Consider the following 115,343-nt stretch of genomic DNA (forward strand, 5'->3'; position numbering starts at 1 on the left):
CCCGGTTTCCCGGAGTTATCCCAGTCTTATGGGCAGGTTACCCACGTGTTACTCACCCGTCCGCCGCTAACTTCATAAGAGCAAGCTCTTAATCCATTCGCTCGACTTGCATGTATTAGGCACGCCGCCAGCGTTCATCCTGAGCCAGGATCAAACTCTCCAATAAAGTTAGTTTGTCTAGCATCTAAAATAAAAATTGACGTTTCACGTTGTTTGTTTCGTTTAGTTTTCAAAGTTCAACATCGCGTTTCAGCGACTTTTATAATATATCATAGTACATTATTTTCGTCAACAAGTTTTTTTGATAACTTGTATCTCTCATTTGCTGACTCTGCCTATTATATAGACTTTCTCTTACCTATGCAAGTATTATTATAAAAAAATAAAAAGGGGAGATATCTCCCCTTTTATTCTTCTGAAGAAACCTCTTCACTCGTTTCTTCCTCATCATCTTTTTGTGCTTTTGCTACTGTCGCTACCTCTTGCTCATCCTCTAATCGAATTAGACGAACACCTTGTGTATTACGTCCCATTTGAGAGATTTGATCAACCGGCATACGAATAATAACACCTGCTGCTGTAATTAACATGATATCTTCTTCACCTGTTACAGATTTAACAGCTACTAATTTACCGTTTTTATCTGTAATATTACAAGTCTTCAGACCTTTACCACCACGGCTTTGCAAGCGATATTCATCAATTGGCGTACGTTTTCCATAACCATTTTTCGTTACAATTAAAACATTTACATCCTCTTCGACAATTTCCATACCTACAACTTGATCTTCTTCACCTAATGTAATTGCTTTTACACCAGCCGCATTACGTCCCATAGAACGCACATCTTGCTCGTTAAAACGAATTAGCATACCATTGCTTGTTCCTACAATAATATCCTTATCACCAGATGTTAAACGTACAGAAATTACTTCATCTTCTTCACGAAGCGAAATCGCAATTAAACCATTCGTACGTATATTTGCAAATGATGAGAGCGGTGTTCTCTTAGAAATACCTTGTTTCGTCGTAAAGAATAGGAACTGGTCGTCACCAAACTCACGAATTGGAATAATGGCGTTGATCCACTCACCCTTATCTACCCCTAATAGGTTAATAATCGGTAACCCTTTCGCCGTACGACTATACTCTGGAATTTCATATCCTTTTGTACGGTATACTTTACCCTTGTTTGTAAAGAATAAAATATGATCATGCGTAGAAGTAGTCAATAAATGTTCTACGAAATCATCATCATTCGTTCCCATTCCTTGCACACCACGTCCACCACGGTTCTGTGTTTTGTACGTAGAAGCTGGTAACCTTTTAATATAACCGTTATGAGTTAACGTAATTGCAATGTTTTGCTCTGGAATTAAATCTTCATCTTCAATAAATTCCATACCACCGATTGTAATTTCTGTCCGTCTCTTATCATTGAAACGCTCTTTTACTTCTGTTAATTCTTCTCGGATAATCTCAAGGACCTTCTCTTCATCTGCTAAGATTGCTTTTAATTCGGCGATTAATTTCATTAAATCTTGATATTCTTGTTCGATTTTTTCACGTTCTAATCCAGTTAAACGTTGCAGACGCATATCTAAAATCGCTTGCGCTTGTTTTTCGCTTAAACCGAAACGTTCCATTAAACCTTGCTTTGCAATATCAGCTGTTTTTGAACTACGGATTAAAGTAATAACTTCATCAAGGTGATCTAACGCGATGCGTAATCCTTCTAGAATATGGGCACGTGCTTCTGCTTTTTCTAGTTCATAAGCAGTACGTCTACGAATTACTACCTTTTGATGTTCCAAGTAATGATATAAATTTTGTTTTAAGTTCAGTACTTGCGGCTCTCCATTTACAAGAGACAACATGTTAATACCAAAACTTGTTTGAAGTGCTGTATGTTTATATAAGTTATTTAATAATACGTTAGCATTGGCATCACGACGTACTTCCATAACAATACGCATACCATTTCGATCTGATTCATCACGTAAATCTGTAATACCTTCAATTTTCTTATCGCGAACTAATTCTGCGATTTTTTCAATTAATCGCGCCTTATTCACTTGATAAGGTAGTTCCGTTACGATAATAGATTGTTTGCCATTTGACTTCTCTTCAATTTCAACTTTAGCACGAAGTATAATAGAACCTCGTCCTGTTTCATACGCTCTACGAATGCCACTTCGTCCCAAAATTAAACCTGCCGTTGGAAAATCTGGTCCTGGAATAAACTCCATTAATTCTGCAATAGTAATGTCAGGATTATGGCTTAGTGCCAGTACTCCATCAATTACTTCACCAAGTTGGTGCGGCGGAATGTTTGTTGCCATACCAACTGCAATACCCGTCGTACCATTCACTAATAAATTAGGGAAACGCGCTGGCAATACAATTGGCTCTCTTTCAGAACCATCATAGTTATCTTGATAATCAATCGTATTTTTTGAAATATCACGTATTAATTCCATAGAAATCTTAGACATTCTTGCTTCTGTATAACGCATTGCCGCTGCCGAATCACCATCAACAGAACCAAAGTTACCATGCCCATCAACAAGCATATAACGTTGGCTGAAATCTTGCGCCATACGTACCATCGTCTCGTAAACGGCTGAATCACCGTGAGGGTGATACTTACCGATTACTTCACCGACAATACGCGCTGATTTCTTATACGCTTTATCAGCTGTAATTCCTAAATCATTCATCGCATATAAAACCCTACGATGCACAGGTTTTAATCCATCACGAACATCTGGTAATGCACGAGATACGATAACACTCATTGCGTAATCTAAAAATGAGGTACGCATTTCATGACTAATATTAATTTCTCGAATTCGTGCTTGTTGTTGATTGTCTGACATCAACGAGCACCTCCTCTTACATTTCCGTTACACATACATTGATTTATATGTAGAAGACAGGAATACTTAGATTCCTGTCATTACTCATTTAAATATCAAGGTTTTTCACGTATTTTGCATTTTCTTGGATAAAGTTACGACGTGGCTCTACTTTATCTCCCATTAAAATTTCAAATGTTTCATCTGCCTCAATTGCATCTTGAAGAGAAACCTGAAGTAATGAACGTACCTCTGGGTCCATTGTTGTCTCCCACAGCTGAGTTGGATTCATTTCCCCTAGACCTTTGTAACGTTGGATTCCTGGTTTAGGTTGAGCTGGTAATTCAGCTAAAATCTTTTCAAGCTCTTTCTCATTATAAGCATATTGAATTTTCTTACCTTGTTGTACTTTAAACAAAGGTGGCTGTGCGATATATATATATCCACACTCAATTATTTGACGCATATAACGATAGAAGAACGTTAATAATAGGGTACGAATATGTGCACCATCAACATCGGCATCGGTCATAATAATAACTTTATGATAGCGTGCTTTTTCAATATCGAAGTCTCCGCCGATATTTGTACCAATCGCCGTAATAATTGTACGAACTTCATCATTTGATAAAATTTTATCTAAACGGGCCTTTTCGACATTAATAATTTTACCTTTCAGCGGTAAAATTGCTTGGAAATGACGATCGCGCCCCTGTTTTGCAGATCCACCCGCAGAGTCACCCTCTACAATATAAATTTCACTAATTGCGGGATCTTTAGAAGAACAATCTGCCAATTTCCCTGGTAAACTTGAAACTTCTAAAGCGCTCTTTCGACGAGTTAACTCACGAGCCTTTTTAGCTGCTACACGTGCACGCGCTGCCATCGTCCCTTTATCTATAATTTTACGTGCAACATTGGGATTTTCCAGTAAGAACTTTTCAAATGCCTCTGAGAATACTGACTCTGTAATTGTTCTTGCTTCACTATTTCCAAGTTTCGTCTTCGTTTGTCCTTCAAATTGTGGATTCGGATGTTTAATTGACACAATTGCAGTTAAACCTTCACGAACATCCTCACCAGTTAGATTACTGTCTGCATCTTTTAAAATACTATTTTTACGACCATAATCGTTGATCACACGAGTTAAGGCTGTTTTAAATCCTACTTCATGCGTTCCACCTTCATACGTATGAATGTTATTCGTAAATGAGTAAATATGATTTGTATATCCTTCGTTATATTGAAGCGCAACTTCAACCTGAATTCCATCTTTTGAACCTTCTACATATACAGGTTCTTCATGAATTGGTTGTTTTGAACGATTTAAATGTTCAACATATGATTTAATTCCACCTTCATAGTGAAACTCTTTCTTTTGTTTATGTTCACGCTTATCTTCAATTGTTAATTTAATATTACGATTTAAAAATGCCAGCTCACGCATACGAGTCGCTAACGTATCAAATTCATATTCTGTCGTCTCTTTAAAAATCTCTGGGTCTGGCTTAAAGCGAGTTATTGTTCCAGTCTTATCTGTATCGCCGATGACTTTTAAATCCGCAACTGGAATACCTCTTTCATACTTTTGGTAATGGATTTTTCCATCACGATGTACAAATACCTCTAGTTCTGTTGATAAGGCATTTACAACTGATGCACCAACACCGTGCAAACCACCAGAAACTTTATAACCGCCACCGCCAAACTTACCACCGGCATGAAGAACGGTCATAATAACTTCTACAGCAGGACGTCCCATTTTTTCTTGTATACCAACTGGAATACCACGTCCATTATCTGTTACAAGGATACTATTATCTTCTTCGATACTAACATTAATTTCATCACAGTACCCTGCAAGTGCTTCATCAATACTATTATCGACGATTTCCCACACAAGGTGGTGAAGTCCTTTTCCACTTGTAGATCCAATATACATACCAGGGCGCTTTCGAACTGCTTCTAGTCCTTCAAGTACCTGTATCTGGCTTTCATCATATGAATTTTCTTGCATTTGCTTTTGTTCCATTGACACAAAGATCACCTACTTTTCCATTTAAACAGGGATTATGCCCTATCTATTTCACAATCTACCGTGCCGTTCGTTACATGAATTGTTTTCGCTTCTTTTAATGTTTCGTGTTCAATTCCGTCGACACTCGTCGTTGTCACAAATGTTTGCACTTTTCCTTGAATTGTATTTAACAGATGTGATTGACGATAATCATCTAATTCTGATAATACATCATCCAATAAAAGGATCGGATATTCCTTAACTTCTGAGTAAATCAATTCAATTTCAGCTAATTTTAGGGACAGTGCGGTCGTTCGTTGTTGTCCTTGAGAACCAAAGACTTGAACATTTTTACTATTAACGAAGAATTGTAAATCATCACGATGAGGACCAAGTAAAGTCGTACCACGGAAAATTTCACGTTGTTTCACAGATTGAAAACTTTCATAGTATACTTCTTTTATTTTCGACAAATCCATTGATTCTGATACATCTACACTTGGTTTATAGACAATTTCTAATTCTTCTAATCCACGGCTTATACCGCGATGAATTGGAGCTGCCCATTCTTGTAGTAAATGCAAAAATTCAAAACGCTTTTGCAATATCTTTGCACCATGCTCAATAAGTTGAAGTGTAAATACATCCAACATCGTTTCCTCATTCTTACTATTCCCTTGCATCTTTTTCAGCAAGTGATTTCGTTGTGTGAGCACCTTTTGATATTGACTCAATTCATACAAATAGACCGGAGCTATTTGGCCTAATTCCATATCTAAAAAGCGTCTTCTTACTTGAGGGCTTCCTTTTACAAGATTTAAATCTTCTGGGGCAAACATGACAACATTCATCACGCCAATATATTGACTCAATTTTTGTTGTTCAAGTTGATTTAATTTTGCCTTTTTACCTTTTTTCGAGATATTTAATTCCAAAGACAAAGAACTATTTCTCTTTTGTAACTTTCCCTTAATTTGACCGAAATCTTCATCCCAACGGATAAGCTCGCGATCATTAGAGGTTCTATGAGATTTCGCCATCGCCAAAACATAAATAGCTTCCATCAAATTCGTTTTCCCTTGCGCGTTCTCGCCGATAATTACATTTACTTTATCTTCAAAGGAAAGCTCTAATTTTTCATAATTGCGATAGTTTTTTAATTGTATTTCTGAAATAAACAAAGGGCTCCCCCTTTATGACTGAACTTGGAAACTTCCGCTTCCTGGAATTTCAATAATATCGTTCGCATATAGCTTGCGCCCTCTTCTATTTTCAAGTTCTTGATTCACGTACACTTCATATTCTTGTAAAAACCATTTTACAGCGCCACCTGTATCAATTACATCGGCTAACTTTAAAAATTGCCCTAGTGTAATATACTCTGTTGAAATTTTAATACGTTTCATAAAATCGCTCACTTTCTGAAAGTGTTCATTCTTTCATTGTACTAAATAAACTAGCATTAGGAAAGTAATACCCAAAAATCAAATAAGGGCTACTAGCATCTGAAAACTAGCAACCCTTATTTCTTACTTAGTAAGTACGAACCGGTAAAATTAATTGAATAATGGATTCATCATTTACCGTACGAATTAAGAATGGTCTCATTGCTCCAGTAAAGCTAATCTTAATCTCAGTACTATCTAATGCCTTTAGTGCATCCATCATATATTTTGCACTAAAAGATATTTTTAACTCTTCCCCATCTACTTTTTCACATTGAACTTCTTCTACTACTTTTCCGATTTCTGGTGAATTTGAAGAAATCTCTAGCATTGCCTGCTCTAAAGTTGATAATTTTACAACATTATTACGACCATCTCTAGCTAACAGAGATGCACGATCAATTGCTTGTAAAAATTCTTTCGTATTTACAAAAATATCTGTTTTACTCTCTGCAGGAATTAATCGAGTTGTATCAGGATAATTTCCTTCTAACAATCTTGAGAAGAATAATAAATGTTTTGTACGGAATAATACTTGATACTCCGTAATAACGATATCTACCATTTCTTCAGACTCATCTAGAATTTTGCTTAATTCATTTAAGCTTTTCCCTGGAATAACAACATTTGCTTGGAATTCATCTACAATACCTTCGATTTTTGCTTTTCGAAGAGCTAACCTGTGACTATCTGTAGCAATGCAAGTTAGTTCGCTGTTATATACTTTCCAGTTTACACCTGTCAAGATCGGTCTTGTTTCAGAAGTAGAAACTGCAAATACAGTTTGTCTGATCATATGTTTAAGTAAATCCGTTGGAATCTTAAAAACATGATGTTCTTCAATTTGTGGTAACAATGGATATTCTGCAGAATCTAAACCATTTAAGTTAAACTCTGATTTTCCAGAAGTTATTTTTGTCATCAAATGATTTTCTACAGAAATTTCTACAGTTTCTTTAGGTAATTTTTTTACAATTTCACTAAAATATTTTGCCTGTAAGACAATGCTTCCTGATTGTTTTACCTCTACGATTTCTTTTCCATCCTCTTCAACTGGGATAAAAGATTCAATCGAAATATCAGCATCGCTTCCTGTTAATGTAACTCCTTCTTCCGTAGCGACAACTTTAATTCCTGTAAGGATCGGAATTGTTGTACGAGAAGAAACAGCCTTCATTACATCTTGTACACTTCTTACAAGATAGTCTTTTTGAATTGTAAAACGCATAAAGAAAAACCTCCGGTAAGTATAAGATTTTATTTAATTAATAAAGATAAAAAAATAGTAGTAATAGTAATAGGTCCTGTGGATATGTGGATAACCTCGTTGAAGGATGTAAAAACAGTCTATCTACATGTGGATAGACTGTGCGTAAAACAAGGGAAGTTATTCACACTATTCAGCTACTACTTTAAAATATCGTTAATTTCTTCAACTTGTTTCTGTAATTGCGTATCCGTCTTAAGTAGCTTAGAAATTTTTTCATGGGCATGGATAACGGTTGTATGATCACGTCCACCAAATTCTTCACCTATTTTAGGTAAGGAGGAATCTGTCAGTTCGCGTGACAAATACATTGCAATTTGGCGAGGAAAGGCAACTGACTTTGTGCGCTTTTTCGCCTTGAAATCTTCTAATTTTACTTGATAAACATCTCCAACAGCTTTTTGAATATCATAAATGGAGATAATTTTTGGTTTAGAATTTGGAATAATATCTTTAAGTGCTTCAGCTGCTAAATCAGCATTAATATCCTTGTTAATTAAAGATGAATAAGCTACAACGCGGATGAGTGCACCTTCTAGTTCACGAATATTTGAATCGATTTGATTTGCGATATAAAGCATGACCTCATTTGGTATATCAAGTCCTTCAGCCTTTGCCTTTTTACGTAAAATCGCAATTCGTGTTTCTAAATCTGGTGGCGTAATATCCGTAATGAGTCCCCATTCAAAGCGAGAACGAAGACGATCTTCTAAAGTTGGAATTTCTTTTGGTGGCCGATCACTGGAAATTACAATTTGTTTACTTTCTTCGTGTAATGCATTGAATGTATGGAAAAACTCTTCTTGAGTTTGTTCTTTTCCCGCTAAAAATTGAATATCATCTATCAATAAAACATCTACATTGCGGTATTTATTACGAAAATCGACCGCTTTATTATCACGAATAGAATTAATGAATTCATTTGTAAATTTTTCTGATGATAAATATACAACTTTGGCATTTGGGTTATGTTCAATTACATAATGGCCAATTGCATGCATTAAATGGGTTTTTCCAAGTCCAACTCCCCCATAAATAAAGAGGGGATTATATGCTTTAGCTGGCGCTTCGGCTACGGCCAATGAAGCAGCGTGAGCAAAACGGTTACCAGAGCCAATAACAAATGTATCAAACGTATATTTTGGGTTTAGCATACTCTGTGGTAAATGATTAGAATCATCTTGTGCTGCATTTGGTTTAGCAGGAGGAAGATCAATCTCCTCTTCAGCTTGACTTTGGGGAATAATAAAGCGAATAGCTAATTTTGCCCCCGTTAAATCATAAAGTGTTTCCGAAATTAGCTCTGAATAATGAGATTCTAACCAATCACGGGCGAATTCATTTGGAGCCGTAATTGTTAATACATCTTTCTTTAAATTATGTGCGGTTGTTGATTTTAACCATGTTTCATAACTTGGTTTACTGACCTTTTTTTCGAGTTCTTTTAAGGCGCTGTTCCATAAATCAGAGATGTTTTCCAAAGGTGTCCCTCCTTTACTAAGATGGTAAAAGAATAAGGTTGTGCAACAAATGTACAACCTGAATAAATATAAAATGTATATTTATACGAAACGTATTTTAAAACCTAAAAACGTCGTTTGTATATGAGATAGGGTTTTCGACAAAAAAAGCAAATGTGGATAATCATTTACCCACATGTGATTAAAACTGTCCACATGTTATACACAAATTGTGGATAAGATAGAGATGTGGAAAACTTATTCAAAGTGAAAACACAACTATAATATCAAAAAAAAGTAGCTATAGCAATGAAATTAAGAAAGTTATCCACAAAATCAATACCTTGTGGAATAAACTTGTCCACAACACGATATACTGTGTAAAAGTACGAAAAGAGTTTGTGGATATAAAAAACAAGAAAAAATATTTATCCACAAGGAAATATAGGATTTGTGAAAAAGTATGTGAATAGGTTCAAAATGAATATTTGATGAAAATTTCTAGAACCATTGACATTTTCCTAGTTGATTAACTATAATTTATAAGACTGTCTTTAACAGATATTCCTCAGGGAGGTGTCATATAATGAAAAGAACTTACCAACCAAATAAACGTAAGCGCAGCAAAGTACATGGTTTCCGCAGCCGTATGAGCACAGCGAACGGACGTAAAGTGCTAGCAGCTCGTCGTCGTAAAGGAAGAAAAGTATTATCTGCGTAGACCACTGATCGTTCAGTGGTCTTTTTTTCTAATAATAGTGAATTTCCGCTGATGAACTACAGGAGTGTCAATTGATATGAAGAAAAAACATCGTATAAAAAAGAATGATGAATTCCAGAAGGTTTTTCAAAAAGGAAAATCTAATGCGAATCGTCAATTTGTTGTCTATCAACTAGATAAAGAAGAACAGCCAAACTTTCGTATTGGCCTTTCTGTCAGCAAGAAGATAGGAAATGCAGTAGTGCGTAACCGAATTAAGCGTATGATCCGTCAGTCTATTACAGAATTAAAAGATGAGATAGATTCTGGGAAAGATTTTGTTATAATAGCAAGGAAGCCTTGTGCAGAGATGACATATGAAGAATTAAAGAAAAGCTTAATTCATGTCTTTAAACGCTCTGGTATGAAAAGAATAAAAAAGTAGCGTAAGGAAATGAATTACACTATATACATACCGAAACAAGGAGGAGCAGGCTTTGAAAAAGAAAATAGGTTTACTAGCCATGGTGATTGCATTAATGGCAATTGCGACTGGCTGTAGTGAAGTGAATCAGCCGATTACACCGAAAAGTACTGGAATTTGGAATGAATATTTCGTATACCCGCTTTCTCAGTTAATCACGTATTTTGCAAACTTATTTAACAGTAATTATGGTTTAGCAATCGTTGTTACGACTCTAATTATTCGTTTTGCATTATTACCATTAATGATTAAACAAACGAAGAGTACGAAAGCAATGCAAGCGTTACAACCAGAAATGGTGAAGTTAAAAGAGAAATATAGCTCTAAAGATCAAGCAACACAGCAAAAACTACAACAAGAAATGATGCAATTGTATCAAAAAAATGGTGTAAACCCATTAGCAGGATGTTTACCAATCTTTGTTCAGATGCCTATTTTATTCGCGTTTTACCATGCGATTATGAGAACATCAGAAATTAGTAAGCATACATTCTTATGGTTCGACTTAGGACAGGCAGATCCGTACTATATCTTACCGGTTGTTGCGGCAATTACGACATTTATTCAGCAAAAACTTGCAATGGCAGGAACTGCTGGTCAAAATCCGCAAATGGCAATGATGCTTTGGTTAATGCCAATCATGATTTTAATCTTTGCAATTAACTTCCCAGCTGCCTTATCACTTTACTGGGTTGTTGGTAATATCTTTGGTATCGCTCAAATGTATTTGATCAAAGGGCCGGAAATTAAGGCTAGTAAGGCAGGAGGATCAAGCAAGTGAGTATAATTACTGCTAAAGGACAAACAGTCGAGCTGGCAGTACAGGATGCTTTAAGACAACTAAATGTTTCAAAAGACCGAGTAGATATAAATATTATCGATGAGGGTAAGAGAGGGTTCTTAGGTTTATTTGGGAACCGACCTGCAGTAGTAGAAGTTGTATTGAAGAAAGATCCAATTCAAGAATGTGAAGAATATTTAAAAAATGTTATTCACGATATGGGTGTGGAAGCTGAGATTAGTAAAATTGTAAAGGGACGCGAAGTTGAATTTACAATTTACGGCGAAAATGTAGGTGTTTTGATTGGAAAAAGAGGAAACACCTTGAATTCTTTACAGTATTTAACAAAACTTGTAGCGAATCGTAATACGAAGCAGTACATCGGTATCACATTAGATGCTGAAAATTATCGTAGTAAAAGAAAAGCTACGTTAGAAGCACTTTCTTATCGATTAGCAAAACAAGTAGTACGTACGAAAAAAAGAGTTGTGTTGGAGCCTATGCCATCTTTTGAACGAAAGATTATCCACCAAGCATTGTCTAATCATCAAAATATCATTACAACTTCTGAAGGAAAAGAACCACATCGACATGTTGTAATATCTTCCAAGTGACCGGTTACTCAATTGAGTGCCGGTTTTTTTGAGGGGAAAATAGGTGTGGATAACTAAAAAACACTAAACTTATCCACTGTGAATAAGTTTAGTGTTTTTTACATGAGGACATAATAAAATGAGTTATTATTCTTTTGTAGATAGGTTCGTTATGGTATTCTAATAATTTAGTGAAGAAAATAATCATGTTGAAATAGAGATAAATAAGCAAGTGAGGTGAAAGGACATGGAATTTGATACAATTGCCGCAATTTCCACAGCGCTTGGAGAGGGTGCAATTGCCATTGTTCGAGTAAGTGGAGATGATGCGGTTGAAAAAGTTAATCGTATTTTTAAAGGGAAGGATTTAACAGAGGTTCCTTCTCACACGATTCATTATGGTCATATTGTGGATTTAGATACAAATCAGGTTATTGAAGAAGTGATGGCGTCTATTATGCGTGCACCAAGGACTTTTACACGTGAAAATATAGTAGAAATTAACTGTCACGGTGGACTTGTTTCGGTAAATAAAGTATTGCAGCTTATTTTAGCGCAAGGGGTACGATTAGCAGAGCCTGGTGAATTTACAAAACGTGCTTTTTTAAATGGCCGTATTGATTTATCACAAGCAGAAGCTGTTATGGACTTAATCCGTGCAAAAACAGATCGTGCAATGAACGTAGCGATTAATCAAATGGAAGGACGATTATCTAAATTAATCGGTCGTCTGCGTCAAGATATATTAGAAACGTTAGCTCATGTTGAGGTAAATATAGATTACCCAGAATATGATGATGTGGAAGAAATGACACATAATATTTTAATTGAGAAAGCTACACATGTTCGTGCTGAAATTGCAAAGATATTAGAAACATCGAAGCAAGGAAAGATTTTACGTGAAGGTATTGCTACTGCAATCATCGGTAGACCTAATGTTGGGAAATCATCGCTATTAAATAGTCTCGTTCAGGAGAAAAAGGCAATTGTAACTGATATTGCAGGAACAACTCGTGATGTTATTGAAGAGTACGTTAATGTGCGTGGTGTACCACTTAAACTTATAGATACAGCGGGGATTCGTGAAACGGAAGATGTTGTTGAACGAATTGGCGTAGAGCGTTCAAAAGAAATGATGAGCCAAGCTGATTTAGTGTTAGTTGTCGTTAATTATAGTGAAACTTTAACGAATGAGGATGAAGAGCTATTCCGTGCCGTACAAGGAAAAGATTTCATTGTTATTGTAAATAAGACAGATTTACCGCAATCAATTGATATGGAGCGTGTTATAGAATTGGCAGCGGGAAATCGTGTTATTACAACATCGTTAATTGAGGAACAAGGAATAGATGAGCTTGAAAAGGCAATAGCTGATTTATTCTTTGAAGGAACAATTGATTCTACAGATGTAACATATGTTTCTAATGCGAGACATATTGGATTATTAACACAAGCAGGAAAAACAATTGGAGATGCAATCGAGGCGATAGAAAATGGTGTTCCAATTGATATGGTGCAAATTGATTTAACAAGAACGTGGGAAATACTTGGTGAAATTACTGGTGATACCGTTCATGAAAGCCTAATTGACCAGTTGTTCTCTCAATTTTGTTTAGGAAAATAATATAGTGATGTTTCAGAAAGATAGAGATTATTAGGAGGAATAAACAATGGGATACAATGCCGGTTCATACGATGTCATAGTAATCGGTGCAGGTCATGCAGGATGTGAAGCTGGTCTTGCGGCAGCACGAATGGGCTCCAAAACATTAATGTTAACAATTAACTTAGATATGGTAGCGTTTATGCCATGTAACCCTTCTGTTGGTGGACCAGCAAAAGGGATTGTTGTTCGTGAAATTGATGCATTAGGCGGAGAAATGGGACGCAACATTGATAAAACGCATATTCAAATGCGTATGTTAAATACAGGTAAAGGGCCAGCTGTACGTGCACTTCGAGCACAAGCAGATAAGTTCTCTTACCAGCATGAATTAAAGAAAACAATTGAAGAAACACCAAACTTAACGTTGTTCCAAGGAATGGTAGAGCGTTTAATTGTTGAAGATGGCGAATGTAAAGGTGTAATTACGCAAGCTGGTGCTGAATATACAGCAAAAACAGTCGTAATTACAACGGGAACGTTTTTACGTGGTGAGATTATTATGGGAGATTTGAAATATTCGAGTGGTCCAAATAATCAACAACCATCTATTACTTTATCAGAACATTTAGAGGAGCTTGGATTCGATCTTGTTAGATTTAAAACAGGTACACCTCCGCGCGTAAATAGTAATACAATTGATTACAGTAAAACAGAAATTCAGCCAGGTGACGATAAACCACGTGCTTTCTCTTTTGAAACAACAAAATTTATTATGGATCAAATTCCATGTTGGTTAACGTATACAAGTACGGAAACACATCGTTTAATAGATGAAAACCTACATCGCTCAGCTATGTATTCTGGTATGATTAAGGGAACAGGACCTAGATATTGTCCTTCAATTGAAGACAAGGTAGTAAGGTTTAATGATAAACCACGTCATCAAATCTTCTTAGAGCCAGAAGGACGTAATACACAAGAAGTGTACGTACAAGGTTTATCCACAAGCTTACCAGAAGATGTACAGCGTGATATGCTTAGAACAATCCCTGGTTTAGAAAATGTTGAAATGATGCGTACAGGTTATGCAATTGAATATGACGCAATTGTTCCAACGCAACTATGGCCAACACTTGAAACGAAAAAAATTAAAAATTTATATACAGCAGGACAAATTAACGGAACTTCTGGTTACGAAGAGGCAGCAGGACAAGGGCTTATGGCCGGAATTAATGCAGCATGTCGTTCTTTAGGTAAAAAAGAAGTTATTTTAGGTCGTGAAGATGCTTATATTGGTGTCTTAATTGATGACCTTGTAACGAAAGGAACGAATGAACCATATCGTTTATTAACGTCTCGTGCAGAGTATCGTCTATTATTACGCCATGATAATGCGGATCTTCGTTTAACAGAAATTGGTCATGAAATTGGATTAATTACAGAAGAGCGCTATGAACGATTTACAAATAAAAAATTACAAATTGAACAGGAAAAGGAACGTTTAAGCAGCATTATTATTAAACCACGTCCTGAAGTTCAAGAATTAATTCGCAATATTGGCGGAAGTGAATTGAAAGATGGAATACGTGCAAGTGACTTATTACGTCGTCCAGAGATGACATATGAGCATATTCATCTTTTAGTACCAAGTGAAGTAGAATTAAGTGATGAAGTTAAAGAACAAGTTGAAATTCAGATTAAGTACGAAGGATATATCGAAAAATCTTTACAACAAGTAGAGCGTATGAAGAAAATGGAAAACAAAAAAATTCCTGTAGATATTGATTATGATGCGATTTCTAGCCTTGCATCAGAAGCTAGACAGAAATTGAAAGATGTTCGTCCGCTTTCAATGGGGCAAGCTTCACGTATATCTGGCGTAAATCCAGCGGACATTTCCATTTTACTTGTGTATATTGAACAAGGAAAAATTGCGCGAGTATCGAACCAATAAATAGTAAGGAGATATTGTTAGATGAACATAGAACAATTTCAATCTATGCTAGAAGAGAAGGGTATCACCCTCTCTTCTAGACAGTTAGAGCAGTTCGAAATCTACTTCGAAACATTAGTAGAATGGAATGAAAAAATGAATTTAACGGCTATTACGGAGAAAGAGGAAGTATATTTAAAACACTTTTTTGATTCCATTACAGCTGCTTTTTATTATGATTTTTCAAAACCATTCTCAATTTGTGATGTTGGCGCAGGAGCTGGATTCCCAAGTATTCCTTTAAAAATTTGTTTCCCGCATTTAAAAGTGACAATTGTAGACTCATTGCAAAAACGTATTAATTTCTTAAATCATTTAGCACAAAAGTTGGAATTAAGTGACGTCGCGTTTTGTCACGATCGTGCTGAAACATTTGGGAAAAAAGAAGGTGTACGTGAAGTGTACGACATTGTAATGGCACGTGCAGTTGCGCGTCTTTCAGTATTAAGTGAGCTATGTTTACCGCTTGTAAAAGTTGGGGGAACATTCATTGCAATGAAAGGTGCCGCAGCAAACGAAGAAATTGAAAATGGTAAGTATGCTTTAGAGGTGCTAGGCGGGGATCTAAAAGAAATGTCTACGTTCCAATTACCGTTTGAAGAAAGTGAACGTAATATTTTATTAATCGAGAAAAAGCGCAAGACACCAAAGAAATATCCACGCAAACCGGGAACACCCAATAAATTACCTATTGAAAAATAAATCTTATTAGACGTAAGATTAAATTATATAAATGAAAACGTAAATGTTTCAAAGGAAACATTTTATGGAGAATAGTCAATAGGCCTAAAGGTGGTGGAATATGTATGAAAAATACGTTTTCTCGTTTATTTGGCTTTGGAGATAAAGAGAGCGAATTCGAATTACAAGACGAAAGCCATGAAGAAATAGATAAAAAGGTATATGAAGAAATACAAGAAATTCCGATAGTAAATATTACCCCTAACCGTTATCAACCACGAACAGTTTTTGATGATGCGCGTATTGAGGAATTAGCATTAACAATTCGTACACACGGACTTATTCAGCCAATTGTTGTGAGGCAATATGAGGATGATAAGTACGAGATTATTGCTGGAGAAAGGCGTTTCCGTGCAGCAACAAAGTTAGGGTGGGAAAAGGTTCCTGCAATTATAAAAAACTTAAATGATACAGAAACAGCTTCTGTGGCTTTAATTGAAAACTTGCAACGTGAGGAACTAACAGCAATCGAGGAAGCTGTGGCGTATCAAAAGCTAATTGAGTTACATAATTTAACGCAAGAAGCATTGGCACAAAGACTTGGAAAAGGACAATCTACAATCGCAAATAAGTTGCGATTGTTAAAGTTGCCTGAAGAAATAAAAAGTGCGTTATTAGAAAAAAGTATTACAGAACGCCATGCCCGCGCGCTTATTCCTTTAAAGAATGAGGAATTACAACTGAAGGTTTTACAGGAGATTGTGGAAAAACAACTGAATGTAAAGCAAACAGAGGAACGAATTACGAAATTACTAGAGGAAGCAAAACCGAAGCGTAAGGCAAAGCAAAAGGCGGTCAGTCGAGATACGAGAATTGCTATGAATACAATTAGGCAGTCATTACAAATGGTTGCTGATAGTGGTTTAAATGTTAATTCTGAGGAAGAAGAATTTGATGAATACTATCAAATTACAATTCAAATTCCGAAGAAAAAATAATAATGGCGTGCTAGAGACCTAATCCTATTGGATAGGTCTCTTTTACTATATTTTCTTGTTAGATGAAGAAGGAGTTTACAAATAAATTTTGAAGTTTAATAAGGACGTAAAAGAAAAACTTTTATTTCATGTTACAATAAACGTAATTGTTATTAGAAATATGATAGAAAGGTTGAAAGTAGGTGACATCATGGGAAAAATCATTGCTATTGCCAATCAAAAAGGTGGCGTTGGGAAAACAACAACATCTGTTAATTTAGGGGCTGGATTGGCACAAGTAGGTAAAAAGGTCCTTCTTGTAGATATTGATGCTCAAGGAAATGCAACGACTGGTGTGGGAATTGAAAAATCCGAATTAGATCAATGTATTTACAATGTTCTTGTGGAAGATGCAGATGTTCAAGGGGTTATACAGAAAACCGCAACTGAAAACTTAGATGTTCTACCCGCTACAATTCAATTGGCAGGTGCTGAAATTGAATTGGTACCGACTATTTCCCGGGAAGTACGTTTGCAAAGGGCATTACAGCCAGTTCGTGATGAATATGATTATATTATTATCGACTGTCCCCCGTCCTTAGGGTTATTAACGATTAATGCATTAACTGCAGCGGATTCTGTTATTATTCCTGTTCAATGCGAATATTACGCACTAGAAGGGTTAAGTCAGCTATTAAATACAGTTCGACTTGTGCAAAAGCACTTAAATAAAAATCTAGCAATTCAAGGTGTATTGCTAACAATGTTGGATGCCCGTACAAATTTAGGGATTCAAGTTATAGATGAAGTGAAAAAATACTTTAGGGATAAAGTATATCGTTCAATTATCCCTCGTAATGTTCGTTTGAGTGAAGCACCAAGTCATGGGAAACCAATTATGCAGTATGACGCTAAATCAAGAGGGGCAGAAGTATATATAGATTTAGCAGAGGAAGTGATTGCAGGTGGCTAAAGGATTAGGAAGAGGAATCAATGTGTTTTTTCCTGATTTAGATGTGAAAGAAGAAGAGACAATTCAGGAGATTGTGATAACTGAATTAAGGCCGAATCCATATCAACCACGTAAACACTTTAATAAAGAGGCGATTCAGGAATTATCGGCTTCCATTAAAGAGCACGGCATATTACAACCGTTAATTGCTAGAAAGAGTATTAAGGGATATGAAATTGTTGCAGGTGAAAGAAGATATCGTGCCGCTAAAGAAGCAGGACTCGAAAAGGTACCTGCTGTTGTAAGACAATTAAATGAGCAGCAAATGATGGAGTTTGCATTGCTTGAAAACTTACAGCGAGAAGATTTAAATCCAATGGAAGAAGCAATGGCATACCAAATGTTAATGAATGAGCTAAATGTGACGCAAGAACAATTAGCAAAACGTCTTGGTAAAAGCAGACCTTACATTGCAAACTATACGCGGTTATTGAGCCTTCCTTCTTTTGTTCAAGATATGATTGCAAATGGTCAACTTTCAATGGCTCATGGGAGAACCTTGCTTACGATAAAAGATGAAGAACAATTGAAATCTTTATTGAAACGAATCGAAAAAGAAGGACTAAATGTTCGTCAATTAGAGAAAATTGTTCAGGAGATTAATCAAAGCGTTTCACGTGAAACAAAACAAGTGAAAAAAGAGAGAAACATATTTTTCATAGAGCGCGAAACGTTCTTGAGAGAAAAGTTTGGCACAGATGTGAAAATTAAAGAAACGAAAAAAGAAAAAGGTAAAATCGAAATTGAATTTTTTAATAAAGAAGATTTAAATCGTATTTTAGAATTATTAGCGCAGAAAAACTAAAAAGCAAACCATCTTATTATTTATAGATGGTTTGCTTTTTTTAATGCACATATTTTTTGATCCGTTTCTTTTATACTCTGTGCGATTACGTCAGCCATTTTCATGACTAAACTTAATCTTGTGTTTTGTAGAACGAAAAACTCCATAAAACCATTTAAATTTACGATGCCATGAATATGTAAATCACCGACTGCAGGTAATTTTTTGTTCATCGCGGCTCCAGGTTTACTAGGTCCCATTCCGGTAGTGATGGAGCCAATACTTTGAGACTTTCCTAAACAGGCATCAACCGCAATGATAAATGAAGCAGGATTATCTTTCTGTATATTCTGAATTTTTTCTTCTAAATTTAGCGCATGTACTGGTTCATCTAGTGTGCCGAAAACTTGGAAATTTTTAATTCCTACTTGTTCTAGCTTCGTACCGACTAATGGACCAAGTGCATCACCTGTAGAACGATCTGTTCCGATACAAACGAGAATAATTGGTATATGAGTTTTTATAGGGATGTGGGAAAGTAAGAAGTTACTAATTGTCTCAGAGGCTTCTAAATCTTGGTGCATAACGTTTTGAGTTTCTTTTTCGAAAAAAGGTAAGCGAAAACTTCCAATATTCATGAAGCACCCATCCTTTTAATAAATTTTCAAAATATGTTATATGGTGAGTGAAATGGAAAACTATAAGTGCGTACTTGCTGTAAAACTTAAGTGAAAACGGAAATAATAGTACTAGTATATATATATTTGTTTCATTTTATACCTGCATGGAAGTTAACAAATGTAATTAAAGACATAAAATTTTTTCAGCAATTAGGAGACTTCTGATACAATAAGAAGGATAACTAAAAAGAAATTTTGGCTGGAGAGGTAGAGGTACATGGATGTATTAACGAAGTGGTTTAATGCTACGAAACAGTATTTATTAGATGCTGATCGTTGGGCTGATATTGGAATTGCGACATTAAAAATATGTATCATTTTAACAATTGGTGCAATTGTAGTACGAATTGCAAGAGCGGTTGTACGAAATGCGTTTCGTATGGGAAGTCGTTCGCCAATTCAAATTTCAGAACGTCGTACAGTTACAGTAGCGAAGTTACTTGAAAATATTGTGGCATACGTTGTTATGTTTATTATGTTAATTGCGATTTTAGGTGTGTTCAATATTAATGCATCAGGTTTATTAGCCGGTGCTGGGGTAATTGGTTTAGCAGTCGGATTTGGTGCTCAAAGTTTGGTGAAAGATGTTATTACAGGGTTATTTATCTTGTTAGAAGATCAATTTTCAGTTGGTGACTATGTGAAAATTGGTCAGTTTGAAGGTGTCGTTTTAGAAATTGGACTTCGTACAACGAAAGTGAAAAGTTGGACAGGTGAAATTCATACTTTACCAAACGGAAGTATCGTTCAAGTTACCAACTATTCAGTTAGTAATAGTGTAGCATTTGTTGACGTATCTATTTCGTATGAGGCTGATATAGCAAAAGCAGAGCAAGTCATTGAAGAATTATTAGAAGAATTACCTGCACAATATGAGCAAATGGTAACAACGCCTCAGTTATTAGGCGTGCAAACATTAGCTGCATCAGAAGTTATATTACGTGTTATTGCAGAAGTAGAGCCGATGCAACATGCGGTTATTGCAAGAGCACTTCGTAAAGAAATTAAAAATCGCCTAGATTTACATGGTATTGAAATTCCATATCCACGTATGGTTTTATATAATCGTGAAGAGTTAGTGAGTGGAAAAGCAATTTAATATGGAGAGGGGTTTGGAGAATGGAGCAAAAGCAGTATAACTTGTACGATGTTGTGGAAATGAAGAAAGCCCACCCATGTGGGGAGAATCGTTGGAAGATTATTCGTATGGGAATGGATATCCGCATTAAGTGCGAGGGATGTGACCATTCAGTAATGATTCCTCGAAGAGAGTTTGATCGTAAGGTGAAAAAAATACTTGTGAAGCACGAAGAATAGAGAGAAAGTAACAGTTGCAGTGGGTAGCTGTTACTTTTTTTCGTTTGGAGGAAACTTGTCATTTTTTTCGTTACTATCTATAATGATGAAAGATTGAGACATAGGAGTGAAAAATATGGGATTAACGGCTGGGATTGTTGGATTACCTAACGTAGGGAAGTCCACTTTATTTAATGCAATTACACAAGCAGGAGCAGAATCTGCGAACTATCCATTCTGTACAATTGATCCAAACGTAGGGATTGTAGAAGTACCAGATGAGCGTTTAAATAAATTAACGGAATTAGTAGAACCGAAAAAAACTGTTCCGACTGTATTTGAGTTTACTGATATTGCAGGTATCGTAAAAGGTGCGAGTAAAGGTGAAGGTTTAGGAAATAAATTCTTATCTCACATTCGCCAAGTAGATGCAATTTGCCAAGTTGTTCGTTGTTTTGAAGACGAAAATATTACGCATGTTTCAGGTAAAGTAGATCCAATTGATGATATTGAAACAATCAACTTAGAGCTAATCTTAGCAGACTTAGAATCTGTTGATAAACGTATCGAACGTGTTGCGAAATTAGCAAGACAAAAGGATAAAGAAGCAGTATATGAGCATGAAATTTTAGTACGTTTAAAAGAAGCTTTTGAAGAGGGAAAACCAGCTCGTACTGTTGAATTTACAGAAGAGCAAATGAAGATTGTTAAAGGTCTTCATTTACTGACAACGAAAGAAATGTTATACGTAGCAAACGTAAGCGAGGACGATGTTATCGATCCTTCTGAAAATAAATACGTACAAATGGTAAAAGAATTTGCTGCAAATGAAAATTCTCAAGTAATCGTTGTATGTGCAAAAATCGAATCAGAAATTGCTGAGCTAGACGAGGAAGAGAAAAAAGTCTTCCTTGAAGAACTGGGCATTGAGGAATCTGGTTTAGATCAATTAATTCGTGCTGCATATGATTTATTAGGACTTGCTACGTACTTCACAGCAGGTGTGCAAGAAGTACGTGCATGGACGTTCAAACAAGGTATGAAAGCACCACAATGTGCCGGCGTAATTCATACAGACTTTGAGCGTGGATTTATTCGTGCAGAAACAGTTTCTTACGAAGACTTAATGACAAACGGTTCTATGACAGCTGCAAAAGAAGCTGGTAAAGTTCGTTTAGAAGGAAAAGAGTATATCGTAAAAGACGGAGACGTTATGCATTTCCGTTTCAACGTTTAATTTAATATTTCCTAGGAAAAATAAAGATATGAACTTGGCAAATATATTATGTGTTTGCCAAGTTTTTTATGTATGGGTGAGTTGATTCATCTAACTTACTATGATATAATCTAAACTCGTGAGTAATTACTATAAATTAATTGCTCCTTGCCCATTACGGGCCGTTTAGACCAAAAGGAGGTGAAAGTGTAATGAGAAAGTACGAAATTATGTACATCATTCGTCCTGGCGTTGAAGAAGAAGCTCAAAAAGCTTTAGTTGAACGTTTTGCAGGTGTTTTAACAAACAATGGTGCAGAAATCATTAACACGAAAGAGTGGGGTAAGCGTCGTTTAGCTTACGAAATCAACGACTTACGTGAAGGTTTCTACATGATCTTAAACGTGAATGCTAACGCAGAAGCGATTAACGAATTCGATCGTTTAGCTAAGATCAACGAAGATATCCTTCGTCATATCGTTGTTAAAGAAGAAGAAAAATAATTGATATATAAGGGAGAGTGGTTCGATTGATGAATCGTGTTATCCTCGTTGGTCGTTTAACTAAGGACCCTGACTTACGTTACACGCCCAATGGTGTTGCAGTAGCTACTTTTACGTTAGCTGTGAATCGCGCATTTGCGAATCAACAAGGTGAGCGTGAAGCTGACTTTATTAATTGTGTAATATGGCGTAAACAAGCAGAAAACGTAGCAAATTATTTGAAAAAAGGTAGCTTAGCAGGCGTAGACGGACGTCTTCAAACTCGTAATTACGAGGGACAAGATGGTAAACGTGTATATGTAACAGAAGTTCTTGCGGAAAGCGTACAATTTTTAGAGCCGCGTAATGGCGGTGGGGAGCAACGTGGTTCATTTAATCAGCAACCATCAGGAGCTGGTTTCGGTAACCAAAGCTCTAACCCATTTGGTCAATCTAGTAATTCAGGCAACCAAGGTAACCAAGGAAACTCTGGATTTACGAAGAATGACGATCCATTTTCAAATGTAGGTCAACCGATCGACATTTCCGACGACGATTTACCGTTCTAATACAGTAAATTTGTTAGTTTTAACAAAGAATGGAGGGAAATAGACATGGCAGGACGCAAAGGTGGACGTGCGAAACGTCGTAAGGTGTGTTTCTTCACATCTAACGGCATCACTCGCATCGATTATAAAGATGTTGATTTATTAAAACGTTTCGTTTCTGAGCGTGGTAAAATTTTACCTCGTCGTGTAACAGGAACAAGCGCAAAATACCAACGCAAACTTACAGTTGCAATTAAACGTGCTCGTCAAATGGCACTTTTACCATATGTTGGTGAATAATAGCGTATGAAATGCACAGTAGAGTCGGACTCTACTGTGCATTTTGCTATGCTTTTCTTTTTTGAAAGAGAGGTTAGATGATGAAAAACACAAAATTTATTACTGAAGGTGCAGCGTTGTTAGCGATATATGCAATGCTATTGCTTATATCTATGTATGTTCCAATTTTAGGTACAGTTGTAACGTTTGCATTGCCGTTGCCATTTATATTGCTAACGATAAGATATAAATTATCCAGTGCCTTTGTAATTTTTACGGCGGCGCTTTTTATTACTGTTATCGTCAGCCAACCGATGAACTTAGTAAAGACAACTATGTTTGGGGTGATAGGCATCGTTTTAGGGTATATGTATAAAAAACAAAAAAAGCCGGTAGAAATTTTGATGGCAGGGACGCTTGCTTACTTAATTGGTATTATGCTCATTTATGTTGCAAGTATAAAGTTTTTTAACATAGATTTAATGAAGCAAATGCAAAATATGTTTAATGAAAGTATGACGCAAAGTGAAAAGATAGTTACTGCTGCGGGTATGCCGATTAGTAAAGAGCAAAAAGAGCTATTTGCACAATTTAATGATGTGTTACAAACATTATTCCCGAGTTTGCTTGTCATGGTCTCAGTATGTTTTTCATGGATTACAGTTATGATATCAGGTAGTGTTTTGAGAAAGCTAAAACATGATGTCATACCTTGGCCTAAATTTAAAGATATACAATTACCGAAAAGTATTGTTTGGTATTACGTTATATTTATTTTGCTATCAACTTTTATAAAAGTAGAACCGACATCATATTTACATATGGTATTTTCTAACCTATATGTCATATTTGCTTTACTACTCGTGCTGCAAGGTTTGACGTTTATCGCTTTTTTGGCGCATAGCAAAGGTTTTACGAAAGGGGTTCCTATTATTAGTTTTATTGCCTGCATGTTTATTCCGATGCTGTTTCCTCTTGTGACAATCTTAGGTATAATTGATTTAGGGATTTCATTACGTTCTAAAATAGGAGGATAAAGTAATATTCCTTATACTATTTTAATCTGTTTAACTAACTGGAAGATAAGTTAGTTTTACTTTATAGGAGTTGTATACATGCCTGAATTTTATAAGAAACAGTGGTTTTTATATCCTGTTTATGTATTGGCATTTTTTGTGTTTGTGCTCATTTCAATCCTCTGCTACTTTCATTTAATGATGGGGATAATCTCCTTTTTCATTTTTTGTATCGTCCTTTTTGTTGTTGTACGATTTGAACTTACTTTCCAAAAGAATTTTGAAAAACATACGACAGATATGATTACAAGGGTAAAGAAAGTGAGTAATGAAGCATTTAACCAGATGCCGATTGGTATTTTGTTATACAATAAGGATTATGGGATTGATTGGGCAAATCCTTATTTATCTTCATGTCTGGGGCAGCATGCATTAGCTGGATGGCACCTTTATGATGTATCAGAAACGTTACTTCTTTTTATTAAGGGAGAAACTTCCGATGATATAGTTTCTTTAAATAATCGAAAGTTCCGTGTCTTTGTAAGGAAAGAAGAAAAGTTAATTTATTTCTTTGATGTAACAGAACAAACAGAAATCGAAAAAATGTACGAAGATCAACGTACTGTTTTAGCTGTAATTTATTTAGATAATTATGATGAAGTTACACAAGGATTAGATGATCAATTACGTACGAATATAACAAGTCTTGTAACATCGCGTCTAAATGAATGGGCCGTTAAGTATGGGGCGTATTTAAAACGTGCATCTTCGGAAAGATTCTTCGTTGTACTAAATGAAAGTATTTTAGCACAGATGGAGAAAGGGAAATTTAGTATTTTAGATCAAGTACGTGAAGAAACATCTAAAAGGAATATACCACTTACATTAAGTGTAGGTGTTGGATCAGGTGATTTACCTTTATCTGAGCTTGGAGCTATGGCTCAATCAGGTTTAGACCTTGCGCTTGGACGTGGTGGAGATCAAGTAGCTATTAAACAAGCGACAGGTAAAGTTAAGTTTTATGGTGGTAAGACAAATCCAGTGGAAAAACGTACTCGTGTACGTGCCAGAGTGATTTCTCATGCATTAAAGGATTTAGTACTAGAAAGTAGCAATGTCATTATAATGGGGCATAGGGCTCCTGATATGGACGCAATTGGTGCTGCGATTGGTATTTTAAAAGTGGCGCAATTAAATGAACGAAAAGGATATATTGTGCTCGATGAAAATGATTCTGATAAGGGAATTAAGCGTTTAATGGATAAAGTGAAACAAAATGAAGAGTTATGGTCTCACTTTATTACACCAGAACAAGCGATGGAATTTGCAAATGATGATTCATTACTTGTTGTTGTTGATACGCATAAGCCTTCAATGGTGATGGAAGAAAAACTGTTACGCAAAATTGAAAATGTAGTTGTTATTGACCATCATCGCCGAGGAGAAGATTTTATTGAAGATCCATTGCTTGTTTACATGGAGCCTTATGCTTCTTCCACGGCGGAACTTGTTACAGAATTACTTGAATACCAACCGAAAAATTTAAAAATGACAATGCTAGAAGCAACGGCATTGTTAGCAGGTATTATTGTTGATACGAAAAGCTTTACATTCCGGACAGGTGCTCGTACGTTTGATGCTGCTTCTTATTTACGCTCACACGGTGCAGATACTGTACTTGTACAAGAGCTTTTAAAAGAAGATATGGATCAGTATTTACGGGTTGCAAAAGCTATTAAAAATGCGTACATTTATACAAATGGAATTGCGATTGCAAAAGTTGATAGTGATGATTACTACGATCAAGTGCTTATTGCGCAATCAGCGGACACATTATTAACAATGACAGGAATTATTGCATCATTTGTTATTGCAAAACGTGGCGAGAATTTCATTGGAATTAGCGGCAGGTCTTTAGGTGAAGTGAATGTGCAGCTAATTATGGAAAATTTAGGTGGTGGTGGGCATTTAACAAATGCAGCCACACAAATGAAAAATGTTACAGTAGATGAAGCTGAGGAGAAGCTTCGATTTGTTATTGATGACTATTTACAGGGAGGCACACAATCATGAAAGTAATTTTTCTAAAAGACGTAAAAGGTAAAGGGAAAAAAGGAGAAGTAAAAAACGTACCAGATGGTTATGCAAATAACTTCTTACTAAAACAAGGATTAGCTGCTGAAGCGACAAATAGCAGTATGAAAACTTTAGAAGCTCAAAAACGCAAAGAAGAAAAAGATGCAGCAGCAGAGCTTGAAAGTGCAAAACAATTAAAAGAAACGTTAGAGAAACTAACTGTAGAATTAAAGGCTAAATCTGGAGAAGGTGGCCGTCTATTTGGTTCAATCACAAGTAAACAAATCGTAGATGCAATGCAAAAATCTCACAAGATTAAACTTGATAAGCGTAAATTTGAAATGGATGATGCAATTCGTGCATTAGGCTATACAAATGTTACTGTGAAATTGCATCCGCAAGTAACAGCAACAGTAAAAGTTCATGTTAGTGAACAATAAAAATACGTTAAGCAAGGAGGATTGCGTATGAGTGATGTAATGGCTGATCGTACCCCTCCGCATAATATAGAAGCCGAGCAGGCAGTCCTAGGTGCTATATTGATTGATCAGGATGCATTAACTTCAGCATCGGAACTATTGGTACCTGACTCATTTTATCGAACAAAACATCAAAAGATTTTTGAAGTTATGCTTGGATTATCGGATAAGGGGGAACCAATCGACTTAGTAATGATGACGTCAGCGATGGCTGATCAGGGATTACTAGAAGAAGTTGGTGGGGTTTCTTACTTAGCAGAATTAGCAGAAGTTGTTCCGACTGCTGCTAACGTAGAATATTATGCACGAATCATAGCTGAAAAAGCACTGTTACGTCGTTTAATTCGAACGGCGACTCATATCGTGTCTGATGGATATGAGAGAGAAGATGATGTGGATGGCCTTTTAAATGAGGCTGAGAAAAAAATATTAGAAGTATCTCATCAGACGAATGCGAAAGCATTTCAAAATATTAAAGACGTTCTTGTAGATGCTTACGATAAAATCGAACTTTTGCATAATCAAAAAGGTGAAGTTACCGGGATACCAACTGGGTTTACTGAATTAGATAAGATGACGGCAGGGTTCCAGCGAAATGATTTAATCATCGTGGCGGCACGTCCATCGGTAGGGAAAACGGCATTTTCATTAAATATCGCACAAAACGTAGCGACGAAAACAGATGAAAATGTAGCGATTTTTAGTCTAGAGATGGGTGCTGATCAGCTTGTTATGCGTATGCTATGTGCAGAAGGAAATATTGATGCGCAAAGACTTCGTACCGGGTCATTAACTTCTGATGATTGGGCGAAATTAACGATGGCAATGGGTAGCCTTTCTAATGCTGGAATCTATATTGATGATACGCCGGGGATTAAAGTAAATGAGATTCGAGCAAAATGTCGTAGATTAAAACAAGAACAGGGTCTTGGTATGATCTTGATTGACTACTTGCAGCTTATTCAAGGAAGTGGGAAATCAGGAGAGAACCGTCAGCAGGAAGTATCTGAGATTTCTCGTACACTAAAAGGGATTGCGCGTGAATTACAAGTGCCTGTTATTGCCTTGTCACAGTTATCTCGTGGTGTAGAATCTCGTCAAGATAAACGTCCGATGATGTCTGATATTCGTGAATCGGGAAGTATCGAGCAGGATGCTGATATTGTAGCCTTTCTATATCGTGAGGATTACTATGATCGAGAAACGGAAAATAAAAATACGATTGAAATTATTATTGCAAAGCAGCGTAATGGTCCAGTAGGCTCAGTAGAGCTTGCATTCGTTAAGGAGTTCAATAAGTTCGTTAACTTAGAACGTCGCTTCGAAGATGGACATGCGCCGCCGGCATAAAGATAGTATAAAAAAGAAACGCATTTCTTATAATAAGATGTGTTTCTTTTTTTTTTTATAAAAGATAAGGCTTTCATAATGTGAAAATATAATTCTTACGAACGAAAAAGTTTTTTTATAAAAAAATGTTCGCTTTTTGGTTGACTTCTTTTTCCGTTTTGGTACAATTATATTGTTTGAATAGATCGTTTGAAAATTGCGGAGGTGCTTTAATAATGTCTTCAGTAGTAGTTGTAGGAACACAATGGGGCGACGAAGGAAAAGGTAAAATTACTGATTTTCTTTCTGAGCATGCGGAAGTAGTTGCAAGATATCAAGGTGGAAATAACGCAGGACATACAATCGTTTTTGGTGGAGTTAAATATAAATTACACTTAATTCCATCTGGTATTTTCTATAAAGAGAAAATTTGTGTAATCGGAAACGGCTTAGTAGTAGATCCGAAAGCATTACTTGAAGAGTTAAAATACTTACACGATCGTGGTGTAAGTACTGATAATTTACGCGTAAGTAACCGTGCGCACGTTATTTTACCTTATCACTTAAAACAGGACGAGTTAGAAGAAGCAAGTAAAGGTGATAACAAAATCGGTACAACGAAAAAAGGTATCGGTCCTGCATATATGGACAAAGCTGCTCGTATCGGTATTCGTATGGCTGATCTTTTAGACCGTGAAGCATTTAAAGAGAAGCTTGAGCAAAATTTAGCACAAAAAAATCGTTTATTTGAAAAAATGTACGATACAGAAGGTTTCAGTGTAGACGAAATCTTCGAAGAGTACTTCGAGTACGGACAGCAAATCGCACAATATGTATGTGATACGTCTGTTGTATTAAATGATGCATTAGATAACAATCACCGTGTATTATTTGAAGGTGCACAAGGTGTTATGCTTGATATCGACCACGGTACGTACCCGTTCGTTACATCTTCTAACCCAATTGCTGGTGGTGTAACAGTTGGAACTGGAGTTGGTCCTGCGAAAGTTACTCGCGTTGTAGGTGTATGTAAAGCATATACAAGCCGCGTTGGTGATGGTCCATTCCCTACTGAGCTTCATGACGAAATTGGTCATCAAATTCGTGAAGTTGGTCGTGAGTATGGAACGACAACTGGTCGTCCACGCCGCGTAGGTTGGTTCGATAGCGTTGTTGTAAGACATGCACGTCGTGTTAGTGGTTTAACAGATCTATCATTAAACTCTATCGACGTTCTAACTGGTATTCCAACACTTAAAATTTGTGTTGCTTACAAATGCGATGGCAAAGTTATCGATGAAGTTCCAGCAAACTTAAACATTTTAGCGAAATGTGAGCCTGTATACGAAGAGCTTCCAGGTTGGACAGAAGATATTACTGGTGTAAGATCATTAGATGAGCTTCCTGAAAATGCACGAAAATACGTAGAACGTGTTTCTGAGTTAACAGGAATTCAATTATCTATGTTCTCAGTTGGACCAGATCGTAACCAAACAAATATCGTTCGTAACGTATACGAAGCTTAATTGATATTTTTGAGAAAAACTCATGTCCGCATGAGTTTTTTCTTATCTTTTATAAAAAAATAAAAAAAGGTATTGCAAAATATAAAGAAAACATGTTATGATATATCTTGTCGTCACGAAAATATGACGTTGGTGAGTATGAGCCATTAGCTCAGTTGGTAGAGCATCTGACTTTTAATCAGAGGGTCGAAGGTTCGAGTCCTTCATGGCTCACCATTTTATTTTTCGTGGCCCGTTGGTCAAGTGGTTAAGACACCGCCCTTTCACGGCGGTAACACGGGTTCGAATCCCGTACGGGTCATGTTTTTTTATGTTCATTTTTGGTCCCGTGGTGTAGTGGTTAACATGCCTGCCTGTCACGCAGGAGATCGCCGGTTCGACCCCGGTCGGGACCGCCACTTTTGTTTATACCACCATTAGTGGTTTTATATATAGTTTTGGCTCGGTAGCTCAGTCGGTAGAGCAGAGGACTGAAAATCCTCGTGTCGGCGGTTCGATTCCGTCCCGAGCCACTCTCAGGATATTAAGTGGGCCCACTTAATATCCTTTTTATTTGTGTAATTTTACAAAATTGAGTAGTTATTTTAAAATAGAATGAGGAGCCTCTAGCAGTTGAAGCTAGAGGTTTTTCTATAGATCGTATAGGATTCCGTGTAAAAGTGGATTATACATGAGTCTGTGAGAATAGAGTAGAAGTTACTTAAGCAAAAGATGCGGTCATATAGGGACATACTATGTAGACATCAATGTGTTTAAGGATATTGACCATATTTTTACCCCGCTATTTACCGGGCAGTAAGACCCCCACCTTAAAATTTAGCGAAAGCAAAGAAGTTAGGTGGGAAGCGAGCTGCCCGTAAAAGCCCGATTGGTGAGGGCTGATTAAAGTTTCACTTTATAAGGAGGAAATAGACGATGATGGGAAAGAAAATTTTAGTAGTTGATGATGAAAAGCCGATTGCAGATATTTTGAAGTTCAACCTAGAAAAAGAAGGTTTTGAAATTGTAATGGCGCACGATGGTGATGAAGCAATTGAAAAAGCGACTGAAGAACAGCCAGATATGGTTTTATTAGATATTATGCTACCAGGTAAGGATGGCTTAGAGGTTTGCCGTGAAATACGTAAAAGCTCAGAAATGCCGATTATTATGCTTACAGCGAAGGACTCTGAAATCGATAAAGTATTAGGTTTGGAGCTTGGGGCAGATGATTATGTAACGAAGCCATTTAGTACGAGGGAATTACTTGCTCGCGTGAAGGCGAATTTACGTCGCCATCAGCAAGGTGGTGCTGCAGAAAAAGAAGAAAATACGGAAATGGTTATTGGGCCAATTGTTATCAATCCAAATGCGTATAGTGTAACGAAACGTGAGGAAAATATTGAGCTTACACATCGTGAATTTGAGCTGCTGCATTATTTAGCAAAACATTTAGGTCAAGTTATGACACGCGAACATTTACTGCAAACAGTTTGGGGTTATGACTACTTTGGAGATGTACGTACAGTGGATGTAACAGTTCGTCGTTTACGTGAAAAAATTGAAGATAATCCAAGTCATCCTACATTAATAGTCACTAGACGTGGGGTAGGGTATTACTTGCGTGACCCAGAGCAGGAATAGTATATGAAGAAAGTCGGTTTTTTTCAATCTATTCATTTAAAGTTTGTACTCATATACATGCTATTAATATTGATAGCTATGCAGGTTATTGGGGTATATTTCGTAAGGGAGTTAGAAAAGAGTCTTGTACAAGGATTTAGAGATTCTTTAACGCAGCAAACGAACTTATTAGCATATAACTTGAAACAAGAGTTTAAAAAAAGTCATACAAAAGCAGAAACAGAATCAACAGATGAAACGATTAAAACTTCCATTCGAAAATTTGCCTCTGATCGTAAGAAAGATATTCAAGAGGTAAGTGTATTTGATTCGAATAGAAAGCTGCTCGCTATTTCAGATGAGTCAAAGCAAAACAAGGTAAATAGAACATCAACTGATATAGCTGTTCAGCGGGTATTGGTACAAAAAAAGCCAGAAGTGAAAATTGAGAAGGATGGTCGTACAGGCCATCGTGTACAAGTTATGCTTACTCCTATTCTAGATGATACCGGCAAGGATGCACTTGGTGTTATTTACGTTGTTGCATCTATGGAAGATGTTTATAAGCAGATGAAGGATATTAATCAAATCTTTGCGACCGGAACCGTTATTGCATTACTCGTAACAGCTGTACTTGGAATTTTGTTAGCTCAAACGATTACGAGACCAATCTCTGATATGCGAAGACAAGCGATTGAAATGGCAAAAGGAAACTATTCAAGAAAAGTAAAAGTGCATAGCCATGATGAAATTGGACAATTAGCATTATCTTTCAATAATTTATCAAAAAAATTACAACAAGCTCGTTCTTCGACGGAAAGTGAAAGACGTAAATTGTCATCCGTATTATCACATATGACAGATGGAGTAATTGCTACTGACCGAAAAGGGGACATTATTTTATTAAATGATCCTGCGGAAAAGATGCTAAATGTTTCGCGTGAAACAGCGCTCGATCAATCTGTTTTAGAAGTATTGGGAATACAAGAAGAATTTACGCTAGATCATTTATACGAAGAGCCTGATTCTGTTTTATTAGATTTTAGTACGAGAAATGAGCCATATATTTTACGCGCTAGTTTCTCTGTTATTCAAAAAGAGACAGGGAAAGCAAATGGTTTAATTGCCGTATTATATGACGTAACTGAGCAGGAGCGCATAGAAAGAGAACGCCGCGAGTTTGTAGCAAACGTGTCTCATGAATTAAGAACGCCATTAACGACAATGCGCAGTTATTTAGAGGCACTTACAGACGGTGCGTGGCAAGATCCGAATATTGCACCGCAATTTTTAACAGTTACACAAGAAGAAACAGAAAGAATGATTAGGCTGGTAAATGCGTTATTGCAACTATCTAAACTTGATAGTACGGAGCATCGCTTAATGAAAGAATGGGTTGACTTTACTGACTTCTTCAATAACATTATTGACCGTTTCGAAATGTCTAAAGAACAAAACGTAAGTTTCAAACGATCCTTCTCTAAAAAATCTCGATTTATTGATATGGATACAGATAAAATTACGCAAGTATTGTATAACATTATTTCGAATGCATTAAAGTATTCACCAGAAGGTGGAACAGTAACATATCGCTTACGTGATCGTGGGGAATTATTAGAGATTAGTGTAAGTGACCAAGGAATGGGTATTCCGAAAGAAAACGTCGATAAAATCTTTGAACGTTTTTATCGCGTAGATAAAGCACGTTCAAGACAAATGGGTGGTACAGGACTTGGATTAGCGATTGCGAAAGAAATGATTGAGGCACATGGTGGCTCGATTTGGGCGAAGAGTGAAGAAGGAAAAGGGACAACAATTTATTTCACATTGCCAATGGCAGCGGATGAAGAGGACGATTGGGAATGAGTATGGAAAATGTTAAAACGATAGTTTTAATTAATTTAGTTGTAATTAGTCTATTTCTTACTTTTAACTTATGGACGTATGTGCCAGATTCCACATCTATGCAAAACGCAAAATTTGTACAAGGGAATGAAGGAGCTACGCAAACTAAAATCGCTGATGTTGTCCGCCCTACTTCTATCATCGTGCATAAAGATAAAAATCATTACGGGAGCAAAAGAGAGGGAGATATAGAATCAATCTATAAACCTTTGGAGGCAGGGGAATTACATGATTTCAAAGAGATATCGATTGCTAAGGCTGACTTCCTTTCTTATGTGCATGGTGAAGGGAAAATTGAACTTATTTTCCCTACCAACATCCCATTTGATGCGGTTAAATCTATGTTTAATATGCAAGAAAAAAGTATAAATAAGCCTAAATATTTTAATCGAATTATTCTTGATCCTTCTAGAAGTAGGGATCAGGAAATTAAAATTAATTTTGTTTCTGATGGTGATAACTCTAGAATATATGAGGCAAAATTAAGTGGTATATATTTAAAAGATATTGTAAATGCACAAAATCAATTTGTAGTATCGGCAAAACCTTATTTTGACTATCAAATTAATGATATGAAAAAGCTATATTTACCAGATGGAACGACCGAATTAAGTAATATAACATATATTTCGTCTAATTTAGCGATTGATACATTTAAGAATGCTCTTTTTAGTGACCCACGTTATTTAAGCCCGATTACCGAGCAATCGAAAGAAACATTTACAGATGGTATTAGGTCTATGGAGATTGAAAACGATCATCATATGCTAAAGTATAAAAATTCTTCTGTTTCAAGTGAGAAAACGACAGATAATTTAATGCTTTTACAAAAAAGCTTTGATTTTGTAAATGGTCACAGTGGAAGTCTGGATTCATATCGCTTGGACTATATGAATAAAGGACAGACAGTATTCCGTTTACATGAAGATGGATATTCCGTATTCAACACAGATGGATTAGCTGAATTGAGACAAATATGGGGATCAGAAGAAGTAATGGAGTATGAAAGACCATTGTTGTCTTTAAATACGAAAGGTATAGAACAGAAGGTTACTCTTCCATCAGGGCATGTTGTGATAGCATCCTTAGAAAATAATGCCGCTGTAGATAAAAGATTGATTAAAGACATTGGTATTGGATACAAATTATCACTAGATGGGCAAGTAGCTCGACTACAGCCGATTTGGTATGTAAAGTTTGTTGAAGATGAAGCTGGAAAGCAAAAAATATATGAGTGGAGTGAGGGAGGACTAAATGGATTGGGATCGGATTAAGACCATATTTATTGTGACCTTTTTTGTTTTGGATCTCTTTCTCATCTTTCAATTCATTCAAAAGCAAGATAGTAATCAATTGGAGCTTATTGCAGAAACAAAGATAGATCAAGAATTAAAAGCGAACAAAATTACTATGGGTAATTTCCCTAAAGAACCGAAAAAAGAGTCATTTATTAGGGCTGAAAACAAGGCATTTAAAGAAGAAGATGTACAGTCTTTAAAAAATCAAACGGCGCATATACAAAATATGTACAAAATAGAAAGTAAGCTAAAAGAGCCCTTTTTAAATACAAAATCGTTATCCAAAGATAAGTATAATGATTTTTTGAAGAACTATGTATTGGATGGACAAAAGTATGAGTTTGGGGCGATGAAAGACTCTAAAATTTACTTCTTCCAAAAATATAAAGATAAGCCTATTTTCTATAATGATCAGGCAATGATTGTTGTGGAATTAAATGAAAAAAATGAACTTGTGTCGTACACACAGACGATGCTAACAGATTTAAAAGAAATGGGCGAAAGTGAAAAAACGAAACAGCAAGAAATTATTACTGCCCAAACTGCTTTAGAAAATCTGTATTTAAAAAATAAAATTCATGGGAATACACATGTAAAAGAAGCGCAAATTGGTTATGCCAACCTTACCGCATCTACTTCTAATAACCAAGTACTTGCTCCAACGTGGAATTTAAAAACGGAGCAGAAGCAGGACTTCTTTGTAAATGCAATTGAAGGACAAGTTATGGAATTAGGTGAAAAGGAAAATCAAGTGGTTGATGAACATACTGGAGTGAGAAAGAATGGGGTTGCATTTTAGTGTACTTGCAAGTGGAAGTACAGGGAATATGCTATATGTAGGAACAGATGAAAAAAAATTACTCGTCGATGCAGGTTTAAGCGGCAAAGCAACTGAGGCTTTATTTAAACAAGCAGAATTAAATATAAATGATGTATCGGGTATTCTTGTAACGCATGAACATAGTGACCATATTAAAGGATTAGGTGTATTGGCACGTAAATATGATTTGCCGGTTTATGCAAATGAGAAAACATGGAATGCAATGGAACACTTAATAGGAAATATCCCAACTGACCAAAAGTTTATTTTCTCAGTTGGGGATGTAAAAACATTCGGTGATATTGAGGTCGAATCATTTGGCGTTTCACATGATGCGGCAGAGCCGATGTTCTATGCTTTTCATAACAATAATAGAAAGCTAGCTCTTATTACAGATACGGGATACGTGAGTGACCGTATGAAAGGTGTTATTAAGGGGGCTAATGCTTTCGTGTTTGAAAGTAATCATGACGTGGAAATGCTTCGTATGGGACGTTATCCATGGAGTATTAAACGACGTATTTTAAGTGATGTGGGGCACGTTTGTAATGAAGATGCTGCATTAGCAATGGCGGATGTAATTACAGATGAGACAAAGCATATTTATTTAGCCCATTTGAGTTTAGATAATAACATGAAAGAACTAGCACGTATGTCGGTATCACAAGTATTAGAGGAAAAGGGATTTGGAGTGGGAGAAGCCTTTGAAATTCACGATACAGATCCAAAAATGCCTACAAAAATTCAATACGTATAATTCTCCATTTTAGTAAACAATAAAGGTGAATATAGTTGTTTTCAGGAAGATAGGTGAACAAATATGTCCTTTATTGATGGAGAAAATTATCGTATGAAACGTGCAAGGAAAAAGAAGCATAAAGGTATTGTTATTTCTAGCATAGCAGGAACAATTGTAGGAGCTTCGTTATTTGCATTTGGAGCTCCTTTATTTTCAAATGATACGGACGCGTTTCCGCAAGCTGAAGCAAGTGGAAGTAATATGGCCGAAGCTCAAGGAATTAAACAGATTAGCTTTGTGGATGCTGTTGATCGTGCATCTGAAGCTGTTGTTGGTATTATTAATATTCAACGAGATAATTTTTCAGAGGCAGATTCAGAAGCTGGCACAGGCTCAGGTGTAATTTATAAGAAGACAGATGGTCAAGCTTATATTGTAACGAATAATCATGTTGTTGCTGGGGCAAATCGTATTGAAGTAAGTTTAAGTGACGGTAAGAAGGTGCCAGGAAAGGTATTAGGAACCGATGTAGTCACAGATTTGGCTGTACTAGAGATAGATGCAAAGCATGTGAAAAAGGTAATTGAGATTGGCGATTCTAATGCTGTTCGTAGAGGAGAACCAGTCATTGCGATTGGGAACCCGCTCGGGCTACAATTTTCTGGAACCGTCACACAAGGTATTATTTCGGCTAATGAGCGTATTGTTCCTGTAGATTTAGATCAAGATGGACATTATGATTGGCAAGTAGAAGTATTGCAAACAGACGCAGCAATTAATCCGGGTAATAGTGGTGGTGCGCTTGTAAATGCAGCAGGTCAATTAATTGGTATTAACTCAATGAAAATTGCCGCAAAAGAAGTAGAAGGAATTGGTCTAGCTATTCCGGTGACTAGAGCTGTTCCCATTATGAATGAATTAGAGAAGTACGGAAAAGTAAGAAGACCGTATGTTGGAATTGAACTGAGATCATTAAATGAGATTCCAAACTACTATTGGTCGAAAACATTGCATTTACCAGGCAATGTAACAGAGGGAGTTTGCATTTTAGATGTGAAAAGTCCTTCGCCAGGCACAGATGCTGGTTTACGAGAACACGATGTAATTGTAGCAGTAGATGGAAAACCGGTTCGTGATATTATCGGATTCCGTACGGCCTTATATGATAAAAAAATTAATGATAAAATGACTCTTACGTTTTATCGTGGTACAAAACGAGCAACAACAACGGTTAAACTAGGCATTCAAAAGTATTAAAAACAGGAGGGCCTACCTCCTGTTTTCTATTGTAGAAAAGTGAGGTGAAGAATATGAATTTACCTTGTTGTTTAGAACATGTTGAATTAGCGTTAGATATTATTGTGGATGAGTGTGAAGTCGCGCCAGTTATTAACAATGTGGATAACTCAGAAAAAGAGAAAAAAACATGTGAATTTTGTCAAAATGAGGCGACATATGTTGTATCGAACACAGATTCTCACACAATATGTGGGTAAGAATTGTGGATATGTGGATAAGTTATGTGGATAACATGTTTGTAAGGTGGGGAATACGTGTGAATATCTCGATTATTTCAATTGGGAAATTAAAAGAAAAATATTTAAAACAAGGTATAGCAGAATACTTAAAACGATTATCTGCATACGCAAAAGTAGAAGTAATTGAATTGCCAGATGAAAAGGCACCAGAAAATTTAAGTGAAGCAGAAATGTTAATTGTAAAAGAAAAAGAAGGTATCCGTATACTGGATAAAATTTCTGATGATACGCATGTGATTGCGTTAGCGATAGAAGGAAAACAAAAATCATCAGAAGAATTTGCAGTAAGTTTAGATCGTCTTGCTACATATGGGAAGAGTAAAGTTGCATTCGTAATTGGTGGATCACTTGGACTAAGTTCAGAAGTAATGAAGCGTTCAAATGAATCTCTTTCTTTTTCAAAGATGACATTACCACACCAATTAATGCGATTAGTATTGCTTGAGCAAGTGTATAGAGCATTTCGTATTAATCGTGGAGAACCGTATCATAAGTAAAATTACTTTTTGCATATAAAAAGAGTAAAAAAGACCATTGGACAAAAATCACCGATGGTCTTTTACACATTAATAGGTGTTATATAGATTTCCTAAAATAAGTATGTTTCTATTTCTAAAAAAGTGTGATGTAATATGAAGAGGAAAAAAGTACAAGTAGTCATAGAAGTGAGGAATTAAAGGTGAAGAAGTTTAAAAAGTTTTACTTGGAGATTACGAGTGTATGTAATCTTGCGTGCAGCTTTTGTCCGCCGACGGAAAGACAGAAGCAATTCATTTCTGTGGAGGATTTTGCTAAAAGATTAGACCAAATTAAACCACACACAGACTACATTTATTTGCACGTGAAGGGTGAGCCGTTGCTTCATCCAAAAATAGATCAACTGTTAGATTTAAGCCATGAAAAAGGGTTTAAAGTTAATATTACAACGAACGGAACGTTAATTAATAAGAGAAGGCATAGATTGTTAAATAAGCCTGCTTTAAGACAAATGAATTTTTCATTGCACAGTTTTGATGGACACCCAGGTTCGCAAGATAAAGAGGGCTATGTAAGAAGTATACTTTCCTTCATTAGAGAGGCGACAAGTCAATCAGATTTAATTGTTTCACTTAGATTATGGAATTTAACGCAGGATAATAAAACGAATGCTGAAATCCAGAAAAATAGAGAGTTATTATCCATTATTGAAAATGAGTTTGATCTATCTTATCAAATTGAAGAGAAGCTTACACCAGGAAAAGGTATAAAAATTGCGGAACGTGTCTTTATTAATCAAGACTATGAATTCCAGTGGCCAGCATTGCATGAAGAAGAGGATGATGGAAAAGGATTCTGTCACGGCCTTCGAAATCAAGCTGGTATTTTAGCGAATGGAACGGTTATTCCTTGTTGTTTAGATGGTGAAGGCATTATTAACCTTGGAAATATTAATAATGATTCATTTTCTAACATTATAGAAGGCGAAAGAGCAACAAACATTGTCGATGGATTTTCTAGAAGAGTTGCAGTTGAAGAGCTATGCAGAAAATGTGGATACCGTAAAAGATTTGGAAAGTAAATATGAAATAAGCCCTCATAAAGCGAGGGCTTATTTTTTATTCTTCATAAGAGCGTTCTAATTCATCAATTAAGGAACCGACGTAAGAAACAGCTTTCCGGATTGCATCTGGTTTTGACATATCTACTCCAGCATGTTTCATTAATTCAAGTGGTTTCATCGTACCACCAGCGCGAAGTACGTCTAACCAGCGATCAACGGCAGGTTGCCCTTCCTCTTTAATCATTTGAGCTACCGCAGTAGATGCAGTGAGGCCTGCGGAATAGGTGTAAGAATATAAGCCCATATAATAATGAGGTTGACGCATCCAAGTTAAGCCAGCCCCTTCGTCAATTTCTACAGAATTTCCCCAGAATGTAGAAAGTACATTTGTTTTTATTTCAGTTAAAGTTGTAGCTGTAAGTGCTCCGCCTTCTTCTGCTAGCGTGTATACCCTTCTTTGATATTCTCCCTCAAGTAAATGGGTAACAAAGTTATGATAATATGTGCCGAGTAGTTGCAGGATCACCCATCTACGCATTCTCTTATCATCATTCGTCGCTAATAAATGCTGGGCTAATAGTAATTCATTCATTGTAGATGGTGCTTCAACAAAGTACATAGATGGACGTACATTCATAATACGCTGATTTTTATTTGCTAAATAAAAATGACCAGCATGTCCAAATTCATGGGCTAATGTGAAGCAACCACGCATCGTATTTTGCCATGTAATTAAAATGTATGGATGAGAACCATATGGGCTTGAACAAAATGCTCCTGTTGATTTCCCTACATTATCTGCAAGATCGACCCATCTTTCTTTGAACCCTTTTTTGATAATGGCACTATATTCATCGCCAAGTACTTGTAAAGAGTCTTGAATAAGTTTTCCAGCTTCCTCGTAAGTAATTGCTGGATTAAATTCGGGATCTAAAGGTGCATGTAAGTCGCAGAACAGCATTTGATCGAGTCCTAATACTTTCTTTTTTAAATCTGCAAAACGGCGCATATGAGGTGCTAATTCTTTATAAATAATATTAAGTTGATTGTTATACATTTCAAGTGGAACTTTTTGAGGTTCTAAAAGCATATGAGTAACAGATTCAAATTTGCGTAAACGAGAGAGTGTTACTTGTTTTTTTACTTCGGTAGCATATGTTGTTGCCACGGTATTTTTATATCGCTTCAAGGTGGACACAAATGATGAGTATGCCTTTCTGCGTATGTCTACGCTTGGAGAAAACTCATATTTACTTTCAAATAATGCAAATGAGACAGGAAGTTCATTTCCTTGTTCGTCTTGTATGGAGTTAAAATCCATATCGGCCAATTTAGTCATACCGTAAATTTTGTATGGAGAACTATGTACTTCGCCAAGTGCAGCAAGTGCTTCTTCTGTTTCAGGAGAGAGCGTGTGCTGCCTTTTTTGTAATATGTCTAGTAATGATTTACGGAAAGGTTCAAGTTTTGTTTCTTCCGTTAAATATTTTTCAATTGTGCCTTCTTCTAATGAGAGAATTTCATTATGAATAAAGGATAGCGCCGTATGTACTTTCGTCCATAAAGCAGCAATTTTGGAAGAGTTCGCTTGAATAACTGGATTTGTACGATCAGTAGATTCTTTTAAATTTGCATAGGAGTATAGTTTTGTTAACTTCATTAAAAGCTCTTCTTCTAAAAGTAGGCAATGTAATAAGGTGGTAGGGCTAGTGTGTAATTGTCCTTTAAACGCATCAAGTTTTTTTATATCATCTGTTAATACACGTAATGCAGTTTCCCACTCTTTATCAGATTCGTATAAATCAGAGAGGTTCCATGTTAATTCAATAGGAACTCCTGCGCGAATATGGCGTTTCTCAATTACATCTTTCATATATTATATCCCCCTTATTATAAGTATCTAAAAACATGATACTAGAAAATTCAGTAAAATGAAAATATTTTACATTTCTATATATGAAAAAGGACAAGCATAAAAATACTTGTCCTTCGAGTTAAGTTTAAAAATTAATATACTTTATCACCGTTGAAAATAGAGTTTTTTACGACTACATAATCTACAGTACGAATTGAGTCTAATTTTGTTCCACCAGCGTAAGAGATAGAAGATTGAAGATCTTGTTCCATTTCGATTAAAGTGTCTTCTAAAGAACCTTTATGCTCAACGAACATTTTCTTACCTTCAACGTTTTTCTTCTCACCTTTTTGGAATTCAGAAGCTGAACCGAAGTACTCTTTATAAAGTTTACCATCTTTTTCGATTGTTTCCCCTGGAGACTCTTCATGACCAGCGAATAGAGAACCGATCATAACCATAGTCGCCCCAAATCGAATAGATTTAGCTACGTCGCCGTTTGTACGGATACCACCGTCAGCGATAATTGGCTTACTTGCAGCTTTTGCACACCAGCGAAGTGCAGCTAGTTGCCAACCGCCAGTTCCAAATCCTGTTTTAATTTTAGTAATACAAACTTTACCAGGTCCAATACCAACTTTTGTTGCGTCAGCACCAGCGTTTTCTAATTCTCTTACCGCTTCTGGAGTTCCAACGTTTCCAGCGATAACGAAGCTTTCTGGTAAATGCTTTTTAATATGTTGAATCATGTTGATTACAGCATTAGAATGTCCATGCGCGATATCAATCGTGATGTATTCAGGCGTAAGGTGCTCAGCAGCTAATTGTTGTACGAATTCATACTCGTCTTCTTTTACACCAACGCTAATAGAAGCGATTAATCCACGTGATTGCATATCTCTAATGAATGAGATTCGTTTCTCTGGTTGGAAACGATGCATGATATAGAAGTAATTATTTTCAGCTAAATAAGTTGCAATTCTTTCATCAATAATCGTTTGCATATTTGCAGGTACGACAGGTAATTTAAATTTATGTTTTCCTAAAGTGACAGTTGTATCACATTCAGAGCGGCTATTTACAATACATTTTGCAGGAATTAATTGAATATCTTCATAGTCGAATACGTTTTCCATCATTTACACCCCTAAAATACGAATATTTTATTCAGTTTGTTTAAAAATGTTCGTCCAAAGGATAATTTACATTATTTTCACTCATAAGTCAAAGGTTTTCATGTTTATATTTGAAAATTAAAGTTTATCTACGTATTTTGTCAGTTCTTGTAATGAAAATATGTTTAAACATAGTATTATTTGATGTAAAATTATGTTTGGAAAATAGAAGTTAAAGAGGGAATTTTAGGAGGAGTACTAATGAAGCGTCTAGTATATATGGATTGGTTGCGAGTATTAGCGACAATCGCAGTTGTTACAATTCACGTTTCTGCTGGTTATGTTTCCGTTTTAGATGCAAATAATGCTTCACGCTGGATGGCTGGTAATCTATTTGAATCGATTTCACGTGCGAGTGTTCCGATTTTTGTAATGATTAGTGGAGCTTTATTGTTAAAGGGGACAAAAGATATTTCAGTCGGGGAATTTTTACAGAAGCGTGCAAGTAAAGTGATTATACCTTTTATCGCTTGGAGCGCTATATTTTATGCATATGGAGCATATGCAGGGTATTTTCCGGCATCTTTAAAGCAAGGGATAAAGCACTTTTTAACGGATACTATCGGGGGACATTTATGGTTCTTATACATGATTGTAGGGATATATTTAATTACACCTCTATTAAAAATCTTTGTGAAGAACGCTAAAAAAAGAGAGATAGAATACTTTTTAATTTTATGGCTATACGCGTCTGTTGTAGTCAATTTAGTTAAATATTATTATCCTATCAACTTTAATATTGAATTGTTTTACGTTACAAATTATGTAGGGTATTTCCTACTTGGTTATTACTTATCTAATTTTGATATTTCGAAAAAGTGGAGAAATATTTCTTACATTGGAGGATTTGTAGGATTTATTAGTACATTCTTTATTACGTATTTCTATACAGTAAAAGCAAATGGACAGTTAGAGCAGTTTTGGTATGGATATTTTGCGCCAGGTGTCGTACTGATGGCGATTGGATTGTTTATATTTTTCAAATATGCATTCCAAAAATCAGAACGAGAATTACCATTGTTATTCCGTTTTATAAATCAAGCAAGCCTTGGAATCTATATTCTTCACTTCTTCTTATTAAATAACTTGTTGTACATGGTTTTCCCTAAAGTAAATAATCATGTGCATGCAATATTGGCAATACCTATTAATGTAACGATTACAATTGTTCTCAGTATGGTAATTACGTTAGTATTGCAAAGAATACCAGTTGTGAAAAAACTAGTTCCGTAAAAAATGAATATGGTATAGATAGGGCAGACTTATTATTAAGGCTGCCCTTTATTATTTTAAAATTATACTTAGATAAATTTAGATTGAAACGAATGAAAAACAGTGGATTAATATAGTATCTTACTATAGTCTAAAGTGAGGTATAAAGAACATAATAAGTTAAATATAAAATCAAATGAGGTTAATATATGAGTAAAAAAGGTTTTAGTAATTATGCATTAAGTAAAGAAGTAAGACGAGCACTTACTGGTTTAGGATATGAGCATCCAACAGAAGTACAAGGAGAGGTTATTCCAGTTGCATTACAAAAGAAGGATCTTGTTGTAAAGTCGCAAACAGGAAGTGGAAAAACGGCTTCGTTCGGTATACCACTTTGTGAAATGGTAGAGTGGGAAGAGAATAAACCACAAGCGTTAGTTTTAACACCAACGAGAGAACTTGCTGTTCAAGTGAAAGAAGATATTACAAATATAGGGCGATTCAAAAGAATTAAAGCGGCTGCAATTTATGGTAAATCTCCATTTGCACGTCAAAAATTAGAGTTAAAGCAAAAGACGCATATTGTAGTAGGAACTCCAGGACGTGTGCTAGATCATATTGAAAAAGGGACTCTTTCATTAGAACGATTAAAATATTTAGTGATTGATGAGGCAGATGAAATGCTAAACATGGGCTTTATCGACCAAGTAGAGGCAATTATTGATGAATTACCTACAAAAAGAATGACAATGCTATTTTCAGCAACCTTACCGGAAGATGTTGAAAGGTTATCACGTACGTATATGAACGCACCAACTCATATTGAAATTAAAGCTGCTGGGATTACAACAGATAAAATTGAACATACCCTTTTTGAAGTGAGGGAAGAAGGGAAGTTGTCACTTCTTAAAGATGTAACAACAATTGAAAATCCAGACAGTTGCATTATTTTTTGTCGTACACAAGAAAACGTAGATCATGTATATAGACAGCTAAATCGAGTTAATTACCCTTGCGATAAAATACATGGTGGCATGGTGCAAGAAGATCGTTTTGGGGTGATGGATGATTTTAGAAAAGGAAAGTTCCGTTATTTAGTAGCAACGGATGTAGCTGCGAGAGGAATTGATATTGATAATATTACACATGTTATTAATTATGATATTCCATTAGAGAAAGAAAGTTATGTACACCGTACAGGAAGAACAGGACGAGCTGGTAATAGCGGAAAGGCCATTACATTTATAACGCCTTATGAAGATCGATTTTTAGAAGAGATTGAGGCGTACATCGGTTTTGCAATTCCGAAGGCAAACGCCCCTTCAAAAGAAGAAGTTATGAAAGGTAAAGCTGCATTTGAAGAAAAAATACAAGCTAAACCAACTATAAAGAAGGATAAAAGTGCGGATATAAATAAAGGAATTATGAAATTGTACTTTAATGGCGGAAAGAAAAAGAAAATTAGAGCGGTGGATTTTGTCGGTACAATTGCTAAAATTCAAGGTGTTTCTGCTGAAGATATAGGCATTATTACGATACAAGATAATGTTTCATATGTTGAAATATTAAATGGAAAAGGGCCACTTGTTTTAAAGGTTATGAGAAATACAACGATAAAAGGTAAACAATTGAAAGTCCATGAGGCAAATAAGTAAACAAAAAAACTATCCACTTTAATAGGTGGATAGTTTTTTGTTTAAGATCCCTTTAAATCATCGACTAACTTCTCTGCTAAACGTCTATACATATTACTCATGTTCACTAAGGAGTTTAGTAATAGAAACTTTTCTAGTTTTGAATCTTCTAAGGAAGAAATCTCACTTACTTCTGAAACACGGTTATTTACGTCTTGTTTAAAGCTTTCGACGTTGTTTTCGGTAAGAGTAAGATAATCTTTATATAGCGTATTTAATTCGAATGAATCATCGCTTAATAAGGATTCATTTATATGTTCTAAGGAACTTTTTATGTCATTAATGGAAAGAGCTCCTTTTAATTGATAAATTAAACTGATTAAAATCATATGCTCTTTTGAGTATTTTTTATTTTTGATTGGAATAAACAATTTACCTTTTGCATAATTGTTAATCATTGTTTTTGTTAATACTTTTTCATCATCGGTTCTTGTTGTATCTGCATAAGTGTTTTCAAATAGTTGGACAACCTGGTCTACATACAAGTCGACATTTGGAATGTCTTCAAGTGTAATATTTTTTTCTAAATGTAATGTTTCAAGCAATTTATTTATATTTTCCACGTAGAATCCCTCACTTTTATAACTTAGCGGAGCATAATGTTTATCGTATCTCTAAATATGGTATTACGAAACAAATGAATTGTAAATGTTGACCTCTAATATTAATGAGTATATAATTACATGTAGTTATCGAAACTACATGTAATTATATGAGGGGTGTTTATATGAATACTTACATAAGAGAACCGGTTAATGCTTTTACCCATTTGGGAGGAGCTGTATTATCATTTATTGCATTACTAGCTATGCTTGTAAAAGTTTCTATTAAGATGCCATCTTTTGCGGCAATTACAGCTATTATTTTGTTTGGTATCGGAATGATGGTTCTGTATACAGCATCAGCTGTATATCATAGTGTTGTAGCTAGTGAACGTGTTATTTATTTCTTTAGGAAGCTTGATCACTCTATGATTTTTATATTGATTGCAGGTACATATGCACCATTTTGTTTAATTACATTACATTCCGCAAACGGTTTATTATTATTTTGTTTAGTTTACGCAACTGCCATTTGTGGTATTGTTTTTAAAATGTTTTGGTTTAATTGTCCGAGATGGTTATCAACAGCAATTTATATTACAATGGGCTGGTTAATTGTTCTGTTCTTTGCACCGTTAGCCGCTAACTTAAGTACAGGAGGTATGGTGCTCCTAGTACTTGGAGGCATTCTTTATACAATTGGTGGATTTATTTACGGAACAAAGCCAAAGTGGTTAGAGTTTAAACATATGGGACATCATGAAATTTTTCACGTTTTCGTGTTATTGGGAAGCCTAGCTCACTTTTTAAGTGTATATTGCTATGTAATTTAACAATATAAAATTTCCGATTGATTTTTATTTTTCTTGATTAATAAAAAAAGATATAGACACATATGTATGTTGAAGAGTTGCATAACGTAAAGGTTATGTGGCTCTTTTTTATATAAATAATAATCGGGAATAATTTTTAGAATCATCGGTCTTTTTAGCGGTAAGATAGATGTGCATTGAGATTATAAAATTTTATAATTAATAATTAGTGGGGGACTATAGATATGGCGATACTTATAACGGGTGGAGCAGGGTATATTGGTAGTCATACATGTGTAGAATTATTAAATAATAATTATAAAATTATAGTCGTAGATAATCTTTCAAATAGTTCAATTGAATCTTTAAATCGAGTAAAAGAAATAACAGGAAAACAATTTGAATTTTATAAAGAAAATGTTTTAAATCGTGAAAAAATGAATGAGATCTTTTTGGAAAATAACATTGAAGCGGTTATACATTTTGCGGGGTTTAAAGCAGTGGGAGAATCTACCACAATACCACTTGCATATTATTATAACAATATAATAAGTGCAATTGTACTATGTGATGTGATGCAAAAACACAATGTTAAAAATTTTATTTTTAGTTCATCTGCAACTGTATATGGAATTCCAAAAACATCACCAATTACAGAAGAATTTCCGCTGAGTGTGACAAATCCGTATGGACAAACAAAATTAATGATTGAGCAAATTATGCGTGATGTAGCAAAGGCTGATGATGAGTGGAGCATTGCATTACTTCGTTATTTTAATCCATTTGGAGCTCATCAAAGTGGCCGTATCGGAGAAGATCCAAATGGGATTCCGAACAATTTAATGCCATATGTAACGCAAGTAGCGGTAGGTAAGTTAAAGGAGCTAAATATATTCGGAAACGATTATCCAACGAAAGATGGGACGGGTGTCCGTGATTATATTCACGTTGTTGACCTTGCGAAGGGGCATGTAAAGGCACTTGAGAAAGTACTTAAGACGAAAGGAGTCGAGGCATATAATCTTGGCACAGGTAAAGGGTATAGTGTATTGGAGATGGTAAAGGCTTTTGAGAAGGTTTCGGGTAAAAAAATACCTTATAAAGTGATAGGGCGTCGTCCTGGTGATGTAGCAATCTGTTTTGCGGATGTATCTAAAGCGAAACGAGAATTAGGATGGGAAGCGGAATATGGGTTAGAAGAGATGTGTGTAGATTCTTGGAGATGGCAAGTAAATAATAAAAATGGCTATCAAATGATTTAGGGTAGCTAGTAAAGCATGCTCTTATTATGTTGCTTGAGGTCAGTAATATGTTCATTTTAGGAAAGAGAGTGTAATAAAATATTACTGACCATAGCGTTTGAATAGTAACTAGTTATATAAATTGGGGATAGAGAAAAGAACCTTTAATGAATGCGAACAAGTTGTTTATGATACACCGTATTACCTTCTTGACTTGTATAAGGCGGAATGCTTCGTCCGAAACAATTTGCAATAATATTGGAATGAGTAGGATAAGAAATACGAATTTCATACAAATCAATTGCTTCATCTAAATTAGCATAAAACACTGCTAGGTTGTTGCCTTGTAAAAGGTAGGGGAATTCTACCACTGTATCTTCACCAATTAGTACAGGTAATTTTACGGGATTAGAATAGTTAGACCAATCCCACACTTCTATATTTACATTGTGTGCGTAATATGCATCTAAATTTACAATGTTTATTACTGCTGAAACCGTTGCAGGCTCTCTTGTTAATACACCTGTTGAATGAATAACAGCGGGATGTGGATAATGAAGAGGCATAAATATCAGACCTTTCTAATTTAATATGATTGTACAATATTCTATGCAGATCATTGATAGATTGAGATAGGGAAAATGTATTATTCTATTAATTTTTTATAGAAATAAAAAATGTAATATTGAATAATATTTCAATACTTGTATCATTGTTAAAGTGCGTTTATAATCAAATAATCCCATTAGCTTTTTGATTGCATTGTGTATTATTGAAAGCGTTTTTATTTTGTGATGCGTTTTGATTGATATCACTACTGTATGACATGTATCGCAGGGATTTTTTTATTGTTTTTTAAGGTAGGAAGTCTGACTTATTTTCGAAAAAACTTTGTATGGAGTTGTAAGTAAGAAGAAGAATAAGGAATAATGTAATTTTTACAAGATAGGGAGGGTACAGTGTGAAAATGTAAGGTTTTCACATGAGGATATATGGGTTACGTAGGATTATTACTTTCTGGTGCAGCTTTATTTTTAAATAGTCTTGTTATATTAGGAAAAGCAGAGATGAAAAGTGCGGGTGTTTTTAATTTATTTGTGGGTGCACTGCAAATTATTATTCCGTTCTATTTGATCATGATTTCTGACCAAAGCAATTGGACAGTGTATTCATATGCAGCTACTTTCTTATTTGGATTAACTTATTTATATGTAGGCGTTACCTTTATAAAAGGAATGGATAGTAGCGGTCTAGGGTGGTTTTGTATTTGGGTAGCAATTATTGCTTTATTTTATATGGTTGTTTCATTTGTTCAATTCCACGATGTTGTTAATGCGTTAACGTGGTTTATGTGGGCATTACTTTGGTATTTATTCTTTGTATTAAATACACAAAAAAAGAACATTAATCAATATCTTGGAAGGATTGCCTTTGTGCAATCATGGGTAACATTGACGTTACCTTCACTCTTTTATTTTATGGGAGTATGGGGAGAGGGATTTGTATATGAATTATGGGTTTATGTATCCGTAATTTCTATTTTATACTTCTGTTATTGTATTTATAAATATCGAGTACGTTAATATATTTTCTGTAGAAAAGCATGGAATCGTTAAACGAATTCCATGCTTTTTATATGTTAGCATTTATAATAGAGAGGTAGTATTTTACAATTTATTAAAACGGGGATGATGAAGTTGAAAAAAGTATTGGTACTAGGGGGAACAAGATTTTTTGGGAAACATTTAGTAGAAGCACTCTTAAAAGATGGACACGATGTAACGATTGCGACGAGAGGAATTAAGAAAGATTCCTTTGGAGGTACAGTAAAAAGACTTATTGTAGATAGGGAAGACGAAAAACAACTAGCAAGTTGTTTAGAAGGAAAAAGTTATGATATCGTATACGATAATTTATGCTATAGCTCGAATGCGGCAAAGATAGTATGTGAAGTTTTGAAAGGCAAAACGAACAAGTATATTATGACATCTTCAATGGCCGTCTATGCCCCTGCACTAAACTTATCAGAAGAGGAATTCAATCCGTACGAGTATGCAATCGTGTATGGAGATAGGAATGACTTCAATTATGGTGAAGGAAAGAGAGTAGCCGAAGCAGTTGTATTTCAACAAGCAACATTCCCAGTCATTGCAGTTCGTTTTCCAGTTGTTATTGGAGAAAACGATTATACGAAAAGGTTACAATTTTACGTTGAACATATTGTGAGGAAAGAACCTGTCGCCGTGAATCATCTAGATGGAGAGTTGTCGTTTATACATGAAGCAGCAGCAGGGGGATTTTTAGCTTGGTGTGGGATGAAAGACATAGAAGGGCCAATTAATGCTTGTAGCAACGGGGTAGTTTCTAGTCGTGAAATTCTTCATTTCATAGAAGAAAATACGGGAATAAAATCACTCGTTCAAGAAGTAGGAGATCATGTAGCACCTTATAATGAAGTGACTAATTGTACGTTACATAATGGAAAAGCTAATGAATTAGGATTCCAGTTCCGAGAGTTGAAAGTAGAAATAGAAAAAGTATTACGTTATTACATACATGTAATGAAATAATCATAAATCCCCCGGTGGCAATCCGGGGGATTCTGGAGGATTTCGACAATACTAATTTTACATTACCAAACTTACCTTATACGCACGACTAATGTTTTTGTGATTGAATTGCTTGTAAATACTTTTCATTTACCCGGTCCCAGTTCACTGTATGCCACCAGTTGGTAACAAATTCTGGGCGCCGATTTTGGTACTTTAAATAATAGGCATGTTCCCATACATCAATGACGAGTAATGGAATTTTGCCTTCTTGCAAAGGTGTATCTTGATTCGGTGTACTCATAACAGAAAGTTCTTCACCGTCAAGAACAAGCCACCCATAACCACTTCCAAAACGGCTAATAGCTGCTTTAGACAGTTGATCTTTTAAGTTGTCAAAGGTATTGAAATAATAATCAATTACTTTTGCAACGTCTCCATTAGGCTCGCCGCCACCCCGTGGGCTCATTACTTCCCAAAAAAGACTATGACAATAATGTCCACCACCGTTATTTCTGACAGCTGTAACAATTTCCTTTGGTAAAGTTTCTAAATTACATAGTAACTCTTCTAAAGATTTATTATGTAATTCCGAATAGTTTTCTAATGCGGCATTCAAATTATTTACATATGTCGCATGGTGCTTTCCATGATGAATAGAAAGTGTATTGCTATCGATATATGGCTCTAGTTCATCATAGTCATATGAAAGTTTTGGCAATTGAAATGAAGACATGACATTCCCTCCTTTCACCCAAAAAGTTGGTCTAGGTAAAAATAATTTACCTGAGTCAAAAATACACCTATTTTTTATAGAAGTCAATAGTAATCCCTTTAATTTTCTGAAAAATATTACAATAAAAGTAACACTGCGACTTTCATTTGTGACTCTCATTCTTTTTGCTTATACTGTAAAGTAGTAATGTTTTGTTGAAATAGAAGGAGATCGTTTATGAGTAAAACGAAACAATTAATAGAGGAAGCGAGTCATTTTATTACGATTTGCTATAAAGAGCTTAATAAAGAACATTTCATAGAAGAACGCATGAAAGAAATTCAAGCTGAGATAGAGAAGACAGGGACATATGAGCATACATTTGAAGAACTTGTTCATGGATCGCGAATGGCATGGCGCAATAGTAATCGATGTATCGGAAGACTATTTTGGAGTAAGATGCACATATTAGATGCACGTGAAGTAAATGATGAGGAAGGTGTATATCATGCATTAATTCATCATATTAAATATGCAACGAACGACGGAAAAGTGAAACCGACAATTACAATTTTTAAGCAATATCAAGGTGAAGAAAATAATATACGAATTTATAATCATCAATTAATTCGATATGCAGGATATAAAACAGAAATGGGAGTGACTGGTGACTCTCATTCCACTGCATTTACAGATTTTTGTCAGGAACTTGGCTGGCAAGGAGAAGGCACGAATTTTGATGTATTGCCACTTGTGTTTTCTATAGATGGAAAAGCGCCTATATATAAAGAAATTCCGAAAGAAGAAGTAAAAGAAGTGCCAATTGAACATCCAGAATACCCAATCTCATCTTTAGGAGTAAAATGGTATGGAGTTCCAATGATTTCAGATATGCGCTTAGAAATTGGCGGTATTTCCTATACAGCAGCTCCGTTTAATGGATGGTATATGGGAACAGAGATCGGGGCACGTAATTTAGCGGATCATGATCGTTATAATTTACTTCCAGCAGTTGCGGAAATGATGGATTTAGATACATCGAGAAACGGTACGTTATGGAAAGATAGGGCATTAGTTGAATTAAACGTGGCTGTTTTACATTCCTTTAAAAAACAAGGAGTTAGTATTGTTGACCATCATACTGCAGCGCAACAATTTCAGCAATTTGAGAAGCAAGAAGCTGCTTGTGGTCGTGTTGTAACGGGCAATTGGGTTTGGCTCATTCCACCGTTATCTCCAGCTACCACTCATATTTATCATAAACCGTATCCGAATGAAATTTTGAAGCCGAATTTTTTTCATAAATAGTTTGTAGTATAGAGCATTTTCTATAAAAATATAATTTTTTTTAATTACTGTTACGTAGCAAATGGAAGCCTTTACTCTCGGTTATTTTTGGAAGGGGCTTTTTGAACCAAGGAGTTCCTTATGTTATAATCAAATTTCTGTTTCGAAGACCTTATAGAAATATAAGGTCTTTTATTTTGCTTTTTTATGTAATAGAAATAGAAATTTTCTTTTAAATAAGGGATTTAGCATATTTTTAGGGACAACATAAGTGTGTAGAAAATAGATGAATTATTATACTTATATAATCATTGTGTTTTGGGTGTAAACAATAAAACATAATAAAGTTGTTTTTTTAGATTGCTGAGGAAGGAGGAAGTATAAATGAGGATGAAGAGTCGGAAAACGGATTGGCCTGTATTTCTTATTAGTGGTGGCTCACTTTTATTATTTGTAATTGCAGTTTTTTTTAATAAAAGTTACGTAGAGGGAGTCATTAATAGCAGTTTTGCAGCTTCAATTAAATATTTTGGTGCCTTTTGGCAGGTTTTATTAATCGGTACATTTATTGTTGCAATGTGTATGGCGTTCTCGAAATATGGAAGAGTTAAACTTGGGGGATTGGAAAAACCTGAGATTAGTACGACGAAATGGCTTGCTATTATTATGTCGACATTACTTGCCGGAGGTGGCGTTTTTTGGGCAGCTGCAGAGCCGATGTACCACTTGATGACGGTGCCACCGATACATGAGGGTATATCTGCTGGAACGAAAGAAGCGGTCATGCCCGCTTTAGCGCAAAGTTATATGCATTGGGGTTTCTTGGCTTGGACGATTTTAGGGACAATTAGTGCGGTAGTTATGATGTATGGGCATTATCATAAAGGGATGCCATTAAAACCTCGAACGCTTTTATATCCTATTTTTGGAGAGAAATTGCGAAAGAGTTGGCTTGGAACAATGATCGATGTATTTGCCATTATTGCGGTAGCGGCAGGGACGATTGGTCCAATTGGATTTTTAGGCCTACAAGCAAGTTATGGCCTACAAGCATTGTTTAACATCCCGGATGTGTTTACGACTCAATTAGCCATTATTGTTTGTGTAGTAGCTGTTTCTACTATATCTGCGGTAACAGGAATTGATAAAGGGATTCAAATTATAAGTAATTTAAATGTTAGGTTAGCAGTTTTATTAATGCTATTCGTATTACTGTTTGGACCAGGTGGATTTATTATTGATTCATTTGTTTCTTCGTTTGGATTTTATATAAATGAATTTATTCCAATGAGCACATATCGTGGTGATACAACTTGGTTAGGGTCGTGGACAATCTTTTTCTGGGGATGGTTTATTGGGTATGGACCGATGATGGCAATTTTAGTGAGCCGTATTTCAAGAGGAAGAACAATCCGAGAAATCATCGTTGCAATTGGAATTATTGCACCGATTATTACAACGTTTTGGTTTACTATACTAGGGGGATCAGGTGTGTTTTATGAGTTAATGAATCCTGGTTCTATATCGGCAGCATTAAGTGAATCTGGTATGCCAGCGGCTATGATTGCAATTACAGAGCAACTGCCACTCTCTCACATTATTGGACCGGCATTTCTTTTATTAACAATTTTATTTGTAGTAACAACAGGGGATTCAATGGCGTATTCGATTTCAATGGCAGTGACTGGAGATGGAGACCCTAGAATTAGCTTACGAGTGTTTTGGTCGCTTATTATGGGAACCGTTGCAGCGATTCTTTTATACATGGGTGAGGGAAGTATTAATGCGCTGCAATCATTCATCGTAGTAACAGCTGTCCCGGTATCCATTCTGTTATTCCCAATGCTATGGCTAGCGCCAAAAGTTGCGGGGGAATTAGCTTTAAAGCAAGGTATTGTAAAAGAAGAAGAGAAAACCTCCTTCTTGTTCCAAAAAGCTAGTAAATCAAAGTAAATAATTGCATTTATATAAAAAGAGGAAGCATCTCATTTGGGATACTTCCTCTTTCCTGTTTATCCAACTATTTTTTTGAAGGATACAGTTTCAATCTATTCTAATACTTTATCTTTCGTCTCTGGGACACATAATAGCATTGTAACTAAACCGATTGGATAGATAATGAAGATAAGAGATAGTGCTCCCATTACATTACCACCTGCAGCAAGTAATCCGATAATAACAGGCCCAAATCCAGCTAAACCACGTCCTGTACCGAAAATAAAGTTTTCTGCTGTAGAGCGAGCTTCAGCAGGATAGTTTTCAGCCAAAATTGCTCCAAATCCTCCCATCATGCCATTTGCGAAGAATCCAAGCAATGCACTTCCCCATAACAATAATGTTGAATCTGTGAATAAGAAGAAGTAAATGAGACAGTATATAGTACCACCGACATAATAGATTGTAAAAGTTTTACGGCGACCAATTTTATCAGCTAGAATACCAAAAGTTGCAATTCCAATTAACATACCGATCGTAGAGATGAACATCCAACCGCTCGCTTTTGCTAATGTGTAGTTATATTTATTCGCTAAAATGGTTGGCATCCATGTGAAAATTCCATAATATCCGAAGTTTTGGATGAATGACATAATAATAAGACCAATTGTTGTTATCGTTACTTTTTTATTTGCAAATAACTTTCGAAGTGGGAACTTTTTCATTTGCTTTAATTGCTCTGCCTCAGTAGTTGTTAAATTACCTTCAGCTTCTTTTTGTAACAATTCTTTTTTGTATCGTTGTTTTTGTTCCCATATTTTCGGTTCACTTAAACTCTTACGGACATAGACAGCTAGTAAAGCGGGAATGAGTCCAAATAAGAACACAGCTCTCCATCCAAAATGCGGAACGATAAATGCTGGTAGGAGTGAAGCAACTAATACGCCAAATTGCCATCCAAGTGCAACAACTGATGTCGCCTTTGCGCGCATTTCTTTAGACCATGTTTCAGTTACGATGGCCATTCCAATCCCGAACTCACCACCAACTCCCATTCCAACTAAAAAGCGAAGAATTAATAATTGCCAATAATCTGTCGCGAAATAAATAAGTGCTGTCGCTAATGAAAATAGTAAGATTGTAAAGGCCATCGTACGGATACGGCCGAATAAATCAGCAATAAATCCAAATAAATAAGACCCGATCAGCATTCCTATGGTAGTAGCTAATGTTAAGTTTCCACCTTCAACAGGGCTTAAATGAAATTCTTTTAAAATGTAGACGAGTACGAAAGATAAGAGCAACATATCTAAACCTTCTGCTGCATATCCTAGCGCAGAACCAAATAATGTTTTATATCTTTTCTCTTTCGTCTCCTCTGTTGTTGATTGTACATCAGTAGTGACGTTCATCATTATTCCTCCTTATTTTCTTCTACAGTCGCTATGGAAGAATAACAAAAGGCCTTCTCACCTGATATGATGAGAAGGCCAAAAAAGCATACGTATTTCTAAAAAAGAACATACGTATATTGTATTCCGACTTCCTTCTCAACCTCACGGGGTTGGGTTAAAGGACTGTATTATATTACTTTATTTTTAGCACTCTTCTATTAGATTGTCAAATAAAGAGGGAGTTGTTATGTGTAAAATATTGCAAAAAGCATTTCATTCTTCTTGACGCCCACTTCACTATTTCCCGATAATAAAACTAACTACTATAAAAAGGAATGAATCACAGATGCTAAATTTAGTACTTATGATGATTGAACGCGTCGGACTTATTGTTATTTTAGGATTTTTACTTTCGCATATTAAAACATTCAGGCGCCTTCTTCATAAGCAAGATGGTTATGTAGATAAGCTTAAGCTTATTTGTATTTTTTCGGTGTTTACAATTGTAAGCAATTACACCGGGATTGAAATAGCAGGGAATACGATTATGAATGAAAATTGGCTACAGGGTGTTTCTTCATCGAGCACAATCGCGAATACACGTATTATGGGTGTTGGAATTAGTGGATTGCTTGGTGGTCCTATCGTCGGAATTGGAGTAGGATCGATTGCTGGTATTCACCGTTATATGCTTGGCGGGACGACAGCGCTAAGTTGCGCAATCTCTTCAATTTTAGCAGGCGTTATAACTGGATATATTGGATACATTTTTAAAAAGTATAATCGTACAATTACGCCTAAATTTTCAGCAGTTTTAAGTGTGTTTATCGTTTCTTTAGAAATGATTATGATTCTATTAATTGTAGAGGATGGCATTAGCATTGTGAAAACAATTGCGATACCAATGATCCTTGTAAATAGCTTTGGAAGTTTTATTTTACTTTCTATGATACAAGCTATTTTGCGCCAGGAAGAGAACGCAAAGGCACTTCAGACTCATAAGGTATTACGTATTGCAGATAAAACGTTACCGTATTTTCGTCAAGGCTTAACAGAAGAATCTTGTAAGCATGTGGCACAAATTATTCACCGCTTTACAGGAACAGATGCGGTATCCTTAACAGATACAGAGAAAATATTAGCTCATGTTGGATTAGCGTCAGATCACCATATTCCTTCACATAGTTTAATAACCGGTTTGTCGAAAGAAGTATTACATACAGGGAAAATAATGAAAGCGAAATCACGTGAGGTCATTAATTGTCAACATGAAGGCTGTCCTTTGCAAGCGGCGATTGTTATTCCGCTAACTTCACATGGAAATATGATAGGGACATTAAAACTATATTTCAAAAATCCTAACCAGTTAAGTCGTGTGGAAGAGGAATTAGCAGAAGGGTTAGCAAAAATATTCTCTACACAACTTGAATTAGGTGAAGCTGAGTTGCAAAGTAAATTATTGCAAGATGCGGAGATAAAGGCATTACAAGCACAAATTAACCCACACTTTTTATTTAATGCGATTAATACAGTATCAGCTTTATGCCGAACAGATGTAGAAAAAGCAAGAAAGTTATTATTACAGCTTAGCGTGTATTTCCGTTGTAATTTGCAAGGGGCACGTCAGTTATTGATTCCACTAGAACAAGAATTAAACCATGTACAGGCATACTTATCACTAGAACAAGCAAGGTTCCCAAATAAGTATGAAGTAAAGATGTATATTGAGGATGAGCTCAAGACAACTTTAGTACCACCGTTTGTTCTTCAACTATTGGTTGAAAATGCATTGCGACACGCTTTTCCAAAGAAGCAACCCGTATGTGAAGTGGAAGTGCATGTTTTTGAAAAAGAGGGTATGGTTCATTTTGAAGTAAAGGATAATGGACAAGGGATTGAGGAAGAACGTTTAGAACAATTAGGAAAGATGGTAGTTTCGTCAAAGAAAGGGACTGGAACAGCTTTATATAATATTAATGAACGTCTTATTGGGTTATTTGGGAAGGAAACGATGCTTCATATCGAAAGTGAAGTAAATGAGGGGACAGAGATTACTTTTGTTATTCCAAAAAAAGTAGGGGAGGAAGAGCAGATTGTTAAAAGTACTAGTAGTTGATGATGAAATGTTAGCACGTGATGAACTAAAGTATTTATTAGAGAGAACGAAGGAAGTTGAGATAATTGGGGAGGCTGATTGTGTAGAGGACGCATTAGAAGAGTTAATGAAAAACAAACCAGATATTGTTTTCCTAGATATTCAGTTATCGGATGATAACGGATTCGAAATCGCGAATATATTAAAGAAGATGAAAAATCCGCCTGCAATTGTATTTGCGACTGCCTATGATCAATACGCGTTGCAAGCATTTGAAGTAGATGCGTTAGACTATATTTTAAAGCCATTTGATGAAGAACGTATTGTACAAACATTAAAGAAATATAAAAAACAAAAACAATCGCAAATAGAAATGAAGCAAGAAATAAAAGGGGCAGATGTAACGGCAGAGATGCATAAATTAGCATTACCAATTGAGGAATCGATTGTTCTTGTAAATATTGAAGATATTGTATATGTAGGGCTTGTGGACGGAAAAGTGACAGTAAAAACAGTGAGGGAAACATATGTAACACACGATACGCTTGTAATTTTGGAAAAGAAGTTGCCACAAGCAAGTTTCATGCGTGTCCATCGTAGTTTTATTGCAAATATTAATCATATTACTGAAATTCAGCCATGGTTCAACTCTACTTATAATTTAATTATGAAAGAAGGATCAAAGGTACCTGTTAGTCGTACATATGCAAAAGAACTCAAGAAGCTGCTTCGTATTTAAGAAGCAGCTTTTGTATTTCATCCTTTTATATTTGTAACTGATTCTGTATATTTGACGTTCCATTATGTAAACGCTTACTAGAGCGGTTATATCCTATACAATAAAGGTACCAAATCGAAAGAGGTGGCCAAAATGAGTACAAAAAAAGTATATAGTTTCTTATCACAAGCATTCATATTCTCAGCTATTATGTTAATTTCTAATATTATTGCAACACATTTACCAATTCCAATGCCCTCATCGGTAATCGGGTTAGTCATTTTATTTAGTCTATTATGCTTAAAGGTTATTAAATTGGAACAAGTTGAATCACTTGGAACAGCTTTAACAGGTATTATCGGATTCCTTTTCGTCCCATCAGGTATTTCAGTTATTAATTCCCTTGGTGTAATGGGACAATATTTTGTACAAATCTTAACTGTAATTGTTGTCGCAACAGTTATTTTACTTGCTGTAACAGGATTATTTGCACAATTTATTTTAGGAAAAGATGAAAAAGAAACAGAAGATACAAAAGAATTGAAAGTAGTAAATAAAGGACGCAAGCACGGAAGAGTTGCGTAACCATTGTAGTATATATTGTTAGGAGGTAATGGACATGGCAAGCACAATGACTCCATATTTCGGAATCGTCGTTTCATTAATCGCATACGGAATCGGAACATTATTGTTTAAGCATTCAAAAGGCTTCTTCTTATTTACACCGTTATTCGTAGCAATGGTTTTAGGGATTGTCTTTCTAAAAGTAGGTAACTTCACTTTTGAAGAGTATAATACTGGCGGAAAAATGATTAGCTTCTTCTTAGAACCAGCAACTATCGCCTTTGCAATTCCATTATATAAACAAGTTGATAAGTTAAAAAAATATTGGTGGCAAATTTTATCAGCTATCGTAGTTGGATCTATTTGCTCAGTAATTGTCGTATTCATTGTTGCAAAAGCAATTGGCCTAGATACAGCAGTAATGAATTCAATGTTACCACAAGCAGCAACAACAGCAATTGCGTTACCAATCTCTGAAAGCATTGGTGGTATACCAGCAATTACATCCTTTGCAGTAATCTTTAACGCAGTTATTGTATACGCATTAGGAGCATTATTCTTAAAAACATTTAGAGTGAAACATCCAATTGCAAAAGGTTTAGCACTTGGAACAGCGGGTCACGCATTAGGAGTGGCAGTAGGAATTGAAATGGGTGAAGTAGAGGCAGCTATGGCAAGTATTGCTGTAACGGTAGTTGGGGTTGTAACTGTAGTTGTCATACCGATGTTTATGCCGTTTATTGGATAGGAAAACTTACTTAAAAAAATGAGAAAAGCAAGCTATTTGTAGGACAGATTTCTACTGATAGCTTGCTTTTTATGTTACAGTAGTGGTAAGACCTCTTTTAACAAAATGTAAGTTTCCTTAAATCTTTATTAATACTTTGTAGAATACGTTTTGAATTAGGTCATTGTATTGTAAAATAAGAAGTAAGCTACTATAGATCTGCTAAGGTAGGCGTATAATGAGCTTATAAAAATCTTAATATGAATGAATAATTAAAAGTAGAAAAGAGAGAAAAATCTACTTATTAACGTTTTACTTTATAGGACAGGAGAGAGTACTCGTCGATTATGCAAATAAAAAACCTGTTTCAAAGCAAAGGATTTCAGAGGTTACTCGTATTAGTAATACTTGCTCTCGTGTTATATGGGCTGCAAAGTATGTTGAATTTAATATTAATTACGTTTATTCTTACGTATTTAATGGATCGATTTCAAAAGTTTATTTCTCGCAAATTAGACCACTTTATGCCCATTAATCGAAAGCTTATTATAGCATTTCTATATGTCATGTTAATTGGTGGAATTGCTATTACGCTATTTAAATATTTACCAGTGTTAACAATACAAATTTCACAATTAATTTATCAATTTAACGTATTTTTAAGAAACCCACCAGATAGTGAATTAATTAAGTATGCAGTTAATGCTGTCAATCATATGGAACTTTCGAAGTATGTAGGACAAGGCGTTGACATTTTGTATAAATCGATTACGAATGTTGGAAAATTTGGCCTTCAAGTGTTACTTTCTTTAATCTTAAGTCTATTTTTCTTATTGGAGAAAGCTCGCATCGTTGCTTTTACTGCAAAATTTAAAGAAAGTCGACTTGCAATTTTCTATACTGAAATTGAGTACTTCGGTAAGAAATTTGCACGTTCATTCGGAAAAGTAATCGAAGCCCAATTTTTAATTGCAGTTGTTAACTGCGTTTTATCCGTTATTGCACTATGGATATTAGGATTCCCACAATTATTAGGTTTAGCATTAATGATCTTTTTACTCGGTTTAATTCCAGTAGCTGGGGTTATCATTTCGTTATTCCCGCTTTGTATGATTGCTTACAATATCGGCGGTATTATGTACGTGGTTTATATTTTAGTTATCGTAACAGTCATTCATGCGCTTGAAAGTTACGTGTTAAATCCGAAGTTTATGTCGCAAAAAACAAACTTACCGATTTTCTATACGTTTATGGTATTAATCTTCTCAGAACACTTCTTAGGTGTATGGGGATTAATTATCGGTATTCCAATCTTCATTTTCTTATTAGATGTCTTAGATGTAACAAGTGATGAAATGGAGAAGGACGTTGGAAAAAAATAAAGCGAAGAAAAGAAAAAGCATCGATGTTCGATGCTTTTTCTTTTATAACATGATGTTTCTTATGCCATACTGTAAGGAGAAGATAGAATAGGGGTGAAGTAATGGTTGTAAATGAAAAGGTAGAGTTAGCTACATTTGCTGGAGGATGCTTCTGGTGTATGGTTTCGCCATTTGAAGAGATGGAAGGAATTATAAAGGTTGTTTCTGGCTATACAGGTGGTCATAAAGAGAATCCGACATATAAAGAAGTATGTTCAGAAACGACGGGACATTATGAGGCAGTACAAATTACATTTGATGCAGATAAAATGCCGTATGAGGAGTTATTAAATATATATTGGAGACAAATTGATCCGACTGATGTAGGCGGGCAATTCCACGATCGCGGACAGTCTTACGAAACAGTGATTTTTTATCATAATGAAGAACAACATAAAAAAGCAGAGGCTTCAAAAGAAGAGCTTGCAAAGAGCGGGCGCTTTTCAAAGCCGATTGCGACAAAAATATTGCCAGCTGCTACGTTTTATCCGGCTGAAGAATATCACCAAGGATATCATAAGAAAAACACATTTCGCTACGAGTTATACCGTAAGGGCTCAGGGCGAGATGCATTTATTAAGCAACATTGGCCAAAGGATAATGCTCATTTAAAAGAAAAACTGAATGAGATGCAATTTTATGTAACACAGGAAAATGGTACAGAACCACCATTTCGAAATGAGTATTGGAATCATAAAGAAGAAGGTCTTTATGTAGATATCGTTTCAGGTGAACCGTTATTTACTTCTTTAGACAAGTTTGATAGTGGATGTGGTTGGCCTAGTTTTACGAAGCCGGTTATGTCAGCAAGTGTGAAAGAGAAAATGGATGTGAGTCATAATATGACGCGTACAGAAGTGAGAAGTAAGGAAGGAGATTCACATCTCGGGCACGTATTTCCAGATGGTCCAGGACCGAATGGACTTCGTTATTGTATAAATTCAGCAGCTCTTCGATTTATTCCAAAAGAGGAATTAGAAAAAGAAGGCTATGGTGATTTCCTAATCTTGTTTGGAAATAAAAAATAACCTCGCAGTTAGCGAGGTTATTTTTTGTTATTTTGCTTTTTTCTTTTTGAACTTGCTTAATACTTCATAAACGATTGGAACAATAAGAAGTGTTAATAATGTTGAACTTGTTAATCCACCAATTACTGTTACACCAAGTCCTTTAGAAATTAAGCCGCTACCTTCAAATCCTAATGCAAGCGGGATAAGGGCACCGATTGTTGCAATTGCAGTCATTAAAATCGGGCGAAGGCGTGTTGCACCAGCTTCTAATAAAGCTTCACGTGTTGATAGACCTTCATTTTCTTTATGAATAACGCGGTCGATAAGCACGATTGCGTTTGTTACAACGATACCGATTAACATAAGCGCACCGATCATTGCAGAGACACTTAACGTTTCACCAGAGATTAGTAAGGCAACAAGAGCTCCGATGATTGTAAATGGTAGCGAGAATAAAATTGCGAATGGTGCAAGAGCACCGCCAAATGTAACGACAAGAACGAAGTATACAATGGCAATCGCAGCTAACATCGCTAAGCCAAGTTGTTTGAATGATTCTTCAATATCTTTTGTAACGCCGCCCATAGAAACATCTACGCCAGAAGGAAGATCCATTTTATCTACTTCTTTTTGAACCGCGGCGGATGCTTTTGAAACATCATCAGATGTTAGTTTTGCACTTACTTCCGCATAAACACGGCCATCGCGGTGTTTCACTGTATTCGAAGTTTCTCCTTCTTTTACAGTCATGACATCTTTCACAGCCACTTCATTACCAAGTGGCGTTGTAATTTTACGATTTGTTAAGTCATCGATTGTTTCATAAGTTTGTTTTTCAGCTTCTACATATACATTGACATCTTTACCGTCTTTTTTAATTGTTGTCAGAACAGGGCGATCATGTTGATTAGAAAGTCCCATTCCGATTTGTGCAGCTGTTAGACCCATTTTACTTAGTTTTTCCTGATCAGCGACTAAAGTGTATTCTGCATATGTTTTTGCAATACTAGAGTCTATATCCTTTAAGTCTTTATTTTTCTTCATGATATTTTGAATATCTTTTACGACAGGCTTAATGTCTTCCGAGCTATCTCCGTAAACGTATAGTTTGATTTCGTTACTACCGCCACTTGCTCCGAAGTCTTGGTTTTTCCATTCGCCTTTTCCAGACATTTTCTGTAAATCTTTAACGACTTGTTCTTTCTCTTTTTCGAAGTTTTTTGTGTCGTTATCATATTGTACGAAGAACATTGCTTGGTTTGATTGACCAGGACTCATTGGGTTTTCGCCACCTAATGAGAATTGAATTGTTTTGACGTCTTTATTATCTTGGAAGTGCTTCTCGGCTTTCGTTGCAATTTTTTCAACGTCTTCTAACGTTTGACCTGGTTCAGGGTTGTACGTTGCAATGATCATTTTTTCTTCTTCAGATGGTAAGAAACTTACACCGATAATTGGCACAAGTGCAAGACTACCAACTAATAGAAGGACAGCGATACTTGATGTAATAATTTTGTGATTTAAAGCCCATGCAAGTATGCGTTTATAAATATTTGCTAATTTACTTGGTTTTTCTTCATGATGTACTTCTTTTTCTCTCATGCTCTCTTTTTTAAATAAAGAATGAGCTAGCATTGGCACAATTGTAACTGCCACTAGTAATGATGCTAATAAAGCGAAGACGATAGTTAAGGCGAATGGTAAGAACATCTCGCCAATCATACCTTTTACTAGTCCAAGCGGTAAGAATACAGCAATTGTTACAATGGTAGAAGACATAATCGGGATAAACATTTCTTTCGTAGCTTCACGAATTAAATCTTTTCCGCGTAATTTCTCTTCTGACAACGACATACGTCGGTAAATATTTTCAATAACAACAATAGAGTCATCCACAACACGCCCGATAGCGACTGTCATTGCTCCGAGCGTCATAATGTTAAGTGTAATATCCATTTGCTTTATGACTAATACAGCAATTAATAAAGAAAGTGGTATGGAAACGACAGAGATTAATGTTGTTCGGATATTTCGTAGGAACAGCATAATAATAACAATCGCAAAAATAGCACCAAAAATGGCTTTGCTCAGCATTGTTTCTACTGATTTCTCAATAGGTGCACCTTGGTCGAATGTTGAAATAATCTCTAAGTCTTTATATTTTTTCTCAAGTTCTTTTACTTTATCTTTCACTGCATTTACAACATCAACTGTGTTGGCGTCAGCAGCTTTGACAATTTGAATTCCAATTGCTTCTTTTCCATTTGTTCGAGAAATAGATTCTGCTTTTCCGACTTCCTTAATGTCAGCAATTTCGTCTAATGTAACTGTCGGAATCCCGTTCATAGCGGCTGGATTCATTTGCGGCATTTGTGCACCAGCTCCAGCAGTTTGACTTCCTTGACTGCTTGCTGATGAAGGAACAGCAGGGATTTTTAGTTCTTTTAATGCTTTCATTGTTGTAATATTTCCATCTACAACAACTGATTTTTCTGTGTCTTTAAATGTATATAGGCCAAGTGGTAAAGATACGTCCGATCCTTTAATTACATTTTTCACAGTATCTTCACTTAAACCTAATTCTTTCAACTTATCTTTTTTAAAGACAAGTTGTACTTCATCTACTTGTTGACCTGAAATTTGAACAGATGCGACCCCATCAAGTCCTTTTAATCCTGGAACAACATTTTTTTCTACATTTTCAGTTAAGGTAGCTAAAGATTCATTTTTACTTGCTACACTTAATGAAATAACAGGAAAGGCATTGAAGTTTACACGTGAAACTTTCGGATCCTTTACGCCTTCTGGCAGTTTTACATTTGCAAGAGCGTCTTTTATTTCCGTTTCAGCCTTTTCCATATTTTTATCAAAATCATATTCTACCTGAATAGAAGATGCATTTTGAAAAGATGATGAACTAACAACATTTACACCACTTAAATTTTGCAGTTGCTCTTCCATCGGTTTTGAAACTTTATCAGCTACTTCTTCTGGTGTAGCACCAGGATAAACCGTGGTTACTGTTACAACAGGTGTTGTAATATCAGGAATTGTTTCCAGCTTCATATTTAGCCCAGAATAAATACCTGCAATGGTAACGATAATGGTTAGTAGCCAAACTGCGAACTTATTTTTTAACGAAAAATTAATAATTTTGTTCATGTTTGCGCTCCCTTTGTATTGTATTGACCAACTGGTCAGTCTAATACATAATATAACTGACTGATTGGTCAGCCGTCAATGAAAAGGAATGGTATAATGAATTCATAATAAGATGCGAGATTAAATTTAGGAGAGACGATATGAAAGAAAAAGAGCGCTTAATTATAGAGATGGCTATGAAGTTATTTGCGACTAAGGGTGTAAATGCGACATCAGTGCAGGAAATTGTGACAGCTTGTGGCATATCTAAGGGAGCCTTTTATTTATACTTTAAATCGAAAGAGGAACTTTTATTAGCAACACTTCGATATTACTATGACAAGATTCAAAACAAAATGATGGATATTGAAAAAGAGTCGTTATTGCCACGTGAAAAATTTGCAAAACAACTGCATTGCCAGTTTAACGATATACAAAAGCATAAAGAATTCATTATTATGCATGCCAGAGAAAATGCTATTCCCTTTAATAAAGAAGTAGAAGAATTTATGATGCGGATGAAGTTAGAGTCTCACGCATTTTATCGAAATAGTTTACTGTCTATTTATGGTGATAAGGTTATGCCATATTTATTAGATTTAGTCATTATGGTAGAAGGCATATGCCGTGGATATTTAGAACTAATTATTTTACAAGCGCCAGAAATCGACTTATCTTACGTCTCTGCGTTTATTTTGAAAAGAGTAGACGATTTAGTAGATGGATTGGTAAAATCTTCGGAAGAACCTGTGTTACATGAAGAAAAGCTTGGAGAATTTCTTTGTAAATCAGAGCTTATTAAGGAGCAGGTTAAGGAACATTTTTTAAAAGAAATTATTGTGTTTAAACGTACATTAGCGGATCAATTAGAAGATGAGGAATTGCTTGTTACGTTAGATGTTTTAGAGGCAGAAATGAGGTTACTAAATCCAAGGATTCCGGTTATACAAGGAATGCTGTCTAATTTAGAAGTATATCCAAATTTAAAAGAATTTCGTTTGAGACTTATGGGCTATTACAATATAAAAAGGTAACAATGATAGTTTTCATTGTTACCTTTTTTATTATGCATTCACTTTTTCTTTTTTCAGTGCAGCCTCTTCTTGGTCAATGTTGATTGTTTCTTTTACGATATAAATCGGACGGTTTTTACTTTCGTCATAAATACGAGCGATATACTGACCAACGATTCCAAGACCAAGTAATTGAATACCGCTAAAGAATGTAATAGCAACCATAATAGATGCCCAACCTGTTTGTGTACCATTGCCGATAATTTTCACAGTAATTGTATATAGTAAGACAATTATAGAAATCAGAACTGATAATAAACCTAAAGACATAACGATGCGTAATGGCTTTGTCGAAAATGCAATAATGCCGTCAGATGCAAATTTAATCATTTTCTTTAATGGATATTTTGTTTCACCAGCAAAGCGCTCATCACGTTCATATTCAACATACGTTTGGCGGAAGCCAACCCAAGACATCATACCGCGGATGAAGCGATTTCGCTCAGTCATTTGATTGAAAACATCAGCTACTTTGCGATCGATGATTCGGAAATCACCAGTATCTTTTGGGATATCGATATCAGACATGTAGTTTAAGAACTTATAGAAATATTTAGCTGTTAAAAGTTTAAACCAAGTTTCACCTTTACGTTGCTTACGTTTTGCATAAACAACTTCATATCCTTCTTCCCATTTTGCAATAAGTTCAGGAATAACTTCAGGTGGATCTTGTAAGTCTGCATCTATAATTACAATAGCGTCACCTTTTGCAGCAGCAATACCAGCTGTAACAGCTACTTGGTGACCAAAGTTACGAGCGAAATTAACGATTTTTGTACGGTAATCATTTGCTGCAATCTCAGATAAGATTTCCATTGTACGATCTGTACTACCGTCGTTTACAAAGACAAACTCGTAATTAATATCATTTTGAAGCATAACGGACTTTAAACGGTTATAACATTCCTGTGCTACTTCTTCCTCGAAGTACATAGGAACTACAACCGAGATTAATTTTTGCATGTTGTATCCTCCGTATTTTTAATAAATTGTTTCAGTTTAATTAGTAGCCTTTTCCGTTTGGTTGAATGTCCAAATTTTATTAAGGACAAAATTTATAACCATTCCGACACCAATTGCGAAGATCTGTGCAATTAATTTATTGACAGTAAGTTTATCTACCAATATAAATAAACATAATGTATTAAAACCCAATACAATTAAATTTACAGTTAGAAATTTAAAGAACATTGACGTGCTTTTATTATTAGGTTTAAACACCCAATTTTTATTCCAATAGTAGCTATTGGCAACACCAATTAAATAGGCAATGGTATTCGCAATCAGGTAGTTCATCCCGAATTTTAATAATATCCAAAAGCTAATAATTGTAATGAGTGTATTAAAGATCCCTACTAAACCAAACTTTAAGAGTTTCTCCATAATAGTATCCTCAACTTTATAAAATGTATAAACAAAACAGGAAATGTAGAAAGGTTACTCGTACATAACAACTATCAATTATAGCATAATTTATGCTAAGATGTTATATGTTTTGGGCGAATACCATTTTAGGATATAGAATAAATCTGTCAATAATAAAAATGGTTATTTAAAATTGGTATACTTTGAAATATAAAAGCAAACATGGAAATCATGGTAATATTAATGTATAGTAGCTGGTAGTGTAATTTTTTTAGGAAATATAATGTTTTGCCATATAAATATGTTAAGGAGTGAATTTTTTTGGAACGCTTTTCTGGATTATTTTCAACTTTTTCTACACGTGCCATATACGGCATTTATAGCTTTTTCGTTGCAATATTAATTTTTGATTATTTTTCAGATACTCAAAAGTATAATTATGTAATGATATTAGTTGGAGTTTTATTATTATGTACAATTGGAAACTTTATACTTAGCAGTGGATCGCTATATCTTGAAAGAGTAAATGAAAAAATATGTTTTTTTGTACTACTAATTATTTGTTTAGCAGTGAAAACTGCATGGATTGTTACATATAAGATTGATCCGATTGGTGATTATGAAGCCTTTTTCAATACTGCAAAAGCATTAGGTGATAACTTTGTTATTCATGATAGATATGTAGCACTATTTCCACATATTTTTGGTTATGCTTCATTCTTAAGTATCTTCCTAAAAATATTTGGGGCAAACTTTATGATTCCGCCAATTATTAATGTTGTTTTAACTACAATTTCGATGGGATTAATATATTTTATAGCTAGACGAATTGGTGGAGTGAGAACAGCGATAACAGCAAGTGTTTTATGGATTCTCTTACCATCACAAACGATGTATAACATGTTTGCACTTTCAGAACCGTTGTATTGTACAATACTGTTATTAGCCTGGGCAATTATGATAATTGTTTATGATAAAATTGAAAATATGAAGATTGCAAAAGTTCTTATGTATTCAATTCTATTAGCTGCATTACTTGTATTAATAAATATGGCAAGACCAATTGCAGCAGTGCCAATTATAGCCTTAGCGATATGGATGTTTATTATAGATACAAAGCATATCGGGAATAAAAAGCTACTTATTAATAAGTTGGCATACGTAGGGGTTATCATTATTGGATACTTAATGATGTCTTCAGCGGCAAATCATTATGTAACATTACGTTTAGGTGAAGAGATAGCAACAGTGCCGGGATACAACATTCATGTAGGATTTAATAAGGGAGCCTCAGGAACATGGAATCCAGGAGATTCAGCGTTACTATATCATTATAGTGGTCAACCAGGATGGAGTGCTCAAGACGTTCAAAAGCAAATGCTTGAAGAAGCGAAAAAGAGAATCAAAAACGATGATATAGATTTCGGGAAACTAATGTATGATAAATTTATTATCTTTTTAGGTAATGATGATCAAGCTGTTAAATATGCAGATCCAATTATGGACCATAAAGTACGCTATACTATAATTTCTAATGTTTTCTATTACTTTTTACTAGTTACTTCACTGTTCGGAGCGTTAGTAGCTATAAAAAATAAAAATAAATCTTCACTTTTAATTATTTGTTTATATGTGATTGGGCTAACAATGGCACAAATGATAGTAGAAGTAGCACCGAGATATCATTATTCGGCTACAATACCTATGATCTTTTTAGCTGCTTTTGGCATTAAGCATATTTACAATAAAAAAAGAATATAAATAAAAAGCGTAAGCTCGGTAATTGCACCGAGCTTACGCTTTTTTATTTGGCCTTTCTTTTAGACATGAGATGATAAACTACATATAACCCATAACCTTGAATGATTGTAAAGCTAGGGATGATAAAGTATCGATATCTTGTTTGATATTCTATTAAGAAGTGAATCGTTATATAACCAATTATTAATAATAAAAATAGTGTGTAATGTGTGTTGTTCTGCTTCGTTAATAAGAGATAAAGCGTTGCTAACGTACCAAATAACATCGTTGTAATATAAATATACTTGTCGTATGTTTTAAGATCATCTTGTAAGGTAACCATATCACTCTCTGTGTTACTTAGTGTTGCCAGGCTCCATACTGGGGCGGAATCATAATCTGCCCACATAATCGTGAATTTATCACCAAATAAAGATAAAACCTTTTCTGGATCAGCTAGTCGCTCTTGAATCAATTTCTTCTCAACGGCTTCTCGTTCTTTTCCAAGCTTAAAGGACATAACATATTCTACATCTGCTGAAGAATATCCACCTCTTGTTTCGTGATTAAGTCCTACTGTGAATTTCCAAAGAGGATCTCGGTTAGATAACGGATATTGTGTAATTCCGGTATATATAAATGAAGAGCTTATAATGTAATGAACAAGATAAAAAACGATGAAAATCCCAGAAAGTTTTTTTATAGAAGTTAAAATATCCTGTTTTGATTTTCCTAATATACCTTGTAAAAAGACGTAAAGAGCTACTGCAATCAAGACGAAAGCGCCAAGTGGACGCATAATATCTCCTAAGGCTAGGAAGATCCCTATAAAAATCCACATATATTTATGGGTTAGACCTTTTGTAATTAATAAGTAAAATCCAAGATAAAATAGGAATGTGGCAATATGTTGATTCGTTAGTAAAGAGCTCAATACAATGCTAGGGATATATAATGCATATAGTAATCCAGCCATTCTTCCAGCCCATTCATTAAAAACATATGAAGTTATTTTGTAAACTAGCCATGTTGTTCCTGTGCAATACATTATATTTAAAAGTTTTAGAAGGAAAGGCCCTTCGCCGAATAACTTAATAATGAAAGCTTGGTACATTGTAAAGCCAAGTTGATAAACCCATGAAGTATAATAGTCGTCTTGTGCAAAACTAAAATCGCCTTTAGTAGCTTGAATAGCACTATTGTACATCACTGAAAAATCTGATTCGATAGGGGTTGGAACGTTGAGAACCCAAATTAATCGAACAGAAAAAGCTAAAACAATGAGTGAAACGGTAAATGTAAATGTAGACATATACTTGTTAGAAATATAGCCAATAAGCAAAAATAGAAGACCTATTAAAATAATAATCGGGATTATAATAAAGGAATGCGTGTCGGTTTTTTCTTGAATGATGCCTATTGATTGCCACGTTATAGCAGCAGAAATAATTAGACATAGTACTAATAAGCACTTTACAAAAAACGTATTAAGCTTTAGGGGGAATGTGTGTTGCATTATTAAAAACTCCTTATCAAATTGCATGGTTATTTTAAAATGAAATCCCTTTACACATTAAATATCAGTGTAAAGGGATGTTTTTAGGGGATTAAGAATTTTCTTGGGCCCATTTCTCTACATCCCAAGTTTTTGTTACCCAATCTTCATAAAAATCAGGTTCGTGGCATACAAGAAGAATTGTTCCTTTGTATGCTTTCATCGCCTTTTTCAGCTCTTCTTTTGCTGTAACATCAAGGTGGTTTGTTGGCTCATCAAAGAGTAACCAGTTACTTTCTTCACCCATTAGTTTACATAAACGAACTTTTGCTTGTTCGCCACCACTTAATTGGTTCAGTGGACGAGAGATATGTTCATTCTTTAAACCGCATTTTGCTAACATTGCACGGATTTGATGTTGGTCTAAGCTAGGGAATGTATTCCAAACATCATCAATTGGTGTTATATTATCAGCTTTTACTTCCTGCTCGAAGTATGATGGATTTAAGAAGTCACCAAGACTTGTCTTTCCGCTTAATGGTTTAATCTTACCTAAAATTGTTTTTAGCAGTGTTGATTTACCGACACCGTTACATCCAACAATTGCAATTTTTTCACCACGTTCAATTGTCATTGTTAATTTCGGTAATAACGGATGTGTATATCCGATCTCCACATTTTCCCCTTCGAAGACAAATCGACTACTTGCACGACTTTCTTTAAAGGAGAACTCAGGCTTAATAGCTGTTTCAGGACGATCAATACGCTCCATACGATCAAGTTGTTTTTGACGGCTCTTTGCACGGCCAGTCGTTGAGTAACGAGCTTTATTTTTGGCGATAAAGTCTTCTTGCTTTTTAATAAATTCTCTCTGCTTTTCATAGGCGTTGATATGTTGATTTTTATTGATTTCTGCTAGTTCTAAGAATTTTTCATATGTTGCTGTATAACGCGTCATTTTTGTGAATTCTAGATGGAAAATAACATCAACACATTTATTCATAAATTCCGTATCATGGGAAATCAATAGGAATGCATGTGGGTACTCTTTTAAATAATTTGTTAACCAATGAATATGTTCAACGTCTAAATAGTTGGTAGGCTCATCTAATAGTAGTACTTCTGGTTGCTCAAGTAGTAACTTTGCAAGTAACACTTTTGTACGTTGTCCACCACTTAATGCCGCAACATCACGATCTAGCCCAATTGCGTCAATTCCAAGACCACGTGCCGCTTCTTCAATTTTAATATCTAATAAATAGAAGCCACCTGCTTCAAGAGCATCTTGAATTTCTGCCATTTGCTCAAGAAGTTCCTCCAATTCTTCTGGTGTAGCAGTTCCCATTTTCTCTGTAACTTCATTTAAAGCTTTTTCTTTTTCAAATAAAGGTAAAAATGCATCTGCTAATACATCACGAATCGTGCGACCAGGTGTTAAAATAGTATGCTGGTCTAAGTAACCGTAATTCGTACCAGGTGTCCATTCAACGCGACCTTCGTCATGGATAAGCTGACCAGTAATTATATTCATAAATGTTGATTTACCAACACCGTTTGCTCCAACTAATCCAACGTGTTCTCCTGCAAGTAAGCGCATGGATACATCTTTAAATAATGTACGATCACCAAATGTATGGCCTAATTTTTCAACAGTTAATAAGCTCATAATGTCCTCCGTTCATTTCTAAATAGTGTCTTGAATCATGATACTAAATTCTTGGGTAGAATGCTATCATTTCCAAAATATATAATGTAATTGAATAGTAGGGTATACGATGACAAAAGGATGACGGATTGCTGTGATGTGAGAGAAATAAAAATAAGGTATAACCATTTTATATAAGTGGTTACACCTTATTTTTTATTTTAAATATCCACGAACAATTCCGCGTAAGCGATTTGCATGGAATTTGCGTTTATCATTAGAAATATTTTGTGTCATACGGAATGTTGCAGCAGCGACAGCACGCAAGAAGTAAGGGAATCCATAGTGTAAGCGAATAACTCTACCAAAACCACCAGCATAAGAAATGGCACGTTTTAATGATTGTTCATTAATAATTTCCTCTTTTACAGGATGGTATACGAACAGATCTTTTCTAAATAGACCAGTATAATTTTGTTTCATACCGCGTAACACAAAGTCAGTTTCTTCACCGGCTCCATAAATCGTTCCAGAACCAACACCTAAATCTTCATCAAATGTACCTACATCTTGTACAAATTGCTTTGTGAAGAATAGGGTGAAAGAAGGCCCCATGAACCCATACTTATTATTTAAAATAATGTCTGTATTCGGTGCGTGTATTAAAGAACCAGTTCCTTCAACATTTGTCGTGTTTGTTGAGATGAAATGCACATCTTTATTAGAGTTGAAAGTTTCTAATATACTCTCTAAAACATTCTTTTCATAAATACAATCATCATCTGGAAAAGCGATAAAATCGCCATCTGCTACTTTTAAGCCCGCATTGCGAGCTCTTGATAGTCCTTTAATAGGTGTATAAATGTAATTAATAGAAAATTTATCTTTATATTCATCAAATAAATCAGAGATTGGCGTATCATTTTGATCTACTACGATAAGTTCAAAGTTTTTGTAAGTTTGTTGTTCAAGTGATTTTAGTAAGTCAAGAATATCATCACGTCTGCCACAAGTAGCCATGATTAAAGAAAATTTCAAGTTTAACAGCTCCTTTTAGAGATTGCGTTTAAGCCTTTTTGAATCGTGCTAGTATCTTTTCAAGTAGCGAAAAGAGAATTTCATCCTTTGTTATAAAGAGGATAAGAGCATACGTTAATCCACACGTTATTATTACTAGGATGACTTGTAGTATTTGTCCAGATACGATCATATCAATAACGAATGCTATCGGTATAAATGTTAGAGAATAAAATAGATATTTAAGTTTTTGTATATCGAATAACGTATAATTCACTTTTAGTTTCTTTTTCACATAAATATATTCAAATGTAATTAAGAAGCAATTCGCAATTGTTGTTGTGAAAATCGCTGTTGTTGGTGTAAGTACATGGAAGAATATGAGTGCAATATTAGATGCTAAGTTGATAAATCCGCAAATGAATAAAAACCGCACTAAAATGCTTTCTTTCTTTTTCACATAAATAATTTGATTCGATAAAATGGACTCAATACCAACCGTAATCATATAGAAGGCGAAAACAATTAATGTATTACCAGCTGCAGCAAATTGTTGTCCACCATAAATAACAACAGCTCCATGAGCAATAAGCATTAAACCAATTGCAGCAGGGAATAGGGTAATGAAATATACTTTTGAAATTTTATTTAGTAAAGATTCATATTCCATTTCAGATGCATTTCCTGATAAGTAAGACAGCCTTGGAACGGTTACTTGTACAACACTTAACATAAGTGTGTTAATAATCATCATAATTTGAAAAGCCATTACGTAATATGCAACTTCTTCTTTTCCAACATATACTCCTAGAACAAGACGATCTAATTGAGTATATAAAATATTAGCATTTGAAAAAATCAATACTAATAGTAACGGTTTTAAATGAGGAATAATCGTTAAGTCGGAAAAATCAAATTTCACTTGGCGTTTCACATATACAAAGCTAATAGAGTGGTTTAAAAATGTTGATAATACTAATAAACCAGCATATGTTTTATAATCGTCAACCCCATGAATGAAAGAGAAAAGAAGTACGACATAGATTAATCGAACGATAACTGTTTTTTTAGTGATGAAGTCATAATTTTCATATGCTTCATTAAACCATTCCACATAAAACATGTTAGATATAAAATTAAAACCGAAAATAAGAAGAACAGGAAATAGACTTTCATGTCCATATCCAATATAGCTAAAGAGCATAAAGGATGATAAAGCTAAAATACTAGTTGTGAAGTTAATTACATAGAGACTTGTAAATAGCTTAGAAACTTTCTTCTTATCGTTTTTAATTAAGCTAATTTCACGTAAACCATATTGATATACACCAAATACGGCGAATACGAAGAAGTAATTGAAAAAAGTTTCAGCAACATTAACGGTTCCGATTGAAGTTGCTCCTAACGTTCGATATGCGTAAGGACCAACTAAAATTGGAAGGATAATATTAAACGTATTGAGCAGTATTTTATAAAAAATATTTGAAGCAATTGATTTCTGCATAATTTCACCTTTCCATTAAAATAATCCAATTTAATTAAAATGCTTGCTATGTCATAGTAAGGTTTTTAACTACAGTTAATTCTTTCAATATAATGAAGTGTAAGGTGTTTCCTACACGATTTACAAATCCTTAAATTGTTTTGTTGACCACCCGTATAAGTGTACCCTACATAAACTTTGTAAAGCAACTGTTGATGGCATAGAACCGTGTTATAAATAAGATTTTATTCATTAGAAAAAGTGAATAGCGAGCGGGTATGTATAAAAATATTACATAGTATGTGTGAAAAGGAGGAATGGTTGTATGAAGGCGGGAAATTGTTTATAAAAAATGAGCGAATACATGATTGTTATTCGCTCGGAAGATTTCTTAACGGTGAAGGTTTCTACATACTCCAAGGTTTACTTAAAGTTAGAACTTCAGCCATTTCTTTGCTTTTTACACGCCCTTTTTTTCTACTTTCTGCACGCTCAGCACCAGTTGTGTGTAGCCAATGTTCTTCTTCCGTTTCAGGCAGTACTTGTGGAACAGAAGAAGGTTTTCCATCTTTTAATGCAACGAATGTAATGAAACATGTTGCAGCTATTCTACGTTCTCCTGCTAATAAATTCTCTGCAATTACTTTTACGAACACTTCCATTGAAGATTTTCCTGTATAACATACGAATGCCTCGTAACAAACAGAATCTGCTTGGTGAATTGGAGTTAAAAAATCAACAGAATCGATAGATGCTGTTACGCAATGTTTACGACTATGCCTTGCAGCTGCAATTGAAGCGATACTATCAATTTCTGCCAATAATTTCCCGCCGAAAAGTGTTTGATGATTATTTAAATCATTTGGAAAAACACGTGTTGTTTTAATTGCTTTAGATTCTCGCATGAATTTCTTTTCCATATGGTCAGCCCCTATTTTCTGTTTTCAATCAGAATGACATGTATTGTAAGTGGAGTACAAAAATATTAAAAATCTATAGATATTTAATGAAGTAAAGAATTCCTGAAGAGGATTAGTAAAACTTCTGTATTTGTATTCATGTAACTGAAAGAAAATTTATCATATATAAAATGTAGTGTAAAAGAGTAGTCGCTTACATTGCAAGTGAAAAAGTTATGACCCTGTATTTGTCATAGAAATTCCCTATCAGCTGTGTACCTATTCGTGATAGAATCGTTTTGTTATGAATGGAAATAGAGGTGCAATGGACATATGAATCATATACAAACAAATTTTTCGTCTTTTTTCAGTAAAATAATGATCGGTGCGATGCTCGCATTTTTTGTTTATAGTTGTTGGTCTGCGTTCGAAACAAGTAAACAGTTTTTTGGAGGCAGTACAACAAGTGTAACAATTGTATTGATTATTTTTGTTATTCTCATGCTGTTAGTAGCATCGATTTTACAGTATCGTTTTACAGATAAACAATTTCTTATTTTTCTTATTGGTACATCTATAGTCGTGAGACTGAGTATGGTTTTATTTGTAGATGTTCCGGTAATCGATGATATGAAAGCTATGTTTGAGTCTGCAAAGCAGATTGCAATTGGTAATAGCGTAGAGAATGTTGCGCACTTACCTTTTATTATTTATGAATCAATTATTATTCGTGTATTTGGCGATACGGTATTCGCATTGCAGCTATTTAATATTTTATTTTGCACAGGGACTGCATTTTTCATTTATCGTATTGCAGCAATGGTTTTTGGAGAAGAATGCGGCCGTGTTGCTTCTGTATTTTACGCTTTATATATTCCAAATATATTTACGAGTGCTTTATTAACATCAGAATCGCTTGCAATATTTTTATTTTATTTAGCTTGTTACATACTTTTATATAAAGGTTTAGATCATCCTTATATGTGGGTGCTTTCAGCAATTTTATTTGCATGTAGTAATATGATTTCCCCAATGGGGTTATTTCTTCCTATTTTTATTGCTGTATATGTGTTGTTAATTGAACTCTTTCAATCAGCAATGAAGCAAAAAGTATTATTAAAGATGATAGGGATACTTATTCTATTTTATAGTACCCATTTTGGTGTGAGTTATGGAATTCAGACAATGGGAATGTCACAATATACGATTTCGAATGAGACGTATGTTCAATCTGTTTTAATTGGAAAAGGTAAAAATGAGGAGAAAGTAACAAAGAATCGAAGCGTAACAGAGCATATTGATCAAAAGCAAAAAGAGATTGAAGAAGAAAGATTTAAACTTTTAAAACCAGTAATTAATCAATTCTCAGATGAAGGAATACATTCTATTCTATTTAAATGTGAAAAACTTATATATATAGCGCTAACATTGTTTATGTCTATCGCTTTATTACACTTTCTTATTAAGAAACAACAAAACGAAGGGTATATGTTATTCTTATTGTTAATTAGTGGGTACGTATTGTTAAGACTCTTACAAGTAGATATGACCTATTACAATCTTATTGTGCCAGCATTGTTTATTTTGCAAAGCTTTGGTGTTTATATGAGTTATATGTACTGTCAAAAAATATTCTTTAGAAAATAAAAAGAATCCAATTTGGATTCTTTTTTTGATAGAAGATGAAGACTAAGGGTCAGTAGATATAAAGAATCTCTACTGATATAACCGCTTTATCGGTTCAGCTCCAGTTGTAAACTATCAGCTGTTAGAGCCATTTTTGAGGAATCATCTTGAATTCCTTTCATTACTTGTGAAATGGTTTCTAACTCATTTTCAATTTTTTTATTCTGTTCTTTTGAGTTAGACATGTCTTTTACAATTTCTTGGAAGTATTGATCTGTTGCAGACATACTATCTGTTCCTTCAGATACGAGGGAGCTAATTTGTTTCACTGAAGAAGAGACACGAATAATTTGTTCATTTGTTTTTTCAACGAGCTTTGTAACGTTGAATATAGATTCTTTCGTCTGCTCCGATAACTTTCGAATTTCTCCAGCTACAACGGAGAAGCCTTTACCAAATTCCCCAGCACGTGCAGATTCAATAGCAGCATTTAGTGCGAGTAGATTTGTTTGCTCTGCAATTGATTTTACAATATCTATAATTTCATTAATTTTGTTAGAAATATCGAGAAGTTCATGAGTATCAGTAATAATCGTTTCCATGTTTGCTTGAATGTATTCCATTCGTTTATTTTGCTGATTTAATTGTTCTTTACCTTTATTTGCTTTTTCTTCCGATGTTGTAGCTAATGATGTACCTGTTTTGGCAATTTCTACAATAGTTTCAGATTTAGCGGTTAATTGTTGAATAGAAGCGCTCGTTTTTTCAGATACAGATGCTAGTTCTGTTGCAATATGCGTAATGGTCATAGATGTTATTTCTTTTTCTTTTTCAAGTTCTTTTTGCATTCTTTCATATTCAGATTCATAGGCCGCAATAACAAGTTCTTGTTCAAGTGTAAATAATTTATTTATTACGTTTATAGAGTAAGAAAAATCATCAATTGTTGTAATTTTCGTTTTTAAAATCTTCATGATAGAGCGGAATAATTCTTGATAAGCAGCTGTATACCATTTTCTATGTAACCCAATTTGTACATGTCTTTTTGCAATTTTAACACGTTGCTCAATGAAATCTTCATGCATATCTCCGCTGAATAATTCTTTTATATGTGTTTTTAAAGTTTGCTTTAGCTTTGGAATAGAGCTATAACGTTCAATAATGGTAATTAAATTAGGCTGTTTTGTAATATTGGCATAGAATTTTTCTGTAATCCAATCAATTTCTTCATAAATAAAGGGCTGTAATACCTTTACGATTTGTAAATCTTCTTTTGAAATATGTAGCATATCCATTTGCACTTTTAGTTCAGAATTAGTAGGCACATTAAAAGTGATTTGTTGATCCTTACTTAATTCAAGTATACTGGCGTTTGTTTTATTTGTATGTTTTTTAAAAACCCCAAGCATCGTTCTTCCCCCTGTATGTGAAGCGTTTTCATTTTTTGTTTCTAATATAATTATATATTTTTATATACAATTACTCTACATTAGTGTGTAGAATAGTATATAAATTAAGAGAATTCTATGTAGAATTCTCTTAATGGCCTTTATTAATTTTAGCATGTGTTTTAAAGAAAACTGGGAAATGTACATTATATATTACAGTGACAACACGAATAATGAATGTTACTAATAAACAAACATAGAAAGCTAATATGTGTGCCCCCATTGCATATGTGATTAGGAAACTAATTGCTCCTAAAATAGAAGCGATTGCGTAAATCTCTTTTCGGAAGACGTAGGGGATATCTTGAGCGCAAATGTCACGCAAAATACCGCCTCCAATACCTGTAATGACTCCCATTGAAACGACTAGAAATGAGGCGTCAACATGATGTGACATTGCCGCATTTGCACCGATAGCTGTAAAAACACCTAAGCCAACAGCATCAGAGAGCATAATAACGACTTGAAGTTTATTGATACGCTCAAAAAACATACAAGTAAATAGTGCTGATAATACGCTTACGAAAAAGTAAATAGGTTTAACAAATGCGACAGGAGGCAAGTTACCGATCATAATATCACGAATAATACCGCCGCCGAGCGCAGTAGCTACAGCTAAACAAAGGACACCGAATAAATCTAAATCTTTTTTTAAACCAACTAATGTACCGGAAATAGCAGCGGCGATAATGCCAAGAAACGTAAATATGTCGATTAATAACATTGCTGTAATCCCTTCCTCCTAAAGATGTTCCAGAGAAAAAATATACACTAAAGTTATGTAAATAACAATGCATTTTCGTTACATGTAGAAAAAAAGAAAAAATGAGGAAAGAAAGCGCTTGAAAATACAAATAATCTTTTTTTGAAAGGTAAGGTTGGGGTAGAAATGTGAGACGTTTAATTAAAAAATATATGTTATAATAAATATTTGAGATGAGAAAAAAATATTAACTGTATAGATTGAAATTAGGTAATAGTTATGGAGGTTCTAGATGTTAAGCGAAAATAGTAAAAGTAATAAATTTGAAAATTTTCTACTAATCTTTATTTTGTTGCAACCGATTTTAGATTTACTTACAGCGTTCTGTATCATGGTTTTAAAAATTGATACGACCATTGGAGTTATTACACGCTTATTCGTTATGTTCCTAGGCGGAATATATATTTTAATTCAAACGAAGAAACAAGGAAATATAAAATATATATTGTATATAATCTTAGTAGGAATAGTCTTTACTATCGGATTGGTAAATAATAAGCTTACAAAAGATCCTATGGTACTTACAGAAGAAATGAAGTTTATAGCAAAAGCTTTATATCCGTTTGTTATGCTTACTTGTTATGTGTTTGTGTTTAAGTCTTTAAAAGAAAAAAGTCATTCGAAAATGCGTAACTACATTACGTATGCATCGCTAATTATAGGAGTAGTAATGGTAGCTTCAATTACTACTGGCACAGATTATAATAGTTACGAATGGGTAAAGTTAGGATCACGCGGTTGGTTTTATGCAGGTAACGAGCTAGGATCTATTTTAGCTATCATGTGTCCAATTGTTATTTTGTACTCAATCGAAAAAACAAAAAGTATAGGTAAAGCATATTATTGGATTCCTTCAATTTTAGTTGTTTATTCACTATTTGCAATTGGGACAAAGGTTGGCGTAGGAGCAATTTTTGGATCAATGGCTATCGCAGTTGTTATGTGCTTTATTCAAGCATTTACACAGCGTAAAGATGGAAAGAAACATGCCTATTTATTAAATGGTTTTCTTGCAATGACTGTATTTGTAGGCATATTGGCATATACACCTTTTTCACCATTTATGAAAAATATGGGATTCCATTTCCAATTAATTGAACAAGAACAGAGTGCGAAAAAGGAAGAGAAAAAGAAGGAGGAAGCTAAAGAACACAAACCTCCTGTGACAGAGCAAGAAAAAGAAAAAGAGAAAGAAAAAGAAAAAGTAGCAGAGAAAAAAGAAGAAACGCAAGCTCTTATTTTTAGTGGGCGTCAACTATTTGAACAAATGTATAAAGATTTCTATAATGAAGCCCCAATGTCTCAAAAATTATTAGGAATGGGTTATGCGGGTAACTATAAAGAACAGCCGAAATTAATTGAACGTGATTTCCACGATTGGTTCTATTCTTTCGGAATCATAGGGTTCATTTTACTTGTAATTCCATTCTTATACTTTGGTATTAAATTTATTGCATGTATATTTACTAAATTTAAACAAATATTCACTGTGAAATATGCAATGGTGATTGCGGCGATACTTCTTGGATTAGGTATCTCATTCATGGCTGGTCATATTTTAATTGCACCTGGAGTGAGTTTCTACTTAGTAGTAATCATGGCATATTTAATAGTTGACCTGGAAATTGAATGATAGAAAAATAAAAGCTAGCATATGTTAGCTTTTATTTTGTTATAGTAAATAAAAAGAAAAAAATGGGGGATGTAAGAAATGAAAGTGTTGCATATGAATGCTGGTGCAGAAGAAGGTGGGGGAAAAACACATATTATTTCACTTTTATCTCAATTTTCAAAGGAAGAAGTGGAATTAATGGTATTTGAAGAAGGTGCGATTGCTAGAGAGGCGAGAAACCTTGGTATTCAAGTACATGTTTTTACCCAATCATCTCGGTACGACCTATCAATTCTTTCAAAAATAAAAGCATTTATTAATGAAAATCAATTTGACATTGTGCATACACATGGCGCACGAGCAAATTTCTATCTCTCCCTCTTGAAAAAAGGTATAAAAGCGAAATGGATAATGACTGTCCACAGTGATCCAACTTTGGATTTTATGAAGAGGGGATTAAAAGGATGGGTATTTACGAAGTTAAATTTACGTTCTTTCAGGAAGGTAGATTTATTCTTTGCAATTACGGAGAACTTTAAGAGAAATATAATAAAACTAGGTGTACCAGAAGAGAAGATTTGTACTGTTTATAATGGAATTGAGTATGATAGTAATCCGGCAAAACCTTATGATAAGAGTGAATTTGGCATCGATGAAGGAATATTTACAGCCATTCAAGTAGCACGTCTTCATCCTGTTAAAGGTCATGATATTTTATTTGAAGCATTACAAAAAATTAAAATTCCCAATATAAAGGTACTCTTGCTTGGTGATGGTCCTATAGAAGCAGAATTAAAAGAGATGGTGAAACAAAAGGGTCTAGAGGATAAAGTAATGTTTCTAGGTTTTCGTACAGATTCAAAGGAATTATATGCGTCTGCACACATTAATTTGTTAACCTCTTATAGCGAAAGTTTCCCTCTCGTTTTATTAGAAGCGGCTAATCAACGCTTAACATCTATTGCAACAAATGTAGGTGATATGAAAAAGTTAATAGTTGATGATACGTATGGATGGATTGTACCGATTGGTGATGCAGACTCGTTAGCAAATGCATTAGCAAATGCTTATGAAAAATGGTTGAATGGTGAATTAGAAGCGATGGGAAATCGTTTATATACTCACGCATCTACTCACTTCTCGCTAAAGAATTTGTATGAAGATACTTATAATGCATATAAAACACTTTTACTGAAATAGAGAGGATAGTTAATCATGCAAGTAAAAACGGTTGATATTCTAGGTGTTCCTTTTTCTACAATGACAATGGATGAAACAATCCAATATTTGAAGGGACAACTAGAAGTGGAGCGAACGCATACTTTTCAAGTAGTAACAGCAAATCCTGAAATTGTTATGTGTGCAAAAAAAGATGAAGCATTCTATAAAACATTATTAAATACAGATTTAATTACGCCTGACGGAATTGGGGTTGTAAAAGCAAGTGGTATGCTGGGCACACCTTTAAAGGAACGTGTAGCAGGTTTTGATTTAATGTGTAATTTATTTGCGAAGCTATCAGAAGAGAATAAACCAGTATCTGTTTTCTTACTTGGTGCAAAACCACATGTTGTACAAGCTGCAGCAGATCATTTAACGAAGACGTATTCAGCTGTATCTATTGTGGGTATACAAGATGGATACTTTAAACAAGAAGAAGAAGAGAATATTGTTTCTCGTATTCAAGAGGCAAAACCAGACTTATTGCTTGTTGCACTTGGTTTCCCGAGACAAGAGAACTTCATCCAAACGAATAAGCATCGTTTAGAAACGAAAATGGCTGTTGGAGTAGGCGGAAGTTTAGATGTATGGGCTGGAGAGGTAAAACGTGCACCAAAATGGATTCAAGCGATCCATTTAGAGTGGTTTTATAGATTGTGTAGCAATCCAACGCGTTGGCGTCGTCAGTTAGTATTAGCGGAATTTTTAAAAGAAGTTATGCGTTCGAAAAAGTAGCGAAATATCGCTACTTTTTTATTTGTCCATTTTTGATAAAGTAAGGTTTTGTTCGTTTACCATCAATTGCGAATCCTCACGAAACGGGTGTTTACTGGCAATGGCTTTTTAATCTAACCCCTGGCGTGGATCTTACTGCCCTCCAATAGTCGGATAAGTATTTTACTTTTTGGGAATGATGAAGGAGAATTTTTACACGAAAGTATTTTACTTATACAATTCACACATGTAAAATGATGTGTAAAGACAGCTGTGTAAGGAGGACTTCTTGTGGGCAAGGTGAAAGAAATTTCGAAGCGAAAGCTACTTGGTATAGCGGGGCTTGGATGGTTATTTGATGCAATGGATGTTGGAATGCTTTCATTTGTAATGGTGGCATTGCAAAAAGATTGGGGATTAAGTACGCAAGAAATGGGCTGGATAGGCAGCATTAATTCAATTGGTATGGCAGTTGGAGCGCTCGTTTTTGGAATACTATCAGATAAAATAGGGCGGAAATCAGTCTTTATTATTACATTATTATTATTTTCTATAGGTAGTGGTCTAACGGCTTTAACGACAACACTTGCTATGTTCCTTGTTTTAAGATTTTTAATCGGTATGGGGCTAGGGGGAGAGCTTCCAGTTGCCTCTACATTAGTATCAGAGAGTGTTGAAGCACATGAACGCGGCAAAATAGTTGTGTTATTAGAAAGTTTTTGGGCAGGTGGATGGCTAATTGCGGCTCTTATCTCGTATTTTGTTATACCGAAATATGGTTGGGAAGTTGCGATGATATTAAGTGCGATTCCGGCGCTATATGCTTTATATTTAAGGTGGAATTTACCGGATTCTCCGAGATTCCAAAAGGTTGAAAAAAGGCCATCCGTTATCGAAAATATAAAGTCAGTTTGGTCTGGGGAATACCGTAAGGCAACAATTATGTTATGGATTTTATGGTTTTCTGTTGTCTTTTCCTATTATGGAATGTTCCTTTGGTTACCTAGTGTAATGGTATTAAAAGGATTTAGTTTAATAAAAAGTTTCCAATACGTACTTATTATGACGTTAGCTCAATTGCCGGGTTATTTCACAGCTGCTTGGTTTATTGAACGTCTTGGTCGTAAGTTTGTTTTAGTTACGTATTTAATTGGTACAGCATGCAGTGCTTACTTATTTGGAGTAGCAGAGTCATTAACAGTATTAATCGTAGCAGGCATGTTACTATCCTTCTTTAATTTAGGTGCTTGGGGTGCATTATACGCCTATACACCTGAACAATATCCAACAGTTATTCGTGGTACAGGTGCAGGTATGGCAGCAGCATTTGGTCGTATTGGTGGTATTCTTGGACCGCTATTAGTAGGATATTTAGTTGCTTCACAGGCTTCACTATCACTAATATTTACGATTTTCTGTGGATCAATTTTAATAGGCGTATTTGCTGTAATTATACTTGGGCAAGAAACGAAACAACGAGAATTAGCATAAGGTGAAATTTTAATCGATGAGGATCTATTCCTTCGCGGATTATCGGTTTGTACTATGGCAGTAACACTTGCACTTTATTTCTTCACATTTAGCCAATGTTGAAGTGTGAGTGTTACTGACTCTAAATAGCGGAATAAAAGAGCAAGGGGAACCGTGAAGGTTTCCTTTTTTCTGTTTTTTTAGATAAATAATGGTATAGTAAGAAAAAGGGAATGTTCTTTATAAAAGCGAATGTATACAACAGGACATACGGACAAAAGAATTAGGTGGTTGAAGAAATGAAAATTTTACTGATTATGGAAGAAGCAGAAGAGCGAAGAAGTTTAGCTGAAAAATTTATTGAAAATATAAAGAATGTAGAATGTTTTGAAGCAAGTATGGGAACAGAAGCACTATTTATCATGAAAAAGCATACACCAGATTTTGTTTTTTTAAACTCAAAATTAATGGATGGAACTGGATTTGAATATGTGAATTTATTAAGGGAAGTAAATTGTTATGCAAAATTTATTTTTATGGGTGAAGATATAGAAGAATCCATTACGGCATTTCGTTTTCAAGCATTTTATTATTTACTACGCCCATTTCGCGAAGAAGATTTGCAATTCCTTTTATATAGAATGGGTAAAGAGCAAGGAGAGAAAGCAAAGAGTTATTTGCGAAAACTACCGATAGAAGGTCAAGAAGGAATTCGGTATATTTTTCCGGAAGATATTGTATATGTAAGCAAAAATAAGGAAAACAAAACAGTTTCAATTTATACAACAAATAATCAGTATATTTCAACATATACACTTCAGGAGCTAGAAAATAAGCTAAATGCATATGATTTTTTACGTGTGCATAAAAGTTATTTAATTAATATGTCATATGTACAAGAGTTAAAGCCTTACTATAATGGCACATATAATCTATATTTAGATAAATATGATGAGCAACCGATTCCAGTTAGTCGTAATTATGTGAAACGACTTCGAAATAAAATTGAATTATAGCAGATAATGCAATTTTTTTAACATGATAAACTAAAAATCCTTCATGATAGGGAGGATTCAAGTTAAATATTCAGAAAATTTAGTACAATCCCACTAAGAAATAGTATTGGGGGGATTGTATGTGAGAACATTGAAGTCGATTTTACTTTGGGGAGTTATTGCAGCAGTAGGAGCAGGTGCTTTCGGTGTAATAGCTTTATCACAAGGTGAAACTATTAATGCCGTATGGCTCTTAGTAGCTGCGGTATGTGTGTATGCAGTTGCTTATCGCTTTTATAGTAGATTTATAGCGAGAAAGGTATTCGGTTTAGATAATAATCGGCAAACGCCAGCCCATACATTAAATGATGGGAAAGATTATGTTCCAACAAATAAATGGGTATTATTTGGGCATCATTTTGCAGCAATTGCTGGAGCTGGACCTTTAGTAGGACCGATTTTGGCGGCACAAATGGGATATTTACCAGGGACAATATGGATTATTGTTGGGGTCGTTGTCGCTGGAGCTGTGCAAGATTTTATCATTTTATTTGCTTCGATGAGACGTAATGGTAAATCTCTCGGTGAAATGATTAAAGATGAGATTGGTCCTGTTACAGGACTTATTGCCATGATCGGTATTTTAGGCATTATGATTATTTTATTAGCGGTATTAGCATTAGTAGTAGTAAAGGCGCTTGTCGGAAGTCCTTGGGGAATGTTTACGATAGCAGCAACGATTCCTATCGCTATTTTAATGGGAGTGTATATGCGCTACATTAGGCCCGGACGGGTTGGTGAAGGGTCAGCAATCGGAATTATCCTACTTATACTGTCTCTTATTGGAGGGCAGTATGTAGCGGAGAATCCGGCGCTTGCAAGCATGTTCACGTTTAGCGGAGAAACAATTGCTATTATGCTTATTGTATACGGGTTTATCGCATCGGCATTACCAGTGTGGATGCTTTTAGCACCACGTGATTATTTAAGTACATTTTTAAAAGTCGGAACAATTGTAGGATTAGCAATCGGTATTTTAATTGTAGCACCAGATTTACAAATGCCAGCAGTTTCAAAATTTATTGATGGAACTGGCCCTGTGTTCTCCGGAAACTTATTCCCATTTTTATTTATTACTATTGCTTGTGGTGCAGTGTCTGGATTCCATGCTCTCGTTTCATCAGGCACGACGCCGAAGATGATTGAGCAAGAGGGACACGCACAGCCAATCGGCTATGGAGCAATGTTAATGGAGTCGTTTGTAGCAGCGATGGCAATGATTGCAGCTTGTGTATTAACACCGGGAACGTATTTTGCAATTAATAGTCCCGCAGCACTTATCGGTACAGATGTCTCGCAGGCAGCTCAAGTTATTTCCTCATGGGGATTTGCTATTACACCAAATGAACTAAAAGATCTCGCTGTAAACGTTGGAGAGCAAACGATTTTATCACGTACAGGTGGTGCGCCAACGTTAGCGATAGGTATGGCATATATTTTCTCACAAGTAATAGGTGGAACAGCCATGATGGCATTTTGGTATCATTTTGCGATTCTCTTTGAAGCTCTATTCATTTTAACAACGATTGATGCTGGAACGCGTGTCGGCCGATTTATGATTCAAGATATTTTAGGGCATGTATATAAGCCGTTTGGGAAAACGGATTCCACATTAGCGAATGTAATAGCTACAACGTTATGTGTATTAGGATGGGGCTATTTCTTATATCAAGGAGTAGTGGATCCACTTGGTGGAATTAATACATTATGGCCACTTTTCGGTATTGCAAACCAAATGTTAGCAGGTATTGCATTATTACTTGGAACGACAATTTTGTTCAAAATGGGAAAAAAGGCATATGTTTGGGTGACGCTTATTCCAACTGTCGGGTTGCTTATTGTAACGATGACGGCGGGTTATCAAAAGCTATTTCATGAAAACCCTAAAATAGGATTTCTATCTCACGCAAAGGTGTTTCAAGGAGCGTTAGATGAGGGGAAAGTGTTAGCACCAGCTAAAAATGTTGCTCAAATGAAGCAAATTATTTTCAATGATTATATTGACGCAGCACTGTGTGGGATTTTTATGATAGTTGTAATTGCAGTATTAATTTCTGCGCTTCGAATTTGGATTCAAGTATTAAGAAACAAGCCAATGCCGTTAAAAGAGGCACCATATATTCCTAGAGATGAAAGTGAGTCGAGGAACTATGCTTAAAAGACTACGGCAAGTATGGGGACAAAGGAAACACTTTATTAGTTTACTTGTTGGGGTACCAAGCTATGAAACATATGTAGAGCATATGAAAAAGCATCATCCAGAAGAAGAAGTTGTATGTCAAAAACAATTTTTTGCAGAAGCGCAAGAAGCTAGATTTAATGCAAAGGGTGGAAAAATATCACGCTGTTGTTAATGAGAAGGACGAATTTGCGTCCTTTTTATTTTTTTGCTGTTTCACGTGGAACAGCAAAAAATATATAAAAAGCTTTGGGAATTATAGGCATTTCGTATACAATAAAATAAGGAAAGGGATAGATAGAAAAGTAGGGAGATTATTTTATGTTAAGGGACTTATTTGTAAATACAACAATTATTCTTTCCTTTATTTTTATTGGAGGTCAGCTTTTAAGAGATAAACCGTTAAAAGAAGAGTTCTCCTTTTGGCAGAAATGTGTAGTTGGTATTTTTACTGGAATATTAAGTGTACTGTTGATGTATTTTGGTGTACATATTGAAAATATTATGTTGGATCTACGTTATTTAGCGGTTATTTTGGCAATTATAATCGGAGGTCCGATAGCTAGTAGTATAACAGTTACGATCATTTTAATTACCCGATTATTTTTAACCGAGTACTCTTTAGCCTCTGAATTGGCTTGTTATACTATTGTATTGATAGGTATTGGGGTTACTTTCATTTGGCGGATGAAAGTTTCTATGTTTACAAGGTGGATCTGGTTTAATGTATATAGTTTATTTATTTTAGCGGTGCCACTTTCTATGCTGTTTAAGGATATGTCTATAGTAGCATTATATTTAGTTTGTAGTAGTGTTGCAGCATATATCACATTTATAAGCGCGAATTATGTATTGCAATCCAATGAGTTATTTCAAAAGATGAAGCAATATGCAACGATAGATGCATTGACAGGTTTAGGAAACGTAAGGCAGTTTGATTTAGAAATGAATCATCATATTGGTAATAAGCGCATGAAAAATAATTCACTTTGTTTACTACTTATAGATATTGATCATTTTAAGTCTGTAAACGATACGTACGGGCATCCTGCAGGAGATGAAGTATTAAAACAAATAGGGCGTATTTTACGAGAAGTTTCAACGTTTCCAGATTTGGCTTTTCGAAAGGGTGGAGAGGAGTTCGCGCTTCTTATACCGCAGAAGGGATTAGCTTACGGAATGCGTATGGGGGAACAAGTTCGCGCAGCTGTTGAAAAACATTCATTCCAATTGTTAGATGGAACAAAAATAAAAATTACAGTTTCAGTAGGGATTTCAGTATATGAACAATCACCAGAGCAATTTATTCAAGCTGCTGATGATGCATTATATTACTCCAAAAGAAATGGTAGAAATCAGGTCAGTTCTGCATCTTAAAGGTAAGATGACCAGAAGAGCTTATAAAAAACACCCACAGAGAGGAAATATATGAACTCTGTGGGTGTTTTCGTTTAGTTAGACAAGTTCTTTTGATACGACGAATTTACGATATGCACCGTGATGTGTTGGGCCTACGTATTCGTTAATCTTAAATGAATAACGGATAGCAGCTGTGATAAATTCTTTAGCAGTTTTTACTGCTTCTTTCACAGATTTTCCTTTTGCAAGTTCTGCTGCAATTGCAGCAGAATATGTGCAACCTGCGCCGTGTGTATTTGTCGTATCAATTTTTTCTGATTCTAGAAGGTCGAATGTCTCTCCATCATATAGGACGTCGATTGCAGTTTCCGTACCAAGCTTGCTACCGCCTTTAATTAGGACGTATTTCGCACCTAAAGCGTGGATCTTTTTCGCTGCTTCTTTCATGTCTTCAAGAGAATTAATCTTTACGCCACTTAATTGGTAAGCTTCAAATAAGTTTGGTGTTACAACTAATGCCTTTGGAACAAGAACGTCACGTAAGCAATCATTCGTTTCAGGGTGTAATGCTTCATCAGCACCTTTACATACCATAACAGGGTCAACTACTACATTTTTGAAATTATGTTTTTCGATTGTTTCTGCAACCATTTCAATAATTTCTACCGATCCAAGCATACCCGTTTTTAAAGCATCTACGCCAACGCCCTCAATTGTCGTTTCTAATTGTGGTTTTAATGTAGAAGCTGGGATTGGGAATACGTTATGTGCCCAACCGTTATGTGGATCCATCGTTACGATTGTCGTAAGTGATGTCATTCCGTATACACCAAGTTCTTGGAATGTTTTTAAATCTGCTTGTATACCAGCACCGCCACTTGTGTCAGAACCAGCGATAGTAAGTGCTTTATTTAATGTCATTATGAAAAGCCCCCTCAGGTGATATAATGAAAACTATGTTTTCACCATTATATCAATGTTATGAATAAGTACAAAGTGAAAAGTAGATGATTTATGTTAGGAACTATGTAAAATCTTGTATGTAGGAGACGAATTATGTTTCAAGAGAATCGTACAAATGAATTAGTTATATTAAAAGAAATTGCAGAAACGCTAAATACATCAAATGATACATACCATGTATTGCAAGCAGTGCTAGAAAAATTACTTAGTGTAACAGGTTTAACGACAGGATGGATATTTCTTGCGGATGAAAATGGTAGATATACAAAATTAATTGATTATCAATTACCAGAGGCACTTACATATGAAAATAAACGCCCGATGTGTGAAGGGGAATGCTGGTGTTTACGTGGCTTTGTGGATGGAAAGTTAGAGAGAGCTGTTAATATTATTGAATGTAAAAGAATTAATAATGCAATTGAATATAATTGGGGAGATACAGAAGGGATTCTTCATCATGCTACGGTTCCTTTAAAGGCTGGAGGAGAAAAATTTGGTTTGTTAAATGTGGCAAGCCCAAGTAAAACACATTTTTCAGAAGAAGAATTAGTATTGCTTCAATCAGTTGCTTTCCAAATTGGAACGGCTTTAAAACGAGCAAAGTTATATGAAAATGAAAAGCGAAGAGCGCATTATTATGTGAAATTAGAACGATTCATTCAAGTTTTAAGAACGATTCATCAATTTAATATATTGCCTGAAAAAGTTGTAAATCAATTAGGTGAAGTGTTTCAGTGGAATCAAGTGGCGTTTTTTATTAGGGAAGAGAAAGAATTATCCTTGCGGGCATCTTATTGTCAGGAAGAATTGCACGAGGATATAAAAGAAGCAGCGAAAGAAGCATTAGAAAAAGGTGAACTTATTTTATTAAACGATCAAATCAGTCATAAGGTAGCCTCTAATAGAACGGTTATTGCCACACCAATACAGATTCAAACTCACATATTTGGTGTTTTATGTGTTAATTCAAATCATGGTGAATTTGATGTGAATACGATAGATGTACTTCAAGCAATAACAAATCATATTTCCTTCGTGATAGAAAATTTAAGGTTAAATGAGCAACGACGCGAACTTGTACGAATGGAAGAAAGAAATCGGTTAGCAAGGGACTTACATGATTCCGTCTCACAAAAGCTATTTTCGTTAACCTTTATGACAAAGGGCGCTGAGGCAGTCTTAAAAGGTCAAAATGAAAAGGTGGACCGATCTTTGCATGAGATGCGTGAACTAGCGCAAGGAGCTTTAAAAGAAATGAGGACGTTGATTTGGCAACTACGTCCAGCAGGTTTAGAGAAAGGATTATTACCAGCTTTAAAGCAATATGGTGAAAGTTTGGGGTTGAAAATTCGGGAACAAATTACAGGTGTCCGAGATTTACCGCGCGTAGTAGAGGAAGCGTTATGGAGAATTGGACAAGAAGCTTTAAATAACGTAAGTAAGCATGCGAATGTTAGAGAAGCGACGATTTATTTCAAAGTGACCGAGAAGAATGTATCATTAGAAATAGTCGATCAAGGAAACGGCTTTGTAGAAAAGAATATAAAAGAGAAGAAATCACTTGGCATGATTACGATGCGCGAAAGAGTAGAATTAGTCGGTGGAACAATTAAAATTGTAAGTCATAAAAAAAGAACAAGTGTAAAAGTAAACGTACCATTATGATGTGAAAATGAGGGAAGTTTGTGAAAATAAAAGTATTATTAGTTGATGATCATACAGTCGTTTTAAAAGGATTAGCATTTTTCTTAAGTACACAGGAAGATATAGAGTTAGTGGGAGAAGCAAGTAATGGGAAAGAGGCACTAGTGAAAGTAGGAGAGACAAATCCTGATGTTGTACTAATGGATTTATATATGCCCGAAATGGATGGTGTTGAAGCGACAGCGTGTATTAAAAAAGAATATGCGGATGTGAAAGTAATTGTATTGACTAGCTTTTCTGATCAGGCGCATGTGTTACCGGCATTAAGGGCTGGAGCAAGCGGGTATATTTTAAAAGATGTAGAACCGGATCAGCTTGTTGAAGCTATTCGAAGCGCATATAAAGGTAATATTCAATTACATCCAGATATAGCAAATGCTCTTCTCTCCCAAACGTTACCTGTGGAAGAAAAGGAAGAAGAGCCTTCTATTCAAGTAGATGTGCTAACAGCGAGAGAAAATGAAGTATTGCAGCTATTAGCGAAAGGGATGAGTAATAAAGAAATCGCTTCTGTTTTAGTTATTACAGAAAAAACAGTAAAAGCTCATGTAAGTAGTATTTTGAGTAAGTTGCATTTATCTGATCGCACGCAAGCGGCATTATATGCAGTGAAAAACGGAATTGTATAAGACAAAAGTCGTAAGACCTAGTTCGCCTTTAGAAGGTGGACTTTTTTTATGGAAAAATACGTCTATGTGAGGACGAAATTGTCTCGATATGAAGATAAAATATGTTTTGTAAGCAACAAACAACAATTACAAGGGATACCTTTTTTGAAAGCATATAACGACAGAAGAGCTAGTACTAGGAGGAAAAGATAATGACAAAAGTTTTATTCGTAAAAGCAAACAACCGTCCAGCGGAACAAGCAGTTAGTGTGAAATTATATGAAGCGTTTTTAGCAAGTTACAAAGAAGCGCATCCAAATGATACAGTAGTAGAACTTGATTTATATAAAGAAGAATTACCATACGTAGGCGTAGACATGATTAATGGTACATTCAAAGCAGGTAAAGGATTTGATTTAACAGAAGAAGAAGCAAAAGCAGTAGCAGTTGCTGATAAGTATTTAAATCAATTTTTAGAAGCTGATAAAGTTGTTTTCGGTTTCCCATTATGGAACTTAACGATTCCAGCAGTGTTACACACATATATTGATTATTTAAACCGTGCTGGTAAAACGTTTAAATATACGCCAGAAGGCCCAGTTGGTCTAATTGGAGATAAGAAGATTGCATTATTAAACGCGCGCGGCGGTGTATACTCTGAAGGTCCAGCAGCAGAAGTAGAAATGGCTGTTAAATATGTAGCAAGCATGATGGGCTTCTTCGGCGCAACAAACATGGAAACAGTAGTTATTGAAGGACATAACCAATTCCCAGATAAAGCGGAAGAAATCATTACGGCTGGTCTTGAAGAAGCAGCTAAAGTAGCAAATAAATTCTAATTGAAATTATAATCGTCACTCAAAGAAACAGCATTAACGTTTATGTTAATGCTGTTTCTTTATATTTTTAGCTCATCAGCAAGTTTTTCTAGTTGATTGCGATCTTGTATGTAATAGGTTCTTCCGTCTTTCTTTAAATAATTTTGTTGGCAAAATTGATTTAATACATATAAAAGGTGACGGTAGCTAACATTTAAATATTCCGAAGCCTCGGTATGTTTTTCTGTATAACTGTTATTTTGTTCTGTTAATAGAATAAACGCTGCTAATCGATTTTCGAACGGATAACTATTATTTTTGGCATAACTTTCTGTTCGGGTAATTGTTTTTTCACCGATAAATTTGCATAGTTTCTGTAGAAAAATAGCATCTTGTAATAAAATATGCTGACAATCTTTAAGAGGAAGCGCTAAGCATATACAATCTTCCATTACTTCCACCGTTTTCGTGACGGATTCTACGCCAATTAATCCTAATTCCCCAATGAACGAAGGTGCTTGAATAAAGTTAATTAAGGAGACCTTTCCGTTTTTGTGACTCATATATATTTTTGCTTTCCCGGAAATTAAGTAATAAAGATAAGGAACATCAACCCCTTCATTACATATCTTTTCTCTCTTCTGAAAGGAATGTAGTTCAGCATACGGTAAAATGTCAAAAGAAAAAAGAGTATGGAAGTTGTAAGTTTGTATGTAATGAGAGATTTCTTCGCTATTTTTACTGACTTTCATGTTTTCACCTCATATTTAGTATGAGATATCTCCTATTATTTTTACAAGAAAGAATGCTACGATTTACGTAAATTTGTTTTTGTAGAAAAGAGAGTGTGAGGGGCTTATGAAAAAATATAAAACACTATTATTTGATGTGGATAATACATTGTTAGATTTTCAAAAGGCTGAGAGGATAGCGTTACGTATGCTTTTTGAGGAGAAAGGAATTCCTCTAACTAGTGAGATTGAAGCGCAGTATAAAAAAGTTAATAAAGGTCTTTGGGATGATTTTGAAGAAGGTAAAATAAATCGTGATGAAGTAGTAAATACAAGGTTTTCGGTTTTATTTAAAGAATATGGACAAGAAGTGGATGGGATATTATTTGAAAATAATTATCGCAACTACTTAGAAGAAGGGAATCAACTCATACAAGGTGCATTTGAATTTATAAATCAAATTGAAAGTGAGTATGATTTATATATAGTGACAAACGGTGTTTCGAAGACGCAATATAAACGTTTACGTAATGCAGGGTTACATTCAATGTTTAAAGATATTTTCGTTTCTGAAGATACAGGTTATCAAAAGCCAATGAAAGAGTATTTTGATTATGTTTTTGAAAGAATTCCTAATTTTGCTCCTGAAGAAGGGCTCATTATTGGGGATTCGTTAAGCGCTGATATGAAAGGTGGATATGTAGCGGGAATTGATACTTGTTGGTTTAATCCAGAAAAGAAATCAAATCATAGCGAGATTGTGCCAACATATGAAGTGCAGAATTTTGAGGAGTTATATGCAATATTGAAGCAGCGTGTGTAATAAAAATAGGCAGTAGAACTTTTGTCCCTACTGCCTATTTTTTTAATTTGTAGTTTCGTTATGTTTTGGAAGTGGAAATGCATTTCCGATAGCAGCTGCCCCAAGCATTGGTAATAGTAAATTAAGCGGGAAAAACATAAGCAATAGTAATGTTATAGCTATTGGCTTTCGTAACGCATAGCTTGAAATTGCTGTCGTTACGATGGCAACAGATGCTACCGGGTCTATAGGAAGAATAGATGCTACAGCATATCCGATACTTGACCCAGAAAATATAATTGGGAAGATATGTCCACCTCGCCACCCTGTGTTTAAGCAAACGGCAGTAACGCACAACTTTAAAATCCCTGAAAGAAGTAGTATCCAAAAAGATAAATGGCTCCATTCGACAACTAATTCTTTTAATTGATGTTCCCCTGAAAATAATGTGTAAGGAAGAAAAGTTCCCGCAATTCCTAATAAAATACCACCGATAATTCCGAGTGTCAGTTTGTATTCCCTAAAAGGGTGAATGAATTTCTCTAATGTGAATTCTAACTTGAAATAAAAGAAACCAACTATAGCACCGATACTAGCAAGTGGAAGAAATGCGATCCATTCATTGAAAGAAAGTGCACCTTCCCCGAAATCAACAATAAAGGATCCACGATTATCGAGTTTACTCAGTAGTAAATAAACAGAAAAACCTGCGAAAGTAGTAGCTAAGTATACAATTGCTTTTTTTCCTTTAGAAAAAGCAGCAATTTGTTCCCCCTCATTTTCATTCGGTGCTAAATAACCGAATAATGGTGCGTTAAAAATGACACTTAAAGTAGCGCCAATTCCGATCTCGGTTAGCTCATTCATACCCTTTAAGGCAAAGTTAAAGCGATCCCCTACCCATGTGCACAGTCCACCTATAATTCCAACTAGTGCGGCTTCTGGACCAAGACTAGCTCCAAAAATTAAAACAATAATCGCTGTTAAAGTAGCTCGATGGATAAAGCGATATTCGATTCGACTAGTTTTTTTATATTCAGCCATCACTTCAGGCATAAGGCGTGGGTATGTACCGAAATGTTTTTGTGATAGACCAACAAGGACCCCACCAATTATTGTTACGCAAAGGGTGTAATAAGAGGGAAAAGAGAGAACTTCAGGCAAGTATCCCCAAATAAAGTGGATTCCAATATTTATTGTGACTAAAAATAACCAGACTGTAGCTCCTACTATAGATCCTAGAAGAATGCCATATAGAGCAAGTATGTACTGCATATCTTTTTTATTTGTCATGTTATACCTCCGTTATGTAAATCTTAGTAGGGAAAAAAGTGAAATATACTAGTGGAAAGTGGATTGAATATATATAGTATCTTTTTGAGAAGATGCCCTATTCAACATATAGACTAACTTTTGGGGAATTTGAATTATAGGTTAAATTACTTATTTAATTTTATAGACTGATTTGAGGTTTTTAAAGGTCTTTTTTGAAATAGACTAGAATATATTTCTTTTGTTGCTTTATATGAAACTGTTAACATTTATTTTAGAACATTCAGAAAAACTAATTGACATTAGGAAATTATTGCTATAAAATCAACGGTAATTGCATAGTCTTATCAAGAAAAGGTGGAGGGACAGGCCCGATGAAACCTTGGCAACAGCCGTATAACGGAATTGTGCCAAATCCTGCAGGTAATAAATCCTGAGAGATAAGAAAGAGCCTTTAGAGCGTGTTTTTAAACTGCTCCTTTCTTGTTTTCAGGAAAGGGGCAGTTTTTTATTTTGTATAAAAGAAAGGAGAATGAGAAATGGGAGAATCATGGGGGAAAGGAACGATTTGTGTGCAAGGTGGCTATACGCCAAAGAATGGAGAACCGCGTGTTTTACCGCTTTATCAAAGTACAACTTATAAATATGATACTTCGGATGATTTAGCAGCGTTATTTAATTTAGAGGCAGAAGGATATATTTATACGCGTATTGGTAATCCTACTTTAGCTGCATTTGAGCAAAAGCTGGCGGAATTAGAGGGCGGTGTAGGAGCTGTTGCAACGGCTTCTGGGCAGGCTGCTATTATGCTCGCCGTTTTAAATATTTGTAGTAGCGGAGACCACTTGCTTTGTTCTTCCACAGTGTATGGCGGGACGTTTAATTTATTTGGGGTGAGTTTGCGTAAGCTTGGTATTGATGTTACGTTCTTTAATCCAAATTTAACAGCTGATGAAATTGTGGCCCTTGCTAATGATAAGACGAAACTTGTTTATGCAGAATCGCTAGGAAACCCAGCGATGAACGTTTTAAATTTCAAAGAATTTTCAGATGCAGCGAAAGAGTTGGAAGTACCTTTTATCGTGGATAATACATTAGCAACCCCTTATTTATGCCAAGCATTTGAACATGGAGCAAATATTATCGTTCATTCTACGACGAAATATATTGATGGTCATGCAAGTTCTTTGGGCGGCATTGTCATTGATGGAGGAAACTTCGATTGGACAAATGGAAAATATCCTGAACTTGTTGAACCGGATCCAAGTTATCATGGCGTAAGTTATGTTCAAAATTTTGGAGCGGCAGCTTATATTGTGAAGGCACGTGTTCAATTATTAAGAGACTACGGAAACTGTATGAGCCCATTTAATGCGTATATTAGCAATATCGGCTTAGAAACATTGCATTTACGAATGGAGCGTCATAGTGAAAATGCTCTCGCAGTTGCTAAATGGCTTGCTGATCATGAACGTATTGAATGGGTGAATTATCCAGGATTAGATAGTAATGAAAATTATTCGTTAGCACAAAAGTATTTGAAAAAAGGTGCGAGTGGTGTTTTAACATTCGGCATTAAGGGAGGATTAGAAGCAGCAAAAGAATTTATCGCAAATGTAAAACTAGCAACTCTTGTAACGCATGTAGCTGATGCACGAACTTGCGTTATACATCCTGCTAGTACAACGCATAGACAATTAAGTGCTGAAGATCAACGTTTAGCTGGCGTCACATCAGATTTAATTCGTTTATCAGTTGGCATAGAAGATGTTTCTGATATTATTGCAGATTTAGAAGCAGCGCTAGTCGGAGGCAAACAACATGCCGATCATAATTGATAAAGATTTACCAGCTCGCAAAGTATTGCAGGAGGAAAATATTTTTGTAATGACAAAAGAGCGAGCAGAAACACAAGATATCCGGGCATTGAAAATTGCTATATTAAATTTAATGCCTACAAAGCAAGAAACAGAAGCGCAATTACTTCGTTTAATTGGAAATACACCATTGCAATTAGATGTTCATTTACTTCATATGGAATCACATTTGTCCCGTAATGTAGCACAGGAACATTTAACAAGTTTTTATAAAACATTCCGTGATATTGAGAATGAGAAATTTGATGGACTCATTATTACAGGAGCACCAGTTGAAACCCTTTCTTTTGAAGAGGTAGATTATTGGGAAGAACTTAAACGTATTATGGAGTATTCAAAAACGAATGTAACATCTACGCTTCATATTTGCTGGGGAGCACAGGCTGGTTTGTATCATCATTATGGCGTTCCAAAGTATCCTCTTAAGGAAAAAATGTTTGGTGTATTTGAACATGAAGTCCGTGAGCAACATGTGAAATTGTTACAAGGGTTTGATGAATTGTTTTTCGCCCCGCATTCTCGTCATACAGAAGTACGAGAGAATGATATTAGAGGAGTGAAAGAATTAACATTGTTAGCAAACTCTGAAGAGGCAGGTGTTCACCTTGTTATTGGACCGGAAGGAAGGCAAGTGTTTGCGCTTGGGCATAGTGAATATAGTTGTGATACGTTAAAGCAAGAATACGAACGGGACCGCCAAAAAGGGTTAAATATTGATGTGCCGAAAAACTATTTTAAACATAATAATCCAAATGAGAAGCCGCTTGTACGGTGGAGGAGCCATGGGAATCTATTATTCTCTAATTGGCTGAATTATTACGTGTATCAAGAAACCCCTTATGTATTATAAAAAAAGATTGTGTCACACGTGGCAACGTTTTCTTTGTAAAGGTTAATATATATTATTCCGAATGTTCTAAAAATATTGTTTTTCAGATTTTTTACTCATATAATTTCATCTAAACACAATTTTTGAGGGGTGGACAGTATTATGAAAGAAATTCAAGTTGGTTTATTAGGTCTTGGGACGGTTGGTAGCGGTGTAGTTCGTATCATTACAGATCATCAAGAGCGACTTATACACCAAGTAGGTTGTCCTGTGAAAGTAACGAAAGTACTAGTGCAAAATATTGAAAAAGAGAGAGAAGTAGAGGTACCCTCTACTCTATTAACACAAGATGCACATGAAATTTTAGATAATCCAAATATTGACGTTGTCATCGAAGTAATGGGTGGCATTGATGATGCAAAAGCATATATTCTGCAAGCTTTACAAAGTGGGAAGCACGTTGTGACTGCGAATAAAGATTTAATGGCGTTGCACGGGGCGGAACTACTAGCGGTAGCAAAAGATAATAAAGCAGATTTATTTTACGAAGCAAGTGTAGCCGGAGGGATTCCAATTTTACGAAGTATCGTAGAAGGGCTTTCTTCAGATCTTATTACGAAAGTAATGGGAATTGTAAATGGAACGACTAATTTTATTTTGACGAAAATGTCAGATGAAGGGAGAGCATATAACGACGTGTTAAAAGAAGCCCAGCAACTTGGATTTGCAGAAGCGGATCCAACATCAGATGTAGAAGGTTTAGATGCAGCAAGAAAAATGACAATATTGGCTACCCTTGGTTTCTCTACAAATGTAGAGCTTGGAGATGTCAAGGTAAAAGGGATTACTTCTATTACAGAGGAAGATATCGAATACAGTAAGAGTTTAGGGTACACGATTAAACTAATCGGTCTTGCGAAGCGAGATGGTGAAAAATTAGAGGTTACAGTTGAACCGACTTTACTTCCAAATACACATCCTCTTGCGGCCGTGCAAAACGAATATAACGCTGTATATGTGTATGGTGAAGCAGTTGGAGAAACGATGTTTTATGGACCAGGTGCAGGAAGCTTACCGACAGCAACCGCTGTTGTTTCTGATTTAGTAGCTGTAATGCAAAACATTAGATTAGGAGTAACAGGAAATAGTGCTGTAGTTCCTCAATATCAAAAGGTATTAAAAGAGCCCGATGAAATTGTTGTAAAGAAATTTTTAAGACTTCATGTAAAAGATGAAATTGGTGTATTTGCAAAAATTACTTCCTTATTCTCTGAGCGTGGTGTTAGCTTTGAAAAGATTATTCAAATGCCGCTTGAAGAGAAAGGAAAGGCTGAAATTGTCATTGTAACGCACCGTGCGTCTCTTGCTGATTATGATTATATTCTACATACGTTGCAAGGGTATGAAGAAATAGATTGTTTGAAAGCAAACTATCGAATTGAAGGGGATGCAAAGTAGTATCTCCACTAATAAAGAACCTATTAAGCGGCTTGCTTAATAGGTTTTTTTCTATTTAAAATGTGCGTACCAACTTGAATAAATGCTTGAATAATCCAGCCAGTTGTAAAGGATAAGATGATTGTACCGAAATAAATGGGCCCGTCTAATAAGAAACTTAACGTTAAAAATAAAAAAGCTAATGAAATCTCCGTTCTTCTAAACGTCCATTTTTTCTTCTCAGCAACCGTTAAAACAAAAGCCTCTTGAGGCGCTGCGCAAAGATTTGTAGAGACGTAAAGACCAATTCCAGCTCCAACGAATAGATTTCCGCAAATAAGTGTTATATATTTTGGAAGAGAGCGGATAGCATCCATAATAGTTGTAGTGGAACCAATCCAATCAACAAAAAGAGAAATAAGAACCATCGTTACGATAGTACCAATTGTTATTTGTTTTTTATTCCAAAAGAGTACGATAAGTGTAAAAGCGAAGTTAATCATGAAAATCCAAAAACCGATACTTATCCCGAAATTTTGATATAGTGCAATAAAGAAGGAATCATAAGGGCTAAGTCCAAAGGAAGTAATGGTCGTCATCATATTAATACCGATGGCGAGAATGAGTAGACCGCCAATGAAAAATATATATTCTAATTTGAATCGAAACATAGTTGTATATCCTTTCAAAATGTATTTGCTAGGAAAGGATATATTGTGGAAAGCTTACCAGGTCAAGGGAGAATTTTTGCAGGGAAGGGGAAAATGAGATGACAAATATAAGAAAGATTGCTGAACTTGCTGGGGTATCTGTTTCAACTGTTTCACGTGTACTAAATAATCATCCTTATGTGAATGAACAGAAACGAAAAGAGATTTTAGCAATTATAGAAGAATTAAATTATACGCAAAATGTGAATGCAATTCATTTAGTGAAAGGAAAAACGAATGTAATTGGCGTTTTATTACCGCACGTAAATGATCAATATTATAGCGCTATTATTGAAGGCATATCGAAGGAAACAGCAAAGAACAGTTATAATATGATGCTTTGTCAGACGAATTATAGTGAGGAAAAAGAATTAGAAATTTTGAATATGTTAAAAATGAAAAAGCTTGATGGGGTTATTATATGTTCCCGGACAAATAGTAAGGAAAAGCTTGAAGAATATACGAAATTTGGTCCAATCGTTATGTGTGAGGAAATAGATTCAAAATACATTTCAAGTGTACATGTTGATTACTATAAAGTGTTTTCACAAGGGATGAAAAACTTAATAGATGCTGGTCATACACGTATTGGGTATTGCATTGGAAGAAGTAATAGCATTAATAGCCAAAGAAGAAAACAAGCATATGAAGATTCACTTCAACAGATTGCTGTAACACCGTTAGAGACCTGGAAGTTTAAAGGCTGTTTTACGGTGGAAGACGGGCGTAATGTAATTAGGGAATGGGCCTGTATGTCAGTAAAGCCAACTGCGTTTCTTGTATCTTGTAACCATATTGCAGCGGGAATGGTAACGGAGGCGAAAAAACAAGGAATTCGTATTCCAGAAGATATTATGGTTATCGGTTGTGATGATCAAGATGTAGCAGACATTTTAGGTATTACGACGATTTCATATTGTAGTAAAAATGTTGGCGTGAAGGCATTTGAATTATTATATGAAAAGATTAATGATGAGCAAATAGATGTAAAGCACGTGGAGTTATTGCCAGAATTCGTAAAAAGGGAAACGACATAATAGATAAGGTGTGAAAATCGCTTTTCAAAATTGCGTTTGGTATAATTATGGACAATCTATGAGGGCTAAAAGGGGTTTTGATATGAGATCAAAAGTGGTAAAAGTAATTCTACTCATTACAATTGCATCTTTCTGTTTATTTGCATATGGCTTTGTTTCAGGTGTAAATGATGTATTAAATCCGAGAGCTTCAAATTTAATTAAAAAAACCGATGTAGTAGCAAAAGAGAAAAAGAAAACAGGAACGTTACAAATCGTTAGTTTAGGTGATTCATTAACACGCGGTGTTGGTGATAAAGAAGGAATTGGCTATATTGGACGAATGAAAGAAGATTTACAAAAAGATTATAAGCAAAAGGTTGCTTTAACGAACTTAGCTGTTAGTGGTGCGAAAATGCCTGACTTATTAAAACAAATTGAGAGTAATGGCGCTCAATATTCAATTAAACAAGCAGATGTAATCGTTTTAACGATTGGAGGAAATGATTTATTTCCGGGCTGGGAATCGCTTGGAAAGATAGATTTAGAAACATATCGTCCGGATACGGAAACATTCCAGAATGAAGCGAAGAAAATTATAGAAGAAATTCGTAAATTAAATACAGATAGCCCTATTTTTTGGCTAGGTTTATATAATCCTTTTGAAGATGTAGAAGATTTAAAGGGGTCTTCAAACATTGTTGTAGACTGGAATGCATCTTTAGAAAAGTTAGCGATAAATAATAAAAATGTGTATATTACACCGACATTTGATTTATTCCAAAATCGTGGGAAAGATTTATTATACTCCGATCATTTCCATCCGAATGAAGTAGGGTATACATATATGGCGGACCGATTAGTTCAAAATGTTGTAAGTAAATTAAAACTAGAACAAGGAGGGGTAAAATGACAACGATACTTTCCGTACGAGACGTGAAGAAGGTAATTGGAAAGAAGACAATTGTAGAGAATATTTCCTTCGATGTAAAACAAGGAGAAGTGTTCGGCTTCCTAGGACCGAATGGCGCCGGAAAAACGACTACCATTCGAATGTTAGTCGGATTGATTAAAGAAACAGAAGGTACGATTTCTATCGGCGGTTATTCTATTAAGGAAAATTTCAGGGAAGCGATGCGTCAAATTGGGAGTATCGTTGAAAACCCAGAACTGTATACATATTTAACAGGATGGGAAAATTTAAAACAATTTGCCCGTATGTTAGGTGGTATATCAGATGAACGTATTATTGAAATTGCTCACATGGTTCATTTGGATGAGAGAATTCATGATAAGGTAAAAACATACTCACTCGGTATGAAACAGCGCCTTGGCATTGCGCAAGCGCTTCTTGGAAATCCGAAACTACTCATATTAGATGAACCAACAAATGGTTTAGACCCAGCTGGAATTAGAGAGCTTAGGGAATTTATACATAAGCTTGTGAAAGAAGAAAATATGAGCGTGTTTATTTCAAGTCATTTGCTAAGCGAAGTACAAATGATATGCGATCGCGTTGCTATTATTCATAAAGGAAAAATGATAACAGTTGCCAAGGTTGAAGAGTTAATTAAAACAGCAAGTGATCGCGTAGAATGGATTGTTACACCAATTTCTAAGGCAAAGGATATGCTAGTAGATGCTGAGGAAGTAAGAGAAGTGAGTATAGAAGGTGATCGATTACTATGCCGGATGCATATTTCATCTATAAGTAATTGGAATAAAACCTTTGTAGAAAACGGGATAGATGTACATAGTGTTAAAGAGCTTGTGTTTACACTAGAAGATTTATTTATTGAACTCACAAGGGGTGAGCAGCATGCGTGAATTTGCGAATCTAGTTTTAAACGAATCGGAGAAAATTTATCGTAAGAAGCGTATTTTTGTTGTTATGCTTATTTTAGCAATCTTAATCCCGCTCTTCGTATATGCGCAGTATCGTGAAATAGAAACGACACAAAAAAGGCTAGGTACAACGGATTGGAAGGTTTCGCTGCAGCAACAAATTGTTGATTCTCAAAACCGTTTGAACAACTCTAGATTGCCAGAAGAATGGCGTGATTGGTTAAAGGTAAGAGTAGAGCAGCAACAATATTATTTAGATCATGATATTAATCCAATGGCACCGGGCGCACCAACTTTTGTAAGGGTGTTTATTGAGCAAGGAATTACATTATTTATTCCGCTTCTCGTCATGATTGTCGCCATTGATATTGTTTCAGGAGAACGAAGTGATGGAACGATGAAGATGTTACTTACTCGGCCGATTCGGCGCTGGAAAATACTCCTTAGTAAGTACGTGACGATGTTATTCTTCATTTCACTTATACTGCTTCTTGTAGGTGTGTTTGCATACATATTATCAGGGCTTGTATTTGGATACTCGGGATGGAATTTACCTGTGTTAACAGGATTTGTTATTGATAAGGAAACGTTAAATACAAACTTTGTACATCTTATTCCGCAATGGCAATATATCTTGATGGCGTATGGATTAGCTTGGTTTGTTGCTATCGTCGTCGGGACTATATCATTTATGGTTTCGGTTTTAATTCGAAATACACCAGCTGGGATGGGGGTTATGTTAGCGGCATTAATTGCAGGTGGCATTTTAAGCTCATTCGCAACATCTTGGGAAGGTGCGAAATATATTTTTAGTGTGAATTTATCATTAACAGATTATCTATCAGGGAAACTACCTGCATTACAAGGTTTATCGATGGGGTTTTCTTTAATGAATTTAACTGTTTGGGGAATTGTATCTCTTATTATTTCATTTGTAGTATTTACAAAGCAGGATATGGTGAATTAATTAGACGGGAAGTGAAAGTGTGAAACATGTTTTGAAAAATGATTGGGGGCCGTTATTGGCACCAGAATTTGAGAAAGAGTATTATCGCGAGCTGGATGTTTTTTTGAAGGAAGAGTACAGTATACATGTTGTTTATCCAAAGATAGAAGATATCTTTAACGCTCTAGAGTATACAAGTTATGAAAATACAAAGGTCGTTATTTTAGGACAAGACCCATATCATGGGCCGAATCAAGCGCATGGTTTAAGCTTTTCTGTACAACCTGGTGTTAAAACGCCACCGTCATTGTTAAATATGTATAAAGAGCTTCGAGATGAATATGGGTATGACATTCCGAATAACGGTTATTTAGTGAAATGGGCAGAGCAAGGAGTATTACTACTAAATACTGTATTAACAGTTCGACAAGGCGAAGCAAATTCTCATAAGGGAAAAGGATGGGAGCATTTCACTGATCGTGTAATTGAGCTGTTGAATGAACGTGAAAAACCAGTTATTTTCATATTGTGGGGACGCCATGCACAGGCGAAGAAGAAGTTAATTACAAATTCAAATCATCATATTATCGAATCTGTACATCCAAGCCCACTATCAGCAAGACGAGGTTTCTTTGGGAGTAAGCCATACTCTAAAGTAAATACGATTTTAGCTAATATGGGCGAGAGAGAAATTGATTGGGAAATTCCAAATTTATAAATAGAAAAGGTAGTTAACAGTCGTTAACTACCTTTTTATTATTGTTGCTCATTCTTTAATTTTGCATCTAGTACAAATGTACCAAATGGGATAACTGATGAAACGAATGCCCCAAGTGCCCATAAAATTGACTTACGGTGTACGATTGTTACTTGAATTACTGCGAAGATGAATAGAATAAATAGAACGCCGTGAGCCATGCCTGTAATTTTAACAGCTGTTGCAAATCCTGCGAAATATTTTAATGGCATTGCTACAAATAATAGTAATAGGAAAGAAATCCCCTCAATTAAGCCGATTGCTCTTAATCGTCCGATTGGTGTAGATAACATGAAGTAGCCTCCTTTAATGTATGCTTGTTTATAGTAAATTTGTATTCTTTTTCAAAATAAAATAGTCTGTTTTGTTTCATTATATACAAAAAGAAAGTTTACACTACGAGAATAGTGCAAAGTTCAAAATATAGTCACAAAAGCATGGTAATTTAAATAAAAACCTATTTGAAGTATTTGACTTCAAATAGGTTTTATGGGTGGAAATATTAAACAAGCGCTTCTCTTTTTAGTACGAACTTCTCTACAACTTTTGCAACGCCATCGTTCATATTTGTATCTGTTACATAGTTTGCAATTTCCTTAATATCATCAGGTGCATTGCCCATTGCAACACCAAGACCAGCAAATTCAATCATCGCCTGATCGTTATAGCTATCGCCCATTGCGATAACTTCTTCACGCTTAATGCCAAGCTTTTGGATTAATTGATTTAAGCTCGTTCCTTTTGTAACACCAGCTTCAGTAAATTCTAAGAAGAATGGTTTAGAACGCATAACGCTTAATTGTCCTTCTAGTTGTTTTTGTAGTTTCTTTTCTACTTCAACAAGGCGTTCAGCTTCTTTATTCATTAATACTTTTACTACAGGCTCTTTAACAGCAGCTTTAAAGTCATCTACTACAATAATTGGCATACCAGTAATATCGCCCTCAATTTCAGTATAAGGATTATTTTCTTCTGTTACGATATCATCGCCAATATAAGTATGAATCCATACACCTTCAGCTTTACTAATTTCAAATAGATTGTGAACGATTTCAGGAGAAAGCGTACTACTAAAGATTTCTTCATTTGTTTTACAATTAATAATTTTTGCGCCATTAAAAGATAGAATGAAACTACCGTATTCTTCTAAACGAAGTTCTTTCGCTACATTGCGCATACCGAATGTTGGACGTCCGGAAGCAAGTACCACTTTTACTCCTTGCTCTTGCGCAGTCATTAGAGCTTCTTTCGTACGAGGTGAAATAGTATGGTCATCACGTAATAACGTATCATCTAAATCTAAAACAATCATTTTATAAGTCATATTGAAAGTTCCCTTCTTTATTTAAATTACATGTTAATGAAGATGTTAAGGAATAATAGTAAGACATCGAACTTCTTAGGAAAGAAGTAGATAAATTATCATAGGCGTATTGCCCATGATAATTTATCGTAACAACTCTACAGGTAGAGTGCAATAATGGAAGTTTTCCAATTTACGATAGTTGTTTCTCTGTAGAACGAGAAAATAATATTTCGAGCAGAATTGCCATTACAGATCCAAGAACGAGGCCGTTACTTAAAAATGATGCTAGAAATGGTGGGAGCGTAGAAAATGCTCCTGCTGGGACAAACATAACCCCGACTCCTGTAAAGATGGAAAGACCTGCTACTTTAAATAATCGTTCTTTATTTTGTACTGTGTCGTATTCACGGAAAGCTAGACCAATCATACTTGCAAATACAGGATAGATAGCAGCATAACCAACTGCAACTGGGATTGCTGCAAAGAATGAAGTGATCTTTGGGAATATACTAACGACAATAATAAAGCTTGATCCTAACATAAATGGGAGTCGCTTATAAATATTAGTCGTTGCAATAAAACCTGCTGATCCAGAAATGGCGACAGGCCCAATAGCTGAGAATAGACCGCCTAGTAATTGATTGATCCCTGTTATGATGCCGGCTTGTTTGAAACGATCTGGCGTTGCATTTTCTTCATATTTAGAGACAACCTTTTGCACAACACGAATACTTGCTAACATATTTGTTAGAAGTAATAATGTAACGAAAACGACCGTAATGGCCATGTTCCATTCAATGCGAGGCATGCCGAAAACAAATAGAGATGGCAGACGGATTATATCTGTCACAGGTGTTATTGGATTAGATAATCCGAAGCATGCAAATAAAATCCAGCCGCAGACGATACTGAAAAGAACAGAATATTGTCCGATAATAGGTAGCTTCATAATGAAAAAGGATAGTAAAATAACAATGAGTGAAAGAATAAATACGTCAGCTTGTACTTCTGTATGTTGTCCGTCAAGACCAAACATTCCTTTTAAGAAGGCCCCGCTAAGTTGCGCGACAAGAAGAAATAAATACGTTCCAATGACTGTCGGTGTAAAATAGCGAACTAGTTTATCGATGAGTCCAAAAACGCTAAGAATAATACAAATGATACCACTTAATAGGAAAGCGTACTGAAGGACTTTAAGCGTTTCATTGCTGGATCCAAATAATACGACACCTAAACTTGCATAAAGGGAGAAAATTCCCCACCAAAGGCCTGCAGGACCTTCTTGAATAGGAAGTTTATGTCCAAATATAGCTTGCAATAAGCCAGCAAAGCCAAGAACAAATAATGTTCTCTGTACGAATGCAATAGCTTCAGCGCCATCTAGGCCATAACTAGTTGCGACACTAATTGGTACAATAAGGCTTCCAGCTAAAATAAATAGTGCCCATTGTAAGGCGGAAAGAAATGTCTTCATTATATCAACCTCTTTCATAGATTCCGTATCTAGTATATACGTATTTCATTTCCACTGGCAAAGATTGTAGGTAGAGAAAAGAGTTGAAACACGATATGAATGCACGTAAACAATTATGGATAGCAGTTATATGTATGACTTTTGTTGTAATTCTAGGAACATTAGGATTTATGACAATTGAAGAGATTAGTTTATTTCAAGCATTTTGGATGACGATGATTACCGTATTAACGGTTGGATACGGAGACGCCATTCCTGTAACACATGCAGGAAAAGTATTTGCGCTTCTTATCATACCGGTTGGCGTTGGTATTGTTACGTATGCAATTGGTGTAGTGGCAGCTATGATTATTGAAGGGAATTTATTTCATGCAGTACGGAGGAAGAAGATGGATAAACAAATAGCACAGTTACAAAATCATATTATTGTATGTGGTTGCGGTAGAGTAGGGCTTCAAGTTGTACATGAATTGCAAGAAAAGAAAATTCCATTTGTCGTCGTGGATAAAGATGAAAGTATATTAGAGAAGGAAAAACTTTTGTATGTACATGGAGATGCAACGGAAGACAAAGTGTTACATCATGCTGGAATTTCAAAAGCAGCTGGTTTAGTTGCCATCGTAGCAAACGATGCGGAAAATGTATTTATTACATTAACGGCAAGAGGATTAAACGATGCAATTAAAATTGTGGCAAGAGCGGAAAAACCTGAAACCGAAGACAAATTACGGCGCGCTGGTGCAAATAAGGTGATTAATCCATCTAGTATGGCCGGCATTCATATTGCAAAAGGCATTGCGAATCCGCTAACAGTTCATTATATTGATACAGTACTGTATGGTGTGGAACAGTCATTTGTAATTGAAGAAATTGCAGTAGGTAAGGGCTCTATTTTAGCTAATAAATCATTATTAGAGAGTGATGTTAGAAATCAATTTGATGTAACAATTTTAGCGATTTTGAGAAATGGGAATGTTATACATAATCCAACGGGGCAGGAAAAGTTGCAAGAACATGATATGATAATAGTATTTGGTTCAGTAGAGAAGCTGGGACAATTTGAGAAAGAACTACAAAGTACGAGGTGATAAGGGATGCAAATATCAAGCGATAAGATTTTAAATAAAATGGCGAATGAAATTGCAAAGGCAAAAAGTAGTGAAGGACAAAAATCAAAAGAGCATTTATTAGTTGTACGAGCTTTATGCGATTTATTATTAGATGAGCAAGTTGAATCTTCTACGTATAGAGAGCCGCAAATTCAATCACAAATAATTGGATCACAGCCAGTAACGATGCAACCAATCGCACCGGTTTCTGGAGAACCAGTATATATAAAAGAAAGTGATGCAAACGGTAATTCTTTATTTGATTTTTAGGAGATAAATCGTTTGGCTTATATGTAAAAATTGCTTATGATAAAGGTAAAAAAGGGGAATTAAGATGAAAATTTTCTTTTTACTAGGTTGTATTGCAGCGGGGCTATCTGTTGCGTTAGGAGCATTTGGAGCACACGGTTTAGAAAATAAAATTTCTGCAAAAATGTTAGAAGTTTGGAAAACAGGTGTTACATATCAAATGTTCCATGCAGGTGGGCTATTCGTAGTTGCATTATTGATGGATAAGATTCAATCATCACTTTTAACTACTGCTGGTTGGCTTATGGTAGCTGGGATTATTATGTTCTCAGGTAGTCTGTATGCGTTAAGCACAACAGGGATTAAGTTTTTTGGTCCAATTACACCTCTTGGTGGTGTAGCGTTTATCGTGGCATGGATCTTAGTTGGAACTGCAGTTGTAAAAGGGCTATAAAGAACAAAAGCTGGCATATGCCAGCTTTTTTTATGGTCTTGGAGCATAAGTTGCTTGTTGACTCGGTAAATACGTAATTTCTTCTGGGAATTCTACATAATCTAAGTAAATCATTAATAGTAAATAACGTTTCCCCGATTGTGGTTCACTAATTACAATATGATCACGACCAGCAGCTTCGATAATACCTGTATACGATTGTGTACCAAGTGAGCTACCGCGCTCATAAGTCATTACAACTGTAGCTTGCTTGCCCTTGTTTAAACGAAGGATGTTTTCGATATAGGATTGTTCTAGAGGTAACATGCCTTGAGAAATTGCATATTGGGCTTGCGCAGCTTGAGCTGCTTGTTGTTGCATCGCTTGCTGTTGTTGTTGCTGTCCAGCAGTCATTTGTTGCGGTTGTACATAAGTTCCAGATGGTTGATAAAATCCTGTTCCATAATACGGGTTTTGTTGCTGTGCCATTCAAAAATCCCTCCTCATTATCAATCCTTAATATACGCTAGGACAATCCTCGCCAGATGGCTGGAAGAAGCAGTGCTTTTTGAAGCGACCAGAGTTTTGTTGATTATACCAAGTTGGTGGACAAGGGCCTTCAGGTCTAAAAAACCATAAGGCAAAATTTGCAGGCCAAAAACGTTGTCCTTGAATCGTTCGCCTTGCTAAAGCGATATCCTGTTCTCTTGCACGTTGATAAAAATATCCTTTTTGCGTTGCCTCAAAACCACCAGGATTTTGATACACCATTTGACGTAAATTACGTATTTTTTTAAAATCTAAACAATTTCCCCGGACACGATTTACTCCAACATTTCCGACCATTAACATACCTTGTTGCCCTTCTCCTTCGGCTTCAGCACGCATCAGTCTAGCTAATAGCTTTACATCTGCTTCGTTATACGCGATAACGCCCATTATGTGTCACCTCTCTTTTTGGAATACCTTGTGGAAAGAGGTTTATCTCTAGATGAAGTGTGTAACAATTACTAGTTCATACGTATGAGAAAAAGGACTCAGATATGACAACCAAACGAAGTTTTACATTGAGAGTGGAAAATAAAAAAAGCTAGCGTGAGCCAGCTTTTTTATTAAAAAACTTTAGACCATAAGTTTGAGAAGAAATCTCCAATAGAGCGCATTGTTAAAACAAACCAATTTGCTTTTTCAACTTCTTCTGTCGTTTTTGCAGTAACTTTCATACTTTTACTACCGTCTAAGAAACCATATTTATCAGTTGATTCTAAAGTAATTGAGCCTACTTTGGCATCCTTCTTAATAGGAGCAACTAAATGCCCATCTTCAGCAAGAGATTTATCTACTTCAGTTCCAATTTTATAAGGATTTTTGCTACCTTTCTTCGCAATTACGGTTATTTCTTTTTCCGGTGCAACAGTTACTTGATCTTCTTTCCCTTGTACTACAGAGAGTGTATTGTTTTTATCAACCTTTAGCTTTTGTTTTTCAAAGTTATTAAACCCGTATTCGATTAACTCACGAGATTCTGTGAAGCGCTCGTCCATTGATTTTGTTTTAATAATAACCGAAATAAGACGTACATCACCACGTTTAGCAGTAATGGTAAATCCGTATCCAGCTGTATCAGAACTTCCGGTTTTTAAACCATCAGTACCTTCATAAGCGAAAGCAGCTCCTGGTAACATCCAGTTCCAGTTTTCCATACGAATTGGTTTCGGATGATTATCTGGGAAGTTTCTAAATCTTTGTTTTGTATCCTCTAGCATTTCTGGATACTTTGTAATCATTGCTTTTGAAAGTATACCCATATCGCGAGCTGACATAGAGTTTTCTGCATTTGGATCAGTACCCTCAGGATGTTTTCCTTTTAAGTCAGCGTTATTTAAACCAGTAGCGTTTACAAATTTATATTTCTTTAACCCTAGTTTTTTTGCATGTTCATTTGCAAGATTTAAGAAGTTTTTCTCACTTCCTGCAAGAAGCTCTGCTAAGGCAATACTAGATCCGTTTGCAGAGAAGATAACGATAGAGTGATATAGTTCTCTTACAGTATATTGACGTCCTTTTTCGAACGGTACGTTAGAGAATTCGTTATTACGTGAAACTTCATAAGCATAATCAGAAATGTTTACCTTTGTATCCCATGTGATTTTTCCTTCTTTAATTGCTTCTAATACAGCATAAACAACAATTAACTTTGACATACTAGCGATAGCTAGTAATTCATCAGGATTTTGTTCATGCAGTATTTTTCCTGTATCTGCATCAAATAGAAGTGCAGCCGCCGCCTCAATGTGTATTTTCTCTTCTGCATGGGATGTTGTTACTCCTAAGGAAGAAATTGACAATAAAAGCGCTAGTAAAATAGACAAGATTTTCTTCATATAAATTATCACCTTCGCATCGTTATTAGCATATAGCCCGTACCATTTTAGCATAAATTTGGATATGAAAAGGTTACAATTTTACAAGAAATTTGAAAAGGATTTGTCGATTTTTGTTCAAATTTGCGGAGAAAAGAAGTTTTTTGTGGAGAAATATAGAGGATAATAAAAAAGGAACGAATTTCGTTCCTTTTTCACGATTTATATGTGTAAAAATTTCTCTACCTTTTCGTCTGGTAAAATGTTGCCGACGAAAAATGTTCCAAATTCACCATAACGAGCACTTACTTCATCGAAGCGCATTTCATATATAAGCTTTTTAAATTGAAGAACATCGTCAGCGAATAATGTTACACCCCACTCGAAATCGTCGAATCCGACTGATCCTGAAATGACTTGGCGTACTTTCCCTGCGTACTGGCGGCCGATTTTACTATGACTGTACATCATTTTCTTACGTTCTTCCATAGGAAGCATGTACCAGTTGTCATCACCTTGGCGACGCTTGTCCATTGGATAGAAGCAAATGTGATTTGCTTTCGGTAACTCAGGATATAAGCGAGCTAAGATTTGTGGATTTTGGTATGGATCTTCATCAGCTGGAAGGTAGTTGCTTAGTTCAACAACAGATACGTAAGAGTATGCAGGAACCATATATTCAGCTAATGTTGTTTTATTCAATTCTGTCTCAATTTCGTTTAACTCTTCCATTGTTGGACGTAAAATCATAAGCATAATATCAGCTTTTTGGCCAACAACTGTATACATTGCATGACTGCCTTTTTTTGCAGCAGCTACGTCGTTCCATTTTTCAACGACATTTAAAAATTCAGACACAGCTTGTCCGCGTTCGTCGCTAGATAATGTTTTCCATGCAGCCCAATCAATAGAACGTAAATCATGTAAACAATACCAGCCATCTAACGTTGTTGTTGCTTCACTCATTCTATTCACCTCAGTTAATGATAGTTTTACACGTTAACTATAGCATATATAGTTTTAAAATCATCTATATAAAACCTTGGCACATAAAATTGTCACATTTATATTTATTTGAAATAGGAAGAGACAAGGCTTAAATGGGCTTTATTTCTATGCTGAATTTTATGAAAATATAATCATTTTTATTTTATCTATTTTTTGGGAGCTATAAGTTTAAAATAGAGAGGAAAAGAAGTATTCTTAAAGATAGAGTTTTTTTAACATATGTAGGAGGGTTTATTCGTGAGCAACTTATTTACAACAGTAAAAGAAAAAGTTCAAGGAAAAGGCATTTCTATCGTACTTCCTGAAGGAACTGATGAAAGAATTTTAGGCGCTGCAGAGCGTTTAGCAAAAGAAGAGTTAGTAAAACCAATCTTAGTTGGTAATAAAGAAGAAATTAGCGCAAAAGCTGCTAGCATGAATTTAACATTAGCAGGCGTTGATATTTACGATCCAGCTACATACGAAGAAATGGATGCAATGGTAGCATCTTTCGTTGAACGCCGTAAAGGTAAAGCAACAGAAGAAGACGCTCGCAAAATCCTTAAAGACGAAAATTACTTCGGTACAATGCTTGTATACATGGGCAAAGCACACGGTTTAGTAAGCGGTGCAGCTCACTCTACAGCTGATACAGTTCGTCCAGCACTTCAAATTATTAAAACAAAACCAGGTGTTACAAAAACTTCTGGCGTATTCATCATGGTACGTGAAGAAGAGAAATATGTATTCGCTGATTGCGCAATTAACATTGCACCAAATAGCCAAGATTTAGCTGAAATTGGTATCGAGAGTGCGAAAACTGCTGAACTATTCGGTATTGACCCACGCGTTGCTATGTTAAGCTTCTCTACAAAAGGTTCTGCGAAATCTCCAGAAACAGAAAAAGTTGTAGAAGCAACTCGCATTGCAAAAGAAATGGCTCCAGAATTAACTTTAGATGGAGAATTCCAATTCGATGCAGCATTCGTACCATCTGTAGCTGAGAAAAAAGCTCCAGGTTCTACAATTAAAGGTGATGCTAACGTATTCGTATTCCCAAGCTTAGAAGCTGGTAATATCGGTTACAAAATCGCTCAACGTTTAGGTAACTTCGAAGCAGTAGGACCAATCTTACAAGGTTTAAACATGCCTGTAAACGACCTATCTCGTGGATGTAACGAAGAAGAAGTGTACAAGTTAGCTTTAATTACAGCAGCTCAAGCGCTTTAATTTTATAATGAATTGAAATAAAGACCGTCGCTATTATAGCGACGGTCTTTATTTTTCTAAGCCAAGTGCTTTATTGTTACGATCAATAATACGCTGTAAATTTGTCTCATATAAAGGTATTTCATCTATTGTTAATTGAGATGGTGTTAACTTTGGAGCGAATTGTTGCAATGTTTTTAAAAGGCGCATCATTAAGTCTTGTACTGTAATGGTTTCATCAAGTAATTCTGAAAGTGAAGCCATCGTACTCGGCACAATTTCAGGATACGTAAAGCGTGTTTCTTCTCCTTGGATTGCTAGATTATAAAAATCACGAACGAGTGCGGCACGCTCAGAGCCACTTCCTGTAGCACAAAGATAAATTTGGACAGCGACACCACCGCGAATACGGCGCTGTGAAATGCCAGCAAATTTTTGATCGCGAATACTTAAATCGTAGCTACCAGGACAGTAAGAACCAACAATTTCCTTTGCCTCGATCGTAACGTCGTAATCTTTTAGCATCTCCTGAATTAAATGCCACATCGTATCGTATCCAAGATCAATATCAATACCTTTTTCTGTTTCTTGGAATAAAAGTGATACGTTTAACACACCTT

106 protein-coding genes, 4 tRNA genes, 1 rRNA gene, 1 pseudogene and 1 riboswitch (1 of these 113 running past the window's edge) are annotated in these 115,343 nt (G+C 35.3%); of the genes and pseudogenes, 75 read left to right on the top strand and 37 right to left on the bottom strand.

Features of this window, described 5'->3' with window-relative positions; all coding sequences use genetic code 11:
- The 7 genes from ACVWY7_RS15730 to dnaA form a co-directional block, all read right to left on the bottom strand.
- Window positions 1–166 (bottom strand): 16S ribosomal RNA (locus ACVWY7_RS15730); the annotation flags it as partial.
- A gap of 241 nt (window positions 167–407) precedes the next feature.
- On the bottom strand, window positions 408–2,879 hold the full coding sequence (gene gyrA, locus ACVWY7_RS15735; RefSeq protein WP_001282857.1) for a DNA gyrase subunit A: 2,472 nt from the start codon (window positions 2,877–2,879) through the stop codon (window positions 408–410).
- A gap of 88 nt (window positions 2,880–2,967) precedes the next feature.
- Complete coding sequence (gene gyrB / locus ACVWY7_RS15740) at window positions 2,968–4,890, bottom strand: DNA topoisomerase (ATP-hydrolyzing) subunit B (protein WP_000435986.1); 1,923 nt, start codon at window positions 4,888–4,890, stop codon at window positions 2,968–2,970.
- Between the two features lie 38 nt (window positions 4,891–4,928).
- Complete coding sequence (recF, locus tag ACVWY7_RS15745; protein ID WP_000470746.1) at window positions 4,929–6,056, bottom strand: DNA replication/repair protein RecF; 1,128 nt, start codon at window positions 6,054–6,056, stop codon at window positions 4,929–4,931.
- A 12-nt stretch (window positions 6,057–6,068) separates the two neighbouring features.
- On the bottom strand, window positions 6,069–6,281 hold the full coding sequence (yaaA, locus tag ACVWY7_RS15750; protein WP_000821367.1) for a S4 domain-containing protein YaaA: 213 nt from the start codon (window positions 6,279–6,281) through the stop codon (window positions 6,069–6,071).
- A 127-nt stretch (window positions 6,282–6,408) separates the two neighbouring features.
- Window positions 6,409–7,548 carry a DNA polymerase III subunit beta gene (dnaN, locus tag ACVWY7_RS15755; RefSeq protein WP_001212892.1) on the bottom strand — a complete coding sequence of 380 codons (1,140 nt, stop codon included), beginning with the start codon at window positions 7,546–7,548 and terminating at the stop codon, window positions 6,409–6,411.
- Window positions 7,549–7,727: 179 nt separating this feature from the next.
- Window positions 7,728–9,068 carry a chromosomal replication initiator protein DnaA gene (gene dnaA / locus ACVWY7_RS15760; RefSeq protein WP_000428021.1) on the bottom strand — a complete coding sequence of 447 codons (1,341 nt, stop codon included), beginning with the start codon at window positions 9,066–9,068 and terminating at the stop codon, window positions 7,728–7,730.
- A 565-nt stretch (window positions 9,069–9,633) separates the two neighbouring features.
- Between dnaA and rpmH the strand changes: the two genes are divergently transcribed.
- The 10 genes from rpmH to spo0J all read left to right on the top strand — a co-directional run bounded on the left by rpmH (window position 9,634) and on the right by spo0J (window position 18,679).
- Window positions 9,634–9,768 carry a 50S ribosomal protein L34 gene (gene rpmH / locus ACVWY7_RS15765; RefSeq protein ID WP_000831901.1) on the top strand — a complete coding sequence of 45 codons (135 nt, stop codon included), beginning with the start codon at window positions 9,634–9,636 and terminating at the stop codon, window positions 9,766–9,768.
- 76 nt (window positions 9,769–9,844) lie between these two features.
- Window positions 9,845–10,192 carry a ribonuclease P protein component gene (gene rnpA, locus ACVWY7_RS15770; protein WP_000726625.1) on the top strand — a complete coding sequence of 116 codons (348 nt, stop codon included), beginning with the start codon at window positions 9,845–9,847 and terminating at the stop codon, window positions 10,190–10,192.
- Window positions 10,193–10,244: 52 nt separating this feature from the next.
- On the top strand, window positions 10,245–11,012 hold the full coding sequence (gene spoIIIJ / locus ACVWY7_RS15775; RefSeq protein ID WP_000726762.1) for a YidC family membrane integrase SpoIIIJ: 768 nt from the start codon (window positions 10,245–10,247) through the stop codon (window positions 11,010–11,012).
- Entirely contained in the window at window positions 11,009–11,626 is a 618-nt protein-coding gene (jag, locus tag ACVWY7_RS15780) for an RNA-binding cell elongation regulator Jag/EloR (RefSeq protein ID WP_000022803.1), read from the top strand. The genes spoIIIJ and jag overlap by 4 nt, the downstream gene beginning before the upstream one ends.
- A 226-nt stretch (window positions 11,627–11,852) precedes the next feature.
- Window positions 11,853–13,229 carry a tRNA uridine-5-carboxymethylaminomethyl(34) synthesis GTPase MnmE gene (gene mnmE / locus ACVWY7_RS15785; protein WP_000393764.1) on the top strand — a complete coding sequence of 459 codons (1,377 nt, stop codon included), beginning with the start codon at window positions 11,853–11,855 and terminating at the stop codon, window positions 13,227–13,229.
- Between the two features lie 46 nt (window positions 13,230–13,275).
- Entirely contained in the window at window positions 13,276–15,165 is a 1,890-nt protein-coding gene (mnmG, locus tag ACVWY7_RS15790; protein ID WP_073524545.1) for a tRNA uridine-5-carboxymethylaminomethyl(34) synthesis enzyme MnmG, read from the top strand.
- Between the two features lie 21 nt (window positions 15,166–15,186).
- Window positions 15,187–15,906, top strand: coding sequence for a 16S rRNA (guanine(527)-N(7))-methyltransferase RsmG (rsmG, locus tag ACVWY7_RS15795; protein WP_073524543.1), 720 nt, complete (start codon window positions 15,187–15,189; stop codon window positions 15,904–15,906).
- 104 nt (window positions 15,907–16,010) lie between these two features.
- Complete coding sequence (gene noc, locus ACVWY7_RS15800) at window positions 16,011–16,883, top strand: nucleoid occlusion protein (RefSeq protein WP_000799028.1); 873 nt, start codon at window positions 16,011–16,013, stop codon at window positions 16,881–16,883.
- A gap of 190 nt (window positions 16,884–17,073) precedes the next feature.
- Entirely contained in the window at window positions 17,074–17,835 is a 762-nt protein-coding gene (soj, locus tag ACVWY7_RS15805) for a sporulation initiation inhibitor protein Soj (RefSeq protein WP_000516114.1), read from the top strand.
- Window positions 17,828–18,679 carry a stage 0 sporulation protein Spo0J gene (gene spo0J / locus ACVWY7_RS15810; RefSeq protein ID WP_001051840.1) on the top strand — a complete coding sequence of 284 codons (852 nt, stop codon included), beginning with the start codon at window positions 17,828–17,830 and terminating at the stop codon, window positions 18,677–18,679. Before soj ends, spo0J begins: the two co-directional genes overlap by 8 nt.
- A gap of 20 nt (window positions 18,680–18,699) precedes the next feature.
- Here spo0J and yyaC read toward each other — a convergent pair whose 3' ends face one another.
- Entirely contained in the window at window positions 18,700–19,296 is a 597-nt protein-coding gene (gene yyaC / locus ACVWY7_RS15815; RefSeq protein WP_001020723.1) for a spore protease YyaC, read from the bottom strand.
- Between the two features lie 259 nt (window positions 19,297–19,555).
- Between yyaC and ACVWY7_RS15820 the strand changes: the two genes are divergently transcribed.
- The 24 genes from ACVWY7_RS15820 (at window position 19,556) to ACVWY7_RS15935 (ending at window position 39,045) form a co-directional block, all read left to right on the top strand.
- Window positions 19,556–20,437, top strand: coding sequence for a mechanosensitive ion channel family protein (locus ACVWY7_RS15820; protein WP_000382910.1), 882 nt, complete (start codon window positions 19,556–19,558; stop codon window positions 20,435–20,437).
- Between the two features lie 20 nt (window positions 20,438–20,457).
- Window positions 20,458–20,655, top strand: coding sequence for a DUF951 domain-containing protein (locus ACVWY7_RS15825; RefSeq protein ID WP_000436051.1), 198 nt, complete (start codon window positions 20,458–20,460; stop codon window positions 20,653–20,655).
- Between the two features lie 115 nt (window positions 20,656–20,770).
- On the top strand, window positions 20,771–21,871 hold the full coding sequence (gene ychF, locus ACVWY7_RS15830; RefSeq protein WP_000524669.1) for a redox-regulated ATPase YchF: 1,101 nt from the start codon (window positions 20,771–20,773) through the stop codon (window positions 21,869–21,871).
- A gap of 191 nt (window positions 21,872–22,062) precedes the next feature.
- Window positions 22,063–22,353, top strand: a complete 291-nt coding sequence (gene rpsF / locus ACVWY7_RS15835; RefSeq protein WP_001233779.1) for a 30S ribosomal protein S6 — start codon at window positions 22,063–22,065, stop codon at window positions 22,351–22,353.
- Window positions 22,354–22,379: 26 nt separating this feature from the next.
- Window positions 22,380–22,901: a single-stranded DNA-binding protein gene (gene ssb, locus ACVWY7_RS15840; protein WP_000981967.1), complete on the top strand. Its 522-nt coding sequence runs from the start codon at window positions 22,380–22,382 to the stop codon at window positions 22,899–22,901.
- A 45-nt stretch (window positions 22,902–22,946) separates the two neighbouring features.
- On the top strand, window positions 22,947–23,180 hold the full coding sequence (gene rpsR, locus ACVWY7_RS15845) for a 30S ribosomal protein S18 (protein ID WP_000918874.1): 234 nt from the start codon (window positions 22,947–22,949) through the stop codon (window positions 23,178–23,180).
- Between the two features lie 80 nt (window positions 23,181–23,260).
- Window positions 23,261–24,196, top strand: a complete 936-nt coding sequence (locus ACVWY7_RS15850) for a YybS family protein (protein WP_139242296.1) — start codon at window positions 23,261–23,263, stop codon at window positions 24,194–24,196.
- A gap of 78 nt (window positions 24,197–24,274) precedes the next feature.
- Window positions 24,275–26,248, top strand: a complete 1,974-nt coding sequence (locus tag ACVWY7_RS15855) for a DHH family phosphoesterase (protein WP_001113900.1) — start codon at window positions 24,275–24,277, stop codon at window positions 26,246–26,248.
- Window positions 26,245–26,691: a 50S ribosomal protein L9 gene (gene rplI, locus ACVWY7_RS15860; RefSeq protein ID WP_000864235.1), complete on the top strand. Its 447-nt coding sequence runs from the start codon at window positions 26,245–26,247 to the stop codon at window positions 26,689–26,691. The genes ACVWY7_RS15855 and rplI overlap by 4 nt, the downstream gene beginning before the upstream one ends.
- A 27-nt stretch (window positions 26,692–26,718) precedes the next feature.
- Window positions 26,719–28,080 (top strand): replicative DNA helicase, encoded by a 1,362-nt coding sequence (gene dnaB, locus ACVWY7_RS15865; RefSeq protein WP_001286244.1) that lies wholly within the window; start codon window positions 26,719–26,721, stop codon window positions 28,078–28,080.
- Between the two features lie 215 nt (window positions 28,081–28,295).
- On the top strand, window positions 28,296–29,585 hold the full coding sequence (locus tag ACVWY7_RS15870; RefSeq protein ID WP_000100223.1) for an adenylosuccinate synthase: 1,290 nt from the start codon (window positions 28,296–28,298) through the stop codon (window positions 29,583–29,585).
- A 140-nt stretch (window positions 29,586–29,725) separates the two neighbouring features.
- Window positions 29,726–29,801 (top strand) — tRNA-Lys (locus tag ACVWY7_RS15875).
- Between the two features lie 13 nt (window positions 29,802–29,814).
- Window positions 29,815–29,886 (top strand) — tRNA-Glu (locus ACVWY7_RS15880).
- Window positions 29,887–29,907: 21 nt separating this feature from the next.
- Window positions 29,908–29,983: transfer RNA gene (locus ACVWY7_RS15885), tRNA-Asp, on the top strand.
- Between the two features lie 41 nt (window positions 29,984–30,024).
- Window positions 30,025–30,097, top strand: a tRNA-Phe gene (locus ACVWY7_RS15890).
- Window positions 30,098–30,500: 403 nt separating this feature from the next.
- On the top strand, window positions 30,501–31,208 hold the full coding sequence (walR, locus tag ACVWY7_RS15895) for a cell wall metabolism DNA-binding response regulator WalR (protein ID WP_000971872.1): 708 nt from the start codon (window positions 30,501–30,503) through the stop codon (window positions 31,206–31,208).
- 3 nt (window positions 31,209–31,211) lie between these two features.
- Window positions 31,212–33,053: a cell wall metabolism sensor histidine kinase WalK gene (gene walK, locus ACVWY7_RS15900; RefSeq protein WP_000755361.1), complete on the top strand. Its 1,842-nt coding sequence runs from the start codon at window positions 31,212–31,214 to the stop codon at window positions 33,051–33,053.
- A complete protein-coding gene (locus ACVWY7_RS15905) occupies window positions 33,050–34,366 on the top strand; it encodes a YycH family regulatory protein (RefSeq protein ID WP_456523859.1) in 1,317 nt (438 codons plus the stop codon). Before walK ends, ACVWY7_RS15905 begins: the two co-directional genes overlap by 4 nt.
- The gene (locus ACVWY7_RS15910) at window positions 34,347–35,189 is read left to right on the top strand and encodes a two-component system regulatory protein YycI (RefSeq protein ID WP_000383731.1); all 843 of its coding nucleotides are present in this window, start codon (window positions 34,347–34,349) and stop codon (window positions 35,187–35,189) included. Before ACVWY7_RS15905 ends, ACVWY7_RS15910 begins: the two co-directional genes overlap by 20 nt.
- On the top strand, window positions 35,173–35,967 hold the full coding sequence (locus tag ACVWY7_RS15915; protein ID WP_000522833.1) for an MBL fold metallo-hydrolase: 795 nt from the start codon (window positions 35,173–35,175) through the stop codon (window positions 35,965–35,967). The genes ACVWY7_RS15910 and ACVWY7_RS15915 overlap by 17 nt, the downstream gene beginning before the upstream one ends.
- A gap of 63 nt (window positions 35,968–36,030) precedes the next feature.
- A complete protein-coding gene (locus ACVWY7_RS15920; RefSeq protein WP_000008053.1) occupies window positions 36,031–37,206 on the top strand; it encodes a S1C family serine protease in 1,176 nt (391 codons plus the stop codon).
- A 53-nt stretch (window positions 37,207–37,259) separates the two neighbouring features.
- Window positions 37,260–37,445, top strand: a complete 186-nt coding sequence (locus tag ACVWY7_RS15925) for a CxxH/CxxC protein (protein ID WP_001052827.1) — start codon at window positions 37,260–37,262, stop codon at window positions 37,443–37,445.
- Between the two features lie 59 nt (window positions 37,446–37,504).
- A complete protein-coding gene (rlmH, locus tag ACVWY7_RS15930; RefSeq protein ID WP_001027003.1) occupies window positions 37,505–37,984 on the top strand; it encodes a 23S rRNA (pseudouridine(1915)-N(3))-methyltransferase RlmH in 480 nt (159 codons plus the stop codon).
- A gap of 182 nt (window positions 37,985–38,166) precedes the next feature.
- Complete coding sequence (locus tag ACVWY7_RS15935; protein ID WP_000713634.1) at window positions 38,167–39,045, top strand: radical SAM/SPASM domain-containing protein; 879 nt, start codon at window positions 38,167–38,169, stop codon at window positions 39,043–39,045.
- Window positions 39,046–39,082: 37 nt separating this feature from the next.
- On the opposite strand, the gene pepF is transcribed toward ACVWY7_RS15935, so the two are convergent.
- Together pepF and guaC are read right to left on the bottom strand one after the other, a co-directional pair.
- A complete protein-coding gene (gene pepF / locus ACVWY7_RS15940; protein ID WP_000655849.1) occupies window positions 39,083–40,900 on the bottom strand; it encodes an oligoendopeptidase F in 1,818 nt (605 codons plus the stop codon).
- Window positions 40,901–41,034: 134 nt separating this feature from the next.
- Window positions 41,035–42,018 carry a GMP reductase gene (gene guaC, locus ACVWY7_RS15945; RefSeq protein ID WP_000432436.1) on the bottom strand — a complete coding sequence of 328 codons (984 nt, stop codon included), beginning with the start codon at window positions 42,016–42,018 and terminating at the stop codon, window positions 41,035–41,037.
- Window positions 42,019–42,258: 240 nt separating this feature from the next.
- Between guaC and ACVWY7_RS15950 the strand changes: the two genes are divergently transcribed.
- Together ACVWY7_RS15950 and dbpA are read left to right on the top strand one after the other, a co-directional pair.
- Window positions 42,259–43,290 (top strand): acyltransferase, encoded by a 1,032-nt coding sequence (locus ACVWY7_RS15950; protein WP_000827029.1) that lies wholly within the window; start codon window positions 42,259–42,261, stop codon window positions 43,288–43,290.
- Between the two features lie 188 nt (window positions 43,291–43,478).
- Window positions 43,479–44,924, top strand: coding sequence for an ATP-dependent RNA helicase DbpA (dbpA, locus tag ACVWY7_RS15955; protein ID WP_456523860.1), 1,446 nt, complete (start codon window positions 43,479–43,481; stop codon window positions 44,922–44,924).
- Between the two features lie 41 nt (window positions 44,925–44,965).
- Here the strand turns inward: dbpA and ACVWY7_RS15960 are convergent, their stop codons facing one another.
- Window positions 44,966–45,526 (bottom strand): DUF1836 domain-containing protein, encoded by a 561-nt coding sequence (locus ACVWY7_RS15960; protein ID WP_072192313.1) that lies wholly within the window; start codon window positions 45,524–45,526, stop codon window positions 44,966–44,968.
- 164 nt (window positions 45,527–45,690) lie between these two features.
- Here ACVWY7_RS15960 and trhA point away from each other — a divergent pair, with 164 nt between their 5' ends.
- Both trhA and galE read left to right on the top strand, forming a co-directional pair.
- On the top strand, window positions 45,691–46,338 hold the full coding sequence (trhA, locus tag ACVWY7_RS15965; RefSeq protein ID WP_001099550.1) for a PAQR family membrane homeostasis protein TrhA: 648 nt from the start codon (window positions 45,691–45,693) through the stop codon (window positions 46,336–46,338).
- Between the two features lie 224 nt (window positions 46,339–46,562).
- Window positions 46,563–47,579, top strand: a complete 1,017-nt coding sequence (gene galE, locus ACVWY7_RS15970; protein ID WP_000996159.1) for a UDP-glucose 4-epimerase GalE — start codon at window positions 46,563–46,565, stop codon at window positions 47,577–47,579.
- Between the two features lie 143 nt (window positions 47,580–47,722).
- On the opposite strand, the gene ACVWY7_RS15975 is transcribed toward galE, so the two are convergent.
- Entirely contained in the window at window positions 47,723–48,124 is a 402-nt protein-coding gene (locus ACVWY7_RS15975) for a hypothetical protein (RefSeq protein ID WP_001128264.1), read from the bottom strand.
- Window positions 48,125–48,550: 426 nt separating this feature from the next.
- Between ACVWY7_RS15975 and ACVWY7_RS15980 the strand changes: the two genes are divergently transcribed.
- Window positions 48,551–49,141 carry an AmiS/UreI family transporter gene (locus ACVWY7_RS15980; protein WP_000542569.1) on the top strand — a complete coding sequence of 197 codons (591 nt, stop codon included), beginning with the start codon at window positions 48,551–48,553 and terminating at the stop codon, window positions 49,139–49,141.
- Between the two features lie 105 nt (window positions 49,142–49,246).
- Window positions 49,247–50,128, top strand: coding sequence for an NAD-dependent epimerase/dehydratase family protein (locus tag ACVWY7_RS15985; RefSeq protein ID WP_212114345.1), 882 nt, complete (start codon window positions 49,247–49,249; stop codon window positions 50,126–50,128).
- A gap of 88 nt (window positions 50,129–50,216) precedes the next feature.
- On the opposite strand, the gene sodA is transcribed toward ACVWY7_RS15985, so the two are convergent.
- Window positions 50,217–50,843, bottom strand: coding sequence for a superoxide dismutase [Mn] (gene sodA / locus ACVWY7_RS15990; RefSeq protein WP_000094049.1), 627 nt, complete (start codon window positions 50,841–50,843; stop codon window positions 50,217–50,219).
- A gap of 216 nt (window positions 50,844–51,059) precedes the next feature.
- On the opposite strand from sodA, the gene ACVWY7_RS15995 reads away from it, so the two are divergent.
- Both ACVWY7_RS15995 and ACVWY7_RS16000 read left to right on the top strand, forming a co-directional pair.
- A complete protein-coding gene (locus ACVWY7_RS15995; protein ID WP_000047602.1) occupies window positions 51,060–52,130 on the top strand; it encodes a nitric oxide synthase oxygenase in 1,071 nt (356 codons plus the stop codon).
- Window positions 52,131–52,493: 363 nt separating this feature from the next.
- Window positions 52,494–54,062: a BCCT family transporter gene (locus ACVWY7_RS16000; protein WP_073524535.1), complete on the top strand. Its 1,569-nt coding sequence runs from the start codon at window positions 52,494–52,496 to the stop codon at window positions 54,060–54,062.
- Window positions 54,063–54,157: 95 nt separating this feature from the next.
- Here ACVWY7_RS16000 and ACVWY7_RS16005 read toward each other — a convergent pair whose 3' ends face one another.
- Window positions 54,158–55,456, bottom strand: coding sequence for an MFS transporter (locus ACVWY7_RS16005; protein ID WP_105989409.1), 1,299 nt, complete (start codon window positions 55,454–55,456; stop codon window positions 54,158–54,160).
- 328 nt (window positions 55,457–55,784) lie between these two features.
- Here ACVWY7_RS16005 and lytS point away from each other — a divergent pair, with 328 nt between their 5' ends.
- From lytS to msrB, 6 genes are all read left to right on the top strand, one after another.
- Window positions 55,785–57,554: a two-component system sensor histidine kinase LytS gene (lytS, locus tag ACVWY7_RS16010; RefSeq protein WP_000933566.1), complete on the top strand. Its 1,770-nt coding sequence runs from the start codon at window positions 55,785–55,787 to the stop codon at window positions 57,552–57,554.
- Window positions 57,532–58,272 carry a LytR/AlgR family response regulator transcription factor gene (locus ACVWY7_RS16015; RefSeq protein WP_000921829.1) on the top strand — a complete coding sequence of 247 codons (741 nt, stop codon included), beginning with the start codon at window positions 57,532–57,534 and terminating at the stop codon, window positions 58,270–58,272. The genes lytS and ACVWY7_RS16015 overlap by 23 nt, the downstream gene beginning before the upstream one ends.
- 132 nt (window positions 58,273–58,404) lie before the next feature.
- Entirely contained in the window at window positions 58,405–58,836 is a 432-nt protein-coding gene (gene lrgA, locus ACVWY7_RS16020) for an antiholin-like murein hydrolase modulator LrgA (protein ID WP_072190995.1), read from the top strand.
- Window positions 58,837–58,870: 34 nt separating this feature from the next.
- Entirely contained in the window at window positions 58,871–59,563 is a 693-nt protein-coding gene (lrgB, locus tag ACVWY7_RS16025) for an antiholin-like protein LrgB (protein WP_000168869.1), read from the top strand.
- Between the two features lie 326 nt (window positions 59,564–59,889).
- Complete coding sequence (locus ACVWY7_RS16030) at window positions 59,890–60,924, top strand: AI-2E family transporter (protein ID WP_001166016.1); 1,035 nt, start codon at window positions 59,890–59,892, stop codon at window positions 60,922–60,924.
- A gap of 101 nt (window positions 60,925–61,025) precedes the next feature.
- Window positions 61,026–61,991 (top strand): peptide-methionine (R)-S-oxide reductase MsrB, encoded by a 966-nt coding sequence (gene msrB, locus ACVWY7_RS16035; protein ID WP_073524533.1) that lies wholly within the window; start codon window positions 61,026–61,028, stop codon window positions 61,989–61,991.
- Between the two features lie 27 nt (window positions 61,992–62,018).
- On the opposite strand, the gene ACVWY7_RS16040 is transcribed toward msrB, so the two are convergent.
- Entirely contained in the window at window positions 62,019–65,135 is a 3,117-nt protein-coding gene (locus ACVWY7_RS16040) for an efflux RND transporter permease subunit (RefSeq protein WP_001033510.1), read from the bottom strand.
- A gap of 140 nt (window positions 65,136–65,275) precedes the next feature.
- Between ACVWY7_RS16040 and ACVWY7_RS16045 the strand changes: the two genes are divergently transcribed.
- On the top strand, window positions 65,276–66,148 hold the full coding sequence (locus ACVWY7_RS16045; RefSeq protein ID WP_000659613.1) for a TetR/AcrR family transcriptional regulator: 873 nt from the start codon (window positions 65,276–65,278) through the stop codon (window positions 66,146–66,148).
- Window positions 66,149–66,178: 30 nt separating this feature from the next.
- Here ACVWY7_RS16045 and ACVWY7_RS16050 read toward each other — a convergent pair whose 3' ends face one another.
- Both ACVWY7_RS16050 and ACVWY7_RS16055 read right to left on the bottom strand, forming a co-directional pair.
- Window positions 66,179–67,150 (bottom strand): glycosyltransferase family 2 protein, encoded by a 972-nt coding sequence (locus ACVWY7_RS16050; RefSeq protein ID WP_001170713.1) that lies wholly within the window; start codon window positions 67,148–67,150, stop codon window positions 66,179–66,181.
- 36 nt (window positions 67,151–67,186) lie between these two features.
- Window positions 67,187–67,570 carry a GtrA family protein gene (locus ACVWY7_RS16055; protein ID WP_000413283.1) on the bottom strand — a complete coding sequence of 128 codons (384 nt, stop codon included), beginning with the start codon at window positions 67,568–67,570 and terminating at the stop codon, window positions 67,187–67,189.
- A gap of 303 nt (window positions 67,571–67,873) precedes the next feature.
- On the opposite strand from ACVWY7_RS16055, the gene ACVWY7_RS16060 reads away from it, so the two are divergent.
- On the top strand, window positions 67,874–69,313 hold the full coding sequence (locus ACVWY7_RS16060; protein ID WP_000439383.1) for a glycosyltransferase family protein: 1,440 nt from the start codon (window positions 67,874–67,876) through the stop codon (window positions 69,311–69,313).
- Window positions 69,314–69,356: 43 nt separating this feature from the next.
- Here ACVWY7_RS16060 and ACVWY7_RS16065 read toward each other — a convergent pair whose 3' ends face one another.
- The 5 genes from ACVWY7_RS16065 to ACVWY7_RS16085 all read right to left on the bottom strand — a co-directional run bounded on the left by ACVWY7_RS16065 (window position 69,357) and on the right by ACVWY7_RS16085 (window position 75,852).
- Window positions 69,357–70,808, bottom strand: coding sequence for an ArnT family glycosyltransferase (locus ACVWY7_RS16065; RefSeq protein ID WP_142395539.1), 1,452 nt, complete (start codon window positions 70,806–70,808; stop codon window positions 69,357–69,359).
- A gap of 91 nt (window positions 70,809–70,899) precedes the next feature.
- A complete protein-coding gene (locus ACVWY7_RS16070) occupies window positions 70,900–72,453 on the bottom strand; it encodes an ABC-F family ATP-binding cassette domain-containing protein (protein WP_000055390.1) in 1,554 nt (517 codons plus the stop codon).
- Between the two features lie 195 nt (window positions 72,454–72,648).
- Window positions 72,649–73,470, bottom strand: coding sequence for a glycosyltransferase family 2 protein (locus ACVWY7_RS16075; RefSeq protein ID WP_000672695.1), 822 nt, complete (start codon window positions 73,468–73,470; stop codon window positions 72,649–72,651).
- 28 nt (window positions 73,471–73,498) lie between these two features.
- The gene (locus tag ACVWY7_RS16080) at window positions 73,499–74,953 is read right to left on the bottom strand and encodes an oligosaccharide flippase family protein (protein ID WP_001172399.1); all 1,455 of its coding nucleotides are present in this window, start codon (window positions 74,951–74,953) and stop codon (window positions 73,499–73,501) included.
- Between the two features lie 386 nt (window positions 74,954–75,339).
- A complete protein-coding gene (locus ACVWY7_RS16085) occupies window positions 75,340–75,852 on the bottom strand; it encodes an acyl-CoA thioesterase (RefSeq protein WP_000412133.1) in 513 nt (170 codons plus the stop codon).
- A gap of 312 nt (window positions 75,853–76,164) precedes the next feature.
- On the opposite strand from ACVWY7_RS16085, the gene ACVWY7_RS16090 reads away from it, so the two are divergent.
- On the top strand, window positions 76,165–77,478 hold the full coding sequence (locus tag ACVWY7_RS16090; protein WP_001015660.1) for an ArnT family glycosyltransferase: 1,314 nt from the start codon (window positions 76,165–76,167) through the stop codon (window positions 77,476–77,478).
- 86 nt (window positions 77,479–77,564) lie between these two features.
- On the opposite strand, the gene ACVWY7_RS16095 is transcribed toward ACVWY7_RS16090, so the two are convergent.
- The 3 genes and pseudogenes from ACVWY7_RS16095 to ACVWY7_RS16105 all read right to left on the bottom strand — a co-directional run bounded on the left by ACVWY7_RS16095 (window position 77,565) and on the right by ACVWY7_RS16105 (window position 79,629).
- Entirely contained in the window at window positions 77,565–78,305 is a 741-nt protein-coding gene (locus ACVWY7_RS16095) for a methyl-accepting chemotaxis protein (protein ID WP_369825457.1), read from the bottom strand.
- A 63-nt stretch (window positions 78,306–78,368) separates the two neighbouring features.
- Window positions 78,369–78,866 (bottom strand): annotated as a pseudogene (locus ACVWY7_RS16100) (protoglobin family protein); the annotation flags it as partial.
- Between the two features lie 130 nt (window positions 78,867–78,996).
- Window positions 78,997–79,629: a trimeric intracellular cation channel family protein gene (locus ACVWY7_RS16105; protein ID WP_000924375.1), complete on the bottom strand. Its 633-nt coding sequence runs from the start codon at window positions 79,627–79,629 to the stop codon at window positions 78,997–78,999.
- Window positions 79,630–79,900: 271 nt separating this feature from the next.
- Between ACVWY7_RS16105 and ACVWY7_RS16110 the strand changes: the two genes are divergently transcribed.
- From ACVWY7_RS16110 to ACVWY7_RS16145, 8 genes are all read left to right on the top strand, one after another.
- On the top strand, window positions 79,901–81,301 hold the full coding sequence (locus ACVWY7_RS16110) for an O-antigen ligase family protein (RefSeq protein ID WP_000947782.1): 1,401 nt from the start codon (window positions 79,901–79,903) through the stop codon (window positions 81,299–81,301).
- Window positions 81,302–81,379: 78 nt separating this feature from the next.
- A complete protein-coding gene (locus ACVWY7_RS16115) occupies window positions 81,380–82,480 on the top strand; it encodes a glycosyltransferase family 4 protein (RefSeq protein WP_105989408.1) in 1,101 nt (366 codons plus the stop codon).
- A gap of 15 nt (window positions 82,481–82,495) precedes the next feature.
- Window positions 82,496–83,236, top strand: a complete 741-nt coding sequence (locus ACVWY7_RS16120; RefSeq protein WP_001197426.1) for a WecB/TagA/CpsF family glycosyltransferase — start codon at window positions 82,496–82,498, stop codon at window positions 83,234–83,236.
- 270 nt (window positions 83,237–83,506) lie between these two features.
- Window positions 83,507–84,706, top strand: a complete 1,200-nt coding sequence (locus ACVWY7_RS16125) for an MFS transporter (RefSeq protein WP_001994944.1) — start codon at window positions 83,507–83,509, stop codon at window positions 84,704–84,706.
- Between the two features lie 278 nt (window positions 84,707–84,984).
- Window positions 84,985–85,701 (top strand): LytR/AlgR family response regulator transcription factor, encoded by a 717-nt coding sequence (locus ACVWY7_RS16130; protein ID WP_000698265.1) that lies wholly within the window; start codon window positions 84,985–84,987, stop codon window positions 85,699–85,701.
- Window positions 85,702–85,822: 121 nt separating this feature from the next.
- Window positions 85,823–87,898 carry a carbon starvation protein CstA gene (gene cstA / locus ACVWY7_RS16135; protein ID WP_001259563.1) on the top strand — a complete coding sequence of 692 codons (2,076 nt, stop codon included), beginning with the start codon at window positions 85,823–85,825 and terminating at the stop codon, window positions 87,896–87,898.
- Window positions 87,891–88,094, top strand: coding sequence for a YbdD/YjiX family protein (locus ACVWY7_RS16140; RefSeq protein WP_000919824.1), 204 nt, complete (start codon window positions 87,891–87,893; stop codon window positions 88,092–88,094). The genes cstA and ACVWY7_RS16140 overlap by 8 nt, the downstream gene beginning before the upstream one ends.
- Before the next feature lie 146 nt (window positions 88,095–88,240).
- Window positions 88,241–89,296 (top strand): GGDEF domain-containing protein, encoded by a 1,056-nt coding sequence (locus ACVWY7_RS16145; protein WP_000942879.1) that lies wholly within the window; start codon window positions 88,241–88,243, stop codon window positions 89,294–89,296.
- Between the two features lie 78 nt (window positions 89,297–89,374).
- On the opposite strand, the gene pdxK is transcribed toward ACVWY7_RS16145, so the two are convergent.
- A complete protein-coding gene (gene pdxK / locus ACVWY7_RS16150; RefSeq protein ID WP_000174250.1) occupies window positions 89,375–90,199 on the bottom strand; it encodes a pyridoxine/pyridoxal/pyridoxamine kinase in 825 nt (274 codons plus the stop codon).
- Window positions 90,200–90,334: 135 nt separating this feature from the next.
- On the opposite strand from pdxK, the gene ACVWY7_RS16155 reads away from it, so the two are divergent.
- The 3 genes from ACVWY7_RS16155 to ACVWY7_RS16165 all read left to right on the top strand — a co-directional run bounded on the left by ACVWY7_RS16155 (window position 90,335) and on the right by ACVWY7_RS16165 (window position 93,392).
- Window positions 90,335–91,906: a GAF domain-containing sensor histidine kinase gene (locus tag ACVWY7_RS16155; RefSeq protein ID WP_105989407.1), complete on the top strand. Its 1,572-nt coding sequence runs from the start codon at window positions 90,335–90,337 to the stop codon at window positions 91,904–91,906.
- Between the two features lie 20 nt (window positions 91,907–91,926).
- Window positions 91,927–92,574 carry a response regulator gene (locus ACVWY7_RS16160; RefSeq protein ID WP_000695788.1) on the top strand — a complete coding sequence of 216 codons (648 nt, stop codon included), beginning with the start codon at window positions 91,927–91,929 and terminating at the stop codon, window positions 92,572–92,574.
- Window positions 92,575–92,765: 191 nt separating this feature from the next.
- Window positions 92,766–93,392: an FMN-dependent NADH-azoreductase gene (locus ACVWY7_RS16165; RefSeq protein ID WP_000170049.1), complete on the top strand. Its 627-nt coding sequence runs from the start codon at window positions 92,766–92,768 to the stop codon at window positions 93,390–93,392.
- Window positions 93,393–93,451: 59 nt separating this feature from the next.
- Here ACVWY7_RS16165 and ACVWY7_RS16170 read toward each other — a convergent pair whose 3' ends face one another.
- Window positions 93,452–94,123, bottom strand: a complete 672-nt coding sequence (locus ACVWY7_RS16170; RefSeq protein ID WP_000868713.1) for a transcriptional regulator YeiL — start codon at window positions 94,121–94,123, stop codon at window positions 93,452–93,454.
- 106 nt (window positions 94,124–94,229) lie between these two features.
- On the opposite strand from ACVWY7_RS16170, the gene ACVWY7_RS16175 reads away from it, so the two are divergent.
- Window positions 94,230–94,925, top strand: coding sequence for a YjjG family noncanonical pyrimidine nucleotidase (locus tag ACVWY7_RS16175; RefSeq protein ID WP_073524515.1), 696 nt, complete (start codon window positions 94,230–94,232; stop codon window positions 94,923–94,925).
- A 42-nt stretch (window positions 94,926–94,967) separates the two neighbouring features.
- Here ACVWY7_RS16175 and ACVWY7_RS16180 read toward each other — a convergent pair whose 3' ends face one another.
- Complete coding sequence (locus ACVWY7_RS16180; RefSeq protein ID WP_073524513.1) at window positions 94,968–96,197, bottom strand: chloride channel protein; 1,230 nt, start codon at window positions 96,195–96,197, stop codon at window positions 94,968–94,970.
- Window positions 96,198–96,517: 320 nt separating this feature from the next.
- Window positions 96,518–96,623, top strand: a riboswitch (SAM riboswitch).
- 92 nt (window positions 96,624–96,715) lie between these two features.
- Between ACVWY7_RS16180 and ACVWY7_RS16185 the strand changes: the two genes are divergently transcribed.
- From ACVWY7_RS16185 to ACVWY7_RS16195, 3 genes are all read left to right on the top strand, one after another.
- Window positions 96,716–98,014, top strand: coding sequence for a bifunctional O-acetylhomoserine aminocarboxypropyltransferase/cysteine synthase (locus ACVWY7_RS16185; RefSeq protein WP_000504765.1), 1,299 nt, complete (start codon window positions 96,716–96,718; stop codon window positions 98,012–98,014).
- Entirely contained in the window at window positions 97,998–98,903 is a 906-nt protein-coding gene (metA, locus tag ACVWY7_RS16190; RefSeq protein ID WP_001121518.1) for a homoserine O-acetyltransferase MetA, read from the top strand. Before ACVWY7_RS16185 ends, metA begins: the two co-directional genes overlap by 17 nt.
- A gap of 141 nt (window positions 98,904–99,044) precedes the next feature.
- The gene (locus ACVWY7_RS16195) at window positions 99,045–100,340 is read left to right on the top strand and encodes a homoserine dehydrogenase (protein ID WP_000659098.1); all 1,296 of its coding nucleotides are present in this window, start codon (window positions 99,045–99,047) and stop codon (window positions 100,338–100,340) included.
- 23 nt (window positions 100,341–100,363) lie between these two features.
- Here ACVWY7_RS16195 and ACVWY7_RS16200 read toward each other — a convergent pair whose 3' ends face one another.
- Window positions 100,364–100,990 carry a YczE/YyaS/YitT family protein gene (locus ACVWY7_RS16200; RefSeq protein ID WP_000488227.1) on the bottom strand — a complete coding sequence of 209 codons (627 nt, stop codon included), beginning with the start codon at window positions 100,988–100,990 and terminating at the stop codon, window positions 100,364–100,366.
- A 98-nt stretch (window positions 100,991–101,088) separates the two neighbouring features.
- Between ACVWY7_RS16200 and ACVWY7_RS16205 the strand changes: the two genes are divergently transcribed.
- From ACVWY7_RS16205 to ACVWY7_RS16225, 5 genes are read left to right on the top strand one after another with little or no spacing between them, the layout of a single operon-like run.
- Window positions 101,089–102,066: a LacI family DNA-binding transcriptional regulator gene (locus ACVWY7_RS16205; RefSeq protein WP_456523861.1), complete on the top strand. Its 978-nt coding sequence runs from the start codon at window positions 101,089–101,091 to the stop codon at window positions 102,064–102,066.
- Window positions 102,067–102,076: 10 nt separating this feature from the next.
- Window positions 102,077–102,958 carry an SGNH/GDSL hydrolase family protein gene (locus tag ACVWY7_RS16210; protein ID WP_011733543.1) on the top strand — a complete coding sequence of 294 codons (882 nt, stop codon included), beginning with the start codon at window positions 102,077–102,079 and terminating at the stop codon, window positions 102,956–102,958.
- Window positions 102,955–103,872 carry an ABC transporter ATP-binding protein gene (locus ACVWY7_RS16215; protein WP_000207739.1) on the top strand — a complete coding sequence of 306 codons (918 nt, stop codon included), beginning with the start codon at window positions 102,955–102,957 and terminating at the stop codon, window positions 103,870–103,872. Before ACVWY7_RS16210 ends, ACVWY7_RS16215 begins: the two co-directional genes overlap by 4 nt.
- Complete coding sequence (locus tag ACVWY7_RS16220; protein ID WP_105989403.1) at window positions 103,865–104,857, top strand: ABC transporter permease subunit; 993 nt, start codon at window positions 103,865–103,867, stop codon at window positions 104,855–104,857. Before ACVWY7_RS16215 ends, ACVWY7_RS16220 begins: the two co-directional genes overlap by 8 nt.
- A gap of 19 nt (window positions 104,858–104,876) precedes the next feature.
- Window positions 104,877–105,554: a uracil-DNA glycosylase gene (locus ACVWY7_RS16225; protein WP_000683466.1), complete on the top strand. Its 678-nt coding sequence runs from the start codon at window positions 104,877–104,879 to the stop codon at window positions 105,552–105,554.
- Window positions 105,555–105,592: 38 nt separating this feature from the next.
- Here ACVWY7_RS16225 and ACVWY7_RS16230 read toward each other — a convergent pair whose 3' ends face one another.
- From ACVWY7_RS16230 to ACVWY7_RS16240, 3 genes are all read right to left on the bottom strand, one after another.
- Window positions 105,593–105,886, bottom strand: coding sequence for a DUF3817 domain-containing protein (locus ACVWY7_RS16230; protein WP_000953390.1), 294 nt, complete (start codon window positions 105,884–105,886; stop codon window positions 105,593–105,595).
- A 209-nt stretch (window positions 105,887–106,095) separates the two neighbouring features.
- On the bottom strand, window positions 106,096–106,917 hold the full coding sequence (locus ACVWY7_RS16235) for a Cof-type HAD-IIB family hydrolase (RefSeq protein ID WP_000221374.1): 822 nt from the start codon (window positions 106,915–106,917) through the stop codon (window positions 106,096–106,098).
- A gap of 172 nt (window positions 106,918–107,089) precedes the next feature.
- The gene (locus tag ACVWY7_RS16240; protein ID WP_000847027.1) at window positions 107,090–108,373 is read right to left on the bottom strand and encodes a purine/pyrimidine permease; all 1,284 of its coding nucleotides are present in this window, start codon (window positions 108,371–108,373) and stop codon (window positions 107,090–107,092) included.
- A 95-nt stretch (window positions 108,374–108,468) separates the two neighbouring features.
- On the opposite strand from ACVWY7_RS16240, the gene ACVWY7_RS16245 reads away from it, so the two are divergent.
- From ACVWY7_RS16245 to ACVWY7_RS16255, 3 genes are all read left to right on the top strand, one after another.
- On the top strand, window positions 108,469–109,461 hold the full coding sequence (locus tag ACVWY7_RS16245) for a potassium channel family protein (RefSeq protein ID WP_142395541.1): 993 nt from the start codon (window positions 108,469–108,471) through the stop codon (window positions 109,459–109,461).
- Between the two features lie 6 nt (window positions 109,462–109,467).
- Window positions 109,468–109,752, top strand: a complete 285-nt coding sequence (locus ACVWY7_RS16250; protein WP_001167345.1) for a YwdI family protein — start codon at window positions 109,468–109,470, stop codon at window positions 109,750–109,752.
- A gap of 64 nt (window positions 109,753–109,816) precedes the next feature.
- Window positions 109,817–110,185, top strand: coding sequence for a DUF423 domain-containing protein (locus ACVWY7_RS16255; RefSeq protein ID WP_000688311.1), 369 nt, complete (start codon window positions 109,817–109,819; stop codon window positions 110,183–110,185).
- 30 nt (window positions 110,186–110,215) lie between these two features.
- Here ACVWY7_RS16255 and gerQ read toward each other — a convergent pair whose 3' ends face one another.
- The 4 genes from gerQ to hemQ all read right to left on the bottom strand — a co-directional run bounded on the left by gerQ (window position 110,216) and on the right by hemQ (window position 113,493).
- Complete coding sequence (gene gerQ / locus ACVWY7_RS16260) at window positions 110,216–110,653, bottom strand: spore coat protein GerQ (RefSeq protein WP_000068638.1); 438 nt, start codon at window positions 110,651–110,653, stop codon at window positions 110,216–110,218.
- Window positions 110,654–110,680: 27 nt separating this feature from the next.
- Window positions 110,681–111,103 (bottom strand): cell wall hydrolase CwlJ, encoded by a 423-nt coding sequence (gene cwlJ, locus ACVWY7_RS16265; protein WP_000538153.1) that lies wholly within the window; start codon window positions 111,101–111,103, stop codon window positions 110,681–110,683.
- A gap of 173 nt (window positions 111,104–111,276) precedes the next feature.
- On the bottom strand, window positions 111,277–112,548 hold the full coding sequence (locus ACVWY7_RS16270; RefSeq protein ID WP_000722838.1) for a serine hydrolase: 1,272 nt from the start codon (window positions 112,546–112,548) through the stop codon (window positions 111,277–111,279).
- Window positions 112,549–112,749: 201 nt separating this feature from the next.
- On the bottom strand, window positions 112,750–113,493 hold the full coding sequence (hemQ, locus tag ACVWY7_RS16275) for a hydrogen peroxide-dependent heme synthase (protein WP_001287585.1): 744 nt from the start codon (window positions 113,491–113,493) through the stop codon (window positions 112,750–112,752).
- Window positions 113,494–113,772: 279 nt separating this feature from the next.
- Here hemQ and pta point away from each other — a divergent pair, with 279 nt between their 5' ends.
- Window positions 113,773–114,744, top strand: a complete 972-nt coding sequence (gene pta / locus ACVWY7_RS16280; protein WP_000067215.1) for a phosphate acetyltransferase — start codon at window positions 113,773–113,775, stop codon at window positions 114,742–114,744.
- Between the two features lie 48 nt (window positions 114,745–114,792).
- On the opposite strand, the gene ACVWY7_RS16285 is transcribed toward pta, so the two are convergent.
- On the bottom strand, window positions 114,793–115,343 hold the 3' portion of the coding sequence (locus ACVWY7_RS16285) for a lipoate--protein ligase family protein (RefSeq protein ID WP_000071929.1). 295 nt of this gene lie beyond the right edge of the window; 551 of the gene's 846 nt are visible here — the last part of the coding sequence; the start codon falls outside the window, past its right edge — the gene reads right to left on this strand; its stop codon occupies window positions 114,793–114,795.

It is taken from the genome of Bacillus sp. TE9106W (assembly GCF_054062215.1).

Excerpts from the sequence above, each read along its gene's own strand:
- gyrA (WP_001282857.1), bottom strand. The coding sequence starts at position 2,879 with ATGTCAGACAATCAACAACAAGCACGAATTCGAGAAATTAATATTAGT.
- gyrB (WP_000435986.1), bottom strand. The coding sequence starts at position 4,890 with ATGGAACAAAAGCAAATGCAAGAAAATTCATATGATGAAAGCCAGATA.
- yaaA (WP_000821367.1), bottom strand. The coding sequence starts at position 6,281 with ATGAAACGTATTAAAATTTCAACAGAGTATATTACACTAGGGCAATTT.
- dnaN (WP_001212892.1), bottom strand. The coding sequence starts at position 7,548 with ATGCGTTTTACAATTCAAAAAGACTATCTTGTAAGAAGTGTACAAGAT.
- rpmH (WP_000831901.1), top strand. The coding sequence starts at position 9,634 with ATGAAAAGAACTTACCAACCAAATAAACGTAAGCGCAGCAAAGTACAT.
- rnpA (WP_000726625.1), top strand. The coding sequence starts at position 9,845 with ATGAAGAAAAAACATCGTATAAAAAAGAATGATGAATTCCAGAAGGTT.
- mnmE (WP_000393764.1), top strand. The coding sequence starts at position 11,853 with ATGGAATTTGATACAATTGCCGCAATTTCCACAGCGCTTGGAGAGGGT.
- mnmG (WP_073524545.1), top strand. The coding sequence starts at position 13,276 with ATGGGATACAATGCCGGTTCATACGATGTCATAGTAATCGGTGCAGGT.
- rsmG (WP_073524543.1), top strand. The coding sequence starts at position 15,187 with ATGAACATAGAACAATTTCAATCTATGCTAGAAGAGAAGGGTATCACC.
- noc (WP_000799028.1), top strand. The coding sequence starts at position 16,011 with ATGAAAAATACGTTTTCTCGTTTATTTGGCTTTGGAGATAAAGAGAGC.
- soj (WP_000516114.1), top strand. The coding sequence starts at position 17,074 with ATGGGAAAAATCATTGCTATTGCCAATCAAAAAGGTGGCGTTGGGAAA.
- yyaC (WP_001020723.1), bottom strand. The coding sequence starts at position 19,296 with ATGAATATTGGAAGTTTTCGCTTACCTTTTTTCGAAAAAGAAACTCAA.
- ACVWY7_RS15820 (WP_000382910.1), top strand. The coding sequence starts at position 19,556 with ATGGATGTATTAACGAAGTGGTTTAATGCTACGAAACAGTATTTATTA.
- ACVWY7_RS15825 (WP_000436051.1), top strand. The coding sequence starts at position 20,458 with ATGGAGCAAAAGCAGTATAACTTGTACGATGTTGTGGAAATGAAGAAA.
- ychF (WP_000524669.1), top strand. The coding sequence starts at position 20,771 with ATGGGATTAACGGCTGGGATTGTTGGATTACCTAACGTAGGGAAGTCC.
- rpsF (WP_001233779.1), top strand. The coding sequence starts at position 22,063 with ATGAGAAAGTACGAAATTATGTACATCATTCGTCCTGGCGTTGAAGAA.
- rpsR (WP_000918874.1), top strand. The coding sequence starts at position 22,947 with ATGGCAGGACGCAAAGGTGGACGTGCGAAACGTCGTAAGGTGTGTTTC.
- ACVWY7_RS15850 (WP_139242296.1), top strand. The coding sequence starts at position 23,261 with ATGAAAAACACAAAATTTATTACTGAAGGTGCAGCGTTGTTAGCGATA.
- ACVWY7_RS15855 (WP_001113900.1), top strand. The coding sequence starts at position 24,275 with ATGCCTGAATTTTATAAGAAACAGTGGTTTTTATATCCTGTTTATGTA.
- rplI (WP_000864235.1), top strand. The coding sequence starts at position 26,245 with ATGAAAGTAATTTTTCTAAAAGACGTAAAAGGTAAAGGGAAAAAAGGA.
- dnaB (WP_001286244.1), top strand. The coding sequence starts at position 26,719 with ATGAGTGATGTAATGGCTGATCGTACCCCTCCGCATAATATAGAAGCC.
- ACVWY7_RS15870 (WP_000100223.1), top strand. The coding sequence starts at position 28,296 with ATGTCTTCAGTAGTAGTTGTAGGAACACAATGGGGCGACGAAGGAAAA.
- walR (WP_000971872.1), top strand. The coding sequence starts at position 30,501 with ATGATGGGAAAGAAAATTTTAGTAGTTGATGATGAAAAGCCGATTGCA.
- walK (WP_000755361.1), top strand. The coding sequence starts at position 31,212 with ATGAAGAAAGTCGGTTTTTTTCAATCTATTCATTTAAAGTTTGTACTC.
- ACVWY7_RS15905 (WP_456523859.1), top strand. The coding sequence starts at position 33,050 with ATGAGTATGGAAAATGTTAAAACGATAGTTTTAATTAATTTAGTTGTA.
- ACVWY7_RS15910 (WP_000383731.1), top strand. The coding sequence starts at position 34,347 with ATGGATTGGGATCGGATTAAGACCATATTTATTGTGACCTTTTTTGTT.
- ACVWY7_RS15915 (WP_000522833.1), top strand. The coding sequence starts at position 35,173 with ATGGGGTTGCATTTTAGTGTACTTGCAAGTGGAAGTACAGGGAATATG.
- ACVWY7_RS15920 (WP_000008053.1), top strand. The coding sequence starts at position 36,031 with ATGTCCTTTATTGATGGAGAAAATTATCGTATGAAACGTGCAAGGAAA.
- ACVWY7_RS15925 (WP_001052827.1), top strand. The coding sequence starts at position 37,260 with ATGAATTTACCTTGTTGTTTAGAACATGTTGAATTAGCGTTAGATATT.
- pepF (WP_000655849.1), bottom strand. The coding sequence starts at position 40,900 with ATGAAAGATGTAATTGAGAAACGCCATATTCGCGCAGGAGTTCCTATT.
- guaC (WP_000432436.1), bottom strand. The coding sequence starts at position 42,018 with ATGGAAAACGTATTCGACTATGAAGATATTCAATTAATTCCTGCAAAA.
- ACVWY7_RS15950 (WP_000827029.1), top strand. The coding sequence starts at position 42,259 with ATGAAGCGTCTAGTATATATGGATTGGTTGCGAGTATTAGCGACAATC.
- dbpA (WP_456523860.1), top strand. The coding sequence starts at position 43,479 with ATGAGTAAAAAAGGTTTTAGTAATTATGCATTAAGTAAAGAAGTAAGA.
- trhA (WP_001099550.1), top strand. The coding sequence starts at position 45,691 with ATGAATACTTACATAAGAGAACCGGTTAATGCTTTTACCCATTTGGGA.
- galE (WP_000996159.1), top strand. The coding sequence starts at position 46,563 with ATGGCGATACTTATAACGGGTGGAGCAGGGTATATTGGTAGTCATACA.
- ACVWY7_RS15975 (WP_001128264.1), bottom strand. The coding sequence starts at position 48,124 with ATGCCTCTTCATTATCCACATCCCGCTGTTATTCATTCAACAGGTGTA.
- ACVWY7_RS15980 (WP_000542569.1), top strand. The coding sequence starts at position 48,551 with ATGGGTTACGTAGGATTATTACTTTCTGGTGCAGCTTTATTTTTAAAT.
- ACVWY7_RS15985 (WP_212114345.1), top strand. The coding sequence starts at position 49,247 with ATGATGAAGTTGAAAAAAGTATTGGTACTAGGGGGAACAAGATTTTTT.
- sodA (WP_000094049.1), bottom strand. The coding sequence starts at position 50,843 with ATGTCTTCATTTCAATTGCCAAAACTTTCATATGACTATGATGAACTA.
- ACVWY7_RS15995 (WP_000047602.1), top strand. The coding sequence starts at position 51,060 with ATGAGTAAAACGAAACAATTAATAGAGGAAGCGAGTCATTTTATTACG.
- ACVWY7_RS16000 (WP_073524535.1), top strand. The coding sequence starts at position 52,494 with ATGAGGATGAAGAGTCGGAAAACGGATTGGCCTGTATTTCTTATTAGT.
- ACVWY7_RS16005 (WP_105989409.1), bottom strand. The coding sequence starts at position 55,456 with ATGAACGTCACTACTGATGTACAATCAACAACAGAGGAGACGAAAGAG.
- lytS (WP_000933566.1), top strand. The coding sequence starts at position 55,785 with ATGCTAAATTTAGTACTTATGATGATTGAACGCGTCGGACTTATTGTT.
- lrgA (WP_072190995.1), top strand. The coding sequence starts at position 58,405 with ATGAGTACAAAAAAAGTATATAGTTTCTTATCACAAGCATTCATATTC.
- lrgB (WP_000168869.1), top strand. The coding sequence starts at position 58,871 with ATGGCAAGCACAATGACTCCATATTTCGGAATCGTCGTTTCATTAATC.
- ACVWY7_RS16030 (WP_001166016.1), top strand. The coding sequence starts at position 59,890 with ATGCAAATAAAAAACCTGTTTCAAAGCAAAGGATTTCAGAGGTTACTC.
- msrB (WP_073524533.1), top strand. The coding sequence starts at position 61,026 with ATGGTTGTAAATGAAAAGGTAGAGTTAGCTACATTTGCTGGAGGATGC.
- ACVWY7_RS16040 (WP_001033510.1), bottom strand. The coding sequence starts at position 65,135 with ATGAACAAAATTATTAATTTTTCGTTAAAAAATAAGTTCGCAGTTTGG.
- ACVWY7_RS16045 (WP_000659613.1), top strand. The coding sequence starts at position 65,276 with ATGAAAGAAAAAGAGCGCTTAATTATAGAGATGGCTATGAAGTTATTT.
- ACVWY7_RS16050 (WP_001170713.1), bottom strand. The coding sequence starts at position 67,150 with ATGCAAAAATTAATCTCGGTTGTAGTTCCTATGTACTTCGAGGAAGAA.
- ACVWY7_RS16055 (WP_000413283.1), bottom strand. The coding sequence starts at position 67,570 with ATGGAGAAACTCTTAAAGTTTGGTTTAGTAGGGATCTTTAATACACTC.
- ACVWY7_RS16065 (WP_142395539.1), bottom strand. The coding sequence starts at position 70,808 with ATGCAACACACATTCCCCCTAAAGCTTAATACGTTTTTTGTAAAGTGC.
- ACVWY7_RS16070 (WP_000055390.1), bottom strand. The coding sequence starts at position 72,453 with ATGAGCTTATTAACTGTTGAAAAATTAGGCCATACATTTGGTGATCGT.
- ACVWY7_RS16080 (WP_001172399.1), bottom strand. The coding sequence starts at position 74,953 with ATGCAGAAATCAATTGCTTCAAATATTTTTTATAAAATACTGCTCAAT.
- ACVWY7_RS16085 (WP_000412133.1), bottom strand. The coding sequence starts at position 75,852 with ATGGAAAAGAAATTCATGCGAGAATCTAAAGCAATTAAAACAACACGT.
- ACVWY7_RS16090 (WP_001015660.1), top strand. The coding sequence starts at position 76,165 with ATGAATCATATACAAACAAATTTTTCGTCTTTTTTCAGTAAAATAATG.
- ACVWY7_RS16095 (WP_369825457.1), bottom strand. The coding sequence starts at position 78,305 with ATGCAAAAAGAACTTGAAAAAGAAAAAGAAATAACATCTATGACCATT.
- ACVWY7_RS16105 (WP_000924375.1), bottom strand. The coding sequence starts at position 79,629 with ATGTTATTAATCGACATATTTACGTTTCTTGGCATTATCGCCGCTGCT.
- ACVWY7_RS16110 (WP_000947782.1), top strand. The coding sequence starts at position 79,901 with ATGTTAAGCGAAAATAGTAAAAGTAATAAATTTGAAAATTTTCTACTA.
- ACVWY7_RS16115 (WP_105989408.1), top strand. The coding sequence starts at position 81,380 with ATGAAAGTGTTGCATATGAATGCTGGTGCAGAAGAAGGTGGGGGAAAA.
- ACVWY7_RS16120 (WP_001197426.1), top strand. The coding sequence starts at position 82,496 with ATGCAAGTAAAAACGGTTGATATTCTAGGTGTTCCTTTTTCTACAATG.
- ACVWY7_RS16130 (WP_000698265.1), top strand. The coding sequence starts at position 84,985 with ATGAAAATTTTACTGATTATGGAAGAAGCAGAAGAGCGAAGAAGTTTA.
- ACVWY7_RS16140 (WP_000919824.1), top strand. The coding sequence starts at position 87,891 with ATGCTTAAAAGACTACGGCAAGTATGGGGACAAAGGAAACACTTTATT.
- ACVWY7_RS16145 (WP_000942879.1), top strand. The coding sequence starts at position 88,241 with ATGTTAAGGGACTTATTTGTAAATACAACAATTATTCTTTCCTTTATT.
- pdxK (WP_000174250.1), bottom strand. The coding sequence starts at position 90,199 with ATGACATTAAATAAAGCACTTACTATCGCTGGTTCTGACACAAGTGGC.
- ACVWY7_RS16155 (WP_105989407.1), top strand. The coding sequence starts at position 90,335 with ATGTTTCAAGAGAATCGTACAAATGAATTAGTTATATTAAAAGAAATT.
- ACVWY7_RS16165 (WP_000170049.1), top strand. The coding sequence starts at position 92,766 with ATGACAAAAGTTTTATTCGTAAAAGCAAACAACCGTCCAGCGGAACAA.
- ACVWY7_RS16170 (WP_000868713.1), bottom strand. The coding sequence starts at position 94,123 with ATGAAAGTCAGTAAAAATAGCGAAGAAATCTCTCATTACATACAAACT.
- ACVWY7_RS16175 (WP_073524515.1), top strand. The coding sequence starts at position 94,230 with ATGAAAAAATATAAAACACTATTATTTGATGTGGATAATACATTGTTA.
- ACVWY7_RS16180 (WP_073524513.1), bottom strand. The coding sequence starts at position 96,197 with ATGACAAATAAAAAAGATATGCAGTACATACTTGCTCTATATGGCATT.
- ACVWY7_RS16185 (WP_000504765.1), top strand. The coding sequence starts at position 96,716 with ATGGGAGAATCATGGGGGAAAGGAACGATTTGTGTGCAAGGTGGCTAT.
- metA (WP_001121518.1), top strand. The coding sequence starts at position 97,998 with ATGCCGATCATAATTGATAAAGATTTACCAGCTCGCAAAGTATTGCAG.
- ACVWY7_RS16195 (WP_000659098.1), top strand. The coding sequence starts at position 99,045 with ATGAAAGAAATTCAAGTTGGTTTATTAGGTCTTGGGACGGTTGGTAGC.
- ACVWY7_RS16200 (WP_000488227.1), bottom strand. The coding sequence starts at position 100,990 with ATGTTTCGATTCAAATTAGAATATATATTTTTCATTGGCGGTCTACTC.
- ACVWY7_RS16205 (WP_456523861.1), top strand. The coding sequence starts at position 101,089 with ATGACAAATATAAGAAAGATTGCTGAACTTGCTGGGGTATCTGTTTCA.
- ACVWY7_RS16215 (WP_000207739.1), top strand. The coding sequence starts at position 102,955 with ATGACAACGATACTTTCCGTACGAGACGTGAAGAAGGTAATTGGAAAG.
- ACVWY7_RS16220 (WP_105989403.1), top strand. The coding sequence starts at position 103,865 with ATGCGTGAATTTGCGAATCTAGTTTTAAACGAATCGGAGAAAATTTAT.
- ACVWY7_RS16230 (WP_000953390.1), bottom strand. The coding sequence starts at position 105,886 with ATGTTATCTACACCAATCGGACGATTAAGAGCAATCGGCTTAATTGAG.
- ACVWY7_RS16235 (WP_000221374.1), bottom strand. The coding sequence starts at position 106,917 with ATGACTTATAAAATGATTGTTTTAGATTTAGATGATACGTTATTACGT.
- ACVWY7_RS16240 (WP_000847027.1), bottom strand. The coding sequence starts at position 108,373 with ATGAAGACATTTCTTTCCGCCTTACAATGGGCACTATTTATTTTAGCT.
- ACVWY7_RS16245 (WP_142395541.1), top strand. The coding sequence starts at position 108,469 with ATGAATGCACGTAAACAATTATGGATAGCAGTTATATGTATGACTTTT.
- ACVWY7_RS16250 (WP_001167345.1), top strand. The coding sequence starts at position 109,468 with ATGCAAATATCAAGCGATAAGATTTTAAATAAAATGGCGAATGAAATT.
- ACVWY7_RS16255 (WP_000688311.1), top strand. The coding sequence starts at position 109,817 with ATGAAAATTTTCTTTTTACTAGGTTGTATTGCAGCGGGGCTATCTGTT.
- gerQ (WP_000068638.1), bottom strand. The coding sequence starts at position 110,653 with ATGGCACAGCAACAAAACCCGTATTATGGAACAGGATTTTATCAACCA.
- cwlJ (WP_000538153.1), bottom strand. The coding sequence starts at position 111,103 with ATGGGCGTTATCGCGTATAACGAAGCAGATGTAAAGCTATTAGCTAGA.
- ACVWY7_RS16270 (WP_000722838.1), bottom strand. The coding sequence starts at position 112,548 with ATGAAGAAAATCTTGTCTATTTTACTAGCGCTTTTATTGTCAATTTCT.
- hemQ (WP_001287585.1), bottom strand. The coding sequence starts at position 113,493 with ATGAGTGAAGCAACAACAACGTTAGATGGCTGGTATTGTTTACATGAT.